The organism is Sulfurimonas sp. RIFOXYD2_FULL_34_21, from assembly GCF_001830805.1.
GTDB lineage: Bacteria > Campylobacterota > Campylobacteria > Campylobacterales > Sulfurimonadaceae > Sulfurimonas.
Genome location: NZ_MICH01000006.1, coordinates 172339 through 259124, shown reverse-complemented (window position 1 = coordinate 259124; position 86786 = coordinate 172339). Strand labels below are relative to the sequence as shown.

At 34.1% G+C, this 86786-nt stretch carries 75 protein-coding genes and 1 pseudogene (1 of these 76 running past the window's edge); 34 read left to right on the top strand and 42 right to left on the bottom strand.

All coding sequences use genetic code 11. The annotated features are described in order from the left end of the window. Positions 1-1013 (top strand): calcium-binding protein (locus A2530_RS04860; RefSeq protein WP_294891474.1); only part of this gene is annotated, 1013 nt, incomplete at its 5' end. A gap of 122 nt (positions 1014-1135) precedes the next feature. Here A2530_RS04860 and A2530_RS04855 read toward each other — a convergent pair. The 3 genes from A2530_RS04855 to A2530_RS04845 are packed head-to-tail and all read right to left on the bottom strand — an operon-like array spanning position 1136 to position 4810. After that, positions 1136-2215, bottom strand: coding sequence for a phosphoesterase (locus A2530_RS04855; RefSeq protein ID WP_294886146.1), 1080 nt, complete (start codon positions 2213-2215; stop codon positions 1136-1138). An 8-nt stretch (positions 2216-2223) separates the two neighbouring features. Next, a complete protein-coding gene (flhA, locus tag A2530_RS04850) occupies positions 2224-4404 on the bottom strand; it encodes a flagellar biosynthesis protein FlhA (RefSeq protein ID WP_294886144.1) in 2181 nt (726 codons plus the stop codon). A 4-nt stretch (positions 4405-4408) separates the two neighbouring features. Further along, complete coding sequence (locus A2530_RS04845) at positions 4409-4810, bottom strand: Rrf2 family transcriptional regulator (RefSeq protein ID WP_294886143.1); 402 nt, start codon at positions 4808-4810, stop codon at positions 4409-4411. A gap of 135 nt (positions 4811-4945) precedes the next feature. Here A2530_RS04845 and rpsO point away from each other — a divergent pair, with 135 nt between their 5' ends. Beyond that, positions 4946-5221: a 30S ribosomal protein S15 gene (rpsO, locus tag A2530_RS04840; protein WP_294886142.1), complete on the top strand. Its 276-nt coding sequence runs from the start codon at positions 4946-4948 to the stop codon at positions 5219-5221. A gap of 45 nt (positions 5222-5266) precedes the next feature. Here the strand turns inward: rpsO and kdsB are convergent, their stop codons facing one another. Continuing rightward, a complete protein-coding gene (gene kdsB, locus A2530_RS04835) occupies positions 5267-5983 on the bottom strand; it encodes a 3-deoxy-manno-octulosonate cytidylyltransferase (protein WP_294886140.1) in 717 nt (238 codons plus the stop codon). Between the two features lie 64 nt (positions 5984-6047). Here kdsB and A2530_RS04830 point away from each other — a divergent pair, with 64 nt between their 5' ends. From A2530_RS04830 to A2530_RS04810, 5 genes are read left to right on the top strand one after another with little or no spacing between them, the layout of a single operon-like run. Next, positions 6048-6743 (top strand): methyltransferase, encoded by a 696-nt coding sequence (locus A2530_RS04830; protein WP_294886138.1) that lies wholly within the window; start codon positions 6048-6050, stop codon positions 6741-6743. After that, positions 6731-7111 (top strand): YkgJ family cysteine cluster protein, encoded by a 381-nt coding sequence (locus A2530_RS04825; protein WP_294886136.1) that lies wholly within the window; start codon positions 6731-6733, stop codon positions 7109-7111. Before A2530_RS04830 ends, A2530_RS04825 begins: the two co-directional genes overlap by 13 nt. Beyond that, positions 7104-8408 carry a hypothetical protein gene (locus A2530_RS04820; RefSeq protein WP_294886135.1) on the top strand — a complete coding sequence of 435 codons (1305 nt, stop codon included), beginning with the start codon at positions 7104-7106 and terminating at the stop codon, positions 8406-8408. The genes A2530_RS04825 and A2530_RS04820 overlap by 8 nt, the downstream gene beginning before the upstream one ends. Continuing rightward, positions 8405-9190 (top strand): indole-3-glycerol phosphate synthase TrpC, encoded by a 786-nt coding sequence (trpC, locus tag A2530_RS04815; RefSeq protein ID WP_294886133.1) that lies wholly within the window; start codon positions 8405-8407, stop codon positions 9188-9190. Before A2530_RS04820 ends, trpC begins: the two co-directional genes overlap by 4 nt. A 44-nt stretch (positions 9191-9234) precedes the next feature. Continuing rightward, positions 9235-10239, top strand: a complete 1005-nt coding sequence (locus A2530_RS04810; RefSeq protein WP_294886131.1) for a hypothetical protein — start codon at positions 9235-9237, stop codon at positions 10237-10239. An 8-nt stretch (positions 10240-10247) separates the two neighbouring features. Here the strand turns inward: A2530_RS04810 and A2530_RS04805 are convergent, their stop codons facing one another. Beyond that, positions 10248-10700 carry a GatB/YqeY domain-containing protein gene (locus tag A2530_RS04805; RefSeq protein WP_294886130.1) on the bottom strand — a complete coding sequence of 151 codons (453 nt, stop codon included), beginning with the start codon at positions 10698-10700 and terminating at the stop codon, positions 10248-10250. Between the two features lie 78 nt (positions 10701-10778). Between A2530_RS04805 and flgH the strand changes: the two genes are divergently transcribed. From flgH to A2530_RS04730, 15 genes are all read left to right on the top strand, one after another. Next, complete coding sequence (gene flgH / locus A2530_RS04800) at positions 10779-11498, top strand: flagellar basal body L-ring protein FlgH (protein ID WP_294886156.1); 720 nt, start codon at positions 10779-10781, stop codon at positions 11496-11498. Beyond that, a complete protein-coding gene (locus A2530_RS04795) occupies positions 11434-12936 on the top strand; it encodes a hypothetical protein (RefSeq protein WP_294886128.1) in 1503 nt (500 codons plus the stop codon). Before flgH ends, A2530_RS04795 begins: the two co-directional genes overlap by 65 nt. A 10-nt stretch (positions 12937-12946) precedes the next feature. After that, complete coding sequence (locus tag A2530_RS04790) at positions 12947-14170, top strand: phosphodiesterase (protein WP_294886126.1); 1224 nt, start codon at positions 12947-12949, stop codon at positions 14168-14170. 60 nt (positions 14171-14230) lie between these two features. Next, positions 14231-15406, top strand: a complete 1176-nt coding sequence (locus tag A2530_RS04785) for a nucleotide sugar dehydrogenase (protein ID WP_294886124.1) — start codon at positions 14231-14233, stop codon at positions 15404-15406. A 9-nt stretch (positions 15407-15415) separates the two neighbouring features. After that, a complete protein-coding gene (locus A2530_RS04780; RefSeq protein WP_294886122.1) occupies positions 15416-16498 on the top strand; it encodes an NAD-dependent epimerase in 1083 nt (360 codons plus the stop codon). After that, positions 16485-17576, top strand: coding sequence for a GDP-L-fucose synthase (locus A2530_RS04775; RefSeq protein ID WP_294886120.1), 1092 nt, complete (start codon positions 16485-16487; stop codon positions 17574-17576). Before A2530_RS04780 ends, A2530_RS04775 begins: the two co-directional genes overlap by 14 nt. After that, on the top strand, positions 17573-18889 hold the full coding sequence (locus A2530_RS04770) for a flippase (protein WP_294886119.1): 1317 nt from the start codon (positions 17573-17575) through the stop codon (positions 18887-18889). The genes A2530_RS04775 and A2530_RS04770 overlap by 4 nt, the downstream gene beginning before the upstream one ends. Next, positions 18873-20039 carry a glycosyltransferase gene (locus A2530_RS04765; RefSeq protein ID WP_294886117.1) on the top strand — a complete coding sequence of 389 codons (1167 nt, stop codon included), beginning with the start codon at positions 18873-18875 and terminating at the stop codon, positions 20037-20039. The genes A2530_RS04770 and A2530_RS04765 overlap by 17 nt, the downstream gene beginning before the upstream one ends. A 69-nt stretch (positions 20040-20108) precedes the next feature. Then, complete coding sequence (locus A2530_RS04760; protein ID WP_294886116.1) at positions 20109-20876, top strand: class I SAM-dependent methyltransferase; 768 nt, start codon at positions 20109-20111, stop codon at positions 20874-20876. Positions 20877-20886: 10 nt separating this feature from the next. Continuing rightward, positions 20887-21990 carry a glycosyltransferase family 1 protein gene (locus A2530_RS04755; protein WP_294886114.1) on the top strand — a complete coding sequence of 368 codons (1104 nt, stop codon included), beginning with the start codon at positions 20887-20889 and terminating at the stop codon, positions 21988-21990. After that, positions 21987-22754, top strand: a complete 768-nt coding sequence (locus A2530_RS04750) for a glycosyltransferase family 2 protein (protein WP_294886112.1) — start codon at positions 21987-21989, stop codon at positions 22752-22754. The genes A2530_RS04755 and A2530_RS04750 overlap by 4 nt, the downstream gene beginning before the upstream one ends. A 48-nt stretch (positions 22755-22802) precedes the next feature. Next, positions 22803-23891 (top strand): glycosyltransferase family 1 protein, encoded by a 1089-nt coding sequence (locus A2530_RS04745; RefSeq protein ID WP_294886110.1) that lies wholly within the window; start codon positions 22803-22805, stop codon positions 23889-23891. A gap of 3 nt (positions 23892-23894) precedes the next feature. Beyond that, positions 23895-24644 carry a glycosyltransferase family 2 protein gene (locus A2530_RS04740; RefSeq protein ID WP_294886109.1) on the top strand — a complete coding sequence of 250 codons (750 nt, stop codon included), beginning with the start codon at positions 23895-23897 and terminating at the stop codon, positions 24642-24644. Beyond that, positions 24641-25489: an NAD-dependent epimerase/dehydratase family protein gene (locus A2530_RS04735; protein WP_294886107.1), complete on the top strand. Its 849-nt coding sequence runs from the start codon at positions 24641-24643 to the stop codon at positions 25487-25489. Before A2530_RS04740 ends, A2530_RS04735 begins: the two co-directional genes overlap by 4 nt. Continuing rightward, positions 25490-26437: a glycosyltransferase family 4 protein gene (locus A2530_RS04730; protein WP_294886106.1), complete on the top strand. Its 948-nt coding sequence runs from the start codon at positions 25490-25492 to the stop codon at positions 26435-26437. It abuts the gene before it with no gap. 6 nt (positions 26438-26443) lie between these two features. On the opposite strand, the gene A2530_RS04725 is transcribed toward A2530_RS04730, so the two are convergent. The 5 genes from A2530_RS04725 to A2530_RS04705 all read right to left on the bottom strand — a co-directional run bounded on the left by A2530_RS04725 (position 26444) and on the right by A2530_RS04705 (position 34661). Continuing rightward, positions 26444-27454, bottom strand: a complete 1011-nt coding sequence (locus A2530_RS04725) for a virulence RhuM family protein (RefSeq protein WP_294886105.1) — start codon at positions 27452-27454, stop codon at positions 26444-26446. After that, positions 27447-28769 (bottom strand): hypothetical protein, encoded by a 1323-nt coding sequence (locus A2530_RS04720; protein ID WP_294886103.1) that lies wholly within the window; start codon positions 28767-28769, stop codon positions 27447-27449. The genes A2530_RS04725 and A2530_RS04720 overlap by 8 nt, the downstream gene beginning before the upstream one ends. 71 nt (positions 28770-28840) lie before the next feature. Continuing rightward, on the bottom strand, positions 28841-30379 hold the full coding sequence (locus A2530_RS04715) for a SulP family inorganic anion transporter (RefSeq protein ID WP_294886102.1): 1539 nt from the start codon (positions 30377-30379) through the stop codon (positions 28841-28843). Positions 30380-30390: 11 nt separating this feature from the next. Continuing rightward, positions 30391-32025: a SulP family inorganic anion transporter gene (locus A2530_RS04710; RefSeq protein WP_294886101.1), complete on the bottom strand. Its 1635-nt coding sequence runs from the start codon at positions 32023-32025 to the stop codon at positions 30391-30393. 5 nt (positions 32026-32030) lie between these two features. Further along, positions 32031-34661, bottom strand: a complete 2631-nt coding sequence (locus A2530_RS04705; RefSeq protein WP_294886099.1) for a valine--tRNA ligase — start codon at positions 34659-34661, stop codon at positions 32031-32033. Between the two features lie 187 nt (positions 34662-34848). Between A2530_RS04705 and A2530_RS04700 the strand changes: the two genes are divergently transcribed. Continuing rightward, a complete protein-coding gene (locus A2530_RS04700) occupies positions 34849-35292 on the top strand; it encodes a host attachment protein (protein ID WP_294886097.1) in 444 nt (147 codons plus the stop codon). A gap of 28 nt (positions 35293-35320) precedes the next feature. Here A2530_RS04700 and A2530_RS04695 read toward each other — a convergent pair whose 3' ends face one another. Beyond that, positions 35321-35752 (bottom strand): hypothetical protein, encoded by a 432-nt coding sequence (locus tag A2530_RS04695; protein WP_294886095.1) that lies wholly within the window; start codon positions 35750-35752, stop codon positions 35321-35323. An 18-nt stretch (positions 35753-35770) separates the two neighbouring features. Then, entirely contained in the window at positions 35771-36631 is an 861-nt protein-coding gene (locus A2530_RS04690; RefSeq protein ID WP_294886093.1) for a GGDEF domain-containing protein, read from the bottom strand. Between the two features lie 85 nt (positions 36632-36716). Here A2530_RS04690 and A2530_RS04685 point away from each other — a divergent pair, with 85 nt between their 5' ends. After that, positions 36717-37214: a rubrerythrin family protein gene (locus A2530_RS04685; protein WP_294886092.1), complete on the top strand. Its 498-nt coding sequence runs from the start codon at positions 36717-36719 to the stop codon at positions 37212-37214. Between the two features lie 12 nt (positions 37215-37226). On the opposite strand, the gene A2530_RS04680 is transcribed toward A2530_RS04685, so the two are convergent. The 3 genes from A2530_RS04680 to napG are packed head-to-tail and all read right to left on the bottom strand — an operon-like array spanning position 37227 to position 39803. Continuing rightward, on the bottom strand, positions 37227-38174 hold the full coding sequence (locus A2530_RS04680) for a hypothetical protein (protein ID WP_294886091.1): 948 nt from the start codon (positions 38172-38174) through the stop codon (positions 37227-37229). Next, entirely contained in the window at positions 38171-38998 is an 828-nt protein-coding gene (gene napH / locus A2530_RS04675; RefSeq protein ID WP_294886089.1) for a quinol dehydrogenase ferredoxin subunit NapH, read from the bottom strand. Before napH ends, A2530_RS04680 begins: the two co-directional genes overlap by 4 nt. Beyond that, positions 38991-39803, bottom strand: coding sequence for a ferredoxin-type protein NapG (napG, locus tag A2530_RS04670; protein WP_294886088.1), 813 nt, complete (start codon positions 39801-39803; stop codon positions 38991-38993). The genes napH and napG overlap by 8 nt, the downstream gene beginning before the upstream one ends. Before the next feature lie 160 nt (positions 39804-39963). Here napG and A2530_RS04665 point away from each other — a divergent pair, with 160 nt between their 5' ends. Then, positions 39964-42060, top strand: coding sequence for an ATP-dependent helicase (locus A2530_RS04665; protein WP_294886086.1), 2097 nt, complete (start codon positions 39964-39966; stop codon positions 42058-42060). A 52-nt stretch (positions 42061-42112) separates the two neighbouring features. Here A2530_RS04665 and A2530_RS04660 read toward each other — a convergent pair whose 3' ends face one another. The 4 genes from A2530_RS04660 to trpB all read right to left on the bottom strand — a co-directional run bounded on the left by A2530_RS04660 (position 42113) and on the right by trpB (position 46958). After that, positions 42113-43126, bottom strand: coding sequence for a virulence RhuM family protein (locus tag A2530_RS04660; protein WP_294886084.1), 1014 nt, complete (start codon positions 43124-43126; stop codon positions 42113-42115). Continuing rightward, positions 43119-43889: a hypothetical protein gene (locus A2530_RS04655; RefSeq protein WP_294886082.1), complete on the bottom strand. Its 771-nt coding sequence runs from the start codon at positions 43887-43889 to the stop codon at positions 43119-43121. The genes A2530_RS04660 and A2530_RS04655 overlap by 8 nt, the downstream gene beginning before the upstream one ends. Next, a complete protein-coding gene (locus A2530_RS04650; protein WP_294886080.1) occupies positions 43882-45552 on the bottom strand; it encodes a DnaJ domain-containing protein in 1671 nt (556 codons plus the stop codon). The genes A2530_RS04655 and A2530_RS04650 overlap by 8 nt, the downstream gene beginning before the upstream one ends. A gap of 200 nt (positions 45553-45752) precedes the next feature. Then, entirely contained in the window at positions 45753-46958 is a 1206-nt protein-coding gene (trpB, locus tag A2530_RS04645) for a tryptophan synthase subunit beta (protein ID WP_294886078.1), read from the bottom strand. Positions 46959-47061: 103 nt separating this feature from the next. Here trpB and A2530_RS04640 point away from each other — a divergent pair, with 103 nt between their 5' ends. Continuing rightward, positions 47062-47478, top strand: a complete 417-nt coding sequence (locus A2530_RS04640) for a hypothetical protein (protein ID WP_294886077.1) — start codon at positions 47062-47064, stop codon at positions 47476-47478. Here A2530_RS04640 and A2530_RS04635 read toward each other — a convergent pair. From A2530_RS04635 to A2530_RS04625, 3 genes are all read right to left on the bottom strand, one after another. After that, on the bottom strand, positions 47475-49307 hold the full coding sequence (locus A2530_RS04635) for a sensor domain-containing diguanylate cyclase (RefSeq protein WP_294886075.1): 1833 nt from the start codon (positions 49305-49307) through the stop codon (positions 47475-47477). The two genes, A2530_RS04640 and A2530_RS04635, sit on opposite strands and share 4 nt — an antisense overlap. 107 nt (positions 49308-49414) lie before the next feature. Further along, positions 49415-51712, bottom strand: coding sequence for a PAS domain S-box protein (locus A2530_RS04630; RefSeq protein ID WP_294886073.1), 2298 nt, complete (start codon positions 51710-51712; stop codon positions 49415-49417). 107 nt (positions 51713-51819) lie between these two features. Beyond that, a complete protein-coding gene (locus A2530_RS04625; protein ID WP_294886071.1) occupies positions 51820-52908 on the bottom strand; it encodes a methyl-accepting chemotaxis protein in 1089 nt (362 codons plus the stop codon). Positions 52909-53236: 328 nt separating this feature from the next. Here A2530_RS04625 and A2530_RS04620 point away from each other — a divergent pair, with 328 nt between their 5' ends. Continuing rightward, on the top strand, positions 53237-53485 hold the full coding sequence (locus A2530_RS04620; protein ID WP_294886070.1) for a helix-turn-helix transcriptional regulator: 249 nt from the start codon (positions 53237-53239) through the stop codon (positions 53483-53485). 3 nt (positions 53486-53488) lie between these two features. On the opposite strand, the gene A2530_RS04615 is transcribed toward A2530_RS04620, so the two are convergent. Genes A2530_RS04615 through A2530_RS04605 form a run of 3 tightly spaced genes read right to left on the bottom strand, consistent with a single transcriptional unit; the run spans position 53489 to position 55772 of the window. Continuing rightward, positions 53489-54268 carry an EI24 domain-containing protein gene (locus A2530_RS04615; RefSeq protein WP_294886068.1) on the bottom strand — a complete coding sequence of 260 codons (780 nt, stop codon included), beginning with the start codon at positions 54266-54268 and terminating at the stop codon, positions 53489-53491. Further along, positions 54265-55206, bottom strand: a complete 942-nt coding sequence (locus tag A2530_RS04610; protein ID WP_294886066.1) for a DUF3137 domain-containing protein — start codon at positions 55204-55206, stop codon at positions 54265-54267. The genes A2530_RS04615 and A2530_RS04610 overlap by 4 nt, the downstream gene beginning before the upstream one ends. Positions 55207-55217: 11 nt before the next feature. After that, positions 55218-55772, bottom strand: a complete 555-nt coding sequence (locus tag A2530_RS04605; RefSeq protein WP_294886064.1) for a LemA family protein — start codon at positions 55770-55772, stop codon at positions 55218-55220. Between the two features lie 117 nt (positions 55773-55889). Here A2530_RS04605 and A2530_RS04600 point away from each other — a divergent pair, with 117 nt between their 5' ends. After that, a complete protein-coding gene (locus A2530_RS04600) occupies positions 55890-57227 on the top strand; it encodes a deoxyguanosinetriphosphate triphosphohydrolase (protein ID WP_294886062.1) in 1338 nt (445 codons plus the stop codon). A gap of 51 nt (positions 57228-57278) precedes the next feature. Here A2530_RS04600 and A2530_RS04595 read toward each other — a convergent pair whose 3' ends face one another. After that, the gene (locus A2530_RS04595) at positions 57279-61025 is read right to left on the bottom strand and encodes an Ig-like domain-containing protein (protein WP_294891471.1); all 3747 of its coding nucleotides are present in this window, start codon (positions 61023-61025) and stop codon (positions 57279-57281) included. 199 nt (positions 61026-61224) lie between these two features. Between A2530_RS04595 and A2530_RS04590 the strand changes: the two genes are divergently transcribed. Next, positions 61225-61353, top strand: coding sequence for a hypothetical protein (locus tag A2530_RS04590; RefSeq protein ID WP_294886158.1), 129 nt, complete (start codon positions 61225-61227; stop codon positions 61351-61353). A 1592-nt stretch (positions 61354-62945) separates the two neighbouring features. Here A2530_RS04590 and A2530_RS11915 read toward each other — a convergent pair. Beyond that, positions 62946-63341, bottom strand: a pseudogene (locus tag A2530_RS11915) (DUF4347 domain-containing protein); the annotation flags it as partial. A 136-nt stretch (positions 63342-63477) separates the two neighbouring features. On the opposite strand from A2530_RS11915, the gene A2530_RS04585 reads away from it, so the two are divergent. From A2530_RS04585 to pgaD, 4 genes are read left to right on the top strand one after another with little or no spacing between them, the layout of a single operon-like run. Beyond that, entirely contained in the window at positions 63478-63798 is a 321-nt protein-coding gene (locus A2530_RS04585; RefSeq protein WP_294886060.1) for a hypothetical protein, read from the top strand. A 7-nt stretch (positions 63799-63805) separates the two neighbouring features. Beyond that, a complete protein-coding gene (pgaB, locus tag A2530_RS04580; protein WP_294886059.1) occupies positions 63806-65827 on the top strand; it encodes a poly-beta-1,6-N-acetyl-D-glucosamine N-deacetylase PgaB in 2022 nt (673 codons plus the stop codon). Between the two features lie 9 nt (positions 65828-65836). Further along, positions 65837-67141, top strand: coding sequence for a poly-beta-1,6-N-acetyl-D-glucosamine synthase (gene pgaC, locus A2530_RS04575; protein ID WP_294886058.1), 1305 nt, complete (start codon positions 65837-65839; stop codon positions 67139-67141). 2 nt (positions 67142-67143) lie between these two features. Next, a complete protein-coding gene (gene pgaD, locus A2530_RS04570) occupies positions 67144-67578 on the top strand; it encodes a poly-beta-1,6-N-acetyl-D-glucosamine biosynthesis protein PgaD (RefSeq protein ID WP_294886056.1) in 435 nt (144 codons plus the stop codon). Here the strand turns inward: pgaD and A2530_RS04565 are convergent. The 14 genes from A2530_RS04565 to A2530_RS04500 all read right to left on the bottom strand — a co-directional run bounded on the left by A2530_RS04565 (position 67575) and on the right by A2530_RS04500 (position 86113). Then, positions 67575-68819 (bottom strand): NAD(P)/FAD-dependent oxidoreductase, encoded by a 1245-nt coding sequence (locus A2530_RS04565; protein ID WP_294886054.1) that lies wholly within the window; start codon positions 68817-68819, stop codon positions 67575-67577. The genes pgaD and A2530_RS04565 overlap by 4 nt on opposite strands. Before the next feature lie 9 nt (positions 68820-68828). Then, positions 68829-69404: a hypothetical protein gene (locus A2530_RS04560; protein ID WP_294886053.1), complete on the bottom strand. Its 576-nt coding sequence runs from the start codon at positions 69402-69404 to the stop codon at positions 68829-68831. 150 nt (positions 69405-69554) lie between these two features. Beyond that, the gene (locus A2530_RS04555) at positions 69555-72719 is read right to left on the bottom strand and encodes a type I restriction endonuclease subunit R (protein ID WP_294886051.1); all 3165 of its coding nucleotides are present in this window, start codon (positions 72717-72719) and stop codon (positions 69555-69557) included. After that, positions 72716-73678 carry a Fic family protein gene (locus A2530_RS04550; RefSeq protein ID WP_294886050.1) on the bottom strand — a complete coding sequence of 321 codons (963 nt, stop codon included), beginning with the start codon at positions 73676-73678 and terminating at the stop codon, positions 72716-72718. Before A2530_RS04550 ends, A2530_RS04555 begins: the two co-directional genes overlap by 4 nt. 6 nt (positions 73679-73684) lie before the next feature. Continuing rightward, the gene (locus A2530_RS04545; protein ID WP_294886048.1) at positions 73685-75772 is read right to left on the bottom strand and encodes a DEAD/DEAH box helicase; all 2088 of its coding nucleotides are present in this window, start codon (positions 75770-75772) and stop codon (positions 73685-73687) included. Continuing rightward, positions 75772-76713 carry a DUF1837 domain-containing protein gene (locus A2530_RS04540; protein ID WP_294886047.1) on the bottom strand — a complete coding sequence of 314 codons (942 nt, stop codon included), beginning with the start codon at positions 76711-76713 and terminating at the stop codon, positions 75772-75774. The genes A2530_RS04545 and A2530_RS04540 overlap by 1 nt, the downstream gene beginning before the upstream one ends. Next, positions 76710-77909 carry a restriction endonuclease subunit S gene (locus tag A2530_RS04535; protein ID WP_294886045.1) on the bottom strand — a complete coding sequence of 400 codons (1200 nt, stop codon included), beginning with the start codon at positions 77907-77909 and terminating at the stop codon, positions 76710-76712. The genes A2530_RS04540 and A2530_RS04535 overlap by 4 nt, the downstream gene beginning before the upstream one ends. Then, positions 77899-78957: a PDDEXK nuclease domain-containing protein gene (locus tag A2530_RS04530; RefSeq protein ID WP_294886043.1), complete on the bottom strand. Its 1059-nt coding sequence runs from the start codon at positions 78955-78957 to the stop codon at positions 77899-77901. Before A2530_RS04530 ends, A2530_RS04535 begins: the two co-directional genes overlap by 11 nt. After that, positions 78944-80500, bottom strand: coding sequence for a class I SAM-dependent DNA methyltransferase (locus A2530_RS04525; protein ID WP_294886041.1), 1557 nt, complete (start codon positions 80498-80500; stop codon positions 78944-78946). Before A2530_RS04525 ends, A2530_RS04530 begins: the two co-directional genes overlap by 14 nt. A gap of 122 nt (positions 80501-80622) precedes the next feature. Next, positions 80623-82839: an endonuclease MutS2 gene (locus tag A2530_RS04520; protein ID WP_294886040.1), complete on the bottom strand. Its 2217-nt coding sequence runs from the start codon at positions 82837-82839 to the stop codon at positions 80623-80625. After that, positions 82830-83159, bottom strand: a complete 330-nt coding sequence (locus A2530_RS04515) for a hypothetical protein (protein WP_294886038.1) — start codon at positions 83157-83159, stop codon at positions 82830-82832. The genes A2530_RS04520 and A2530_RS04515 overlap by 10 nt, the downstream gene beginning before the upstream one ends. Continuing rightward, positions 83159-84472, bottom strand: a complete 1314-nt coding sequence (gene murC, locus A2530_RS04510; protein ID WP_294886037.1) for a UDP-N-acetylmuramate--L-alanine ligase — start codon at positions 84470-84472, stop codon at positions 83159-83161. Before murC ends, A2530_RS04515 begins: the two co-directional genes overlap by 1 nt. Positions 84473-84476: 4 nt before the next feature. Next, the gene (locus A2530_RS04505) at positions 84477-84980 is read right to left on the bottom strand and encodes a hypothetical protein (RefSeq protein WP_294886034.1); all 504 of its coding nucleotides are present in this window, start codon (positions 84978-84980) and stop codon (positions 84477-84479) included. After that, complete coding sequence (locus A2530_RS04500) at positions 84968-86113, bottom strand: succinyldiaminopimelate transaminase (RefSeq protein ID WP_294886033.1); 1146 nt, start codon at positions 86111-86113, stop codon at positions 84968-84970. The genes A2530_RS04505 and A2530_RS04500 overlap by 13 nt, the downstream gene beginning before the upstream one ends. Before the next feature lie 111 nt (positions 86114-86224). On the opposite strand from A2530_RS04500, the gene A2530_RS04495 reads away from it, so the two are divergent. After that, positions 86225-86722 (top strand): c-type cytochrome, encoded by a 498-nt coding sequence (locus A2530_RS04495; RefSeq protein WP_294886032.1) that lies wholly within the window; start codon positions 86225-86227, stop codon positions 86720-86722. A 10-nt stretch (positions 86723-86732) separates the two neighbouring features. Here the strand turns inward: A2530_RS04495 and A2530_RS04490 are convergent, their stop codons facing one another. Continuing rightward, on the bottom strand, positions 86733-86786 hold the final stretch of the coding sequence (locus tag A2530_RS04490) for an arsenic transporter (protein WP_294886030.1). The gene runs 1209 nt beyond the window's last position; the window shows 54 of its 1263 coding nt (coding positions 1210-1263); the start codon falls outside the window, past its right edge — the gene reads right to left on this strand; it ends in the stop codon at positions 86733-86735.

Here is an 86786-nt window from a genome sequence, read left to right as displayed (position 1 = left end):
GCGATAGCGACAGTGACTCAGACAGTGATTCAGATTCAGATAGCGACAGTGACTCAGACTCAGACTCAGACTCAGACTCAGACTCAGACTCAGACTCAGACTCAGACTCAGACTCAGACTCAGACAGTGACAGTGATTCAGACTCTGATAGCGACAGTGATTCAGACTCTGATAGCGACAGTGATAGCGACTCAGACAGTGATTCAGATGACAAAGTTAAAGGTAATAATGGCTTTGGAAATGGGGATCAGGATGCACCAGGTAATTCTTTAGACAATAATAATGCAGAAAATGCGGCTGCAGCTGCCGTTGTTGAGGGTGAGAGCATTTTTGGCACAAGTAAAAATGATAATATTAATGGAACAGATGGTAATGACACTATAAATGCCGACAACGGAAATGATAAAGTTTATGGTGGTGATGGTGATGATGCTATAGATGGCGGAAAAGGCAACGATACCATAGATGGTGGTGCAGGTAATGACACTATTGACGGTGGCGTCGGAGTAGATACAATAAATGGTGGCGAAGATGATGACACAATTGATGGTGGAAAAGGCAACGACACAATTGACGGCGGTGAAGGTAACGACACAATTGACGGTGGAGACGGAAAAGATATAATTGATGGTGGTGAAGGTGATGATACTATAGAATTTGATAAAGGTGATACTATAGACGGTGGCGAAGGTTTTGACACTCTAAACGTTGATGAGGATATTGATTTTAGCAAACTAGATGAAATATCTAATATTGAAGAAATTGACTTAAGTGGAGACGGTGATCAAACTATTACATTGTCGTTAGAAGATGTAATTGATATCACAGATGGTGATAATGACCTTATTATAGAAGGTAATGCTGGAGATACAGTTCAACTTAACAGTAGTGAATGGTCTTTGGGTGGACATGAAGTTGATGATGATCAGTCATACGATGTTTATGATGCTACTGATGATAGTGGTGCATCATTAGAAATTGATACAGATATTAATGTTCAGTTTGATGAATAGTAAGTAATTATCTTCCTTTTGGGAGATAATAGTGAATAATATAAGGTAAAACATGTACTTTGTGTGTGTTTTACCTTTTTTTAATATTATTCTATTAGCAACATATATTATGAATTGTAATCTTAAGACTCTTTTTTATACTCAAGCTCTCCTGCTACAGCTTCTTTTTCACTTATAATCTTTTCTATTTGCTTTTTAACCATATCGTATCTAAATTGTTCTTTAAATCCAGCAATGCGACCGCCTGCAGCGTTAGGGTGTCCTCCACCGTTTGCCCATTCTTTAGATATTTGTGAAACACTTACATTATTATTTGCTCTTAAGCTCATTGTTCCACGATAGCTTACATCTACTATAAAATCATATTCCGGATATGCTAATAAAAAACCATTTCCTATTATTGACGTATTTCCAAGCCCATAACTTAAAAAACCTCTATATCCTTTATAATAAATTGTTTTTTCATCTTTAGCATTACCTAATAACTTGACAATGTATTCTGTCGCCAAATTATCAAGAGTATCATCTTTGTCTTTTTTAAAAAAATCTTTTTTTAACATGTGAATTTTTTCATCTAAAATAATAGGCGCATTTTCATTGTCAATGTATTTTGTAGATTTAAGTAAAAGAGATATTTTATATTCATTATCTTCATCCGCAAACATGATTTTATTTAATTCTCGTGTCTCTGTAATAAGACGCATACAAACTTTTCCATACTCAAAATTATCATGTTCTTCAATTTTCCACAAATCGACTGCATTTACGATATTTACAAATTTTTCCATCCAAAGCGGTTCATTTAGTGCATAATGCTCTTTTGCAAAATCGTAAGTAATTTTAGTAGCACATCTGTTTGTATCTAGCATATACCAATTGTATTTTTTTGCACTTTCTTCCCCTGTACCGTGATGATCTAAAAGAGTAAGTGTTATCTCTTTTTTCTTTTCAATTAATTTTTCAACTTCACTGTTTAGCCATTTAGACTCATCGGCAGTAAGATTTAAGTCAGTTATTAAAATAGTAGCGCTTATATCATCTTTTATAATGTTTTCTAATATCATTTCTAATTTTTGTTTTACTTCGGCACCATAATTTGCATTATAGTTAAAGAGTGTATATGGCGTATATTTCATTATTAACTGACAACTGTAACCGTCAAGGTCAGTATGTGATAGATGGTGAACTATTTTATTGTTCATTTTTTTCCTTATTTTTTTGGTTCTTTTATTGAGATGGAACCCATTACTTCAAAAGTAGCACTAGAGTCTATCTCTGCATGTGATAGCGTTACAACATCGAGAGAAAATCGCTCAAAAATTTCAGCAACAGCGCGACGAAGTCCCGGATCTACGATAATAACAACAGGAGATATTCCTTTTTGCAATAGTTCTGCCGCTTTAGCACTTGTTGCTTGAATAAGAGTATTTATTTCATTTACATTTAAAAGAAGATTTCTTGTTCCGTCACGTTCTTGAGATTTTTCCAGCATTAACTGTTCAGACGATGTATCAAATGTAAGTAGTCTAATAATTCCGTCTTCTCCCGAGTACATTTGCGTAATAATACGAGATAATTTGGCACGAACTTGTTCTGTGATAATATCAACATTTTTAGTATATTCAGCAATGTCTGCGATAGTTTCTAAGATTGTCAACATATCTTTAAGTGGGATTTTTTCATGTAAAAGAGCTTTAAGAACTCTTTGTATAAGCCCGATTGATGCAACTTTTTGTACATCATCTATAATAATAGGGAAATCATTTTTAATTTTATTTACTAATGTTTGAACTTCTTGACGAGTTAGAAGGTCTTCCGCATTTTGTTTTACAAGTTCACTCATGTGTGTAGAGATTACCGTAGCAGGATCAACGACCGTGTAACCATTTATAATTGCTTCTTCTTTTAAGTCAGGAGATATCCAAAGTGCATCAAGTCCAAATGCAGGCTCTTTGGTAGGTTCACCATTTATCTCACCTGTTGCCATACCGCTGTCCATTGCTAAAAATTTATCGGGCATTATTTTGCCTTCACCTATTGAGATACCCTTTAGAAGTATTTGGTATTGTTGCGGTTGAAGATGCAAATTGTCTCTTATACGAACTTGAGGCATTAAAAAACCAAAGTCTGATGCTATTTTTCTTCTCATTGAGCGGATTCTCTCTAGTAAATCACCGCCTTGAGAGCTATCTGCAAGACGTATTAATTGATAACCAAGCGTAAGTTCAAGCATCTCAACTTTTAGTATATCTTCAAGCGCACTTTCTTCCTCTTTTGCAATCTCTTCGTTAGATTTTACAGGTCTTACGGTACTCTTTTCCTTTGTTTTAAGTTCTTTATCTTTTGCAGATAAAAAACCATCAACATTTAGTATAGTTAATTCACCTTTTTCATATTTATAAATAGACCAACCAAGAAGTGCAAACATAATTCCTACAAATCCCATTGATGCGGTTGGAAGACCAGGAACTAAAGCAAATAAAATCATGATAAAGCCTACAATCATCATAATTTTTGCATTACCCATAATCTGGTTAATTGCACCTTCAGCAAAGTTATCGCCTTCTCCTGAAGAGCGGGTAATCATAATACCGGTAGCAGTAGAGATTATAAGAGCAGGAATTTGACCTACAAGCCCATCACCGATAGTTAAGAGCGTAAATGTAGTAGCACTGTCGCTAATACTCATTTTATGTTGAAAAACACCTATTAAAAATCCGCCTATAATATTGATAAGCGTAATTATTATACCGGCAACGGCATCGCCCTTTACAAACTTACTAGATCCATCCATAGCTCCGTAGAAATTTGCGTCCTGAAGGATTTCTGCTCTTCTTTTTTTTGCTTGTGCATCATCTATTAATCCTGCATTAAGATCTGCATCAACAGCCATCTGTTTTCCAGGCATTGAGTCAAGCGTAAAACGAGCAGCAACTTCTGCAACCCTTGTTGAACCTTTTGTAATAACCATAAAGTTAATAAGAACTAAAATAGAAAATACAATAATACCTATAACATAGTTTCCGCCTACAACAAAATCCCCAAAACTACTAATAATACTACTAACTGCATCAGGTCCTTCATGTCCGCTACTAAGAATCATTCTTGTTGTAGAAATGTTTAATGAGAGTCTAAAAAGCGTAAGTATAAGAATAAGAGTAGGAAAAGTCGTTAAATCGGTTGGTTTAGGCACATATAGCGAAATAAGTAAAATTAGTACTGCCAAAGCCATAGAAATCGTAAGCAAAACATCAAGTAAAGCGGATGGCAGTGGAACTATAATTATGGCTAAAATTGCCATTACAAAGACAACTACACTTAAATCTTTTTGAGATAGCAAAAAGTTTAAAGCTGTACCGACTTGCTGTCTAGATGTTAGTTTTTTTGCCAAGTTTTTACTCTAATACGTCTGCTAAAGTTAACTCTGCTAAGAAGGAGTCTATTTTGCCTTGTAGTTTATTTAAAAAAGGCCATATTGAACACAGAGATGCTTTGTCCATTGGGCAACTATCAATTGAAGGAGCACAATCAAAAACAGTAGGTGCTTTTCCCTCGACGGATGACATTATTTGTAACATGTTTATATCTTTTGGTTCTAGTAAAAGTGCAAAACCACCGTTTACGCCTTTAAAAGATTTTAAAATACCTTGTTTTGCCAATGATTGCAAAATTTTTGCTAAAAAACTTTTAGGAATTGAGAGTTGAGTTGAAAGCGTTTCGCTGTCCATGGGCGAAGAAGCTCTTGATAAAACTATAAGGGAGAGTATCGCATACTCACTAGCACGAGTTATTAACATGTTATTACTTTATTTTATTTTTGTAAATTATATCAAAAGAAGTTGAAATTAAAGAGTAAATTAGATATCATTTCACTTCAACTTTATACACTGATTTGTGTGACTGTTAGATTAAAATACCTTTTGGAGGCTATTATGGCTTTAGATTCGGCTAAAAAACAAGAAATTGTTACAAAATTCGGACGTGGTGAGAATGACACTGGTTCAAGTGAAGTTCAAATCGCTCTTTTAACACAGAGAATTAGTGATTTAACTGAACATTTAAAAGTGTTCAAAAAAGATCATGCATCAAGACTAGGTCTTTTAAAATTAGTTGGACAACGTCGTCGTCTTATGAAATATTTTAAAAGAAAAGATAAAGATGCTTATCTTAAGCTTATATCTGATTTAGGTATTAGAGATAATATATAAATTATTTGCAGTGCATTTACTTGCACTGCTTTACTCTTTTTGATTTTATAAAAAAATCTTAATAGCTCTTTTTAAATCTTCTTGTGTATCTATTCCAAATCCAGTACTAGCAACTTTAACCATACTTATCTTTTTTTGATGATAAATAGCACGCAACTGTTCTAATTTTTCTATATCTTCTATAGGTGCATCTTTTAGATTGCAAAACTCGTGAAGAGTTCTTTTGCTAAATCCGTAGATTCCTATATGTCCAAAGTATTGAGCTTCCCCACTTCTGTTATACGGTATCGGTGAGCGTGAAAAGTAGATAGCGTTATCTGCATCGTCAAGTACCACTTTTACTAAGTTTGCATCCTGTGCAGACTCGCTGTTTATTGAGTTGTAGCAGCTAGCCATTATAAACTCTTCACCGCTTTTTTTTAAAGACTCTAGCCTTTTTATAAGCATTTCAACAACTTCTGCCTCTATAAAAGGTTCATCTGCTTGTACATTTATAACTATCTCATTATCATCTATATTTAATATATTTGCACATTCATTTATGCGGTCTGTCCCGCTTTTATGAGTAGTAGAAGTCATCATAGCTTCTATACCGTACTCTTTACATGTAGAGATTATAAGCTCATCGTCTGCTGCTACTACTACTCTGCCTAAATGAGCAACTCTTTTTGCGGTTCTGACAACCATCGGTAATCCGCCGATATCTGCCAGTACTTTTTGCGGAAATCTTGTCGATGCAAGCCTCGCCGGAATAATAATCATATAACACCTTTATTTAATAGCTTTGAGATATAATTCCGTAATTATACTCTAAAAGGTCTTTTTTATGCTTCTTTATCAGCCGGACACCGGCTATTGCTATAATAGCGATTCGGTTTTTTTGTATGATTTTATAAATTCATTTAAACCGAAGGGAAGGGTTTTAGATGTTGGAGCAGGGTGTGGTGTAGTAGGACTTTTAGTTGCAAGAGACAACAAAAAAGTTGAACTAGAAGCTGTTGAAAAGCAGGATATTTTTGTAGAGTATGCAACAATAAATGCAAGAGTTAACGATATTGGCTATAAAATACATAAAAAAGATTTTTTAGAGTTTGAAGAAGATGTGAAATATGACTATATTATTTCAAATCCGCCTTTTTATCATGACGGTGTGACAAAAAGCCAAAATGAGATGTTATATAATGCGCGCTATAATGTCAACTTGCCGTTGGATAAGTTTTTTAAAAAGGTATCAAGAGTTTTAAAGCCTAAATCGCATTTCATATTTTGTTATGATGCATCTCAGTTTGGGCTTATATGCTTAGAACTTGAGAAAGTAAATATGAAGGCTGTTGATGTTCAGTTTATTCATCCAAAAATAGATAGAGGTGCATCACTCGTGATGATACATGCAAGAAACGGCTCAAAATCACTTATGAAAATTTGGGAACCGTTTATAAGTTTTGAATCGGATGAATTTTCACAAAAAGCAAAAAATATATATGAGAAAGCACGGACACAAAGTATAAAATGTCAAATATAATTAAAAAAGATGGATATAACTACTATTTTGATGCTTCTGCATGTTCGGCATGTAGTGCCAGATGCTGTACGGGAGAGAGTGGATATATACATGTAAATACTGATGAGATAGAAAATATATCTACTTTTATAGGCTTGGATACTCAAGATTTTATACAAAAATATCTTTTTAAAAACGGATATAAATATTCGATAAAAGAGAGAAAAATAGGTAGTAGTTACGAGTGTGCTTTTTACAACAGAGAATTAAACGGATGTGCAATTTATGAAGCGAGACCTATGCAGTGCATAACATTTCCTTTTTGGGACTATTTTAAAAACAGGGTTGATGAGTTAAAACAGGAGTGTCCGGGAGTGATTGATGCATAATTTAATAAAGTTTTTTTTAGTTATTGTATCTTTTACTATTTTTAGCGGTTGCTTAGGAGTTAAACCTGCTATAGAAGAGGTTAAAGCAAATAAAAAACTTTTTGAAAATGAGGATATATATATACTTAACGCACTCTATTTAGAAGAGCAAATGGATTATAATAATTCGTCTAATTTATTTAATATTCTCTACAAAGAGACTGATAAAAAAGAGTATTTGTATCGTTCCTTAAGAAATGATTTAGTTGCAAATGAAAATGAGAGAGCAGTTAAAAGAGTAGATGATATTGCTAATAATAAAATAGAAGATTTTGAGCTTACTAGAATTAAAATCATAGCATTAATAAAACTTGACAGACTTGTTCAAGCGAAAGAGCTTGCAATAAAGCTGGTTGAAATTTCAAGCAATGTAGAGGATTATCTGCTAGTTAGTGACATATATGTAAAACTTAAAAAATATGATACGGCGATTAAGTATTTAGAGAGTGCTTATATTAAAGATTACAATGAAAAAATATTGGAAAAAATAGCAATTATTTTATATGTAAATCTTCAAAGACAAAAAGATGCAATAGCACAACTAGAAACTCACTCAAGAATAAATGGCTGTTCTGAGTTTATTTGCAGTAAATTAATAGGATTTTATAGCAATGATAATAATATAGAGGGACTTTTATCAACTTATCTAAGATTGTATAAAATAAATTCCAGTAAAGATATCGCTATAAAAATTATTCAGATATACGGATATAAAAAAGATTATCCGGAAATGATAGAATTTTTGCAAGAGAGTCAAATTGATAATGATTTGCTACTGCAATTATATATTCAATATAAAAATTATACAAAAGCATCACAAACTGCAAAAATGCTTTACGAAGATAGCGGTGACGCTTCATATCTTGGACAAAGTGCTATTTTTGAGTATGAGAGTAGTAAAAATAAAAATGATAAGGCAATGCAAGAAAGTGTAATATCAAAGTTGAAAGAAGTTACTCAAATAATAAGAAAAGACGGCATGTATTTGAACTATTTAGGATATCTTTTAATAGATCATGATATTGATGTCAAAGAAGGAATTGAGTATGTTAAAGAGGCGCTGAAAATAGAGCCTAACTCTGCTTATTATCTTGACTCTCTTGCATGGGGATACTATAAACTTGGAAAATGTATAACAGCCGAAAATATAATGAAAAAAATAGATAAAATGCATGGCAGTAGTGATGAAGAGGTCGTAAAACACCTAAAAGCTATAGAAGAGTGTATTAAAAAAGGAAGAGGTAAAGATACAAAATGATTTTGGATGAAATAATTAAAAAAACAAAAGAAGATTTACAAAAAAGAGAAAAAGAGTTTTCGCTTGATTGGCTTGGTCGTTCATTGGCTTTTAATGCAAGAGCACCAAGAGATGTTATTCCGTATTTAAAAGCAACAAAAGAAGACCCATATAGAATAATTTCAGAGGTAAAAAAAGCTTCTCCTTCAAAAGGTGTAATTCGCGAAGATTTTGATCCGATTGCTATAGCACAAAGCTATGAAAGAGGAGGCGCAAGTGCGATTTCAGTGCTTACTGAACCTCATTTTTTTCAGGGAAATTTGGATTATTTAGGTCAGATTAGACGATATGTTAGTATTCCTCTGCTTAGAAAAGATTTTATAGTATCAAAATATCAAATTTTAGAAGCTATGGTTCACGGTGCTGATTTTATTTTACTGATTGCGGCGGCACTTAGCAAGTCTGAGTTAAAAGAACTTCTTAATTACACAAGACATTTAGGAATGGAAGCGTTGGTCGAAGTACATGATAAAAGCGATTTGGTAAAAGCTATATATGCAGGCAGTGATATTATAGGAATAAATCATAGAAATTTGCAAACTTTTGAGATGAATATGAATTTGTCATATGAACTGATACCTATGATACCAAACGGAAAAATTATTGTTGCTGAGAGCGGTATATACGAGCACGGTCAGCTTGAAGATTTAAGCAAAGCTGGAGTAGATGCATTTTTAGTCGGAGAATCTTTAATGCGTGAAAAAAATGAAGAAGAGGCCTTAAGAAAATTAAAGTTTGGTTAAAAGTATTTGGTTAAAATGGTAATCTCTTCTATAAAGGTGGTTAAATGATAAAATTTTTAATTGTGTTTTGCTTTAGTTTGGTTCTTTTTGCTAAAGAGGATGCGAATGTTTATACTGTTCAGCTCTTTTCAGATAACAACATAGAAACTGCAAAAAGATTGCTTGAGAGAGTTCCACCGGAGTTTAAAAGTGAGACACACCTTTATAAAGTAGATGGTTATTATAAAGCCAGATATTTTCAAAGCCCGTCATATAGTGCAATAAAACTACAGGCAAGTAAAATACAAAAAGCGGGATTTAAAGGTGCTTTTGCCGTAAAAACTACTAAATTGCAAATGAACAAAGAGTTAATAGGCGATAAAAAGAGTGAAGTCATTACGGTAAAACCTATGCTAACACATGTAAATAAAGAACTTGAAGAAAAAAATAAAAAAGAGATACCCAAAAAAGAGATTCCTAGAAAAAATATTCAAAACAATAAACCTCAATTAAACAAATCTGACAAATTAAATAAATCTGATATTTTACAAAAAGCTAAAAGTGCCTATTTGAAAGGGGATGAAGGCGAAGCGCTTAGATATTATGAGCAGGCTCTCTCTAAAGGTTTTGCAAATGAAGAAGCTAGAAATAATCTTTGCTATCTTTATGGTAAACAAGGAACACTCTCAAAAGCAAAAGAGGTTATAAAAGGTCAAAGACATAAGGATAAACTAATTTATTCGTATGCATACGGAGCTGTAGAGAGTAATCAAAAAAACTATTATAATGATATGAAAGAATACATTGAATCAGACGGTAACGGTAAGTTAACAATGCTTAGCGGATACTATTTTGAAAAAAATAAAGATATGCAAATGGCAGAGGAACTTTATAAAAAGGCATACGAAAAAAATCCTACCGATGTTTACAATATTTATGCTTATGCCCGTCTTTTTGATATAAAGAAGAATGCTCAGGCAGTAAATATATATAAAGATATTTTAAAAAGCATTGATAATACTCACCCTCTATACGACACGATTGTAAAGAGAGTGGCTGATTTAGAGTAGTATGTAAATTAATCTTTGGGTGATAGGAGTTTCTTCGCACACTCGTTTATTCTTTTGCCATCAGCTTTGCCTGATAACTCTTTTGAAGCACTCCCCATAACTCTTCCGATATCTTTTACGGTTGTCGCTCCGATATTTGTGATAATATCTCTAAGTGCAGATTCTAACTCATCGTCATTTAATTGAGCGGGTAAGTATTGTAAATATATAGCTATCTCATCAAGTTCAATTTGCATTAAATCATCACGTCCGGCAGCCTTATACTGTGCTGCAGAGTCGTCTCTTCTTTTTACTTGAGATTGTATGATTTTTATAACATCTTCATCGTTTAGCTCTTTTCTCTCGTCAACTTCTATCTGTTTAAAAGCACTTGTTAAAAGCCTAAGCGCATCCCTTTTTTTATTATCTTTTGTTTTCATAGCATCTTTTACGTCTTGATTAATTTGTTCTCTTATACTCATAATTGATTTGCCTTTTATGGAACTATATTTGCTGTATTATAACTAAATAAATATATTTAATTCAAAGAGTTCATTATGATGAAACGTTTTTTAATATTATTGGTACCTTTTTATGTTATACTCTTTTTATCAGGATGTACTGCAAAATTAGTAGATCCGGAGATTGATTTTAAGCCTCCTGCGTATGTTGAGGGGATGCCGTCAAAAGAAGATAATAAGGATTTTACGTCTGTAGGAAGTATATTCGGACAGGGGGATAATCCTCTTTTTTCTGATCATAAGGCAATGCATGTAAATGATATAGTAACGGTTGTAATTTCAGAGAATGCACAAAGTTCAAATACCGGCTCGAAACAGCTTAGCGAGAGTGATGCTATTGGACTTAGCGGCGGTGCTTTCACACCGGCTGGGACAAATTCTGCCGTTAATTCAGCTCTTGGAAAAGTAAACGGAATTACAAATGTAGGGTTTAGTGCAAGTAGCGATAATGCATATAAAGGTCAGGGCAGTGCTACAAAAGATGCATCATTTACTACTACTGTCTCTGCTAGGATAGTTAAAGTTTTACAAAACGGGAACTATTTTATATCCGGTAAAAGAGAAATTTTAGTAGATGATCAAAAGCAAATTATACAAATCGGCGGAGTTATCCGCCCTTATGATATAGATCAAAGTAACAGAATCAACTCTTCGCAGATAAGTGAAGCGAAAATTCTTTATAAAACAGAGGGAGATGTTGAACGTGCTACGCAAGAGGGTTGGGGATCAAAACTTATTAAATCGGCTTGGCCATTTTAGTTTAGGGCTGTTAATTTGTTTTTCAACGCTTAGTGCCGAAGAGAGTTTTAAAGATTTTAAAAAATCTCAATCAGACTCTTTTAAAAAATATAAAGATGAGAGAGATAATGCTTTTAGGGAGTATTTAAAACAGGAATGGGGAGCGTACAAAGCATCTTTATCTGCACCGCTTTATGAAAATAAAAAACCACTAGAGATTTTGCAAACTACTCCTCAAGCGATAAAACCTGCAGGTCCTAAAATCAACATACAAATTGAGGGGATAAAAAAAGTTGAAGAAAAACTGCCGGAAGATAATGCAACATCAAAAGGCAGACAAACAATAATAATATCTTTAGAAACAAAACCAAAAGATATAATATTTGATTTTTATGGAACTAAATTAGGATTTGATATTCCAGAGGGCATAAAAAAAGCAAACTATTATCCTCAAAATCAGGTTGGAATATCAAATTTTTTTAATACGGCAGCTTCTAGTGAATATGAAGCGCTTATATTAGATATACAAAAAGTTTCAAAAATGATGAATTTAAATGATTGGGGCATTTATCTTTTAGTTTCAAAAATTTCACAAAGCCTCTTTACATCTCAAGACAATGCAAAACTTTTAAGCTGGTTTATCTTTAGTAAATTGGGGTATGCCGTAAAAATAGGTTTGGCAAATACACATGTAGTTTTGATGCACTACAGCGAAAAAATTATATACTCTACACTTAATTGCAGTTTTGGAGATAAAAAATATTACGTAGTTGCAAATTACGCCAAAGAGAATCTAGGAAGAGTCTTTTCTTATAAACAAGATTATCCTAATTCTACAAAGGCACTTGATTTGTCTTTAGATACGCTCCCACTTTTAGAAGAAAATACACAGAGTAAAACTTTGAGTTTTTCTCAATTTGGGAAAAGTTATGCACTGCCTATAACGTACAATAAAAATCTTATTGACTTTATGTCTTCTTATCCTCAAGCGGATTATGAAACTTTTTTCAATGCGCCGATAGAGAGTAAAACTTATCGTGATTTAGCAGCATCTCTTAAAAAGTATATAGATGGAAAAAATGCGAGTGAAGCTCTCAACTTTGTACTAAATTTTGTTCAAAATGCTTTTAAATACGAACAAGACGATCAGCAATTCGGCAGAGAAAAAGTTATGTTTGCACAAGAGACTCTCTACTTTAATAAGTCTGATTGTGAGGATAGAGCAATTTTATTTTCATATTTGGTTAAAGAACTGTTTAATATAAGCGTCATCGGCGTAAAGTATAAAGACCACATGTCAACGGCAATTTATATACCTATTGAAGGAGATAATGTTATGGCAGGAAACAAAAAATACGTTATTGCTGACCCTACCTATATAGATGCAAATATCGGTATGAGTATGCCAAAATACAAATCTATAAAACCGCAAAGTTATATTTTTATAAAAAAAGACTAGAATACATACAATGGAAAATAAATATAATGACTCTTTAACCGGTATCTCAAACAGATTTGCTCTTATGGAGTATTTGCAAAATGTCCAACATGCAAATCTTTTTTTAATTGACATAGATAATTTTAGCAATATTAACGGAGCCTATGGATTTGAAATGGGCGATATTGCTTTGGTGGAAATTGCAAGATTATTAGAAGTAGCAAAACCGTTTAACTGTGAACTTTTTAGGATAAATTCAGATGAATTTGTACTAGTTTCATTAAGTGTATTGAGCCACAATAGTCTTTCCGAAGCGGCAAGTTCTATGGTCTCTTTTTTTGACCATACGGAGATACATATTTCAAATAATATATACATAAAAGTAAGTATAAGTATCGGTATTTCCATAGGACATGGTAATGAGTTGTTAAATCATGCAAAGACAGCTATTAAAGAATTAAGAGAACACAGAAGAGGACACTCAAGAATTTACGATCCAAATTCAATTTTTATAAAAAAACAAAAAGAGAATACGCATTGGGTGCGTAAAATAAGAGAAGCGTTTGAAAAAGAGCAATTAGTTACTTATTATCAGCCCATAATAAATAATAAAACAAAAAAAATAGAAAAATATGAGTGTCTTGTTAGAATAAATGATGAGGGAATTCTTATTCCGCCAATTAGATTTATGGAAGCGTCAAGGCTCACCGGGACACTCTCTTTGGTTACAAAAAGTGTTATTGAACAGAGCTTTAAAAGGTTTAGTGCTACGGAATATGAATTTTCAATTAATATAACTAATACAGATTTGTATTTAAACTATTTAGAAGAGTATCTTTTAAAAAATGCAAAAAAATATAATATTAACCCATCAAGAGTCGCACTAGAAATATTGGAAGATATTGATACTCTTGATACTCCTGCGATTCTTTCTCAATTAGACTCACTCAGAAATCACGGTTTTAAGATATCAATTGATGATTTTGGAAGTAGAAGTTCAAACTTCTCTAGGCTTTTAGAGTTTTCACCTGATTACCTAAAAATAGACGGGCGATTTATAAAAAATATATTAAGCGATAAAAAGAGTATGGTTATTGTTGAAGCTATAGTTTTGCTTTGTAGAACAAGCAATATAAAAGTTATAGCAGAGTATGTTCACAATGCTGAAGTTCAGGCTAGGGTTGAAGAGCTGAACATAGATTATTCTCAAGGATACTATTTTGGTGAGCCAAATGAGGAGCTAGTAGAGGTATAACTGCATTCAAAGTTTTAATGAGATAAAATTTCATTATAGCTAATATAAGGCAATTGATAAATGAAGTATAAGATAGCCATAGCCGGAACAGGGTATGTGGGTTTAAGCAATGGAATTTTATTATCACAGCATAATGAAGTCGTAGCACTCGATATAGTTGCGCAAAAAGTTCAGATGATAAATGAAAAAAAATCTCCCATAGAAGACAAAGAGATAGAGGAGTATCTGCAAAGAGACGACTTAAATTTTCATGCAACGCTTGATAAAAATGAGGCTTATAAGGGCGCTGATTATGTAATCATAGCAACTCCTACCGATTATGATCCCCAAACAAACTACTTTAACACAAAATCAATTGAGTTTGTAATATCAGATGTTTTAAGTATAAATCCAGATGCCGTGATGATTATTAAATCAACTATCCCTGTAGGTTATGTAAACTCTTTAAAAGAGAGATTTGAAACAGATAATATCATCTTCTCTCCCGAGTTTTTGCGAGAGGGCAAAGCTTTACATGATAATCTTTATCCAAGCCGTATAATAGTCGGTGAAAAGAGCAAAAGAGCAGAAATTTTTGCAAATCTACTTGCCGAGGGTGCTATAAAAAAAGATATTGATATTCTTTTTACCGACTCAACGGAAGCTGAAGCCATAAAGCTTTTTGCAAACACATATCTTGCAATGAGGGTAGCTTACTTTAACGAACTTGACTCTTATGCTCAAACTCACGGTCTTGATACAAAACAGATTATAGAAGGTATCGGGCTTGATCCTAGAATAGGCACTCATTATAACAATCCATCTTTTGGATACGGCGGATATTGTTTGCCAAAAGATACGAAACAACTTTTAGCTAACTATAAAGACGTGCCCTCTAATATGATAGAAGCGATAGTAAAAGCAAACAGTACTAGAAAAGATTTTATAGCTGATAGTATTATAAATAAAAATCCTAAGATAGTAGGTGTTTACAGACTTGTTATGAAAAGCGGAAGCGATAATTTTAGAAGCTCTGCCATTCAAGGTATTATGAAACGAATCAAAGCAAAGGGTATAGAGGTAGTTGTTTATGAGCCTGTTATACAAGAAGATGAGTTCTTTAAATCAAGAGTTATTAAAGATTTACAAGAGTTTAAAAAGATAAGCGATGTAATTGTGGCAAACAGACTTAGCGAGTCTATTATGGATGTAAAAGATAAAGTCTATACAAGAGATATATTTAACAGTGACAGCTAAAGGATAGAAGTGAAAATATTGGTAACGGGAAGCGCCGGATTTATAGGGTTTCATCTGGCAAAAAAACTGCTTGAGCGCGGCGATGAAGTGGTCGGACTTGACAATATAAACGACTACTATGATGTAAACTTAAAGTATGCAAGACTTGATGAACTAGGCATTGATGCTCGTTATTGTGAGCAAAACGACACGCTAGGTCATTGCGAACAAAGTGCGGCAATCTTATCATCAAGATATCCAAAATATAAATTCATAAAACTAGATTTGGCAGATACGCAAAATATCTACAGACTTTTTGAAGAGGAGAAGTTTGACGCTGTTTGTAACCTTGCGGCTCAAGCAGGTGTTAGATATTCAATAGAAAATCCCCATGCATATATTCAGAGCAATGTTGTTGGATTTATGAATATTTTAGAAGCTTGCAGACATAACGGCGTAAAAAACTTAGCTTATGCCAGCAGTTCTAGCGTATATGGGTTAAATAAATCTCAGCCTTTTAAAACGAGCGACCATACAGACCACCCGATAAGTTTGTATGCCGCTACAAAAAAGTCAAACGAGATGATGGCGCATACTTACTCTCACTTGTACGGTATTTCAACTACGGGACTTAGATTTTTTACCGTTTACGGCGAGTGGGGCAGACCTGACATGGCACCTATGCTTTTTGCGGATGCGATACTTCATGACAGATCTATAAAGGTGTTTAACCATGGAGATATGAGCAGGGATTTTACCTATATCGGCGATATAGTCGATGGCGTGATAAAAGTTATAGATAATCCTGCAAAGCCATCAGATGCGTTTGATGCAAACACTCCAAATCCTTCTATTTCATCGTGTGCTTATAAAATTTACAATATCGGAAATAACTCTCCCGTGCAGCTTCTTGATTTTATAAAAACGCTTGAAAACTCTCTTGGGTTAGAAGCAAAGAAAAACTTTATGGATATGCAAGCAGGCGATGTCGCGTCAACTTATGCAGATGTTAGAGGACTAATAGATGATTTTGGTTATAAACCTGATACTTCGCTTGATGTCGGAGTAGAGAAATTTGTAAAATGGTATAGAGAATTTTATGCAAATAAATAGCAAAATTTATGTAGCAGGACATCTTGGACTTGTCGGAAGTGCCATAGTGAAAAATTTGCTTCAAAAAGGTTATACAAACCTTATTTACAGAACTCACTCTGAACTTGATTTGATAAATCAGCAAGCAGTTAAAGAGTTCTTTGAAAAAGAGAAGCCTGAGTACGTTATCTTAGCTGCCGCAAAAGTAGGCGGTATAATAGCAAACAACACATATCGCGCTGATTTTATTTATGAAAATTTAGAAGTTCAAAACAATGTGATACATCAGTGTTATATGCACGGGGTAAAAAAACTGCTTTTTTTGGGAAGTACATGTATATATCCAAAAAATGCTCCGCAACCTATGCGCGAAGAGAGCTTGCTGACATCGGAACTGGAATATACAAACGAACCTTATGCCATAGCAAAGATAGCAGGTATTAAAATGTGTGAGAGCTATAATATTCAGTACGGTACAAATTTTATAAGCGTAATGCCTACAAACCTTTACGGGGCAAATGATAATTATGACCTTGAAAAATCACATGTACTTCCGGCAATGATTAGAAAAATACATTTGGGAAAATGTTTACAAGAGAAAAATGAAGCCGCTCTGAGAGAAGATTTGAATAAAAATCCGATAGAAAATATTTCAGGAAGCGCTTCTATGCAAGAGATAGAAGCAGTTTTGCACAAGTACGGTATAAAACAGAGTGATAAAGAGGGTGTGAGCATCGAGATTTGGGGAAGCGGAAAACCTCGCAGAGAGTTTTTGTATTCGGAAGATATGGCGGATGCATGTGTGTTTTTAATGGAGAATATAGATGCAAAAGATACATGTGATTTAAATAGCAAAGAGATAAAGAACACTCATATAAACATAGGAAGCGGTGAAGATATATCCATAAAAGAGTTGGCATATCTTATAAAAAGCATTATAGGTTTTGAGGGCGAATTTTATTTTAATACTCTCAAACCAGACGGTACGATGCTAAAATTAACAGACCCTGGCAAACTTCACAACCTTGGATGGAAACACAAAGTTGAGCTTGAAGAGGGTATAAAAAAAGTTTACGGCTGGTATCTAAAGAGTAAATGATTACTAAACTAAAGCACCTGCAAAATCATCAAGGTTTTATGAAATATTTTAAAAACAGTTCATGGCTTATGGGTGAAAAAATCCTTCGCATGGTAGTTGGACTTTTTGTAGGTATTTGGGTTGCTAAATATTTAGGTCCCTCGCAGTTTGGACTCTTTAGTTATGCTCAAAGTTTTGTGGGACTATTTGCCGCAGTAGCTACTTTTGGGCTTGATAGTATTGTAGTGCGAGAACTTGTAAAAGATGAGAAGTCGCGTGATGAGTTAATCGGTACGGCATTTTGGCTAAAGCTTATAGGTGCAGTTTTTGTACTTGTTTTATTGGCATTTGCTCTAAGTTTTATATCAAGCGACTCTTATACAAACAGGCTTATTTTCATTATTGCATCGGCGACAATTTTTCAAAGTTTTAATGTCATTGATTTTTATTTTCAGTCAAAAGTTTTGAGCAGATACATCGTTTTTGCAAATTTTATTGCTCTGTTTATCTCAACAATTTTGAAAATAATACTTATACTAACCAAAGCGCCTCTTGAAGCTTTTGCATGGGTTGTGCTGTTTGATAGTATTGTTTTGGCATGTGGGTTTATATACTTTTATATAAAACACAAAAACTTAAAAATTGTAAACTGGAAGTTTGAAAAAAAGAGAGCCGTGTTTTTGCTTAGAGAGAGCTGGCCTTTGATGATAGGCGGTATGTCGTTTGTACTCTTTTCAAATATTGACAACATAATGATAAAAGAGATGCTAAGTGAATACTATGCGGGAATATACAGTGCCGCTTATAAACTAGTAACCTTATGGTACTTTTTACCTGGCTTAATTTTAGGCTCTTTATTTCCTGCAATCGTGTCGGTATATAAAGATAAAAATCTATTTTATAAAAGAGTTTTGTCACTCTCAACACTTTTAGTTTGGGCAGCTATCTCTATATTTGTCATTTATGTTTTGTTTAGCGAGAGTATCATAGCTGTTACTTACGCAGATAAGTATGCAGACTCGGTTGAGATACTCCCTCTTTTAGCGTTGGTAAATATTTTTATTTTTTATAATTCTTTATGGAATCAGTGGATGGTTGTTGAAAATAAAACAAAAAGAACTCTATATTTTCATCTTCTTACTGCTATATTTAACATAATTTTAAACTACTTTCTAATTCAAATATATGGAGTAAAAGGCGCAGTTTATGCACTTCTTATAGGATTGATGCTGACGTATTTTATTTTTTACATGTATGATAGACGGATACTTAAACTCTTTTTATCTTCACTACTGCTTGAAATTTTATGGAGAAGAGATGAAAAAAAATATTAAAAGATTTTTGCCTAAGTTTGTGAAAAAAAGTATAATAAATTTTATAGAGAATCAAACAATTACCAATTACTGCAAAACAGATTTTTCCAAAAATGCGTTAGTATCACATATGACAATTCCATTTATAAAAAATTCAATGTCACATACAAATTTTTTTGAAGCGCAATCTTTGGTGAAAATACTTTTTGAACTCAATTACAACGTTGATATAATCCATTATGACAATAGTAAAAGTGTAGATTTGTCAAAGTATGATTTGATACTCGGTTTTGGAGATATCTTTAGAAAATATTTTGAATATCCCTACATGTATAAAGCAAAAACAATACATTATGCTACGGGAATGCACGTCTGCCATCAAAATCAGGCAACTCTTAAAAGGGTAAAAGATGTGTATGAAAAAAAAGGTATCTGGCTTGCAAAATCTGCAAGATTTGTAGAAAAAACTTGGTCGCACCAAACTGTTTTGGTTGATGCTATTATTGCTCTTGGTAACGATGTCTGTGCTAATAGCTACAAAAAGTATTATGATGGCAAAGTCTATTCGGTAGCAGTACCTTTTTATAAAACCAAAGAGGGAGAAAAAATAGTTATGCAAAGAGGCAAAGATGCAAGCAGAAATTTTCTCTGGTTTGGAAGTTCCGGGCTTGTGCATAAAGGGCTTGATTTGCTTTTGGAGTATTTTTCAAAAAACAGTGATTTGACACTTCATATATGCGCCGCTTTAGAAAATGAGCCTGAATTTGTAAATGCATATAAAAATGAGCTACATAATAGTAAAAATATTATAACTCACGGTTTTGTCGATATCAAAGACAAACTCTTTGAAGATATTTTAAAAAGTTGCTCTTTTGTAATCTTTCCTTCATGTTCAGAAGGCGGTGCGGCTTCCGTAATTACGGCTATTGGAAACGGTGGACTTATTCCTATCATAACAAGAGAAACAGCAATCTCTAGCGGCTATGAAGTATGGATAGATAGTTTTGATTATTCAGGAGTTGACAAAGCGATAAAAGAGGCTGTAGCTTTAAGTGATGAAGAGATTTTATATCTGCAGAGTAAAAATTTAGAGTATGTTTTAAATAATCACTCACAGAAAAATTATTATAATATGTTAAAAGAATCTATAGCAGAGTGTATGGATGTTTAAAGCACAAAATATATTTATTAATAAACTCTCTTTTATAAGAGTTTTAAATAAAATTAAAAGAGTGATAAAATGAATTGTAAGATATGCAATCAAAAAAATCAGTCTATATTTGATGCAGAGGTATTAAATAAATATAGAATTAAATATTATCACTGTTCAAATTGTGGCTTTTTACAAACACAAGAGCCATATTGGCTAGAGGAAGCATATAGTGATTCTATAAATATATCAGATACAGGCTATTTACAAAGAAATATCAATTTATCAAAAAAATTAACTATATTTTTAGCTATTTATTTTGGCAAAAATGCAAAATATTTAGATTATGCAGGTGGTTATGGTATTTTTGTAAGGCTTATGAGAGATATAGGATTTGATTTTTATTGGGATGATAGATATACACTCAATTTGTTTGCAAAGGGTTTTAAATATACAGAAAATCAAATAATAGATGCCATAACAACCTTTGAAAGTTTTGAGCATTTTGTAAACCCTATACAAGAGATAGAATACTTACTAAAGATTTCAGAAAATATAATTTTTTCTACAGAGCTTTTGCCAAACAAGATACCAGAAGCTCAAGATTGGTGGTATTATGGGCTGGAACATGGTCAGCATATTTCATTTTACAGTGAGCAAACCTTACACTTTATAGCAAATAAATATGGATTAAATTATTATAATTTTGGCGTATTTCATCTCATTAGTAAGAATCGAATACCATCTTATTTAAAAATTATTTTAAAGTTTAGTAAGTTTGGATTTCATCTATTACTACAAAAACAATTGAAAAGTAAAACATGGGACGATTATCTAAAAATGAGTAAATCAAAATGAGTAAATCAAAATGAAAATCCTCTATGATTATCAAATTTTTTCTACTCAGAGATATGGTGGTATTTCCAGATATTTTTATGAATTGATTAAAGAGTTTGATTCTGCACAAGATATAGAAATAGATACTTCTTTATTGATATCGGATAATTATTATATATCAGATAAAAAATTTGTGCAATATTTGAATTTTTTACAGGATAAAGATTTTTACGCTAAAAAGAGATTTATGTCGTTTTTTAACAATATTAATTCAATAAACCGATTAAAAAGTAAAAGCTTTGATTTATTTCATCCTACATATTATAATCCCTATTTTTTAAAGTATTTGGATGAAAAACCTTTTGTTTTAACGGTATATGACATGATTCATGAAAAATTTCAAGAGATGTTTCCTTCAAAAGATAATACATCGCACAATAAAAGATTATTGGTTGAAAAAGCAACAAAAATCATAGCAATATCAAAAAGTACTAAAGCAGATTTAATTGAATTATTTGCAACGGATGAATCTAAAATAGAAGTGGTCTATCTTGGAAATTCTATGTTTTATAAAAGTGATATTGAAATTAATATTAGTATTCCAAAAAAATATATTCTTTTTGTCGGCTCAAGAGGTGGATATAAGAATTTTAATAGATTTATCCAAAGTATTACGGAGCTGTTGCAAGAAGATAAGGAATTGTTTGTTACATGTATAGGTGGGGGAAAATTTAAAACTGACGAAGCTCAACTTTTTAGAGAGTTGAATATTTCAGAACAAGTTATTCAATATGACTTAGATGATGACATGTTGGCATATTTTTATAAAAATGCCATGTTATTTGTTTTTCCATCTTTATATGAGGGATTTGGTATGCCGATACTTGAATCATTTGCATGTGGTTGTCCATTGGTATGTAGTAATACAAGTTCATTACCTGAGATTGCTTTTGATGGAGCAGCTTATTTTGACCCTTATAGTAGAGAATCAATTAAACAAACAGTTGAGATTGTATTAAATGATGAAAAACTCAGACAAGAACTTGTATCTAAAGGCACGAAAAGATTAGAAGCTTTCTCATGGAAAAAAACAGCAGAGGAAACAAAAAAGATTTATGAAAGTATTTTGAAATGAAAACAATAAGCTTAAATAATAGACCTCTTATTTCAATTATAACAGTGGTTTTTAACTGTGAAAAATATCTTGAAGAGACTATAAAAAGCGTGATAAATCAAACATACGACAATATAGAGTACATTATTATTGACGGCGGTTCTAGTGACGGTACTTTGGATATTATTAAAAAGTATGAGGATAAAATCACTTACTGGGTAAGCGAAAAAGACGGCGGAATTTATGATGCCATGAACAAAGGTATAGAGCTCTCACATGGAGAGTGGATAAACTTTATGAACGGCGGAGATATTTTTTTTAACAAAACCGTTATAGAGGATGTCTTCTTATCTAATAATTTCAAAAACATAGATATAGTTTATGGCAACCATGAGGTGAGATATCCTCATAAAAAGAGGATTGAAATTGCGAAAGAGATGCAAAATATTTGGCAAGGTTCGTGCTTTAGCCATCAAAGCGCTTTTATATCATCAAAGCTTCATAAAATAAATAAGTACAATACCTCAGAGCGTATAATTGCCGATTTTGAGTTTTTTTATAAAGCATACAAAAATAAAGTTTTGTTCCAACATGTAGATATTATAGTTTCCTCAATCTCATCGGGTGGAGTCTCCGATATTAAGAGATTTGATAGTATTGTGGGGCGTTGGAACATAATTGAAAAAGATACAAAAACAAATCTTTTTTATATTTGGCTGATTTTAAAAGAGATGTGCAAGGAAAAGATAAAAAAAGTTATTGGCTTCTACTCTAAGAGAAAATAATTTTTTTTATCTGCTTAAATTTATAAATATTTTTGCAAAAGGTCAGAGATGAAATTTTTAATAGTTTACGATAATATAATTTTTTCTCTGCAAAAAATCGGGGGAATTTCTATCTATTGGGCAGAACTTATAAAGAAGTTGCAATTAAAAAAGAGCAAGATAGTTTTTTATCAATCAAAAAATGAAAATATAGCTATAAGTGAGCTAGATATAGAAACAACGCTTGAGAGCAAATTGAGTTTTAAAATTTTAAGATATTTGCCGTTTTTAAAAAAGATACCTTCAAAATCACTCTTTCATAGCAGCTATTACAGGGTATCTTTGCAAAAAGATATTGTAAATATTACTACTGTTTATGATTTCACTTATGAATATTTTAGAAAAGGTTTGGCTAAATATGTACATGTAAAGCAAAAAGCTTTTGCTATAAAAAAGAGTGACGCGATTATATGTATGTCCGAAAATACAAAAAAAGATTTGATGAAATTTTATCCGCAAATCCAAAAGTCGAAAATAAAAGTTATTTACAACGGGGTAGGTTGCGAATTTAAAAAACTCCAAAACAAAGAGGAGTATTTAAACGCTGAATTTGAAATTTTAAAAGATAAAAACTATATTTTATATATAGGTGACAGAAGAAGCAGTTATAAAAATTTCAATATCGCAGTTGAAGTTTTAAAAGAGCTAAAGGAGTACAGTTTTGTTGTTGCGGGTGCTCAAAAGTTTAATAAGCAAGAAAATGAGATAATGGAGTCTATCAAAGAGAGAGTACATTATTTTGATAAAATAGATGCAAAGAAGTTAAATATACTCTATAACAATGCATTTTGTCTTCTGTACCCGTCTAGTTATGAAGGGTTTGGAATACCTGTTGTTGAAGCGATGAAAAGCGGTTGTCCCGTTGTTGGTACAAATATCTCTTCTATCCCTGAAGTAGCAGGAAATAGCGGACTTTTGGTAGATGATATAAAGACAGAATCTTTTATAAAAGAGATAGAAAAACTCAAAAATTCTACCTTTAGAGATGAGTTGATAAGTAAAGGTTTTAAACAAGCAGAAAAGTTTAACTGGGATAACTGCTTTAGTCAAACTTATGAGTTTTACGAAGAGATTTGGAGAAAAAAGTTTGGAGAATAGACATTGAAAGTCTCAATAATAACGGTAGTACGCAATAACAAAGAGTGTATAAAAGATGCGATAGAGTCCGTTTTAAATCAAACATATAAAGATATAGAGTATATCATTATTGACGGTGCCAGCAGTGACGGTACGGTTGAGATTGTGCAAAGCTACAAAGACAAGATAAGCAAGTTTATAAGCGAGAGCGACCGTGGCTTATATGATGCCATGAACAAAGGTTTGGCACTTGCTTCAGGCGATATAGTAGGGATACTAAACAGTGATGATTTTTATATAGATGAGTTTGTGATAGAGAAAGTCGTTAAAGAGTTTGAATCACTACATGTAGATAGTGTTTTTGCAGATTTGGTATATGTCAAGCCTGATAATTTAGACAAAACAGTGCGTTATTATGACAGCGGACATTTTAATCCTCAAAAATTTGCTTACGGCTGGATGCCTGCCCATCCTACTTTTTTTGTAAAAAGAGAGGTTTACGAGAAGTACGGACTCTTTAGAACAGATCTCAAAATTGCATCTGATTTTGATATATTGGTTAGATTTTTATATACGCATAAAATAAGTTACTCTTACATAAAAGAGGTGCTTATAAAGATGCGAACGGGCGGCGTAAGCACAAACGGGTTTAAGAGCAAGATAGTGTTAAACAAAGAGATATTGCAGGTTTGCCGTGATAATAATATAAAAACAAATTTGTTGAAAATACTCTCAAAATATCCTGCAAAGATATTGGGTCTGTTAAAAAGATGAAGATGCTCTTAACAGGCTCAAGCGGCTTTATAGGAAGTTATTTTGCAGGTAAATATGCAGACAAATACGATATAGAGAAGTTCTCATTTTTAAGAGATGATTTTAATCTGCTAAACCTTGAAGGCTTTGATGTTGTTCTTCACATGTCTGCTTTTGTTCATCAAACAGACGAAGTTAATGAAGAGGAGTATGAGAGAGTAAATGTTGCACAAACGTTTGATTTGGCAAAAAAAGCTAAAGAGAGCAAAGTTGGGCATTTTGTTTTTCTAAGCTCAATCAAAGCGTGTGGCGAAGATGGCGTTTTTGATGAGAGTATTACATGTAATCCAAAAGACAAATACGGCAAAAGCAAATTAAAGGCAGAATTTGAACTGCAAAAACTTACATGTAATGATTTTAAAATAAGCATAGTAAGAATGCCGCTGGTTTACGGATACGGCGCAAAAGCAAATATGAAAAAACTTATAAATCTAGTGAATAAAATACCTGTTTTGCCTTTTGGCGGTATGCAAAACGCAAGAAGTATGGTTTATATAGGAAATCTTTGCCATGTAATAAATGCCGTTATAGAACAAAAGAAAAGCGGAATTTTTTTGACAAGCGATGATTATCCTCTTAGTACAAGCAGGCTAATAGAGCTAATCGCTAATGCTTTTGGAAAAAAAGTCTATCTCTTTAAAGTACCGTTTTTTGAAACGGTGCTAAAAATTTTAAAACCAAATTTATATAAAAGACTTTATGGAACTCTAAAAGTCGATAATAGCGCTACAATGCAAAAACTAAATATCAAAAATCCATACACTACGGATGATGCGATAAAATTTATGATAGAGGGAGAAAAATAGTTGATATACTTAACTCTGTTTGCACTCTCTTTTTTGCTTACATATTTAATAAAAAACTATGCTCTTAAAAAGTCGTTTGTAGCAGATGTAAACGAGAGAAGTTCGCATACTTTAGCAACTCCCCACGGCGGCGGTATAGCAATAGCAATCTCTTGGTTTGTAGGACTTTGTTATCTCTATTTTTATGACGAAATAGAAGCAAATCTTTTTTATGCTCTTATGCTAGGCGTTGTTATAGCTGTTTTAGGGTTTTTGGATGATTTATATGAACTAAGTGCAAGATTTAGGATTTTAGTTCAAAGCACGGTCGCAGTAACGGCTCTTTTTATTTTAGGAGGATTGGAGAGTTTAAACTTAGGTTTCATTCTTATTGAAAATCAGATAGTTACAAATCTGTTTGCTTATTTGCTTATAGTCTGGTTTATAAATCTATATAATTTTTTAGACGGGATTGACGGATATGCGGCTAGTGAGGCTGTTTTTTTGGCATTAGCAGGGTTTATACTATTTGGCTCAAGTCATTTTTTGGTTTTAGGTGCAGCTGTTTTTGGCTTTTTGCTATGGAATTGGCAAAGGGCAAAGATATTTATGGGAGACGTAGGAAGTACGCTTTTAGGCTATACGGTTGCAATTTTTAGCATATATTATGCAAACGAGTTGAATACAAACCTTTGGATATGGATAACTCTTTTTGGAGTGTTTTGGTTTGATGCTACTTTTACTCTTTTAAAAAGAGTAAAAAATGGTGAAAATTTGGCTCAAGCGCATAAACAACATGTCTATCAACGACTCACTCAAGACGGCTGGTCGCATGAGAGGGTAGTTATAGCTTCTATGGTAATTAACATGTTGCTTTTTTTGCTTGTGTATTTTATGTCAAATCTATTTGCAGCATTTACAATTTCACTTGTTTTACTTTATAGTATCGTGAAATATGTAGATAGGTAGAGATTTTTACTTTTTGTTCCCTTTTGCTATGGATTCCAATAATTTTATATTCTCAATATGCCCTAGTTTTTCTTTTTCTTCTCTTCTTTTTATACTAAATAATTTATATTCATTTTTTGCTTTTTTGTCTGCTTCTTCTTTAGAAATTTGACCTTTATTTGCCAATACATCTCTTTCATTAAACTCTAAAAAGTCATCTAATTTTTCTTGCCACTCTTTTAAAAATACCTGTTTTCTTTTTTTTGCCCTATCTTCTGCATAGTCAAGCCACATAACAATAATGCGATTTAACTCCTCTATCTCTTCTTCACCCAAATAATTTTTGCCTACAGTTACATCTGTGCTTCTTATCTCTTCTTTGCCCCAACTTCTAAGCCCCATATTTGGCTTTGTATGGTCTGCTCTCGTAGCTATAAGCTCTCCTGCTGTTAAATGAGATACTGCAAATAGAAGTTTATTTTGGATAGTTTGAAAAAATTTTGTAGTATCTCTCCATGACAAATTATAATCAGCCGCTATTTTAAATATATCTCTTACTCTTAGATACATTCTTCTCTCACTTGCACGAATATCACGAATCCGCTCAAGCATCTCATTAAAATAATCAGGTATCTCACTATCAGCAACAGGCGGATTTTTTAGTCGTTCATCATCCATAACAAAGCCTTTGACTATGTATTCTTTTAAAGTCTCATTTGCCCATTTTCTAAACTGTGTACCGATACGGCTTCGTACTCTAAAACCTATTGCAATAATCATATCAAGGCTATAAAAATCAACTTCTCTCTCGACTTCTCTCTCCCCCTCAAGTTGAACTGTTCGGAATTTCCGAACAGTTGATTCTATAAAAAGTTCCTCTTCTTCAAAAATATTTGAAATATGCTCACTTATGGTTGATTTTGATTTTTGATAGAGTTCAGATATTTGTTTTTGATTTAGCCAAATTGTCTCATTCTCAAGAGTAACTTCAAGTTTTGTTTTGCCATCATTAGTGCTGTATATAATTATTTCAGACATTTTTATTTTTCTCATCTTTCATAGTTTCTAATTTATATAAAATAATCATTACAGAGTCTATCACATTTGAAATAATTGTTTTGTTTCCATCTTCTCCCCAAAAAAATTTATTCATATCAATATTGTTATGTGCCAAATAATTTCTTGCATGGTAATAAATCATTAAGTATTTTTCTAAAGAGTCTTCTTCTTGTAAAATTAATTTTTCTAATTTGCATAATTGTAATTCATTAGAATCATATAAATTAATCTGTTTATGTAGCTTGTTAAATTTATGAGAACCTTTTTTTAACTGTTTCAAACAATCAAAAAGTCCACTTTGACAATTCAAGGTATCTTTTACTACCTCTTCAATTCCTAAAACAACACCTTTTATCATAGCTCCCATAACATCTTCGCTTCTTTTATTAGCATTAAATCTTTTTAGTAGTTCAAGATATGAAAATAATATATCATTGTATTTTTCATTTGAAGTCAAAACATTCGTGAACGTATCAAGAGTTATATCAATTTGAAAAACATTATTGATTTTAGATAAGTGTGATTGAAAATAATTTTTACTTTCTTCTACATAAAGAGGCTTATATGTGTGAATGTCATGTAAAACAGAATAAGTTCCTCTCATGCTTTCGTGAGTTTTTAAATATATTTCAGTCATTGAAATACCATTGTCAAGAAGCAATTTTACCGTTTCTATGATATAAGTTTCTAAATTCCACATCAGTTTATATTTTTCATTTTCTTTTAGTTGAAAATGAAAAGAATATATAAAATTTAAAAAACTAAACAGTTCTTCTGTTGTAAATTTAGAATCAGTCAAGTATTCAAGAAATTCACTATATAAGCTATCTTTAATATCATCAGATTTTTTATAATACTTATAATGAAGGAAGTTGTCTGCATTACGAATAATATATCTTTTGTATCTTATTTCAGCAATATGTTTGAAATACTTTAAATATTCTCTAAACTCTTTTTCATGTATAAAAGATACTTTTTTCTTGATAATAGCTATAAAAAACAACATCCATTCTGGATATAATATTTCCTCTTTAGAATCTGTATTTGATAAATAAAGGTTAGATTGTATAATACTTGATATTTCTTCTACATCGTATCTAAAATTCGACATAACAAATAAATCATGGTAGACTTTTAACGATAAATCTTCTAATAAATATTCAGAGATATCATCTTTGTATCCATCGTTAAGATTATTTGATTTGTAGTATTTTTCAAATTTTTCTCTATTTAAAAATACATCTGTATTTAAGATTTGAAAATCTTTATGTATGTCTATTTCAAAAAGACTCATCAAGTATTTACCATATAACCTTTCTAATATTTAGATTATTTTAACAAAAAAAAGTAAGAAATAATTATTTATCAATAATTGTACGCAACCTTATATGTCGGGTCATCTTCCTCATAAGAGCAGTGCGGTCCGGCTTTTTTAAGTATCGCTTTACAGTCCGCGCTTAGATGGCGAAGAAGCAGGTTTTTGCCGTTATCTTCATATTTTTTTGTAATGGCATCAATTGCTTCCACGCCGCTTGAGTCCATTACTCTTGCATTTTTAAAGTCTATTACTATTTTTGGCGGGTCGTTTAAAACGTCAAAATTATCTCCAAAAGTCGTAGCGCTTCCAAAAAACAGAGGTCCTTCAAGTTCATAAACTTTAGTGCCGTCAGCTTCACCGTAAATTCTTGCAGTAATTTTTGCATGTTTCCAAGCAAATGCAAGTGCAGAAATGATTACACCTGCAATAACTGCAACTGCTAAATCTTCTACAACCGTAATTACGGTAACTACTATCATGACAAACGCATCAGTTTTGGGCATGTGCTTCGCATGTGAAAAGCTCGACCACTCAAACGTTCCGATGCTAACCATAAACATAATTCCAACAAGAACCGCAACGGGGATAATATTTAACAAATCAGTCATAGAAACAACTAAAACAAGCAGACCGATTGCCGCAACCGATGATGATAAACGCCCAAGACCGCCTGAAGTGTAGTTTATAATACTTTGACCTATCATAGCGCATCCAGCCATGCCGCCAAAAAAACCACAGGCAATGTTTCCCGTACCCTGAGCTATACACTCTTTGTTTCCGCTTCCTCTTTTTTGGCTCATCTCATCCAAAACGGCAAGAGTCAAAAGCGACTCTATAAGACCGACAAGCGCAACTATAACTGCATAAGGAAGTACAAGTAAAATTGCATCAATGCTAAAGATATTTTGCGGTACGGCAAAGCTCGGCAGTTTTCCCGCAAATTCGCTTAAATCTGTAAGTTGACCGACAAGAAGCGTATCCATTTTTGTCATGTACACAAAAATAGTCAAAGCTAGTATTGCAACAAGACCTGACGGTACTGCTTTTGTGATTTTTGGCAAATAAAACATGATAAACATGGTTATTAAAACTAAAACATACATCACAAAGCCTTGATTTTCAAAAAACTTAAACTGAGAAGATGCTATAACTATCGCAAGACCGTTTACAAAACCGTACATGGCAGGTTGCGGCACAAGGCGGATAAATTTTCCCAGCTTTAAAACACCGATAGATATCTGCATCAAACCTGCAATTACAGTAGCTAAAAGTATATAGTGCAAAACTCCCATGCTAATCTCTTCGCGTGAGAGATTTTGAGCTTCCAAAATGGATGTCGCTTCAATGCCAAGACCTACCAAAACTATTGCAACAGCTCCGGTTGCACCGCTTATCATTCCCGGCTTTCCGCCGATTAATGAAGTTACCAAACCTAAAATAAAAGCCGTGTAAAGACCTACGATAGGGCTTACTCCGGCTATAAAACTAAATGCGATTGCTTCAGGAACAAGAGCAACCGCTACTACCAATCCAGATAATATATCATTTTTTATATTCTCTGTTTTGTACTTATTTATATCAAACAAATTTTTGACCTTTAACTAATTATATTTTTTGCATGTATTACCGCTTTTTCAAAAGAGTCGAGTATATTTGACTCCCCGATTAGCAATGTTAGTTCATGCTTTTTTAAATCCTCGAGTACGGATTTGTTTACGCCAGAGAGAAGCAGTTTTACGTCTGATTTTTGCAATGTTTTTATCATCTCTTCAAAGTTGTGAAGTGCGGTTGAATCCACAAAAGGGACATGTCTCATTCTGATAATCAAAACTCTGCTTTTTAGCCCTATCTCTTTTATTACTCCCGAGTACTGTTTTGCAGAAGCAAAAAATAGTGGACCGCTGATTTCATAGATAGAGATTCCCTCAGGCAAATCAGAGTAATCTTCAAGAATATCACTATCTAGTTGACACGGAGTTTTAATCCCAATGTCTGCCATTCTTTTCATAAATAGCAGTGAAGATAAAACAACACCGATTTGGATAGCTGCCGTTAAATCAACAAAAACAGTAAGAAAAAAAGTACTAAGCAGAACTATGATGTCAAAGTGCGAACCTCTTAATATCGCCATAAAAGAGCGCCATTCACTCATGTTGTATGCGACAACTATTAAAATTCCTGCAAGACATGCCATAGGGATAAGCTTTGCATAACTTGCAAATATAAGCATTATCAAAAGCAGTGTTATAGCATGAACGATTCCTGCTATTGGTGTGCGTCCGCCGTTTTTAACGTTTGTCGCAGTTCTTGCAATTGCTCCCGTTGCAGGAATTCCGCCAAAAAACGGAGTTACTACGTTTGCAATGCCTTGAGCTATTAGCTCCGTATTTGAGCGGTGATTTGTGCTTATCATACCATCGGATACTACTGCAGATAGCAGAGACTCTACTCCGCCAAGCAGTGCTATTGTTAAAGCAGGAGCAATATATATATGCAGATTGTTTATGTCAAAGGCAGGAAGCGTAAAATTTATGTCATTTGGAATTTCGCCAAAGAATGATTCAATCGTAGTAACCGGAATATTTGCAACTTGAACAAAAAGCGTAATAAATATTATCGCAATAAACGAACCGGGAATTCTAGTCGTTATTTTTCTAGAATAGATTGTAATTAAGATAGTAGTGATAGTTATAGCAAGTGCAGAGATATTGGTCTGTGTTATGTTAGAAAAATATACTACCCACTTTTGAAAAAATTCAGAAGGCAGTTTTTCTATATTTAAACCGAGTGCGTCTTTGATTTGTGTTGAAAATATTATAACTGCAATTCCACTTGTAAAGCCTACAATAAGGGGATGTGGAAAATATTTTAAAAGTCCGCCGAGCCTTAAAAAGCCAAATGCTATTAATATTATTCCCGACATTACGGTTGAGATAATAAGCCCGTCAATTCCGTACTGCTCTACAATGGCATAAATAATAACTACAAAAGCACCTGTTGGACCGCCGATTTGAACACGGCTACCGCCAAGAGCGGAGATAAGAAAACCTGCAATTATTGCAGTAATAAGACCTTTTTCCGGAGAGAGTCCCGAAGCTACTGCAAAAGCGATTGAGAGGGGAAGAGCTACTATTCCTACGACAATTCCGGCAAAAATATCAGAAATAAGCTGCTCTTTACTTATGCCGGATTTCAGAAGTGTAAAGAGTTTAGGTTCAAATATTTTATTCATCTGTTTTAGTTTTTAAGTGAATTAAGTTGTTCTAAAACTTTTTGTTGTTTTGAAGTTGCATCAGCTAAAAGTTCTCTGTTTTTTGCTAAAACATCCTCTGGCGCATTTGCTACAAATCTTTCGTTGTTTAACATGCTTGAGAGTTTATCTATCTCTTTTTGAAGTTTTTCATCTTGTTTTGTAAGCTTTGAGATAATAGGAGTTAAATCTATGCTTTGCGTCGGTATAAAAGTCTCACATTTTTCACTGATATCGCTTACTGAATCTTGAATCTTCTCGTTTGTAAATTCTACAACATCAACTTTTGCAAGTCTAGCTATAAACGGTCTCATCATCTCTTTTTCATCTTCGCTAATGCCGTCTATCTTGACATAAGCTTTTTCTATCTTTTGGTTTGCCAAATCGACTAAAACTTTGGCACGTCTGATTGAGATGATAGCATCCATGATTATCTCAAATCTTGCTTCATCTTTTGTGCGTACTTTAGTTTTATAAGGGTACTTCATAAGCATGATAGATTCAGCACTCTCTAGCTTTGTACCGCTGAGTTCATGGTAGAGATACTCTGTGATAAAAGGCATAAAAGGGTGAAGAAGTTTCATAGCCTCTTTAAAAATCGCTCCAAGCTCGACAATAGCACCTTTGTCTGCTTTACTAAGCTCGATTCCCCAATCACAAAATTCATTCCACAAGAAGCGGTAGAGTACCGTTGCAGCGTCGTTAAATCTGTACTCATCCATACATGAACGCACCTCTGCCGTTGCTACGTTTAAACGGGATAACATGTAACGCCCAAGTCCGCTCTCAACACAAAAGCCTTTTAAATCTGGAAATGTATCAACATTCATCTGCAAGAATTTTGCCGCATTGTAGAGTTTGTTTGTGAAGTTACGGTTAAGTTCTAGTTTTTCGGTACTCATTCTTATATCGCGACCTTGAGCGGCGCTGATTGCCAAAGTAAAGCGAAGTATATCTGCACTGTACTTCTCAACCATATCAAGCGGGTCTATAACATTCCCTTTTGATTTTGACATTTTTTGTCCATGTTCATCACGAACAAGAGCATGAAGATAGATATGGTTAAACGGCAGCTCGCCTATAAAACTCTCGCCCATCATCATCATTCTGGCAACCCAGAAAAAGAGAATATCAAAACCCGTAATTAAAAGCGAGTTCGGATAGAACTCTTTTAAATCATCAGACTTGAAAAGTTCGTCCATTGCAGTATCGCCGTGACCCCATCCCAAAGTCGAGAAAGGCCATAAAGCGGAGCTGAACCAAGTGTCAAGTACATCAGGGTCTTGAGAGATATTTTTTGAAGCACATTTTGTACATGTATGCTCTGTTTCGTTTAAACTTGCCCATTCATGCTCACAATCACCGCAGTAAAATACCGGTATCTGATGACCCCACCAAAGCTGACGAGAGATACACCAATCACGCAAATCTCCCATCCAAGAGTTGTATGAATTTATCCAGTGTGGGGGGAAAAACTTAGCTTCGCCGTTGTTTGTTTTTTCGATTGATTTACGAGCTACTTCGCTTCTTACAAACCACTGTTTTGAGATGTATGGCTCAACTATATTTTTACATCTGTAACAGTGTCCTACTTGATGTTTATGATCTTCAACTTTAACAACAAAACCTTCTTCATCAAGTCTCTTAACAATTATTTCACGAGCTTCTAATCTCTCTAAGCCTTTAAACTCTCCGGCATATTCGTTTAAAATACCTTTTTCGTCAAAAACCGTGATAAACTCCAAATCATGACGTTTACCTACTTCGTAGTCGTTTTGATCATGTGCAGGAGTAACTTTAACCACACCAGTTCCAAATGTCATATCTACATGTGTATCTGCAATGATTGCAACTTCTCTATCTGTTAATGGAAGTCTTACTTTTTTACCTATGAGATGTTTATAACGCTCATCATCAGGATGAACCATAACCGCGCTGTCGCCAAAATATGTCTCAGGTCTTGTAGTCGCAACTTCAACAAAACCGCTGTTATCGGCAAACGGATACTTTATATGATAAAATTTACCGTCATGGTCTTCATGTTCAACCTCGATATCACTAAGCGCTCCATCGTGTGTACACCAGTTAACCATGTAGTTTCCGCGAACGATAAGCCCTTGATTGTAGAGATGGACAAAAGCCTCTTTAACAGATTTTTGAAGCCCTTCATCCATAGTAAAACGCTCACGCTTCCATGCAGGACTTACTCCCATTTTGCGAAGTTGACTTGTCATGATTCCGGCAGACTCTGCTTTCCACGCCCAAGCACGTTCTAAAAAGGCTTCTCTGCCTATCTCTTCTTTTGTAGTTCCTTCGGCAAGAAGCTGTTTTTCTACTACGTTTTGCGTTGCGATTCCTGCGTGGTCTGTTCCGGGCTGCCAAAGAGTTTTGTAGCCGTCCATTCTTTTGTAACGTGTAATAATATCTTGAAGTGTAAAGGTAAGAGCATGACCTATGTGAAGACGACCTGTTACGTTTGGAGGAGGCATCATGATAGAAAAAGTCTTTCCTTCTTCTATAATTGCACTGTTTGAGTCTATTTCAAAGTAGCCTCTCTCTTCCCAAATTTTGTAAAACTTATCTTCAGTTTGTTGTGGTTCATAGCTTTTTGTTGACATGTACTTGACCTTAAATAGTATAAAATAATTTCGCGATTATATCTAAAATGAAGTGAGGAAATGCTTATATAAGATGCCCTTGTTTCTTTACCTATTTTAAAGAATATTTTTATGATTTACTGATAAAATGAAGTTGTTACATATCTTAAATTATAATTCATCATACAATGAGTTAGCAGGAGTTTCTATGTTACCAAAACTTATCGTTATTACAGATTTACAGCATTTTAAATTATTTGAGACAAAAAAAGACCCTCTTGGTAGGGAATCTTTGGAGCTTATTGGGAGCGTTGAGAGTTCGGATACTCACAAAAGATTGAGCGAAAAAGTCTCTGACCAACACGGCAATTTTAAAAGCGTGGGCGGCAGCGGTGCAGGTGAAGATCATAATCTTGTTTTAGAGTGGGAGCGCAGAAGAGTTAAAGAGATAGGGAAACAGATAGCTGATGCGCTTGAAAAACATACTCATGAAACATGGGGTCTTGCCGCACCAAAGGCGATAAATAACCAAATTGTAGCGCTTTTAAATGACGCTGATAAAAAGAGTATGAAGAAAAATCTTCACTTGGATCTTATAAAAACTTCAAATGATAAATTATTGGAATATTTTTCAAACGAAAAAGGCATGTAATCTGTACTAAAAAAGAGGCAAACACGTTTTATAACTGTTTTGTCTCTTTTTTTTCTGCAATAGCAAAAAGATAGGAATTTATAAAGTTAAAATAGTTACTTATTTCAGGCGGCAACATGTCATGATGATAATAGTTTTTAGTATTGCTTAGTTTATTGTATTCAACATGTTTTATGAAATTATAACTCTCGACAAGTTCCGTAAACGGTAAAAATACAAAGTTAAAATAGGAGTCTCCTATTTTTACGGTTTTGGCTATATCTGTGAGTCTCTTGCTTTGTTCAAGCTCTTTTGCTATATCTTTAAGAGAATGAAAAATAATCATAACAACAGGCACATGATAACGCTTTATATTATATGTTAAGTATTCCAAAGAGGGTTGCAGTTCTTTAACTAGAATTTTTACCGTTTCTATCTGAGAGAGTTTAGTATTTAAAAATACTTTTTTTTCTTCAATCAAACTAATTCTCCTATTTATTTAAATACCTGTAATTCTCTTTTTTATATTGATTTTGTCTTCATACATGTTGTTATCGGCAGATTCAATTACATCAGAAAGAGAGTCTCCTTTTTTAAACTTGCAAATACCGAATGAGAAGCTTACCTTAAACGAAGACTCTTTTACTACTAAATGTTTTTTGATAACATCTTCTCTTATTTTGTTTATTTTTGAAGATGCTTCCTCTGCCGTAGTCGAATCGCTAAAAATAATCATAAACTCATCTCCGCCGTATCTAACTACACTCTCTTTTGTTTTTTGGAGCTGGCTTGCGATGTAGATTAAAACTTTATCGCCTATAATATGCCCGTAAGTGTCGTTTATTATTTTAAAATAGTTTAAATCGATAATAGCAAGAGTGCCGGAGTTTTTAAAGTTTTGCGAATCATCTTCTAAGCAATAGTCATGAAGCCATTTTCTGTTATACGTACTTGTAAGTTCATCTTTATAGACAGATTTTTTTAGTCTCTCTATTTCGCGTTGAAGTTCTTGTGTCTCTTTTAAAACTTCTTGAAGTGTTGCTTCATTTTTGTCTTTTATAGCTAAAAGGGCTTTGTCCGTGCTGTCGCTTAGTTTTTTTGCATTTTTTGATGTTGACTCTTGTAAATTTGTAAAAAGTGCTATTTTTTGGCTCAAGAGGTAATCTGTTATTTTATTGTCTTCGCTTATATTTGCATTATGCGATGATGCAAATTTCGAAAATATATCAGTATAAATAACGGGTGTCACGATATTTATATTTCCAATACTATCTTTAGTTTCATTGGATATTACTTGTAACATTTTTTCATCGACTTCTTGCATAGAACACTCTTCGTTTATAGTTTTTTGTAAGACCATTATAGCCGTTTTTACCTTATATTTTCAATTAAGTCTAATAGAGATACAATAATTCATAGTTAATAAAATAAAAAAAAGGATTAATATGCCAAATACAAAAGAGAATTTAGAGGTTGCTTTTAGCGGAGAGAGCGGAGCATATCAAAAGTACAGTGCATTTGCAAAACAAGCACAAAAAGACGGATTTACTAATATTGCTAAACTTTTTCGCACAACAGCAGAAGCTGAGAAAATTCATGCAGAGGGTCATTTAAAAGCTATGGATAAAGTCGGCTCAACTCTTGAAAATCTTGAAGCGGCAATCGGCGGAGAGACTTATGAATTTGAGGACATGTACCCGCCGATGTACGAGCAGGCAGTAGCAGAAAACCACAAAGCAAAAAAGATGTTCGGTTATGCGCTTGAAGCCGAGAAAGTACATGCCGAGCTTTATAAAAAAGCGCTAGAAGCCGTAAAAGATGGAAAAGATATAGATGAGGTAGGAATTTATCTCTGTCCGATATGCGGTTATATCGAACTTGGAGAACCGACACAAAACTGTCCTGTTTGCGGAGTTAAACCCTCTGTGTTTGTTCAAATATAGGTTTTTAGTTTTTTACTTTAACCTCCAAAACGTTAGTTGATTACCCTCATCTGCGGTAATTAACTCGTTAGACATGTAAAAATCTATTTTGATTACGGTTTTTTTATGCCCTTTTAGCAGATGAGTCTCTTCAAGGGTATTTGTGTCGATAATAGAAATTTCGTCATTATCGTTTTTTGTAAAAGCTGCTTTTGTCGCATCCGGATTTAATGCAACACTTTGAATGAAAAAATCCCCTTTTGTCATTTTATATTGAAGAGGTGTTTTATAAAGGATTACACGTTTATCTTTTCCTCCGCTAAGAAGCAGACTGTTTTTATAATCAATTGAAAAAATATCTCTTTTGTTTGCCTCTTCATATTTTTCCATTACCTTGCCGCTGTTAATTTCAATTTTGTTGATTTGCGGTGTTTCATCGGCGCTAAAGAGATACTTTTTATCTTCACTTAACACTAAGTCTGAGAAACTTCCCAAGCCAAGCTGTTTTTTGTATATAAATCTCTTGTTTTTTATATCAAAAAGCATTAGTTCATTGCCCATAGTGTTTATAATAACTCTATCTTTATCTAAAAATTTTACTTTCTGTAAACTGATATGTTGGGCATTTTCTATCAGTTTGGTTAACTTTTTATTCTCATAAATATATAGTTCTCCCCATGTATTTAACTCTCTTGTTAAAAAAGCAACTCTGTCGTCCAGATAATCAACGCTGATTATTAAGATACCGTTCTCATCACCTAAAATATTTTTCTGCTTTTTTAGAGTTATCTTATCGACAAACTGCTCTTTTTCTAAATCATAAATATCTACGATTCCCTCTTCCGTGCCTATAATTAACATGTTATCTGCTTTAGCAAAGTCAGATACGGAATCGCTTGCTTTGAGATATTTGTATGGTTTTATATCTTTTGCAGAAATATTTGCTAAAAATAAAAATATAACAAGTATAACTATCTTCATAATTTCCCCTTTAGCTGTTTTGCTAAGCCTACAACAGATACTTTAAATGCATCGTTATCACAAACTTCTATGCATCGCCCGCATTTAATACATGTAGCCCCTGTTATGATATGACTCTCTTTGCCTACCATCTCCAGTATATCAACTTCAGGACATGCTTTAAAACACTCCATTGAGAGTAAGCATTTATCTTTATCATGTACGACTTTGATAAGAGAGTATTTTCCTATAAGTGCATTAAATCCGCCAAGAGGGCAGATATGTCCGCACCATCCGTACTTTTGAGAAAAAAGATCAAAAAGAAAGATAGTTACTAAAAATGTCCAGCCAAAACCAAAACCAAATATTATGCCTCTATGCGCTATGCCGATAGGGCTTATCATCTCAAATGCCGCCAATGAGAATATAAAAGAGAGAAGTAAGCTAATTACTATTATCCAGTAACGAATATTACGACTAAATGAGATTTCACTCTCTTTTTCTTGCAAATTTAACTTTTTTCGTAAATCTGAAGCACTCTCCGTTACTATATTTACGGGACATACCCAAGAGCAGAAAAATCGACCGCCGATAATACCGTAAAAAAACAAAACGACTAAAACTCCAAAGAGTATATCAACGGATACAACTGCTCCTGCAAAAAACATCTGAAGCGAGGCAAACGGGTCGGAAAGCGGTATAAAGCCAAAAACAATAGAACTGCTTAAATCGCCTGACACGATACTCCAGCCATACGCATTTGCTCCGAAATAAGCAGTAAGTATCGCTATCTGAACCAATCTGCGAGATAAAAAAAATCTATGTTTATATAAAAAATTATTCATCATAAACCCCTTTTAAAATTCCATCAACATCATTAACGTTTTCAATTGCACTTCTTTGATTTCTTGGTGTTTTATCTAGCGTTATATCTTTTGTAGTACCTGATAATCTATCTTCATCTTTTTGCTCCCATCCGACAATGTAGTGAGACCCTATATCTCCTTTGGACAGAGATAGCGGAAGAACTTTTATAGAAGCTATTTTTGTCGGACACGCATGTTCACACGCCCCGCATCCCGTACAATAATCAGGATTGACTACAGGTTTTAAAAAGGCATGCATATCGGTACGAGGATTTCGCTCATTATGCAGTACAATAGCCGTATCGGCAAGAGGACATGCACGAATACACATAGTGCATTGTAGTCCTAAGTAAGCTAAGCAAGTCTGTGTATTAATTGTTGCAAGTCCCATTCTAGCACTAAATATAGATAGTTTTTTATCAACGGTTAGAGATTTTATATCAAGCACTTTGGTTGGACAAGCTGACGCACATGGAATGTCGGGGCATAAGCGACACTCATTTTCTCTTGGGGTAAAGTAGGGAGTACCGATAGAGATTTTATCGGATATAGTCGATAACTTTAAAACATCAAAAGGACATGCCTGCACACACATTCCACAACGAATACATGTTGAGACAAACTCCTCTTCACTAATCGCACCCGGTGGTCTTAAAATCAGACTATTGGCCTGTGACTGTGAAAGGTAGGCACTCCATGCAACTATCCCAAATGCACCGTATCCCAAACCTTTCAACAGTTTTTGTAAAATAAATCTTCTGCTAGGATTGTTAATAGTATCCATTTTACACCTCTTAAATATCATTATAGTCTTAATTTTTTAAACTTAAATTTAAAAATAGTATTAGTTTTAATTATATTTATTGTAAGTGAAAATACGAGATAAAATAGAGTGAAGCTTATAATAGTATAATCTCATTCTCAAAATTTTTACAGGAGTTGATTTGCCACTTTCGCGTCTAAATGAAGAACAATATGCCGCAGCGACTTCTACATGTAAAGAAAATCTAATAATTGCCTCGGCAGGAACCGGTAAAACCTCGACAATAGTCGGGCGTATCGGATATCTACTCTCTTCTGGCGTACATCCGCAGGAAATTTTGCTTCTTACCTTCACAAACAAAGCCGCCGCAGAGATGGTGCAAAGAGTCGCAGACTTTTTCGGCAAAGATATAGCTTCAAAGATAGATGCCGGAACTTTCCATGCGGTTAGTTACAGATGGCTCAAAAAACATGATAAAAAAGTTGTACTAAAACAGCAGCGAGAGTTAAAAACTCTCTTTAGAAGTGTTTTTGAAAAGCGTTCATTCTCTCATATCGGCGCTGAGATAACCCCTTATGGCGGAAACTATCTTTATGATGTTTACTCTTTTTATCAAAATACCGAGATGCATAATAATTTTGAAGATTGGGTAAAAAATAAATACCCTGAACACGAACTCTTTGCGATGATTTATGCAGATATAGTTGATGAGTTTGAGAGTTTAAAAAAAGAGTACGGTTTTGTAAATTTTAACGATTTGCTTTTAAATTTTAGAGAGATGTGCAAAAGTAAAGATTTGGGTTACAAGGAAGTGCTTGTCGATGAGTATCAAGACACAAACGCACTTCAAGGCACGCTCATAGATGCTATGAATCCTCCATCGCTTTTTTGTGTCGGAGATTATGACCAGAGTATATATGCTTTTAACGGTGCGGATATTTCCATAATCGGCTCATTTTCTACAAAGTTTCCGAGTGCGAAAGTGCATACTCTTACAAAAAACTACCGCTCAACCGTTCCTATACTTTCACTTGCTTCAAAAGTTATAGAGCATAACGAGAGAATCTATCCAAAAAAGCTTGAAGTAACTAGAGGACACGACTCAAAGCCTCCTGTTTTGCTTGCTTATGATGAGCTTTTTGACCAGTATCATGATATAGCTTTTAAGATAAGTAATTCGCAAACGCAAAGAGATGATATAGCCGTAATCTTTAGAAACAACTCCTCTGCTGACGGCATAGAGGTAGGACTTCGTGAACTCGGCATTACATGTAAAAGAAAAGGCGGAACAAGCTTTTTTGATTCACGCGAGGTAAAAGCCGTTTTAGATTTTTATACACTGCTCGTAAACGAGTCGGATATGATGGCATTTATACATCTTTTTGAGTTTGCCAGAGGAATCGGTAGCGCAATGGCAAAAGAGCTATATATAGCTCTTAAAACACTCGGTCACGGAAGTATGTTTTATGGGCTTTATGCGCCTGATGAGTCTATAAATAATCCCTTTGAGAAGAGAAAACTAAACCAGCAGTTAGGACTTTTTGATGATTTTTTAGAGCTTGGAAGTGTGGGCAAGTTTGCCAAACTCGGTTTTGAAGATAAGTTTATGAAAAATTCTATCTTGAAACATCCAAAACTTACAAAAGACAGTGCCGCTTTTTTGCATGATTTTTATCTTCTGTTTCGTGATTTAAAGGGTGTAAAACAGCCTAGAGTTATAGTTGAGAAGATTGCAAAATCTGCTGTTTATAAGTACATGTCGGATGTATTGGCAAGTAAAAGAGCAACTTTAAAAGACGGCACGATAGATGAGAAACAAAAAGCCGACTCACTTTCTAAAATAGCAAGAAAAATGGTTCTTTTAGAGGAACTCTCAAAACCATACAGCGAACATGACAGGTTTTTAAATGCTATGGTTTTAGGTTCTTCTGATTTGACTCAAGGCGAGGGCGTAAACCTGCTTAGTGTTCATGCTTCAAAAGGTTTGGAGTACAAGGAAGTTTATATAGTTGATTTGATGGACGGACGATTTCCAAACAGAAAACTTATGCAGCGCGGCGGCTCACTAGATGAAGAGCGAAGACTATTTTACGTGGCGGTCACAAGAGCAAAAGATATACTCTATCTTAGTTATGCAAAGTACGACAAAATCAAAAAACTAAACTTCCTGCCTTCTCAGTTCTTATATGAAGCGGGACTTGTTCCAAAGGATGAGGCTTTTAGGGCAATGGTTTTAAAAGAAGAAGGCAAAGATGATTCTTCTGCAACTAATGGTTGATTCTTTACGGATAGAACTCCATCTTGTTCGATGCTGAGTTTTGTTGTGTGTATCACCCTTGAATATCTATCTCACCTAGCAATCTATCAAAGTCACTCTTATATGATTTATCTTGAATTACTTTGTATTTTTCAAATTCACTTATTGCAAACTCTTTTGCAATTACGGCTGTAACTTTTCCTGCGTTTTGTAAAATATCTCGTTCATTAAATTGTAAAAAAGCATTTAACTTTTGACTCCAATCTTTCATCGTCATTGGAATATTTCTCTCAGCTTGGTCTTCTGCATAATCAAGGTACATGGTTACTATTCTATCAAGTGATTTTATTTCATCTTGAGATAGATAATTTTTAGCTACGGTTACATCTGATTTTAAGATTTTCCCATTTGGTGCTTTTTTCCAGTTTGTAAGCCCCATAAACTTTTTTTTGTGGTTTGCTCTCCCAACTATAAGTTCAGAAGCTGTATGTCCGTGAATAGCCCAATGCAGTTTATTTTGTACCGTTGCAAAAAATTCTTGTGTTGTTGGAGCTTGGAAGTCATAATCCATAGCAGTTGCATATATATCTGTTATTTGTTGATAAAAGTTTCGCTCACTCTCTCTTATGTCTCTTATTTCTAATATTAAATCTTTATAGTACTGAGGATTTAAATAGCTACCGTTTTTTAATCTTTCATTATCTAGTACATAACCACGCGTTGCAAATGTTTTTAAAACCTCAGTTGCCCATCTTCTAAATTCTGTGGCTTTGTTTGAGTTTATTCTATATCCAAGTGAAATGATGACTTCTAAATTGTAGTGTTTTGTATTGTAGTTTTTACCGTCACTGGCAGTTATTAGGAATTTCCTAATAACTGAACTCTCCTCTAATTCATGGGTTTTAAATATATTTTTTAGGTGTTCATTTATGGTTGCTACATGTACATCAAAAAGTTTTGCTATAAGTTTTTGAGTAAGCCATACTGTTTCATCTTCAACTCTTACTTCTATAGTATCTTGCCCACTGGTAGTAGTGAAAATTAAAAATTCTGCTGTTGAGTTTCTTATTGTTAGGTTTCTATTCATTGTCTATTTCCATTTTATAGGCTTTTGTTATCACATATTTAGATTGACATTCTTTACATGTATATAAATATTTATCATTTTTCAATTTATAACTAGCAACATGCATTTCATTTCCACAATTACATTCAATAATTGCTTCATGAAGTTTAGTCATATATTCATTTTCTTTTTTTTCTTTTATGATATATTCTGCTTTACAATTAGGATTAAAACAGCTAATAATATCTCCAACTTTTATGCTATCCGCATTTCTTATAAACTCTTGGTTACATCCTTTTTCGCTACATTTAAATTTGTTTACTTTAGCCATAGTCGAATAAACTTCATTATCTAAATATGGTTTTATTTCTTCTGTAAGTTTTACAAGATAAGTATGTAAGTCTGATTTATTGTTTATTTCTTTAATGGGAACATGTAAATATGAACCTAATTTATGATAGCAATTTTTTATAAAACTTGATGTAATCTCATTTTGAATAATCTTTTTATGTAATTCATGATTATCCATTGTAAATTTTATATCAATATTTTTATTAATTGTCGAACAAGGTTCAAGCTCTTCTAGCATAGTCATTACTTGTGCAGGTCGCCATTGTGAGGTTATAGAATCAGAAATTCTATCTTTATATGCTTTTATTTTTTGATATGTTAATGCTTCTAAACATTGTCTTAGTTCTAAACAAGCATATTTATCCGTAGATATTGAATTGATTTTAAGTTGCTCTAGAGCATTATTTAAATGTGTTTTTGCTAATTTATTCATCTTTTGTTTTTTCTTGAAATATTTTAACGCAATCTCTACATTGATACCTTTGTACTTGATAGCCTTTTCTTTGTCTTATATCTTTTTTATGAATATTTTTTCCTTGACAAAATGGACATTTAACATCTTTAAGCCAAGCTTCACGCTCAAAGTTTACTACTCTTTCTTTTTTTGTGCTTCTTTCAATGTTTTTTTCTTTTATTTTAGGTGTCAATAAATATTTTTTTATTATTTCTAATAAATCATTAAATTTACTTTTTTTCCATAAAATATCTGTCATTTTTAACAAACCATATCTATATTCATATTTCAATGATAAAGTTTCATAATCATAATATGAAATTTTATACCAATCTGGGATTTTAATGTGCATAAGTGATGCATTATTAATATAATTCATCCCAAATTCTAGTCCAGCACCTTTAACAATCCAATTGTTACGATTTATATGATTTACTTTTGTTATAAAATTAATTTCTTTTAAGGTTGCATTGAATTTACGCGTATCAATATCAGTTTTGCTTAATTTTAATAATTCTTGCGTGGTGCCATACTGTTTTAAACTTTCATCTTGTAATTTTAAATACTTTTGATATTGTTGATACAATAAAAATACATTAGTTTTCTTTTCTGCATTTTTCAATTCTACAGCTCTTCCAAGAATTGTATTATTGGATAAATGAGTAATATTTTTATTCATGAAAAATGGAAGAGAATATTCGAATTGGTTAGCAAGTAAGTAACCGTCTTCCCATGTCTTATTAATTTTTAATTGTTCATCATCAAGTTCACTACAATATTTTTTCATATCAAATAATGCCAAAAAATCGGTGCATTCATAATATTTATCTTCAAAAAAAGTTTTTAGTTCATCATTAAAAAAATATTTAGATGATTTATTTTTATGAATTATTGCAAGATTATTATTGTACTCCCCATAATAACTTGTATAGCTTGAATAAAAATTAGATTCAATATCAATATTAATTCTAGATATATCTTCACAATCTAATCTAATGAACATCAATTTATGATATTTTTTTGAAAAAATGTGTACACCTTTTTTATGTTTTGAAATATAAATAATAAAAGAATTTAAAATGATAAGTTCATTAAACCAATATAAATCAACACCATCTCGGCTATCTCTGCATGAAATTATTTTATCTTTAAATATTTTTAAACTATCAGGTACTTTTATATCTTTTACACAATAATCTTCATATTCAAAATCATATTTTGGATAAACTTCTAAAACATCAAATGATGCAATGATGTGTCGGCATAATCTTCTAATATCATTTTTATTATAGTGTTTTCTATTATAGTTCCAGTCGGAACAATTACAAGATAAATTTTCAATATTTATTTTGTAATTTTCAATATCAACTTCTCTCTTATCATAGTGTTTTATGATGAATCCAAAACCAAAATCTTGATAATAGCCTCTATCATGAGTTGTTTTTTTAATTTCTTCATCAACGTTTATATTGCTTAATGTCTCATAGGCTTTATTTAATTTTTGAAATTGTTCAGTTGTATCAAAATCTTTATTTTTATCAGGATGTAATTCATGAGCTTTTTTACGATATGCTTTTTTTATTTCATCTTGGGTTGCATTCGTATTTATCTCTAATAATAAATAATATTCTGAATTAATCATTATGGAATTACCCCAATTTTACTTTGTTTGCTAGTGTATCAAAAGTTAATCTGGATACATAACGGGTATTAAGCCCGCGCCCCCGTTATCCGGTCGCGTAGCGAGCGGATAACTCTTTATTCAACAAACATTATATATCAAACAGCTTGATATTTACTAAATAAACGAACACAAAAAATGTTAATTTAAATGAGATAAATTTATTTTTTAGGTATAGGATAGTGCTCAATTACATAGTCTATATCTTTATCGCCTCTGCCGCTTAGATTTACTAAAATGGACTCTTTTGGATTCTCTTTTGCGTACTTCATGGCAAATGCTACCGCATGAGCAGATTCAAGGGCAGGGATGATTCCTTCATGTTGAGAGAGTTTGTAAAAAGCATCAACAGCTTCATCATCACTGCAAAGTCCTATATTTGTTCTTCCTATACTGTTTAAGTAAGCATGTTCGGGACCGACTGAAGGGTAATCAATTCCGCTTCCAATTGAGTGAACAGGTGCAGGGTTACCGTCTTTGTCTTTTAGCATGATAGAGTTAAACCCGTGCATAACTCCCTCGCTTCCGTAAGTCAGACTTGCACTATGCTCACCCAGCTCACAGCCTTTACCTGCCGGCTCGACCGCATAAAGTTTTACGCTATCTTCGATAAACGCGCTGAAAATTCCCATAGCGTTACTTCCGCCGCCAACACATGCCGTTATCATATCAGGAAGTTTGCCCGTCATCTCTAAAAACTGCTCTTTAGCTTCGATGCCCACTACGCTTTGAAAATCCCTCACCATCTTTGGAAAAGGGTGCGGACCTACTACCGAGCCTATTGCAAAAAGCTGATTGTCCGTATCTGCAAGGTACGCTTCAAATGCGCTGTCAACTGCTTCTTTTAGAGTTTTGAGTCCGTGAGTAGCAGGAACTACTTTAGCACCTAGTATTTGCATTCTTACGACATTTGGATGCTCTTTGGCAATATCAACTTCTCCCATGTGGATTTCACACTCCAGCCCAAAATATGCCGCGGCTGTTGCAAGTGCCACACCGTGCTGACCTGCACCCGTTTCTGCTATTAGTTTCTTTTTGCCCAACTGTTTTGCTAAAAGTCCTTCAGCCATACAGTGGTTTAGTTTATGTGCACCCGTGTGGTTTAGGTCTTCACGTTTAAGATAAATTTGTCCGCCTCCGATAAAGTTGGACAAGTTCTTACAGTAAGTTATAGGTGTCGGTCTTCCTTGATAATGTTTTCTAATTTTTTTAAGTTCATCTATAAAGTCGAACGATTTTGAGAGCTTGTCATAAGCTTCGTTTATTTCTCTAAAAGGCTCTTCAAGCTGAGGTGGGATAAAAGCCCCTCCAAACTTTCCAAAAAAGCCTTTCTCATCAGGCATAGATTCCAGATATGGTTTTTTCATGCAAATATCCTTTTTTGCTAAATTGTAGCGACTAAGAGATAAAAACTCTTGTAATTGTGATACATTTTGTTAAAATCATAAAAAAAACCGCAAAGACTATAGTATGAAAAAAATCTTCCTTATAATTCTCTTATTTTTCTTTGCTGCATGTGATGGAAAAATTTATAATCAAGTACATGACAAAAGTCAAATCGGTGCAAAAATTAGAAATATAGAGATTATAGCAAGTGATGAGTTTTCACTTAAAGCTTCAAAAAATTTTCTTATAAAAAAAGGTTTTAAAATTGAAAAATCAGACTACATCTTAAGAGTTGAATATCGAGATTATAAAAAGACATGTACAAATCCGCTCTCAAAAACTTCCTCTGATTACAGTTACGACGGGCTAGTTTCAATTACTCTGTTTTATAAAAATTCAAAAGTACATTCAAGTTATAGAGATTTCAAAGGAGATGTAAAAGAGAATCTTTTTACACCTTTGATAAATAGTATGATTAGTGACTTAGAGATTAGTTTTTAGGGAATATGAAGAGAAGAGAGTATGTTTTTTCCGTTTCGTTTTGAGTAGTAAAGTTTATCATCAGCCATCTTGTAAATATCATCGACACTAAATATTTTAGTTGTTTTGTCAAAATCTACAACTACGATGCTAGCGGATATCGTAACAACATTAAAAGGCTCATTACCTATATGTTCTATAGAGAGTGCTTCTACCTTTTTAATAATTTGATTTGCAAAAGTATCAAGTTGTTCACTCCCTAAAATCGTAAGTATTACCGCAAACTCTTCTCCTCCTATTCTGCAAACAAAATCGCCTGCCCTGCAAAAGTGTCCCTTTAGACTTTTTGATATCTCTTTTAAAACCATATCTCCCATCTGATGTCCATAAGTGTCGTTATAGCTTTTAAAGTTGTCTATATCACACATAAATAGACATACTTTGCCTTTTTCTCTTATGCCAATGGAGACCTTTTTCTCAAAAACTTCATCAAAAAACCGTCTGTTATATAAATCTGTTAGAGAATCTGTAATGCTTAATTTTTCTATTAATTTTTTGTCGGTTATATCTTTTGCAAGCATCATATAGCCCAGCTTTTTTTTCTCAAAACTATAGTGAGGCATGATAGAGCTTTCAATGTAAAAGATAGTACCGTCTTTTTTTCTGTTTTCAAATTCACCGTGCCAAATATTATTTCTTTCTATACACTCCCATAGCTCTTTAAGTAAAGCTTCCTGCTCGTGCGCACCGAGAATATTATGGTCTTGCCCTACCAGTTCATATTTTTCATAACCGCATAAACGGCAAAATGCTTTGCTGATATCGGTAATAATTCCTTTACGGTCGGTGTATGAAACGATTATATGATTATCAACCATCTCGTTTAACTCATCTTTTTTATACTGAAACTCTTTTTCTTTTGTTATATCAAGAGCGATACCGCAAATTTTAATATCCCCGTTTTCATCTATCAGTGGAAATTTTTTTATTGAAAAGATTCTTTTTTTACCATCTACATGTAGTTCTATCTCTCTGCTTGTCGGCTTTTGCTCGTTTATTACAATCAAATCATCATTTGCAAGTTTTACAGTTGTTTTTTCATCAAATATCTGAGTATCTTTTTTACCTACTATGTTTTCTTGAAACATTTTATAAAATGCGTTGTTTGTAAAAAGGTATGTTCCGTCTTTGTTTTTTTCAAATATTATGGACTCTAAAGAGTTGAAAATATTTTTTATATTGTCTTTTTCTAGGTTAATTAACCTTAAGTATTTATTTAGATAATTTAGTGATTTTTTAAAAATAGATATATAATAAACTACAATAAGCAACGTAGTTACGAATCCTATAAGACTTATTATTTTTAGAGAGTTTAAATATTTTTCATGATATACAGATTCGCAATTTTCTACAAAATTGTTCAATTCATTAAAAATATCGTCTCTATTATTTATTATATCTTGATACGATTTTTCATTAAAATTTTGTATATAAGAATTAATATTTTTTATAAACTCTTTTATATTCGCATTTTGAGATATATTAGATTCAAGGTCAAGCTTATAAATTCTAATAAAATTTATAAGTTCTTTGTTGTTGTCAAAATACTCTTTTGCGACTATTCTTAATTTTTCGTATGCATCTTGATTTTGTGAACAGTGGTGATTCTTTACTTCAAAAATAACTTTTTGGGAAAGTGCTCTTTGTTTTCCAGCGATATTTATTAGTTTTGTATAATGTTCACTGCTAAAATTTACTTGGAGCAGTTTTGTTATTCCAATTAAAAAAAGAATTACGATTAAGCCAAGTATAATAAAATTTAATCTTTTAAGCTTATATATATCTGACATAAATTTTTCCAATCAACTTTTCTTATAGTTTATATAAATTGTTTGAGTTTTGAAAAGAGTGTATTGAAAATTAACTTAAATAATTATTTCTTAGAAAATTAGAGTAGTTATTCTAGAACATCCCTATATTTATCTCGAATTTCTAAAAAATCGTCAACATTTTCCAAAAAAAGTTCTACGAGTATAGGATCAAAATGTTTGCCTTTTTGCTCTTTAATGAAGTCTAATATTTTTTTAAATTCCCAAGCTTTTTTATAAACTCTATCACTTCCAAGAGCATCAAAGACATCTGCTATAGCGACAATTCGTGCATATACATGTATATCTTCTCCTGCTTTATTATTTGGGTAACCGTTTCCGTCATATTTTTCATGATGTTCTTTCGCAATAATCGCTGCAGCATTTAAAAGAGGTCTCTGTGAGCCACTTAGTACTTTATATCCTATATCGCAATGAGATTGCATTATTTCCCATTCTTTTTCATTTAAAGGACCGGGCTTTAATAATATAGCATCAGGAATAGCTACTTTTCCAATATCATGCATGGGGGAAGCTTTTGCTATCATATTTGCTTCTTTTTCATCAAATCCTGCTTTAATAGCAAGCAATCTTGAATAGTTTGCAACGCGATTGATATGATTTCCCGTCTCTTTACTTCGAGATTCACTTATCTCTCCCATACGGTATATTATCTCTTGTTGAGTTTTTTCTATTTCAAGATGCATCAACATCAGTTCGGTAATATCGCTCATAAGATGGAAATACTCTATTACATTTCCTTTATCATCAAGTATGGGAACAATAGTTGTATCTAAATAATATGGTTTTTTATCCTTAGTTAGATTTTCAAACTGTATATGAACTATCTCTTTAGAAGCTAACTTGTTTTGTATATTTTCACAATCTTTTTTGTCTGAATGCTTTTTTTGTCTAAGTTCAATACAGTTTTTACCTACTAGTTCCTCTTTTACATATCCGCTAAGTTTTGCAAATGTTTCATTAATATGAGTGATAATATTATTTGTATCGGTTCTAATGACGCTCCATGTCTCATCAATTGCATGCTCATATTCTTTTGCCAAATGACGTGCTTCCGCAAAATCTGCAGTAGTGATTCCAAGGGTATTTCTAATACGCTCTTTTTCTTCTTGTAAATCGGTTATATCTGTTCTAATAGCAATATACTCAAGCACATCACCGTTCTTATCAATTATAGGGTTTATAAAAACTTTCATCCAGTAAGTAGTACCATTTTTAGAGCAATTTTTCACATCTCCAACCCAAGGTTTCTTAAGGTCTTTGATTGTATGCCACATATCATAAAAAGCCTCTTTTGGCATATCCGGGTGGCGAATAATATTATGCGCTTTGCCTATAAGTTCTTCTTTCGTATAGCCGCTGATTTTACAAAATGCATCATTTGCGTAGCGTATAACTCCTTTCGCATCTGTTTTTGAGACGATAAAGCTCTCATCAACGGTTGCTTTATACTGTTCTAGCAGTAGAAGCGAGTTTTCAAACTCTTCGTTAAACATGTGAGCAGAGGATAAAATCTTATTGATAGTTGTATGCATAAAATAAATAAGAAATCCAAACAAAAGTAGTAGAGCAAAGAGAATAAAACTGATTCTTTTATTTGCCGCATCTATCTTTTTATTGATAGAGTCGTTTAAATTTGAAAAGAGTCTCTGTTCTATATTTTTAAATATATTTATACTGTTTGTCGCTATATCAAACCAATGTATAGGATTAATATTAAATTCTTTATTGCTATTGTTTTCTAAAGTAAAAGATATAACATTAAAAGTATCTTCTACAACTTTATTTTTTAGACTATTGTTATAAAAATCTAGAAATTCAATGTGTTTATTCAATGTTTTTTTAAATCTATTTATAGCTGCATTATAAATATTTAAAGACTCTTTAATTTGTATAAAATTTTCTTGTGAGAGAGTTTTAGTAACAAATACTTCATACAAAATTGCTCTTATCTGTCCTAGTTGTTCCTTAGCCGATGATAGGTAACTATAAGCTTGTATATAATTTCTGTCTTCCTTGTATTCCATAATTGTTGGTAACATTTTGATAAAATCAAGAAGAGTTATTATTTGTTGCGTGTAATATGTTCTCACTTCAAATGCTGAGAGTTCATATTTATCAATTGATTCTCTTGTTTTATTAATGCTGTTTATAAGATTTAAGCCTTTGCTATTTTGCAGATAATTATTATCTTTTATAGCCTTGTCTAAATCTTTCCTGGCAGAAGTAAGTGCACTGTTTCTATTTTTATTATTAGCGACAAATCCCGTACTCAGACCTCTTTCTATCTGCATGCAATGCACAATATTTGAGATAAGATTTGCTTGAGTTATCTGCTGTTTTGTTTCTGCTAAATTTTGTTTCACATTATATTCATATGTTATTCTGCTTATAGAAAAAACAATAATAATCAAGACGGGAACAAAAGTTAAAAAAAATAATTTGGATTTGATATTTAGTTTCATTTCATTTTTTATTTTATTTCATAAAGCATATTTTCAAGTATCTCAAAAAGTTCTTTACTTGCATCTTCGGCTTTTTTAAAATAATTAATTACTTCTTTTATATCTGTTAAGCAATTCCCGTTTTTTACACACTCTACGGCGGCTATAGCATTATTATGTACGATTGAGTGCGGGGTGTCTATTTTAGAAAATGATTTTGTATTTCCAAAAAGAGCTTTCCCATCATTTTGTTTCCATTTTCCAAATCTACAACTATTATGATTAGTCAAAGTTATATCTTTTTCATTAAATACCGCATAATAAGCATTGACTTTAAATAGTACATGATCTAATTTTGCAAGATTTATAAAAAGCTCATATTGTACATGTTGATTGTCTTTTTTAATAACTTTTGTATTCTCAAGAAGATCATCAATTTCTATCTTAAAATTATCAAGATTTTTGGAAGATTCTAAAGCTTCATTCTCCAACTTTTCACTATCAGTATGCATTGTATAAGCATTTTGTTTTAAAGTCTTAATATTTATTTCTACTTCTGCTGTTGCATTTTGTGTTCTTTCAGCCAGTTTACGAACTTCATCGGCAACTACTGCAAACCCTCGTCCATGTTCACCTGCACGTGCTGCTTCAATAGCGGCATTTAATGCTAGAAGATTCGTTTGACTAGAGATATCTTTTATTAGATTAATTACCTCAGATATTGCTATAACACTATAATTTAAATTTTCGGCAGTTGCTCTAAGGTCGTTTGCCATTTGAATTATTACATCTGTATTGAAAATTGAATTTGCATTTTCTCTTATATTTAACATAAAAAATTCATTATTATTAGTTAATTTTCCAATTTCTTCTAAAAATGAAATATTATTTTGTATGCCTTTTTGAATAACTTCAATATTTTTCATACAGCCTTGAGATAAGTTATGAGTAAGCTCTTTTTTAAGCTTATTCTCTTGTTCGGTATTTGTAAGTTTTTTTATTTGTTCTTTTATTGCTATGTGTTCTTCTTGTAGCTTTTCATAATCATTTTGTAATGTTTCTAATTCTGTTTCAAGTTTTTGTACTAGAGGTGATTTTTTTTTATAAAAGATTGACATGATTTTCCTTTTCAGTCATAAAAAATTAATATTATAAAACCCACTATAGTAGTTTTTATGAAATTGATGTTATCTAAATAAAATACAAAAATGAGCACATATAATAAAAAACAGGAAATTTAAAAATAAATTGTGATGTTTTGTAACGATTGTAAATATTTTATATTATTAACTATGTTAATAATATGAACTAAATTGAGGATTGACAACTTAATTTTTTTGAAGTTTTATTATAATATATTATATAAAACTACTATAGAGGGTTGTTAAATGATGCTATTGTAACTAAACTTCATTACAAAAAATTACTATAGTGGGTTTTATAAGTATGCAATTTGAATTTTTACAAGAGGAAATAGATAAAGCTCACAAAATAGTTGGACAAAATGTAAAAAAGTATCGTGAATTAAAAGGGCTCACACAATTAGAACTCTCTTTAGAGATGGGTAATAAATCCGTTAGTCTTGTATCCGCTGCAGAACTTTTTACAAATAAAAAGCATTTTAATGTAGAGCATCTTTATAAAATAGCAAAAATTCTGGAAGTACATATATCTGTTTTTTTTGAAGAGGTTTAAAGATTAAACCCCTCTTATTTTCTTAGTTTCTAAAAAATAGGTATGTCCAAGATATATCACAAAAAAAACAGCTCCAAAAAATATGGCAAACGGGAGTAAAGAGAGCAGATACAAAGCTAGTGTTTTTATTCTTAAATTGTTTGCATTTAAGTAGCTTATCTGTTTGCCTTCATCTTTTGTGCAGATAGTTGAAGAGATATCAAAAATAAGCATCTTATGAAAAAAGTAGTAAAGCGGAATATTGAAAGCTACTATATTTACAAGCGGAATAAGGTAAAACGGTATGAATAGTATAAAAAGCAAAAGCATAACGAGAGTTGATTTTAAGAGTAAAAAAATAGAGTAAACGACACCGCCGTGACTTTTCATCTCGACATTTTTGTAGTGTCTTGTCTGAAGCTCTCTTAAGATAAGCGGAGTTAAAAATCCTATAATGATTACCGCTACAAAAATAGAGAGATATATCGTTAAAAAACCGCCTATAGCGTAGATAAAAAAGGTTGCCAGCCAAGATGTAACGGTATAGCTCATTAAAAACTTCATAATAGAAGAACCTTCAAGCTGCGCGGTAAAGCTCTCCGTATGAGGAATACCGTTTTGGATGCTTGTCTGAGAACTTTCAACGTTTAGAGTACCTAATTGCTCGACCCCATAACCTGCTATAACAAAAAATAGAATGTACATGACAACCAGACTGATAATAAAAGGGAGTAGGGCATACTTGAGCATCTTTGGAGTTAGAAAATCTTTTACGCTTTGCAGTAATATATCTTTCTCATTCATCTTTTGCTCCATAATTTTTGATTTAATTTTAACTCTTCTACTATGCCGATGGCTAAATGCAGAGTCTGTACATACTCCATAGCAATTTTATACTCTAAAAGTGAACGAAAAACAGACGGCTCAAAGAGGTCTTTTTCGTACTCTATTGCCATGTAAATATGAGTTCCTACAAAAGAGACATGTATAGGGTGTTTTGATTTTTGTTTAAATAACAGTACTCTTTTCATCAGTGAGTGCGAGAGTATGTATCTTGCTTCTATCTGATCGGTAGAGTAAACAACAAACTCTTTTTCAAATTCGACATCATCCATTTTTACAAGTTCGTCTCTTATTCCGTTATTTGACTGAAGCCAGTGACCTATAATGTCTCCAAATGTATTTTGTGCGGTGTCGGGAAGAATTACGGTTTGTCCGTAAAAGTGCTTATTGAACTCTGCTGCTATAAAAAGCCCTTTAAAAATAGTGCTCCAGCTATCTTGCCCTTTGGAATTTTTTTCTCTTTTTTGTGCATGAATATCTGAAAACTCAATATTTACCCCGTCAATACTCCCTTTTACATAGTCGTTTCCGCTAAGTTTGTCAGGCTTAGAAAATAGTTTTGAGTGTTCAAAAAGTGACTCGCTTACATGTAAATCCAAAGAGTACTCTAATGTGTTATCAATAACATGTATAAGAGGCTTTATAATACTTGTTTTAAACTTATGAGTGTAATCATGAACTAAAATTTTATAAATTATTGTACCTATGGCTATATATGCAAATAGTATAAATTCATAGTAGTTCTTTAGCACAAGAGCAATAAAAAGGGTAACGGTTGTAAATAAAACAGCGACTAAAATGATTCTATGTTTAAGCTGTTCTCTCTCTTTTTCAAGTTTTTGAAGTGTAGGAAATAGATTTTTATAGTAAAAATCTGTAAGTTCACTAACGCTTTTCATCTAAACATTGCCTAATTAAAAAGCTCTTTGACGTTTACATTTTTTCTCTCACTATCCACAAGCTTAAAAACCTCTTTTGCATTGTAGCTCATAAGCGAAGCCATAAAATTTGTAGGAATCATCTCTATGGCGTTGTTGTAGTCGGTTACGGCTTGATTGTATGCTCGTCTTGAGGCTGAAATCTGCTCTTCAACTTCATGCAGTGTATGTTGAAGATGCATTACATTCTCATTTGCTTTTAGTTCCGGATAGTTCTCGACGGCTACCATAATAGAGCCTAACGCAGAGGTTACTTTTGCATCAAGAGCTATTTTTTCACTGTCGCTGATATTTGGTCTGTTTGCATCTGAACGAAGTTTCGTAACCTCTTGCAGGAGTGATTTTTCATGCTCCATATATTTGCTAACCGATGCGACAAGATTTGGGATGAGGTCGTAGCGTTTTTTCAAAACGCTATCTACACTTGCAAAAATATTTTCAACCTGATTTTTCTTTGCTACAAGAGAGTTGTACATTAAAATAAGTATAAGAACGATAACTATAAGAACTATAAGCGGTGCTGACATGTAAAAATCCTTTTGTCGTTTAGAAGTAGTTTATCTAAAAAAAGTTGAGATGTTTATATAGCTCTATTATAGAAAATATGTTATAACAGTACAAAACTTTTACATGTGGAAATGATGATGTTTAAAAAGCTACTCTCAAATCAAAGATATTACGGTACTAAAGATATAAAAGAGGATGATGAACAGAAGTATTACCGAAGCAGTTTTCACAAAGACTATGATAGAGTTATATTTTCCAACTCTTTTAGAAGACTCTCAAAAAAGACGCAGGTTCATCCGCTCTCAAAAAACGACCATGTACATAACAGACTTACGCACAGCTTAGAAGTGGCAAGCGTTGGGCGAAGTCTGGGGCTTAGAGCAGGGGAGTTTTTGAGTAAAAAATACCCTGAGATAAAGATAGACCCTTATGACGTGGCATATATCATTCAGACTGCTTGTTTGGCTCACGACATCGGAAATCCGCCTTTTGGACACGCAGGAGAAGAGGTCATAAAAGAGTGGTTTGAGAGCAATAAAGATAAAAATTTTTTAAAAGAGCTTTCATCCGATGAGCTTGAAGATTTTATCCATATTGACGGAAACGCACAGAGCTTTAGGATAGTAAGTCAGATAGAAAATAACCTATTTTGCGGAGGAATGAGACTTACTTTTGCAACTCTGGGAGCTTTGGTAAAGTACCCTCATCCATCAAGCAGGTGTGAACATTTAGGCAAATCAAAATTTAACTTTTTTCAAAGTGAAGCTGAGTTTTTCAAAACTCTGTTTTTGGAGCTTGGACTTGTAAAAATAGACGGCTCATACAAAAGACATCCGCTCTCATATCTGATGGAAGCCGCTGACGATATCTGTTACGGACTGCTTGATTTGCAAGATGCGGTTGAGCTTAAAATCATAATGCTAAAAGATACGAAAAACATCTTTACACTTATCTGCGGCGAGAAAGAAGTTGAGACGATATACGGAGATAATGGCTATTCTGATATTAAAAAAGTTTCAAGACTTGTTGCTATCTCTATTCACAACTTAGCCGTTCATACAATGGGAGTTTTTGAAGATAATTTTGATGCGATTATAAGTGATGATCAGCCAAAAGATTTAATAGAACTTTTTACGAACGAAGAGTATAAAAGCGCGATAAAAGAGGCAAAAAGCCTTGCTAGCAAAAAGATATTTAACGAAAAAAGAAAGATAGAACTTGAACTTGGAGCTTACAATATCATAGAGACGCTTCTTGACAATCTTATCCATGCAACTTACGACTTTTATAAAAAAGAGAGTGAAGAAAAGTTGCCTTTTAGATATAAACGTGCTTTAGAACTTATGGGAGAAGACAGACCGCAAAAAGGACAGAGCTTGTATAACATGTACCAAAGAGTGGTGGACTACATAGTCGGTATGACTGATAACCACGCTAAGTATGTGGCAAATCAGCTAAACGGGATGGGGATATAGGTTTATTATAATACAGATACAGACTCTAAAATATAGAGTCTGTAAAAATAACTATAAATAAAAATTCCACTCGTCTTTAGCTAGATAAATTCCTTGCATTTCTACAGAGTCTAAAAAGTTTTCTGCGATTTGATCTATGGACATAGTACCGTTTTGAGCTGCATTTATCCAGTGGGCTTTACCTTCTGTGTCCGACGCTCTGCCTAAGAGGGCTTCATAAAAAGTCTCTATCTTTCCGGCTAAATCAAGTGTGTCAAAGTCAACTTCGCTGTTTGCTTTATACTCTGCAGATGTTATAAAGCAAAGTGCTATTTGTCCCATACTCAATGTATCGTATGCCCAGTATTGAAATCCGTCTATCTCTGCTTGACGATCTAAAATCTGTGTATAGAGAGTTGCGATTTTTTCTTGCGTCGTTGTAGATTCAACAACATAAACTCCATCAGCAAACTCTATTGTTTCAGCATTTATAAGCGTATCTACTTCATCCGGATTAGAACTTAAAGCAACATACGTTTTACCTTCATCTCTTGTAATAACATAGTCTGCTTGATTGCCATCATAAGTTGCTTTATCATTTCCGCTTCCGCCGTGAAGAAGGTCATTACCTTCTCCGCCATATACGGTATCGTTTCCAGCCTCTCCAAAGATTAAGTCGTCTCCGCCTGCAGAACCAACGCTGTCATCTCCTGCTCCTGCATGAAGTTCATCATCATCTTCACCACACATAATGTCTTGAGAACCTTCGCCCGTAAAGATTTTGTTTTGTCCCTCACCGCCACGGATAGTTAGATTTTCACCTACTATTACCGCAAACTCAACATTATTGAGTTGTAGTGTTGAATTTGTAGGCAGTGTTTGAGCATCAATTACAAGTGCTTCCATCGGTGCAATATCGCCGTTTGCGGTATGTACCGTATTTGCGGTTCCTTGAATCGTTATCGGCGTAGCAGATGTAGTTGCACTATCACTTGTTAAAGTTATTTTATTTACAACCAGTGTATCTATATGACTTAGTGTATTTAAAAATGTCTCCCCGCCATTTAGCATACCAGTTTTTCCACTATCAGTTGAAGGGGTCGTAGTATCTATGTAGTAGATAAGATCATCGATAGCCGTTGTCTTAGTTTGTGTCGCTACCGGTGCACGGTTACCTTCGGATGAGAGTGTTATACCAGATGATAGTGAAGCTGTTGTCGCCCACTCGGTTTTAGAACTCTCTCCCCAATAAAGCGGTACGGCAGTAGTGCTTCCTGAAGTAGTGCTTGTAGGAGAAGTAGCTTTAATCGCTTCCACTGTGACATTCGGTTGGGTTTTAGTATTTCCGTTTACATCCGTATATGTTCTTGTTCCTGTCGCTGACTGTGTAACTACGGTGTTGCCGCCAACGGTGGTCGTAACGGATGTAGTTTTGCTTCCGCTAAGATTGCTATCATCTATTATGGTAGTTGTTGGAGTCGTTGGAGTAGATGGAGTAGATGGAGTAGATGAACCGCCGCCACCACTTGAAGGAGCAGCAACATTATTTGTAACGGATGTGCTTGTCAGATCTACTGCATCACTACCTATGCTATCTTGTATTGCATTATTGCTTGTTGCACTATTTGATTCAGGTGCGATATAAGCGACGGTAACCGTTTGCCCATTTGTTATAGTCGTAGTTAATGTTAATTCGACAGTGCTTCCGCTGATTGTCACTGCCGTTACCGTATTTGCAACTTCTCCAATCATGACTGTAAAATCGGTTGTAGCAGCCGTTGTAGCGTACAATGCTTCACTGTATGTTAGTATTACTTTTGTGCCGTTTGTATTTGTTGCGGCCGATGTAAAAGTTGGAGCCGTAGTATCGATCGCTAATGTTTGAGTAGCGGCAGAACTGATATTACCGGCACTATCTGTTGCTGTTACGCTCACACTATTGTCTCCATTAGCATTGATCTCTAGTGCTCCGCTGTCTGGTTCTGCACTGCTGGTATCAACAGACCAAGCACCACTACCATCTGCCGTTGTTGTATATGTTGCCCCTGCTATCACGACTGTTACCGCTGCATTTGCTTCTGCCGTTCCTGCAACAGTCGGAGTGTTGTCGTTACCACTTGCTGAAGATGTAACCGTCGGTACACTAGGAGCAAGAGTATCTCCCGTAATGCTTAGAGTATTGCTTACAATGTTATTGTTACCGCTACTTGTAAACGTATCGGCAGCAATAGAGATGCTTCCGCTTAAGCTTGCAGTATTTACCGTTGGAGTAAATGTAGCGGTATAGTGCGTAGCATCTGTAGCACTTACGGCTGATAGTGTGCCGCCGGAGACTGTAATATCGCCATCGGTAAATCCAGTCGGTGCTTCGCTAAATGTAAACGTCACTGTCGCGGTCTGTCCTGATTTTAGAGTACTGTCATCGACGGAGATCGTGACGGTCGGGTTGGAGCTGATGATGATGGTCTTAGCTTCGTCATGGATGTTTCCTGCCGCATCGGTAGAGCGGAGAGTATCAATAGTATAGGTTCCCACTCCCAGTCCCGCAGGGTCAGTAACGCACAAATCTGAGCCGCTGATGGTGAACCAGGGACTATCATCCCCGATAGAATAGGTAAAGGTGTCGCCTGTCGTCGCATCGGTCGAAGAGAGGCTTCCTACTACTACCGTATTGGCTCCTCCTGCCGTCGAAGCGGTGTTATTGCTGAGGGTGATTGCGGTAGGGCTATTGGTTTCGACGACGTAATTCGCCGAATCGGTGGTTCCGACCGCCGCATTGAGCGCTATATCAGTCACACCCGTGTTGTTGAGGGTAATAACGTTGGCGGTATCACTTATGTTCGCTGTCGGGGTAAACGTCGCCGTCCATGTCGTACCGCCGTTGCTAGAGGATACGTCGCTGAGCGTTCCGTTGGCGAGGGTCAAATCGGCGTTGCTGAATCCGGTAACGTCTTCGCTAAACGTGATGGTTACCAGTGAGGTATCACCTGCTTTGAGAGCGGTGTCAGCCATAACGATAGAGACAACGGTCGGTAGTACCGTATCGATCGTATAGTTGGGTGATTCAATGCTTCCGCTCCCTGCATTGCCGGCCGCGTCGCTCACCCCCGCTCGGTCGAGAATAATAACGTTCGTTGCATCGGTCGTAGTGACGCTCGGGGTAAACGTCGCCGTCCATGTTATGCCGCCATCGCTCGAAGTGACGTCACTGAGGGTTCCTTTGGCGATAGTCAAATCATCGTTTGTAAATCCGGTAACCGCTTCAGCAAATGTGAACGTCACCAGTGATGTATCTCCCGCTTTGAGGGCGGTGTCCGCCATCGTGATCGTCACAGTCGGCAGTTCCGTATCGATGGCGTAGTTCGCCGAATCGGTGGTTCCGACTCCCGCATTGCCTGCCAGGTCGGTCACTCCCGTTTTAGTGAGGGTGATAATGTTGCTCGCATCGTACAAATCGTTGGTCGGGGTAAATGTCGCCGTCCATGTCACTCCGCCATCCACTGAGGCTACATCAGTGAGTTCTCCGTTGGTAATGGTCAGATCGGCGTTGCTGAATCCGGTAACCGCTTCGCTAAACGTGATCGTCACCAGCGACGTATCTCCCGCTTTGAGAGCGGTGTCCACCATCGTGATCGTCGCGGTCGGTGCGGTGGTATCTACTTTGTAGCTACCATTATCCGTGACCGACACATGGGTTAATGTCGCATCATTTCCTGCGGCATCTTTTAGTGTACCGCCGTTTAAGGATAGACCATCAGCATCAAAGCTAATCCCGTTTGCATCGGTTTGAGCTGCCAAAACGGTGTAGGTAAAGGTCAATGCCGTTGTACCCGTACCACCGGTATAGTTAGCTTGTACGGTTGTACCACCGATATTAAGTGCGAGTTGCGGTGTCCCTGTAACAGTGGTTGCTTCGTTCATGGTGAGCGTAGCGGTTACCACATCGCCCGCATTGAGTGTGCTGTTTTGCGCACCTGTGGCGGAGGTGATAGCGACGGAAGAGACAGTTGGACCGGTGGTGTCGGAGACTACCGGAACATCTGATGAATATTCATTTGCGGCTACGGTAACGGCACTTGGTCCAGATACGTTAACAGTAAGTGTACCTGTAGCTGTCGTACTAAAACTCGTTAATACCAATACATAGGTGTGCCCATTAGTTAAACCATAACTAAAATTTGACCATAAATCAGCAGCAGTATCGTCTTGTGCCAAAATCAGATTGGTTAGCGGATTCGCAGGGTCGAATGAACCGTCATAGAGCAACAAAAAAGTATCAGAAAACTCTGCAGCCGTCACGTTAAAGGTAAACGTACCGTCTGCGCTCGGGGTAACGTTCCTAGTAAAGTACTGGAACTGAGCCCCGTATAGACCTGTTATATCACCAGGATTCGCCGCATAATATGTAGACTCATAATAACCATCCCCATTATCATCCGCATATGTTTTTGGTCTATCAAAAGTATTATCCGCTAACAAGGTTCCGTTAATATCTGTACTGATAGGACCGGCTAACACCTGAAAATCAACCGCAGGACCAAACTGATAGGTTGCATTTTCTTCATATGCAGCGTTGATGATCATAAGATGGGATGAACTATCAGCAACAAATGACCACTTATCGGCAATAGCATTTAAAGCACTAATATCCGTTTTACCGTCTATCCATTCGCTTCCAGTATAGGTTAGTATTTTATTTCCCACACTATTCCAGTCGGCATCGTATTCCGCGAGGAACACATACATATTGCCACTGGCATCACTTATCATAGCGTAGGGAGTAGCATTAGCCCCCTGACCAGTCAAAGCAGGCGAATAGGTATGACCTGCCGTGCCTGGCACTATAGGTTCACTGTTCCACACCCCGCCGCTATAAGACCAAAAACTCATTTCATAATTGGTGCCATCCACCGCTAGAACGTGCAAATTACCGGCTGCATCGATAGCCGCTCCACAAAAGTAACCAGTTGCATCAATAGTAGTCGTTATTGGCGAACCCGAAGCGATACCGTTTACAAATTTCTGAAATATGACCTGAGGAGTGTCTATAACATTATACACGACATAGGTCTCTCCTGCTCCGGCACCGGCGAAACCATATACTGTTGTTATCGCTGCCGCTCGATCGTTAGAACCATCGGCACTTGTGATAACAAAACTTCCGGAAATATTTGTCGCATAAAAATTTTTCTCCTCACTTATGGCATCGTAACGATAGTCAGCCCATCTATGAAAAGCTATCTGAACATGGTCGTTACTATCAATAACGATACTTCCATTGCTTAACGTATAATTTGCCCCATAGGGTGATGAAGGAGTCAAGGTTTCGATCTCGGTAAAAGACCAGTTACTACCATCAAAAGTAGCGATTTGAGATTTTACATGACCACAAATACCATCTCCAATCATCTCATAAGAACTCACAACGGTATAAAGCTTACCGGTCGAATCCACACCCAGCGGCACATCTGCTCGCATGGATACATCACCGATTATAGCAGGTGTAAGAGTTGTTATCTGAGACCAAGCACTACCGTTCCATTTAAAAAATTGAATCAGTTGCTCACTATCGGCTAAGGCCATATAAAGATTATCATCAGCCCCACGAATAATCGTAGGCGCATAGTTACCATTCTGTGAATCTGGGATTGTTCCTGTATCTATTGTCAATATGCCATCATAGGTATCAACGGAAAGTGCGTGATTATCAACCACACCGTGATTAACTTCTAGTACCCAATCCCCGCCTTTATCAGCCGCACCGCTCACATCGTCCGAGGCTGCGATGTCCGCACTGGTTGCAAGGGCGAGTTTCCCGATAAATTCCGTTCCTGCACTTCCCTGCGCGACATTACACCCATAGAGGAGGATGTCGCCCTCATTTGTAAGTGAAGAGCCTATTTCTGAGAGTAAAGCAGAGTAGTCGTTTATGGTTTCTTCATTTAGTTTTATATTCCCAAAGTCAAGATTTGCTTGACTTGCGTGACTAAATATATGTATGGATGAGAGATCCGAGAAGTTTGAGCTTATGGACGCCATTTGCTCAAGAGCATTTTGTTTTGAATCTATGATAAAAACAGTTGTATCCGTCGGTATGCCGGATACTATGTTTTGATAGTCTTGGACATTGTCCAAAACAAACGCTATGCTAGTAAGGGGGGGGTAACTTCAAATGACATATTATGATTCCTTTTAATTGTTTAAAACCGTTTTGTTATAATACTAGAGCAGTGTTGCAAAAGTGTTGCAAGCCAACCAAAAGTAATAAATTGTGCAAGAAAGCCATGATTTAAGCAGAAGAGTAATTACTAAAGAGTTAAAAATACTTACCTTTAAAGAGTATTTTGAGATAAAACATAACGCAACGCTTCCTTCTTTTCACTCGATGAGATACTTTCAAAATACAAATATTTTACTCACACTCTCAAATGATCAAAAGATAATAACCGACATAGGTGATTTTGTAACTGGCGAGAGGGTTTTTGGGGTGAAAATAAGAAAGTGTAAAAAATTCAACAGACAATTTGTTTTCTATGAAATTGGGATACAATATCGAACTCAAATAGAGCTATATAAACAGTGCTGGGGATAGATACCGTATGTTAAAACCAATGTTAAAATTAATCCTTGTGTTAATGTTAGTTGCAGCCAATTTAGTTGTGGCAAATGAGCTTCCAACTCTGTGTAGCAGAGACAAAAATATAAATGAGTTTACAATACTAAGTTATCACGAAATAGCCGCAAAAGGTGAAACTCTAAATTCAACTTACACAGTCACTCCAGAGAATTTTGAAGAGCAGATACGCTTTCTTATGGATAATGGATATCACTTTGTGAGTGTAGATGATATTTTAGAGTATAGAAAAAATGCAAAGCCGCTTCCAGACAAAGCTGTTTTACTAACATTTGATGATGGATATCAATCTGTCTATGCAAATGCCTTTCCAATAATAAAAAAATACAAAATTCCTACCGTTGTAGCACTTGTTGGTAGTTGGTTAAAGTCAAAAGAGAGAGTTGATTTTGATGGACATATGATAGATAGAAGCAAGTTTTTAAGCAAAGAAGAGATAAAAGAGATGATTTCTAGCGGTTTGGTAGAGATTGCAAGTCATACATATGCTCTACACAAAGGGATACTAGGAAATCCATATGGCAACAAACTCCCAGCTGTAAAGGCAAGAGAGTGGCTAGAAGATAAACAGATGTATGAAAATGAGAGAAGTTATGAGAAACGTGTACATGATGATTTGCTCCAAAGTGCTACATTTTTAAAAGGATATATAAAGCAAAGACCTCGTGTAATTGTTTGGCCTTATGGTTACTACAATAAAAAAGCTACTAAAATAGCCGAGAAATTAGGAATGTTTATCGGACTAACACTCGATGATGGAAGCAATACAAAAAATACACCGTTAAATGCCCTAAGACGAATATTGGTTGAGGGAAAAATGGATATTGCTGATTTGAAGTTGGCAATGGCGATAAGAGATGCAAATTTTACAGATGATGCAAGAGCTACAAAAGCAGCACATATAGATTTGGATTATATCTATGATGAAGATCCACAACAAAGAGAAAAAAATCTCGGTGCTTTACTAGATCGTATAAATAACTTGGGAATAAACACAGTCTATCTTCAAGCTTTTGGTGATCCTGATGCTAATGGTGCGGCAGATTTTGTCTATTTTGCAAACCGACATGTACCGATGCGTGCAGATTTTTTCAACAGAGTCTCTTGGCAGATAAAAACTCGAACACATGTAAGTAGAGTTTATGCTTGGATGCCTATGATTGCGTGGCAACTTCCATCAGAAAATCCAGCTGCAAAAGATATGGTAGTTACCCTTCAAGTAGATTCGACTCACTTAAATATGGGATACCCACGTTTATCTCCATTTTCTTCAAAAGCACAAAAAGTTATTAAAGAGATTTATGAAGATTTAGCAAAATCAACCTTTATAGATGGCATACTGTTTCATGATGATGTAACGCTCTCTGATTATGAAGATGATAGCAAAGCAGCAAGAGCGCAATACAAAAAATGGGGATTGTCACAAAGTGTTAATGAAATCAGAGCAGACAAAGTACAGTTTGCAAAGTGGACTAAGCTAAAAACTGAGTATTTAGATAATTTTGCGATGGAGCTTGCTCAAATATTAAGAGATGAACAACCTGGAATAAAAACAGCACGTAATCTATACGCACAAGTTGCACTAAATGAAAATGCGCAGGAGTGGTATGCACAATCACTAAGCGAATCGATAAAAAAATACGACTACACAGCAATTATGGCGATGCCATACATGGAGCAAGCCGAAAATCATACGGAGTTTTATGACAATATAGTAAAACATGTAAAAGAGGATGAGTGCGGTTTAGAGCGCACTGTTATGGAGCTTCAAAGTGTGGATTGGAGAAAAGATAGTGAGCCTATCTCATCAAAAGAGCTTAGTCAAACCATAGAGCATCTTTATGATTTGGGAGTACACCATATCGCATACTATCCTGATAATCTGTACAAAAACAACCCTGATGCTGATGTTATAAGAGAAGATTTTGCAAAAAAAGATTTGCGAATGCATACTATAACACCGAGTTTTACAGCGCCAAACAACTAGGAGTAGGTAATGGAAACATTTTTTATCTGGTGGCATTACATCTGGCATGCAATATTGGGTTATGTGTTTTACTATCCGCTTTTTATGTCCACGCTCTGGATGATAGGTGCGATATTTTTCTATTTTAAAAGTGAAAAGCGTTATATAAATGATACGATTCCAGAGCTAAGAGAGGGTGAGAGTTGGGCAGGAGTATCAATATTAATCCCATGTTACAACGAGGGAGAGAATGCTATTGAGACTATCACTTATGCGCTAGATGTTATATATCCAGAGTTTGAAGTAATAGCTATTAATGATGGAAGTAAAGATGATACTTTAGAGATATTGCTCTCTTTAGCAAAAGAGAATCCAAGACTCAAAGTTGTAAATTTAGCCCAAAATCAAGGCAAAGCATTGGCTCTTCAAGCTGGCTCACTTATAGCAAAGCATGAGTATTTGGTTTGTATAGATGGAGATGCTCTCATCGATCCATATTGTGTTTACTGGATGGCAAAACACTTTATTCGCTACCCACAAGTTGCAGCTGTAACAGGTAACCCAAGAATTAGAAATCGTACAAGCTTACTCGGCAAAATACAAGTAGGAGAGTTCTCCTCTATTGTTGGTATGATAAAGCGTGCACAGCGAAGTTTTGGGCGTCTATTTACAGTTTCAGGCGTAATTACCGGTTTTAGAAAATCTGCCGTTCATGAGGTTGGTTATTGGAGTCCTGATATGCTAACGGAAGATATAGATATTACATGGAAGTTACAAAGAAACGGTTGGGATGTTCGTTTTGAGCCTAAATCTTTAGTATGGATTTTAATGCCTGAGACTATCAAAGGGTTGTGGAATCAGCGTTTGCGCTGGGCCAAGGGTGGTGTTCAGGTAATGTTTAAAAACTTTAAAGTTCTATTTTTACATAAGCAGACACATCTTTGGGGGCTTATGATAGAGTTGCTTCTTAGTATGGTTTGGGCGTACAGTATGGTTTTGGTAATTCTGGTTTGGATTGTAGGTATGATTCTTCCAGTTAATTATCTTATGCCATCAGAGTCACCAATTTTGCCAGATCAAGGAAGTGTTATTTTAATTGGTGCTTGTCTTATACAGTTTGGAGTAAGCAAGTGGCTTGATGGTCACTATGATGAAGGTTTGGGAAAGAATTACTTTTGGATGATTTGGTACCCGTTTGCCTTTTGGTTTTTAAATCTATTTACTGCTGTTGTAGCACTTCCAAAGGTTTTATTTGGTAAAAAAAAGAGTCGTGCTAGATGGGTTAGCCCAGATAGAGGAGTTCATCAACAATCTACAAATAAGAAAAAAGGTTAAACATGAAGAAGAAAACCTTAATTATTAACAAACGCCACGAGATGCCTTTTTCAAAAAAAATCGGCTGGGATATAGTGACAATTCTTCTGTGGGTTGGTTGGATATATTTGTGGAAACCGCTACTTATAGTTTTTTATAACATTGTTACTTTAGATGCAAATGTAGATGAAATATCAAAAGTAATTTTTGATGAAATATCAGCAGTTACAGTCGAACATGCTCTAATCATGTTGGTTGCAACACCTACTATCTTGTTTATATTATCATGGTTAAATCGACATGTCGCTCCAAGTGAGCATTTTATCTATAAGTTTGATGAGTATGCTAACTATTTTAAAGTAGATAGTACAAAGCTAAAAGAGTCAAGGGATGAGCAACTAATAACCATCTATCATGATAATAACGGTCATATTTCAAATATCGAAAATAAGATTTAGCCTCTGCTTATAGCCTTCGCAGCTGCGTATCCGCTAGCCCATGCAAAGGCGAAATTATAGCCGCCTCTTTTGCCTACTACGTCTAATACTTCTCCGCAGAAGTAGAGGTTTTTTTGCTTGAGCGATTCAAAAGTTTTTGGGTTTATCTCAGTCGTATCGACTCCGCCGCCTGCGACCTCTGCATGACGAAAGCCGTGAGTCTCCTTTACTTCAAAACGCCAGTCGAGTATCCGATTGGCTATCTTTTTGCTTAGTTTTGTGCCTATTTCTTCGCTACATGTAGAGGTTGAAATCTCCAAATCGTCTAAAATTCCGTTAACGATTTTAATTGGAAGAAGCCCTGTTAAAATATCAGCAATTGTAAAATCAGGCATATTTATAGCTATGGAGCTTATATGTGATGAGAGTTTTTGAGCGTTAAAATTTGGCAGAAGATTTATAGATATGCTTACACCCCAAGGGCACTTCTTACAGGGCGCATGTGAATGCTCCATCAAAGCAACACTCGCACCTTGCGATATATCCAAAACTGCAAAGCCAGATACCCCATAATCTGTAAAGAGGATATCGCCTTTACATGCGCCCTGTAAGAAGTGCCCTTGGGGTGTAAGCTCTTTTTTGTTATTTACAAGCAGTGTTATTTCACCCTCTATCTTTGCTCCGCTCATCTTTTTTATGACTTTAGAGTCAAGATGGAGCTGAACGAGTGAAGGGTAGGTCGGGATGATATTGTGAGAGAACTCTTTGGCAAAGGCAAGTCCGTCTTCATTTCCGCCTAGATGAGACGCCGCCTGCGAGCCTGTTGCTACGACAACCGCATCATACTCTTGAAGCAGTTTTTTTATATCTGTTATTTTTGTATCGGTATGAAAATTTACACCGATATTTTTAGCATAATTTATTAGCAAAGAGGCTACGTTTTTGGCTTCATTGCTAAGTGGATAAACGCGTCCGTCTTCTTTAACATCTAGTAAAAGTCCGATACTTTGACAAAATTTCTCAAACTCTCTAAAGCCAAACTCTTTTAATGCATAATCCATAAAGAGCGGATTTTGTGAGAAATAATCGTTACATGTAAGATTTGTGTTTGTAATGTTGCAACGACCGTTTCCGGATACCAAAATCTTTTTTGCACATTTAGAGTTTTGCTCAAAAATATCTACACTAATCCCATTTTTTGCACAAAAAATAGCACATAAAAGCCCTGAAGCGCCGCCGCCGATGATTGCTGTTTTTTTCATTTTATAAATTTATTTTTTATCAAAATGATAGATTGAATGTTTTTTATTTGGTTTTTGATTTTTCCAGCCTAAATACGATGATTTAAGATGTTTTCCATTCTCGGATATTTCATGTATGATTTGATGTACATGATCCTCATCCGAGTTACATAGTTTGGTTTTCATATCACAGTCAAATACAATTTTATTTTCAGTAGTTTCTTTGCTATTTAATATAAACTGCGGTTGATTTTGTTTGGCACAATAGTGCGTTGCTTTTAATTCAGTACAGTCATGAAAGTTGTTACAGTGATACATTGTTACCATCTCTTTTTTTGTATTTGGTAAAAGATCTTCTTGAAAAGTAGCACCTCTTCCGATAACTTTGTATGCAATCGCAGTAGCATCCGTTCCTACCAAATGAACTATTGCTTTGTCTTTATAAGCATCTGTTGTATCGATTTGTTTTTTTTCTTCGGATAGTGACCACTCGCCTTTTAGTAACGACTGCATTTGGTTATATACATCCATAGCTTTTGTATCTTCTGCAAAAGATGATGTTGATAATATACCAATAAGTGATAAGTAAAGTAGGATTTTTTTCATTATATTTTCTCTCTATATTAAAATAAGTCTTGAATTATATCGCAATTGAAAGATATAAACTTGAAGTATTTTATAGTGTAACGATTTTAGCACCGAAACCGCCATTGTTCATGAGCAATTTTAACACAAATAGTTATTTTTATTACAAAATTACCTATAGTTATACTTCTTAAAGTTTTCAGCTTGTTCAAATATCTCTTTAAACACTTCATCCTTTGTGATTGGTGGATAACCATGTTTAGCTAGAAGCATTATCAAATCAACTTTGAGTTCTGCTTTGATATCATCTCTCACATTCCAATCCGTATATTTTGATTTATCATCAACAACTTTTTTCACTTCTTTTGCCAGTAAAATCAATTTATCTTCAGGATAAGCGAAATCATACTTATGTGAAATGGCTTTTAAAATGTCATAAAAAGCTTTTTCCTCAAAATCTATACCCATATCAGCAAAAGACTCTTTTTCTTTTTTAAGGGCATGATAGAGGTCTATAATCTCATCCGTAAAATCTTCTAACACACCACTTACAAGTACATCTTCTTCTTTGCGTTCATTGTACTTTTCAACAAGTGCAGTGAATTTTTTTGAAAAATCTACTGCTTTAATCTTGTTTACTTTTTTAAACTCTTCTAATGCTTTGGCTAATAGTTGTTGCAGTAGTTTTATTTTTGTATTTGGTAGCTTTATCTTATCTATCTTATTGATGTAATCTTCATCAAAAATATCTATCTGTGATTCATTGTCACTTCCCAGTTTAAATATCTCCTCTACCCCATCACTTTTTAAAGCTTCTGTTATCATTTTTGTGACTTTTGCATTCATTTGAGCTGTATCAGGAGCATCTCCACGAGTTAGTTTAATTACGATAGAGCGAATTGCTAAATAAAAGTGTATATGATCTTTTTCATTTTGAGTAAAAGCTTCGCTTCCGCAACATATATCATAAGCAGATTTTAGTCTTTTAACGATATACATAAATCTAGCTTCTAGCTCTTTGGTTAGTTGGACATATTCACTAGCAAGATTTAAACATCTTAATTGTTCTGTTGGACTACCTTTAAAATATAAACTGGTATCAAACTTATAAAAAAGTTTAGAGAGTAAATCAAGTTGATCTTTTACAACCACAATAGAAGCATTGATATCTTCAAAGTTTTGACTATCGATATTTGAAAATTGTTTAAGAGCTTTATTCATAGCTGTTTTTATACCGATGTAATCGACTACCAAACCTTTCTTTTTTGATTGGTATTTTCTATTGACTCTTGAGATTGTTTGGATAAGGTTATGTTCTTGTATAGGCTTATCTATGTAGATGGTGTCTAAAAATGGAACATCAAATCCTGTGAGCCACATATCTACAACGATAGCTATTTTAAAGTTTGATTTTTCATTTTTAAACTGTGTATCAAGTGTTTTTCTGTACTCTTTTGTACCCAACAAATCATACAACTCTTTTTCATCATCTTTGTTTCTAGTCATAATCATTTTGAGTTTTTCAAGTGGAAGTATCTCTTTTCTTTCTTTATCGGTTAGTTCAATTCCCTCATTGCATACTTTTTTTTCATTCCACTCTGGTCTTAAAGCTATTAGTTCTTTATAAAGTGCGTAAGCAATTGGTCTGCTGCTTGATACAAAGAGTGCTTTACATTTAAGCGTTGCACCTTCACTTACTCTTTTTTCATAATGCTGTACAAAATCTTTTGCTACAGCTTTTACTCTATCGGGGTCGCCAAGAATGGCATTCATATTTGCCATTGCTTTTTTGCTATCTTCTATTTGATATTTACTAGCACCTGCATTTGCACACTCTGCATAATATTCTTCGATTTCATGCAGTTTTGAGTTATTTAGCAATACTTTTGCGGCTCTTCCCTCATATACGATTCGTACTGTTATTTCATCTCTTACGGATTCAGTCATAGTATAGCTGTCGATCACATCCCCAAAAACATCAAGCGTGGCATCTATCGGAGTTCCCGTAAAACCGACATAAGTAGCATTAGGTAAAGAATCATGCAAATATTTTGCAAAACCGTAAGTTTTTTTAACTCCAATTTTTGTTATTTTTACTTTTTGGTCTAAGTTGATTTGACTTCTGTGAGCTTCATCAGATATGACTATGATGTTTGTTCTATCGCTAAGTATTTCTAAATCTTGCGTAAATTTATGGATAGTTGTAAGAAAAACACCGCCACTCTCTCGCCCTCTGAGTCTTGCCCTTAAATCTTCTCTACTTTCAACACTTACTATTCCATCATCCCCTATAAAACCTTTTGCATTGGAAAATTGAGAGCTTAGCTGTGTATCCAAATCTGTTCTATCGGTAATAAGTATGATAGTAGGACTAGAAAAATGAACACTTTTCATGAGCATACGAGTTAGATAAAGCATTGTAAAACTCTTACCACAACCGGTAGCACCAAAATATGTACCGCCTTTACCATCGCCTTGCGGTTTTTCTAAAGAAGGTTCCCTTTGATGGAGTTTTATATTTTCATAAAGTTTTCTAGTAGCGTAGTATTGAGGATAACGACAAACTATCTTCTCCTCTTTTCTTGATTTGTCAGGTATATAGATAAAGTTATGGATGATATCTACCAATCTCTCTTTATTAAACATCCCTTGAATCATAGAGTGCATGGAAGCTATGCCATTTACATCTACTTCATTGCCCGTAATCTTTCTCCAAGCGTATAAAGATTCATAGGGTGCAAAAAACGAACCTGCCTTATTGTTTACTCCATCGCTTATGACACAAAAGGCATTGTATTTAAAAAGCTCGGGAATATCTCTTCTGTACCTTGTAGTGAGTTGTACAAAAGCATCATGAATAGTTGCTTCTTCTCTTATGGCACTTTTAAATTCAAATACAACCAACGGTAAGCCGTTGATATAAAGTATGCCATCAGGAATTCGTTTTTCATAGCCAACTATTTCAAGTTGATTTACTATTTTAAAACTATTCTTTTCTACATTTTCATAATTTATAAACTCTACATGTATATCTTTCGCTTTTGCATCTTCTCTTTTAAAGATAAATCCATCAGATATTAGTTTCGTTATAGATTTGTTACTGTCGTATAAATCACTTGATGGATATGATTCAAGTTTTCGCACAATTTGAGTTATTTCACTTTCAGTTATATTTTCATTTTTATACCTATTTTTTAGATACTCTTTTAAATCATCTTTGAGCAGAACTTCACTCTCATTTCGTTCTATATCTTTACCATACTGATAGTGTATGCCTTGTTCACCAAGCAACTCTATAAATGCCAGTTCAAGTTTTTCTTCTGTAAATTTACTCATTTTATTCCCATCTCTGATAGTATTTCCCAATGACCAGATTTTAGACTTCCAACTCTACTTATAATATCTTCATCTTTTAGCTTTTTAATTACTTTTTTTATCCCTGATTCACTCATAGAGAGTTTTTCCATCAGTTCATAAATAGTGATTTTACTATCTTCTTTCATAAGTGCTAAAACTTTTTGGTCACTTTTATAGTTACTTTCTTGGTCACTTTTTAAAGTATTTTGCATTGATTTTAAAATCATCTCAAGCATAAACTCTATAAATGGCGTACTTTCACCCATCTGAGTAGAGTTTTCAATCGCACTATAGTATTGCTCTTGATAATCTCTAACTATACTTTCAGTTGGGAGAAGTGAAAAAATCGGGTTGAAACTATTTAAAATCACACTTTGCCAAAGTCTTCCGATTCTTCCGTTTCCATCATTAAATGGATGGATAAACTCAAATTCATAGTGAAATATGCAAGATTTTAAAAGTATATGTTCATCACTATTTTTTAGCCAAGAAAAAAGATTTATCATCAAGTCGTTTATAATGCTCGGCTGTGGAGCTATATGTCCCCCTACTTGAACATTGATACTTCTAAAACTTCCGGCAGATGTTAGTATCTCACTCATCAAAATTTTATGTGCATGTAGCAAATCATCTAACTCATCAAATCTATACTCATCGAGTTTTTCATACGCTTTTATAGCCCCTTGAACTTCTGCTAATTCTCTCACAGTTCCTAAAACCGTTTTACCATCTAAGATTGCGGTGATTTTCTCTTCACCTAAAAAATTACCCTCTATTTCCAGCGTACCTGCCAAAGTTTTGATACGGTTCTTTTTTCTCAACATTGGATTTACTTTTGATAGTCCAGCAAATTGAAGTTTTGTGAGTTCTTCACTTATTTGTGTTGAAAGTTTTAGTATTTTTGAGGTTATCGTATAGGGTGGGATATAATGATTCATATTTATCTAGCCTTTATTCACATTTTTATTAGATATTCCATCATAAAAATAATCCAAAATATATAAATCAAATTCATCGAAAGTTACTACTTTACTTTTAATATATTCAATGCTAAGTTTGTTAAATATATTTATTGCTGAGTGTATATTTAATGTTTCATCTTCAAAATTAATAACTTTTGCAATATGAATTTTTTTTGACAACATTCTCGGCAAACCATATTCTTCCAATTGATAAACTACTGATGGCAAAAAAGCATGAGAAACTTTAGAGATAAATGGCGAAATATCAACATTCTTATTTTTAAAAATAACCTTTTGTAAGGTATTTATATCTCCTAGCAATGCTGATAGCTTAAATGTAGCATTTCGTTCCAGTAGAAAAAACATATCTATTTTGATAGCATGTTTAGAAAGATAAGCTAATAATTCAGGAATGCTTTTATTCCAATTTTGAGATAGAATCTTAGTAAAATAAACAAAATCGCCATGTTTAATATCCCATTTTCCAGCCTGTAAATTAATAGCTTTATATAATGGATTATCCCATTTATTTGGAGTACTGTTTAAGTGTGATAAACCATTCCATGTATCAGGATTATTCTTCATATCAATAGCTATTTTCTCAATAAGTTCTCTACTTGATTGAAATGAATTCTCTTTAATTAACCTTTCATAGATTTCTTTGCCAAGTATATTGTACATATTTTCTTTATGCTCAATTATTTTTGTGATTTGTTCTTTAGTTAAATCATCTTTATACTCAACTTCATCGACGTCAGGAATCGTATTTTCAGAAAACTCTATTGTTAATTGTATTTCATCATCTTTAGGTGGTTTAACAAACAAATAAATATGACCAACAAAGTGCTTAAACATTCTTCCACTTCTGCCTATTATATTTTTGTATGTGAAACTATTTAATCTATAATTTTTCCAAACAATTACATTTTGTGCGGATGTATTCACACCTTCTATGATTGAAGAAGTAGAAACGATATTGTTCAGTCCATCTTCATCCTCAAACATTTTTATTTGTATCTGACTTAATGAACGATGCAATCTTCCGTTATGAATCCCCATGCCTTTTCTTACAACTTTGGTTAAGTTCCAGTTTTTTTCGTAATTTGTAGCCAACCAACTTGAGAATAATTTTAATTTTTTGGAATCACTATTTGGGATACTTTTTTTAATTAATTCAGATACAGTGTCAATTTCAGGAAAAGTTCCTGCATATATCAACGTTTTTATATCTTTATGCTGATTGAGAATTTCTATAAGTTTTGCATTTTTATTACTTAATGTAATTTCTTTATATGTGTCATGTTTTGATAGATAAACCGTATTAAAAGTTAATGGTATAAATTCCATACCTTCAGTAAATAAGTTAGAATATAATTTTTCAATATTTGGAGCTAAATAGTATTTTTGATTTGCTTTTTTTCCAAGCTTTAGAATTGCTTTTTGAAGTGTAGATGAACGCTCTTTGTCAAAATCAAAACTTGCTTTATAAAATTCATCTATTACTAATAAATCTAAGTTTTTTATTGCATCTATATAACCAATAGCTCTTTCTTGAGGAAATATAAAAATATTTTTATCGGAAAGTTCTACATCTGCCGTTGTAATAATTTTATATTCATATGAGAACTTTTTGTAAAGTCTTCTTCTGATTTCATCTGATAAAGCTATAGTTGGAACTATGATTAATATGTTATTTGGTTTTTTTATAGATATAAAAGAATCAATTACAAAGCTTTTACCAAAACTTGTTGGAGCACTTATTGCAAGGTTTTTTCCATTTAAAAGCTTTTTCAATAAGTTTGATTGCTCTCTATGCAATGTTAATGGTTCATCACTTCCTGTGTCAACCTTAAACATATCATAAATAAGCCTATCTTCTAGTATCGCATTATCTGTATCGATGTAAGGATATAAACCTGTAAGGCGAATCAAATGATTAACTATATGTGAATATTCAATATTGTTATTTTTCATATAATCAAGTAATAAAATTAATTGATTTCGAGCCTTGTCCTCATTGTTTAGGTCAAGTTGATTACTTATTTCTTTGCATTGATTAAAAATATACATTAATCTTCATCTCTTTCAAACATTGCTTTTGTATAAAATCTATCTACAAGCTCAGATTTGTTGGGAACTGGAAATAATATTAAATGAAATTTTATTTCTTTGTACATATAGACACTATTTAGCTTGATATCTTGTTTTTTCATAAAAATTTCCGCTTTTTTAATATGTTCTTCCCTCATCTTTTTTTTGTATTCATCAAAACTTTCTGTATTGCTTGCAGTAATCTCACATTGATGAAGAATAAGAATTGGAACATGTAATTGTTGCTTAATATCATCAAGTGAGATGCCATCTGCTAGTTTATCTTTAATATCTTTGAGTAGTTTTTTATCTTCAATGAATAAATCTAAATCTTTAAGCGATGTCACAATACTTAGTTCTTTTCTAAGCTTATCATCTATGAATATATTGTGAACAGACTCAATAATTGAATCCAATCTTGTATCTTTAATACTATTATAAAATTTAGCTTCCCCAAGCCAAAGTGAAAATGTACCATCTGTATTAAGTGTTATATGGATGCTATCAGCACCTTTTGCATAATCATTTCTATTTTGTTTATAAAATATTTTTGGCACAACAGGAAGAGCAGAATAATATTTTTTCATTATGCCGTAAAGTAATATTTCTCCAATTTCACCACCTTTTTCATCACCTTCTAATAATCGTAAATTTTTAGCTGATTTTGTTAATATGGTTTGTTCATCACCGATTAAAGCCTCTTTTTCTGTTTGAGAAAGTGCTGTATCTTTAATGTTATTCCAAATAAATTGTTCAAATTGTTGTCGTCTCCATTTGCCACTTTCAAATCCATTTACCAAACTTAATAGTGCTTTATTATTTGGGTCAATATTATTAGTTGATAAGTTTTGTAATATATCATCAACTACAACATCAAAAGTAATAGTAGTTCCAGCATGTGTAGTATATGTACTTATCATTTTTTTATTACCACTTTCTCATTTTCGTCAATAGTTGCAATTTTTGAAAGTAAAACTTCTTTTAATCTTTCTAAAGTTTCATTTTCATCTTTTAAAATACTTTTATGTTTAAAAATTGGTATCAATATTTTCTCAAAATTTTCAAGAACATAATTTTCAGGTTTTAGATTTTTTAATCCATTTAAAAGATTTGTAGTCATACTTGGAACTGCTGAACCAACATTTAAACTATAAAAATCAATACTTTTTAAAATATGAAAAAGATATTTTCCTGAGAATTTAGTTTTTATAATCGAGTAAAACATTGTATCTACAGTCCAAAACTCTTGATTTATGTGGATAATATTGTTTAATGAACCTTTTCTAGGTATTAATATTGATTCGCCTGAATATAAATATTTATCAACATATTTCATTATTCCACCTGAACCATAAAGAGGTATTTCCCCATTGTTAAGATGTTTATAGTCTTTCCCATATTTTATATCTAACATATCAATAAGTTCAACTATTTGCCAATTATTAGGTATTTCCATCTCTAACTCATCACAATAAACCATTTCGCCACCATTTGATTTATATGGTTTTATATTAGATTCTGAATCAAGTTCAGAATGACTAAAGTTGTGTGGAAACTCAAAATTTACAAACCACTCTTTATAGATACTTTGTGCGGTATCTTCTAGCTTTTGATTTAGTTGTTCATTGAGTTTGATTCTGTCTGTGATGGTGTGGTACTCTTTAATTATCTCATTTTGTTTTTCAAGTGAAGGAACTGGAAGTTCTACATCACACATCTCTTCCCATCCAAAAGCTTCTCTTGTACTACCATGAGACATATATCTTGCATATCTGTCAAACTCTTCTCTTCTAAACCACATCATAAGATATTCTGGCAATAACTCATTTGTGTTAATAATTTCAAATACAGTATATGAAGTAGAAACAATAGCTTCATCATTTTCAAGCAATGCTACAGAGATTTTATCCCCATTTCTTGAAGTTACTGGTCCATAAGCAAATTGACCTTTTTGGACTATTTTATATATGGTCATATCTGTACCAATGATATTTGCGATAGATGGAATAAACTTTTTTGTAATACTTACACCCAAGAGATTATCAACTGTTAAATCACTGTTTTTTACACTGACTTGCTGAATAAATTGACCAAGTTTTTTATAATTACTTCTCATCTAACTCTGCCTCTATTTCCTCGATAGTTGGAAGTGATGATTTATACTCTTTTGGAAGAATTTCAGTTAGTTCATATTCACTAATTCCCAAAGGTTTGTTTATATCTTTGAGTGCATATTCTACTACTATGTTGTTTTTTGATTTGCAAATGAGTATCCCGATAGTTGGATTATCATTTGCACTTTTTAATTCGCCGTCTATTGCCGAAGTATAAAAGCTCAGTTTACCAGTAAACTCTGGCTTAAATTCTACTGCTTTTAACTCAACTACTACATAACATTTGAGTTTGATATGGTAAAAAAGTAAATCTATTTTAAACTCATCTCCGCCTACAAGGAGCTTGTATTGTCTTCCTACAAAAGCAAAGCCACTACCAAGTTCAAGTAAAAACTTTGTGATATTTTCACATAGTGCATCTTCTAGCTCTTTTTCTTGATAATTTTCTCTCATACTCAAAAAGTCAAAATTATAGGGGTCTTTTGTAATCTCTTTTGCCAAGTCTGATTGTAAAGGTGGCAAAGTGGTTTCAAAATTTGTGATAGCTTTGCCATCTCTTGCGTAAAGATTAGTTTCTATTTGATGGATAAGTACATTTCTACTTATGCCATGTTTGAGTGTGTTGTTTACATAATATAGGGCTTCATCTATATCTTTACACTTTGATATTATTACAAAATTATGCCCCAATGGTATCAAAAACAATTGTGGAACAAGCTGTTCCATTTTTTCAATTTCATTTGCACAACAACTCGTTCCACTATTTGTATAAAACAAAAACCATCTTCTTATATATTGTAAATTTGAGAGAGAAAATCCCTTTATATCTGGGAACTCTTCGAGCAAATCTCTACTTAATTGCTCTAAAAAACCACTTCCCCATTTATGCACCTTTTGTTTTTCAACTATATCGTTTCCAAGATTCCAGTAAAATTCAAGCAAAGTAGTATTGACAGCAATTGAAGCCTTTATCTGTGAGCTTTGAAATTTTTGTTTTATCTCATGTAACCACTTTTTATATTCTGTTGTAACTATTTTAGTTGATGGCATAACCAAGTTCCTCAAATACTTTTAGTAGCTCTTTTTTTGATTGTTCTTCCTCTTTTAAAAGCTCTGCAAATTCACCTTGAAGTGTTTGCATCTTTGTATCGAAATCTATATTTTCATCTCTGTTTACAAACTCTATGTATTTGCTAGGAACAAGTGAGTAATCTTTTGCTCTCACTTCATCTTTTGATGCACTATAACAGTATTCAGGTATATCTTTGTAAGCCTCTTTATCACTTTGCCAAACATGATAAGTATCAGTTACTTCTTCTACTGTTTCATCATCAAACTGTGTAAATTTCTTTTCAAATGGCACACCTTTTTGTCTCAAATCCATAAAAAGTATCTCATTTGTTCTATCTCGATGAGTTTTTATTTTGCCATTTTGCTCAAAAATTCTAAGCTTCTTATTGGCACCCAGTATCCAAAGAGTCACACTAATATCTGTCGTATAAAAAAGGTTTCTAGGTAAAATAACAATCGCCTCTACAATATCATTTTCAATGAGCTTTTTTCGTATTTTATACTCTTCGCCGCCACCGCTTAACGCCCCATTTGCCAAGACAAATCCAGCTACACCGTTTACGGAGAGTTTTGATACCATGTTTAGTATCCATCCGTAGTTGGCGTTTGATGTCGGCGGTACATCGTATCCTGCCCATCTTGCATCGTCTAGTAGTTCGTTTACACCTCTCCAATCTTTTTGATTAAAAGGTGGATTTGCCATGATGAAGTCGGCTTTAAGGTCTTTGTGTTGGTCTTTTGCAAATGTATCGGCAGGTACATCTCCAAGATTTGCAGATATTCCTCTGATGGCTAAGTTCATTTTGGCAAGTTTGTAGGTAGTGGCTGTATATTCTTGACCGTAAACCGAGATATCTTTTTTGTTTCCATTGTGAGCATCTATAAACTTTACAGACTGCACAAACATACCGCCACTTCCACATGCGGGGTCATATATCTTGCCTTTGTATGGCTCTATCATGGTTGATATAAGATTGACTATTGATTTTGGCGTGTAGAACTCTCCTTTTCCTTTACCCTCAGCGATTGCAAACTTACTTAAGAAGTATTCATATACTCGTCCAACCACATCATGCCCTTTGTCTTCTATGGTATTGATGTTGTTGATAGTATCTATGAGAGATGAAAGTTTACTCACATCAAGACCAAGTCTTGAGAAGTAATTATCAGGCAATGCACCTTTTAGGCTAGGATTGTTTTTTTCGATAGTTGCTAGGGCTGTATCTATTTTGAGGGCGATATCATTTTGTTTTGCGTTTTGTTTTATGTATGACCATCGTGATTCAGTAGGAAGATAAAAAACATTTTCCATAGTGTAAAACTCCACCATATCCACAAATGCCTCTTTGCCTTCGGCTATTAGCTTTTCTCTTCTCTCTTCAAAAGTATCACTCACAAACTTTAAAAAAATAAGTCCCAGAACAATATGCTTGTATTCACTTGATTCAACTGAGCCTCTAAGTTTATTTGCACTTTCCCAAAGAGTCTCTTCCATAGATTTTTGATTTTTTTCTTTTGCCATTACTTGCTGTAACCTTTTAATTAACATATTTAATTAATAATTAATTTTTAATTATTATAGCTAATTTAAAGTCCAAGGCATTTATTCTAGTATAAATTTTCCACTTTTGGGAGTTTTCTTCATTACAGAGTCACTACTTTTGCACCAAAACCGCCCATGTGTTGCGGTGCATCTTCAAACTTTTTAACTCTCGGATGGGCTTTTAGAAACTCTTTAACAGCGTAGGATAATTTGCCTGTTCCGATACCGTGATAGACTATCACTTCATCCCAGCCGTTTATAAGCGCATCGGAGATAAATTTATCCAAAACTTCCGTTGCCTCTTCGGCTCTCATGCCGTGAAGGTCGCATTTTAGTCCTGCTCTTTTTTGTACTTGTAGATTTACGTCAGTTCGTGGTTTTTGTTTTATGGTCTCAGTCGGTTTTAGTTGTGATGTATTAACACGCACACGCATTCCGTCAACCTCTACGATAGCCTCTTTTTCATCTTTCATAGCAACTATTACGCCTTTTTTGCTATGATATTTTACGCTTTCGCCTACGCTGAATTTTATAGGAAGACTTTGCGGCGGTTTCTCTTTTGGTAAATTTTTGTTCGCTTTATTCATAGCTCTGTGAATTGCTTTTGCATCACCTGCACGAGCGGCTTGTTTTGCTTCGTTTATCGCTATTTCGTAGCTCTCTTTTAACACGGCTTTTTCTTTTTGAAGCTCTTCATAAACCTTTTGTCTTTGCTCTTTTAAGTCAAGCTCTTTTAGCCTTAGCTCTTCTAGTTTTTCATCAACCGTTCTATGCTTTTGTTTTAATTCGCGCTCTAGCTGTGAGCCTCTTTCTATGAGTATATTTAGCTTTTCGCTGTTATCGCCGTAAACTACTTTTGCTTCGTTTACGATTTTGTTTGAGATACCGTATCTGCTTGCCGTCTCAAATGCGTAGCTTTTTCCGATGATGCCATGCATAAACTCATAAGTAGGCACTCTATTTTGCTCATCATAAATCGCCGCCATAAGCTCCACATCGTCACGGTCTGCCATTAAAGCCGCAAGACGTTTATGATGGGTAGTAACGACAATCTTTTGTCCACGCATTATAAGTTCATCAAGTATCACTTTAAAGAGTGCGGCAGCTTCGTCGCTGTCCGTTCCGAGTTCTATCTCGTCAACCCCGACAAGAGCCTCTTTATACTCAAATATCTTAGAAAACTCCTGCATACGTCCTGCAAAGGTAGAGATGTCATTTTTTACGTTTTGAGGGTCGTCGATAATTGCTAATATATTTTTAAAATTCCCTACATGTGATTTATGCTCGTTTAGTTTCATCGGAATAATATATTTTGCCATAAAAGCCGCAGAGAGGATTGACTTTAAAAGCATGGTCTTTCCGCCTGCATTTACACCGGTAATCATTAAGATATTTTTAGAAAAATCTACATGTATAGGTTTTGCATGGTGAAGAGCAGGGTGTATAAAACCCTCTAAAATAATTTTTGAATCTTTTTTAGATTTTATAAGTTGGAGATTTTTACTTTTTGCAAACAAAACTCTTGCTTGATAGTTGTCAAATTTGCCAAACTCTTTGTCGATAAAGTTTATAAAAGGCAAAAGTTCAGAGAGTTTTGATGAGAACTCTTTTGCGTAGGTGTAAAAGATGGCGTCTCTTTCTTGGTTAATGTAGCGTATCTGCTCTTTTGCTTTTAATATACTATCGGGCGAGACATAAAAACCGCCGCTAGAACTTCTGCCGATAACTGCACCTTTTAGTACATGATTAAAACCGCCGCGAACCAAAAGACACTCTTCGTCATTTATAAAGTGAACTTGAGTATCAATCATATAAGATGAGAGTTTTTGGCTTGAAATCAGCCTTTTTAAAGAGCCGCTCATGTTGGTTTTGTGTTCTCTTATTCTAGCACCGAGATTAAAAAGAACTTCATCAAGATTCTCTTCAAATTTGCCATCATGCGTAAAGTACTTTTCAACTTCCATAAATTTCGGTTCAATAACAAACTTATCCATCCATTCGCCGATAATGCCTTGTAGATTTTTGTTTTTAAAGTAGCGAAAATAACGGACAACTTTTACTATCTCAAAAATCTGCTCAAACTGCAATACGCCCTGTTTTTTTAGATGAAGTTTTATATTTGTAAAGTCGGCAACTTTTGGAGGCGATTTAAACTCGATAGAATCAAGAGCTTTTATATAGCGGTAATGAAGCTCCTGATCACCTTCCATATAAAGAGAGTCATCACGTGAAAAAAATTGTTTAAATGTGTTTATATGCTCGTTTAAATCAAGTTGATTGATAATTAAATCAACCTTGGAACTATTTTCTATTCGCATGTAGAAGCACTAATCATTTGGGAAAAGTATGGAGTGTTCTCTTTACCTATGAAAGTATAAGTTCCTATGCTTAGAGTAAAATTTTCATCATTAACGCTCACACCTTTACATGTAATAGTCTTATGTTGATTAAACTTCAAAACTGCGTCAAGCATTTTGTCTCTTTGAGAGTTGCTGTAAGTATTAAAAGCTATTGCAAATAAAACAACACCTAAAACCAGAGTCGTTACAATAACTTTTTGTTGACGCGAAAACTCGGTAAAGTAGTGAAGGGCTAAAAAAAATAGCCCTACTATGATTAGACCTATTATGTATGCCACTAAGCAGTTCCTCTTATTTGATAAGTTAAATCTCCGGCGCCAAAACCGATAATAAGACCTTTATCCAGAGTTTTAAGTGCCTCTTTGTCTTTTATAATAGTAATCGTATTGTTTGCTCTTGTGATATTGTCCGCCATTATAAGGTTGTATCTTTTAAATTTCTCGGCAAAATCGATATCTCTGCTTGCTTCACCTGCAGACCAAACGGGAAGAATTATAAGCTCCTGCGCACCTTCAAAACATTTTATAAACTCTTCGAGGTTGTCAACTGTTCGAGAGTATTTATGCGGCTGCCAGATAGCGGTAATTTTGTCAAAACCTTTTAAAAGTGCGTACTCTTTAACCGATTCAAAAGTCGCTTTTATCTCTGTAGGATGATGACCGTAATCATCGATAATCACACTGTCATGTTCAGCTCCGACAATGTCAAATCGTTTCTTTATGCCTTTAAATGTAAGTATCTTTTCTCTTATCTCTTCAATATCCATTGATTCATTTGCGGCAAGAATTGCCAAAGCAGCATCCAATGCAATATGTTTTCCAAAACCCCAAACATCAAAACTACCTAAGTCTTTGAGGTTAAATCGTGTGTGAGGCTCATCGTTTATAAGAACAAATTCTATGTTTGTAATATCACGGCTTGGATAGAGCCACTTAGCTTCGATTTCGTCTATCAATTTGTTTAAAAACGGGTCTTCCGCATTTAAAACACGACAAGGCGCCAACTTTATAAAAGTTTTATATGATTCGTAAAAAAGCTCATAGTTATAGTCGTAATACTCCATGTGTTCAGGCTCTGCATTTATAACGATAGAACAATATGGGTTTGAGTTTAAAAAACTTCCGTCACTCTCATCCGCTTCAAAAAGCATAACATCGTTATCTGTCGTATATCTTACGTTTGAGCCGAATGCTTTTGACTCTGCACCGATAATAGCCGAACCGTCCATAATAGCCGTAAGTATTGCAGTTGTGGTACTTTTACCGTGTGCTCCTGCAACCGAATAGACTTTAGATGTATTTAAAATACGTAGCAGTGCTTCACGGCGTGCAAGAACTTCTATTTCTCTCTCTTTTGCTTCAACGATTTCCGGATTATCTGGACGAATGATTGCCGAGTGAATTACCAAATCTTGATTGGTAATCGCAGAAGCATTATGCGGCACAGTTACCGTAATGCCTAATTTGCGAAGTTTTTGAGTGATAACCGTGTCTGCAATGTCTGAACCGCTGATTTCATGACCTTTATATTTCATATATTGTGCTAATCCTGAGATACCTATTCCGCCGATACCGATAAAGTGAATTTTCATCTGCTTACTCCACGTCTATTTGGGAGTTAGTCAGCAATTTCTGTGCCTCTTTGTTAAAACAGCTTATATAAAATGTTCCTGCATTTTGTGTCGCTTCAATATCTGCAATTTTAGAGATAAAATCATCAAGGCAAAGATTCTCTTTTGAAGCAATCCAGTGAAATTTTAGCGCAGACGAGAACTCTTTATCGTTGCTAAGACCGCTTAAAACCTCAAACAAAGCGCTTGCATCCGAGGTCTTACCTGCGCTGTAATGCTCTATCGCATACTCATAAAGTGCTCTAAGTGTTGCAAAATCCTGAACTTCATTCATATCCATAACCCTGTGTGCTTCAAGCGTATCGGTTAGTCTCTCTAGTGCCAAATCAAGTATATTTGCATAAAACCCGCCAAGAGTATCTTCATCAAAAGTATCATGCGCACGTTGCTCCAGTATGTAAAGCGAAGCAATATCCGAATTTTGCTGCGCTTTTAAAACCTCTGCTTTTAACTCTTCTACTTCGCCCATGAGAGAGCCTCCTTGATTCTTTGTAATGCGTTTCTTGTTTTTTCTTGCGTCTCAACCAAAGCAATTCTGATAAAATCTTTGCCCGGATTTATGCCGTCTTTGCCGTCTCTTGCCAAATATTCTCCGGGAAGAACTTTTACGTTATATTTTTCATAAAGTTTTTTTGTAAACTCAAGCGGAGAGGGAACTTTTAACCAGATGTAAAAAGTTGCACTCGGTATTTCTATGCCTAAAATCTCACGCGCCGCTTCAAAGTTTTTTTTATAAACATCCCTTGCAATCGTTACATGTTCTTCATCTCTCCATGCAACCGCAGCCGCACTTTGAAGGGGAAGAGGGGAAGCACAGCCTATGTATGTTCTGTAATTTATATACTCTTTTAAAATATTTTCATCGCCTGCAATAAATCCGCTGCGAAGTCCCGGAGCGGATGAGCGTTTTGAGATAGAGTTTATAACAAGTATATTTTTAAACGAGTCGTTTCCTACATGTAGTGATGCTTCAAGAAGCGAAGGAGTAGGCGCACTTGTATATATCTCACTGTAACACTCGTCGTTTAAGAGTACGAAGTTATGTTTTAGAGCAAGTTTTACCCATACTCCAAGTTCCTCTAGCGTAAGAGTAGAAGTAGTTGGATTATTTGGAAAATTTAAAATGACCAAATCACATGTAGATAGTTTTTCTTCGTCTATCTCAGGTTTGAAACTATTTTCCTCTGTAAGATTTAGATGAATTACTTTTGCTCTTGAAGCTATCGCCGCACCTTCGTATATCTGATAAAAAGGGTTTGTAAAAGCCATAGTCGGCTCTTTTTTGTCAAAAAGAAAAAATTGAGGAAAGTTAAAAAGAACTTCTCTTGTTCCAAACGTAGGAATAATTTGAGAGTCGCTTAGTTCTACGTTAAATCTTTTTGAAACAAACTCTCTCTGGGCTGCTCTTAGAGAATCTTCGCCGGCTGTTTTAGGATATCTTCTTAATAGGCTTGAACTTTTGCATAACTCTTCTTGAATAAATGCAGGAGTTTCAAATTGAGGTTCTCCGATGGTTAATGCCAAAGCTTCGTACTTGCTGTTTGGCACAACATCTTTTAATAGTTCGTTAAGTTTTTCAAATGGATACGGTTCAAAATTCATAGTTTTTATTGCCCTTTATAGTAGTCGCAATTATATCTAAAATCTATAAAGAGCAAATAAATGAATATACTCTATGCTAGAATAGTGTACAACTTACCTAAAGGATAGAGTATGAAAAGTTTGATTTTAGTTGCAGCGGCAGTTTTATTTATAGGATGTACTCAAGATAATAAAGAGTCAAGTACGGCAAATATTGAGAAAAAAGCTCAACCGGAAATTGTCGTAAAACAAGAAGCTCCAAAAGAGACGGCAGCCAAAGAAGAGGTTAAGCTAGAAGTAGCAAAAGAGGAAGTTAAGCAAGAAGTTGTAAATACAGAGTCTGTAAAGGTTGAAGAGGCAAAAGCGGAAGTCGCAATTGCAGAAACTTCAAAATCAGGCGAAACAATTTTTAAAGCATGTGCAGGATGTCACGGTATGAGCGGTGAAAAAGCGGCACTAGGCAAATCTCAAATAATTAGAGGTTGGAGTGCCAAAAAAGTAGCAGAAACGCTAAACGGATATAAAAACGATAGTTACGGCGGAGCTATGAAAGGCGTTATGAAAGGGCAAGTCTCAGGGCTTAGTTCTGAAGATATAAATCTTCTTTCGGAATATATCTCAAAACTATAAGCGTCAAAATTTAGATTAAACCAAGAAGCGCTACAAAGAGTACGGGAGGAGTAATGATGAGTCC

Coding starts and splice junctions, on each gene's coding strand:
- A2530_RS04855 (WP_294886146.1), bottom strand. CDS start 2,215: ATGAACAATAAAATAGTTCACCATCTATCACATACTGACCTTGACGGT.
- A2530_RS04845 (WP_294886143.1), bottom strand. CDS start 4,810: ATGTTAATAACTCGTGCTAGTGAGTATGCGATACTCTCCCTTATAGTT.
- rpsO (WP_294886142.1), top strand. CDS start 4,946: ATGGCTTTAGATTCGGCTAAAAAACAAGAAATTGTTACAAAATTCGGA.
- kdsB (WP_294886140.1), bottom strand. CDS start 5,983: ATGATTATTATTCCGGCGAGGCTTGCATCGACAAGATTTCCGCAAAAA.
- A2530_RS04830 (WP_294886138.1), top strand. CDS start 6,048: ATGCTTCTTTATCAGCCGGACACCGGCTATTGCTATAATAGCGATTCG.
- A2530_RS04825 (WP_294886136.1), top strand. CDS start 6,731: ATGTCAAATATAATTAAAAAAGATGGATATAACTACTATTTTGATGCT.
- A2530_RS04820 (WP_294886135.1), top strand. CDS start 7,104: ATGCATAATTTAATAAAGTTTTTTTTAGTTATTGTATCTTTTACTATT.
- trpC (WP_294886133.1), top strand. CDS start 8,405: ATGATTTTGGATGAAATAATTAAAAAAACAAAAGAAGATTTACAAAAA.
- A2530_RS04810 (WP_294886131.1), top strand. CDS start 9,235: ATGATAAAATTTTTAATTGTGTTTTGCTTTAGTTTGGTTCTTTTTGCT.
- A2530_RS04805 (WP_294886130.1), bottom strand. CDS start 10,700: ATGAGTATAAGAGAACAAATTAATCAAGACGTAAAAGATGCTATGAAA.
- flgH (WP_294886156.1), top strand. CDS start 10,779: ATGAAACGTTTTTTAATATTATTGGTACCTTTTTATGTTATACTCTTT.
- A2530_RS04795 (WP_294886128.1), top strand. CDS start 11,434: ATGTTGAACGTGCTACGCAAGAGGGTTGGGGATCAAAACTTATTAAAT.
- A2530_RS04790 (WP_294886126.1), top strand. CDS start 12,947: ATGGAAAATAAATATAATGACTCTTTAACCGGTATCTCAAACAGATTT.
- A2530_RS04785 (WP_294886124.1), top strand. CDS start 14,231: ATGAAGTATAAGATAGCCATAGCCGGAACAGGGTATGTGGGTTTAAGC.
- A2530_RS04775 (WP_294886120.1), top strand. CDS start 16,485: ATGCAAATAAATAGCAAAATTTATGTAGCAGGACATCTTGGACTTGTC.
- A2530_RS04770 (WP_294886119.1), top strand. CDS start 17,573: ATGATTACTAAACTAAAGCACCTGCAAAATCATCAAGGTTTTATGAAA.
- A2530_RS04765 (WP_294886117.1), top strand. CDS start 18,873: ATGAAAAAAAATATTAAAAGATTTTTGCCTAAGTTTGTGAAAAAAAGT.
- A2530_RS04760 (WP_294886116.1), top strand. CDS start 20,109: ATGAATTGTAAGATATGCAATCAAAAAAATCAGTCTATATTTGATGCA.
- A2530_RS04755 (WP_294886114.1), top strand. CDS start 20,887: ATGAAAATCCTCTATGATTATCAAATTTTTTCTACTCAGAGATATGGT.
- A2530_RS04750 (WP_294886112.1), top strand. CDS start 21,987: ATGAAAACAATAAGCTTAAATAATAGACCTCTTATTTCAATTATAACA.
- A2530_RS04745 (WP_294886110.1), top strand. CDS start 22,803: ATGAAATTTTTAATAGTTTACGATAATATAATTTTTTCTCTGCAAAAA.
- A2530_RS04735 (WP_294886107.1), top strand. CDS start 24,641: ATGAAGATGCTCTTAACAGGCTCAAGCGGCTTTATAGGAAGTTATTTT.
- A2530_RS04725 (WP_294886105.1), bottom strand. CDS start 27,454: ATGTCTGAAATAATTATATACAGCACTAATGATGGCAAAACAAAACTT.
- A2530_RS04720 (WP_294886103.1), bottom strand. CDS start 28,769: ATGAGTCTTTTTGAAATAGACATACATAAAGATTTTCAAATCTTAAAT.
- A2530_RS04710 (WP_294886101.1), bottom strand. CDS start 32,025: ATGAATAAAATATTTGAACCTAAACTCTTTACACTTCTGAAATCCGGC.
- A2530_RS04705 (WP_294886099.1), bottom strand. CDS start 34,661: ATGTCAACAAAAAGCTATGAACCACAACAAACTGAAGATAAGTTTTAC.
- A2530_RS04700 (WP_294886097.1), top strand. CDS start 34,849: ATGTTACCAAAACTTATCGTTATTACAGATTTACAGCATTTTAAATTA.
- A2530_RS04690 (WP_294886093.1), bottom strand. CDS start 36,631: ATGGTCTTACAAAAAACTATAAACGAAGAGTGTTCTATGCAAGAAGTC.
- A2530_RS04685 (WP_294886092.1), top strand. CDS start 36,717: ATGCCAAATACAAAAGAGAATTTAGAGGTTGCTTTTAGCGGAGAGAGC.
- A2530_RS04680 (WP_294886091.1), bottom strand. CDS start 38,174: ATGAAGATAGTTATACTTGTTATATTTTTATTTTTAGCAAATATTTCT.
- napH (WP_294886089.1), bottom strand. CDS start 38,998: ATGAATAATTTTTTATATAAACATAGATTTTTTTTATCTCGCAGATTG.
- napG (WP_294886088.1), bottom strand. CDS start 39,803: ATGGATACTATTAACAATCCTAGCAGAAGATTTATTTTACAAAAACTG.
- A2530_RS04660 (WP_294886084.1), bottom strand. CDS start 43,126: ATGAATAGAAACCTAACAATAAGAAACTCAACAGCAGAATTTTTAATT.
- A2530_RS04655 (WP_294886082.1), bottom strand. CDS start 43,889: ATGAATAAATTAGCAAAAACACATTTAAATAATGCTCTAGAGCAACTT.
- A2530_RS04650 (WP_294886080.1), bottom strand. CDS start 45,552: ATGATTAATTCAGAATATTATTTATTATTAGAGATAAATACGAATGCA.
- trpB (WP_294886078.1), bottom strand. CDS start 46,958: ATGAAAAAACCATATCTGGAATCTATGCCTGATGAGAAAGGCTTTTTT.
- A2530_RS04640 (WP_294886077.1), top strand. CDS start 47,062: ATGAAAAAAATCTTCCTTATAATTCTCTTATTTTTCTTTGCTGCATGT.
- A2530_RS04635 (WP_294886075.1), bottom strand. CDS start 49,307: ATGTCAGATATATATAAGCTTAAAAGATTAAATTTTATTATACTTGGC.
- A2530_RS04625 (WP_294886071.1), bottom strand. CDS start 52,908: ATGTCAATCTTTTATAAAAAAAAATCACCTCTAGTACAAAAACTTGAA.
- A2530_RS04620 (WP_294886070.1), top strand. CDS start 53,237: ATGCAATTTGAATTTTTACAAGAGGAAATAGATAAAGCTCACAAAATA.
- A2530_RS04615 (WP_294886068.1), bottom strand. CDS start 54,268: ATGAATGAGAAAGATATATTACTGCAAAGCGTAAAAGATTTTCTAACT.
- A2530_RS04610 (WP_294886066.1), bottom strand. CDS start 55,206: ATGAAAAGCGTTAGTGAACTTACAGATTTTTACTATAAAAATCTATTT.
- A2530_RS04605 (WP_294886064.1), bottom strand. CDS start 55,772: ATGTCAGCACCGCTTATAGTTCTTATAGTTATCGTTCTTATACTTATT.
- A2530_RS04600 (WP_294886062.1), top strand. CDS start 55,890: ATGTTTAAAAAGCTACTCTCAAATCAAAGATATTACGGTACTAAAGAT.
- pgaB (WP_294886059.1), top strand. CDS start 63,806: ATGTTAAAACCAATGTTAAAATTAATCCTTGTGTTAATGTTAGTTGCA.
- pgaC (WP_294886058.1), top strand. CDS start 65,837: ATGGAAACATTTTTTATCTGGTGGCATTACATCTGGCATGCAATATTG.
- pgaD (WP_294886056.1), top strand. CDS start 67,144: ATGAAGAAGAAAACCTTAATTATTAACAAACGCCACGAGATGCCTTTT.
- A2530_RS04565 (WP_294886054.1), bottom strand. CDS start 68,819: ATGAAAAAAACAGCAATCATCGGCGGCGGCGCTTCAGGGCTTTTATGT.
- A2530_RS04560 (WP_294886053.1), bottom strand. CDS start 69,404: ATGAAAAAAATCCTACTTTACTTATCACTTATTGGTATATTATCAACA.
- A2530_RS04555 (WP_294886051.1), bottom strand. CDS start 72,719: ATGAGTAAATTTACAGAAGAAAAACTTGAACTGGCATTTATAGAGTTG.
- A2530_RS04550 (WP_294886050.1), bottom strand. CDS start 73,678: ATGAATCATTATATCCCACCCTATACGATAACCTCAAAAATACTAAAA.
- A2530_RS04545 (WP_294886048.1), bottom strand. CDS start 75,772: ATGTATATTTTTAATCAATGCAAAGAAATAAGTAATCAACTTGACCTA.
- A2530_RS04540 (WP_294886047.1), bottom strand. CDS start 76,713: ATGATAAGTACATATACTACACATGCTGGAACTACTATTACTTTTGAT.
- A2530_RS04535 (WP_294886045.1), bottom strand. CDS start 77,909: ATGAGAAGTAATTATAAAAAACTTGGTCAATTTATTCAGCAAGTCAGT.
- A2530_RS04530 (WP_294886043.1), bottom strand. CDS start 78,957: ATGCCATCAACTAAAATAGTTACAACAGAATATAAAAAGTGGTTACAT.
- A2530_RS04525 (WP_294886041.1), bottom strand. CDS start 80,500: ATGGCAAAAGAAAAAAATCAAAAATCTATGGAAGAGACTCTTTGGGAA.
- A2530_RS04520 (WP_294886040.1), bottom strand. CDS start 82,839: ATGCGAATAGAAAATAGTTCCAAGGTTGATTTAATTATCAATCAACTT.
- murC (WP_294886037.1), bottom strand. CDS start 84,472: ATGAAAATTCACTTTATCGGTATCGGCGGAATAGGTATCTCAGGATTA.
- A2530_RS04505 (WP_294886034.1), bottom strand. CDS start 84,980: ATGGGCGAAGTAGAAGAGTTAAAAGCAGAGGTTTTAAAAGCGCAGCAA.
- A2530_RS04500 (WP_294886033.1), bottom strand. CDS start 86,113: ATGAATTTTGAACCGTATCCATTTGAAAAACTTAACGAACTATTAAAA.
- A2530_RS04495 (WP_294886032.1), top strand. CDS start 86,225: ATGAAAAGTTTGATTTTAGTTGCAGCGGCAGTTTTATTTATAGGATGT.